Origin of the sequence: Paenibacillus sp. RC67 (assembly GCF_030020805.1) — a bacterium.
Classification (GTDB): Bacteria; Bacillota; Bacilli; order Paenibacillales; family NBRC-103111; genus Paenibacillus_S.
This window is the reverse complement of sequence record NZ_CP125098.1, coordinates 5,763,404-5,878,746: the sequence shown is the minus strand read 5'-3', so window position 1 is coordinate 5,878,746 and position 115,343 is coordinate 5,763,404. Positions and strand designations below refer to the sequence as shown.

The following is a 115,343-nucleotide window of genomic DNA, read 5'->3' as shown; positions in this document are numbered from 1 at the left end:
CATTTTAGCTGGAAGTAATCGTAAGCATTCTACAAGCACACAATTATGCCATTATATTCAATCTGTATTAGAGAGCAACGACTGCACGGTAGCTTTGCTTGATCTCAATGAGCTTCCTGTGCCCTTCTTCAGCCCAGATGTGGAGTCGGATGATGCCAATTTGCAGTATATGAAGAATCAGCTGAAGGAAGCAGACGGTATCGTGCTTGCAACACCGGAATATCACGGAGCACCGAGCGGCGTATTGAAAAATGCGCTTGATCATGTTGGCTTCGATCAATTTGACGGCAAAGTGGTCCTATCCGTATGTTCCACAGGTGGCGCCGTTGGGGTCAGCTCATTGCAACAGCTGCAAACGATTGTTCGAAATGTGCACGGTATCAATTGCCCCGAATGGATCTCCATCGGCGGAGAGCAAAGACTCTTTAGCCCTGAGGGAGAACCAACGAACCTAAAGACCAAAGAACGGGTTCACCGCACGCTGCAGTATTTTGTTCAAATGGTAAGTACGTTTCGCAAGTAAGGAAAGAGTTGGAGTGAAATAGGCATGACCATTTTAAACAACGATTGGGGAGACTTGCTTGCTTCTGAGTTCGAACAGCCTTATTACAAGGAGCTTCGTCAGTTTTTGAAGGAAGAGTACGGTTCCCGAACGATTTATCCAGATATGTACGATATTTTCAACGCGCTGCATTTGACACCTTATTCTTCTGTCAAGGTGGTTATTTTAGGGCAGGATCCCTATCATGGGGCAGGGCAAGCGCATGGATTAAGCTTCTCTGTTAAGCCCGGAGTGCCAGCCCCCCCATCATTGCAAAATATGTTCAAAGAGCTTCAGGATGATCTTGGCTGTACGATACCGAATAACGGTTATTTGGTACGCTGGGCAGAACAGGGCGTGCTGCTTCTGAATACGGTGTTAACCGTTCGCGAGGCTACACCTAACTCCCATAAAGGAATGGGCTGGGAAAGATTCACCGATCGTGTTATTTTTCATCTGAACCAGAGGGAAGAGCCTATAGTGTTCATACTATGGGGCAGTCATGCCCAGCAAAAAATGCAGCTCATAACCAATAGCCACCATATGGTGCTGCGGTCGGTGCATCCGAGTCCGCTCTCGTCGTATCGAGGATTTTTCGGCAGTAAGCCGTATTCACAGACGAATGAGTTTCTTAAGAGCATCGGATCACCAGAGATCGATTGGCAGATCCCGAACTTATAATCAATCATTCTAAGATGAAAAAAAGACCTCGTTGGAAATCGAATTCCGACGGGGTCTTTGTATGCTGTTTATTTGTAGTCAACATTCGGTGTGTACGTATTAACCGCGTTCCAGAGCAGGAACTCATCGACACCGTTGTCCTTGAGTGCTCGGATCTGCTCTTCAATCTCATGCTTGCCGTATTTGATGTAGCCTTGTACCCATGAGGCGGTGAAATCTTGAATCCAAGGGCGGACGATAGGTTGGATATTGCTGATGGGCTCCAGCTTTTTTTGCGTATCTTTAATCGCGCCGTTGATGGTGACATAAGGCGCTGCATCAGGGACTTTGGCACCGAACCAGCCTGTGCTGTAATGGCTTGGATAAATCATCGGACAAATGACATCTACATTTTCCGATATTTTCTCGAAATCCTGCCCAATTCCTTCCGCGGCTGGGACGGATGCAGCATAACCGAATATGTCAACCGATACCCTGACGCCAAGAGGGGCCATCTGCTCACGCGCATATTTTACGAACTCGGCTACCGCATCAATTCTGGATCGCTCGTCTTTGTCATATTTTAAAGTATCTGCCCGTTTCTCGAATCCTTCCGGAAAGCGGACATAATCGAACTGGATTTCCTTGAAGCCCGCCTTGGCGGCTTCTTTGGCTATTGCGATGTTATAATCCCATACTTCTTTTTTATAAGGATTAACGAAGCTGTCCGGGGTCGCTTTTCCATTTCCCCAAAGGGTTCCGTCCGGATTGATGAAAGAAAGCTCCGGATGCTTCTTGGCTAAAACGGTGTCTTTAAAAACGACAATTCGGGCAATCGGATAAACTTGATGCTCCTGGAGCGTGCTTATGAGCTTTGGCATATCGGGAATAATTTTTTGAGTCGTTTCCATAGCGGCAAGCTCGGCATTTCCCGTATCGTACGTAATATAGCCCCAATCGTCCTTAATATCGATGACCATGGAATTCAATTCAGTATCGTCCATCAGCTTCATCAATGTATTTAATCGGGATCCACCTGCGCTATGGGCAGTTACATATACCCCTTTTACTTTAGGCGCATCCTTTTGCGGATCCTTCTTGTCAACAGGTCTCAGATAATTGCCATTCGTGTTGCTGGAGGCGGAAGCTTGCTGGACGACGGCATTTTTTGAATCAAGCGATGCTTGAACGAGCTGATCAAAGCTTACATCAGGATGATCGGTTTGAACCTGACCCATCACCATCAAGAGTGATGCTAATAATAATTCCATCTAGTCGATCTCTCCTTGCCATAATGATATGTTTTATTATAATAAAAGAGTCGATAGGTTGATAGAGAACTTTGGCGCATTTTGTAGAATTACTGTGTTTATTTATATTACCCAAAAGAGGACCGGTGCTATGAAAAAACAAATATGGACCCTGCGAGGACTCAATTTCTCTTATTACGCAACAACGGCAGTGCTAATGCCCTTTCTTCCTATTTACTTCGGGCTCAAAGGCTACTCTTCTTCGCAGATCGGTTTGTTAATGATGTTCGGTCCATTTGTAGCTATTTTTGCGCAGCCTCTTTGGGGATATTTAAGCGATCGCTACAATACGTCGAAGCTGATTATTGGCGTTCTCTGGCTTTTGACCATGCTGTCTAGCGTCGGCATTTTCTATACGAGCGGATACGTGTGGGCTTTTGTCTTTATGCTGCTTCTCTACTTCTTCATGCTGTCCTCGGCTCCACTCCTGGATAGCCTAACCATTAAGGCTACGCTGCAGGAGGGACTCTCTTACGGCTCCGTTCGCATGTGGGGATCAATGGGGTATACTCTCATAGCGATGACTGCCGGCATTGTGCTTACCGCTTTGGGCGGAGTACAGCATATCCCTATGTTGTACTGGTCCATATGGGTTCTCCCGTTCGTATTGCTCTTATTTCTTAAAGATGACAAGGGCAGCGGTTCTCGTATTTCTTTCAGCGCGTTTACCAGTGTATTGAAAAATCGCTTATTCCTATGGTTCTTGTTTCTTGTATTTATATTGATGGTGCCCCACCGGATGAATGACGGGTTATTGGTATTGTATTTAAAAGATTTAGGTGCCAGCGATTCGATGGCAGGGTGGGCTTGGGCGCTTGCTGCTCTTGGAGAAGTTCCTACCTTCGCATTGCTCGGGAGAATCATGCACCGTTTCCATGAGCTAGCTCTATTAGGAATTGTAGCGGTGCTGTATACGATCCGTTGGATGTTGTATGCCTGGATTACCGACCCAACCTTATTGATTTGGCTTCAGTTGACCCACTCCGTTACATTCGCCGTATTCTGGATCGTTGCGGTTCAATATGCGGTTCGTCTTGTGCCAGAATCGATGCGGTCTACAGGGCAAGCGATGCTTTCTGCCGTTTTTCTTGGAATGGCCGGAATTACCGGTGGATTTGTAGGGGGTTATATTAAGGATGAATGGGGAGGGCATGCCATGTACATCTTTGGAGCAGTGATGACAGCGGTTGCGTCGGTTCTTATTCTCGGGACTCATGCTTACCTGCTCAGGCAAAAAAAAACATCCGGCCTTTGATGGCGGATGAGTGAATGACTATTTATTCGTAGTCTGATGTGTATTGTCGTGCGGTTGAGTTTCTGTAGCGGATGCCAATTCTTTTTTCTGAGCAGCTGACTCATCGTTAGAACCTGCGTTTCCGTTGCCTGTTGTTGCGTCTTTAAACTCACGGAACATTTTGCCAAATCCGCGTCCGAGTTCAGGTAATTTATTCGGTCCGAACAGCAGCAAAGCGACGAGAGCTATTAATATAATATGCCATGGTGACAGTGCGCCCATGCGATCAACCTCCGTTTTATAGTCTTGAATCTATCATACCATTAATTAAGGCATTTATAAGTATAAATTATTACGAAAACATAAATTTTTTTCAGAATGAGTCCAAAATAAAGACGCCCTCAATGGAGCAAGGCGTCTTTTTGATGTTCGGAAATGCTGTATTGAATAATTTCCATTGCATCCTCGGCTTCCAACGCTTCAATCCCGTTACGAAGTACAATCTCAAAGTCGAGTTCCGACCGCTTCAGAAAAGGATACAACTCGGGAGTCAATCTCATCACAATCGTCGATAACTTTACTGTTTCCACAAGCATCACCCTTTCTCATCATCTGTTGAAGAAGATCAGGCAAACTTACGTGAGTAGAACCGGTAAAGCATGAGGATAGATTATGAAAGTACTGACCTCAGTATAACATATTTTATGATAAAAAGTATGGGATATGTTTCTAATATTTGCTTTACCGACGGCTAACCACGCCTGAATTGGCCCATAATGGCGATAGTCTCCACAATATTGACGAAAGCGTCAGGAGCCACTGCGCGAATCATTTGCTGCAATTCAACAAGCTCATACCTCGTTGTGACGGTCATCAGCATATGCTGAGGATGCTTGGTATAAGCTCCTTCGGTGCTGATTACTGTTACACCTCGTTGTTTTTTCAGTAATTGCTCAAGCAGTGCATCCTTATTGCGGGTCATAATGAAGACTGTAACCTTCAAATGCCTGGTATGGATGGTATCGATAATTTTGCCGGTAATAAAGATGGAGAGCATCGAGTAGAGGGCCAAGTCCCAATTCTCCTTGAGATATCCGAGAGCGACAATAACGACTCCATTTAGGACAAAAAGGGAGGTTCCAAGCGGGAAATCCCGTTTTTGCGTAATGATCGAACCAATGATGTCAAATCCCCCCGTAGAGCCTCCCATACGCATGCAAATCCCTGCCCCAATGCCAATGAGTACGCCACCGGTAACAGCTGCGAGTATCTCATCCTGAGCAATGGCATGTTTGGGGATGATATCCATAAACCAGGACGTGACGATAACGGAAATGACGCTAAGAATAATAAATTTGCGTCCGATCTTAAGTAAGCCCCAGATTAAGACCGGAAGATTGCTAACAAAGTACAGCAGCGCGATATTCCATCCTGTCAAATAACCGACGATCATAGAGATTCCGGAAAAACCGCCGCTCAGCAGCTGATGAGGAATAAGGAATAAGTTGAAGCTGATGGAGACGAGAGCGGAACCGATGATAATCACAATTATTGCACGGGTCCATTGGTAAACCATGGTTGGTCCCTCCATAAAGTCGTTGTTGATTCTATATACAGTATGGAGCTTGAATTGTATTTTCAATCCTATATTGGAAATGTTGGAGCAAGAGGGCAAGAAAAAAGCCCTGCAGCAGCAAACTTTTTACTGTCAGGGCCATCGTCATGTTATTTTTTTTTGAAGGAACCCGAGCGGGTACTGGTGCTAGGCGAAGACTTGGAGCTTGAGCTCGGCGCTTTGTAAGTTGGAGTTGAACCGTCATTCTTACGGATGTTGCTACCAGAACTGCTGCTGCCAGTACTCCCTGATGAAGTAGGCGGTGTGGTTGCTTTCGAGCCGGTACTAAAGCTTCCTTTTCGTTCCGTAGTAGAAGGCGTTGCAGAGCTGCCCGATTTGGACGATGAATCAGGAGTAGCCTGATATTTGCCGTAATCGTTATAACGTTGGCTCGAGGTGTATCCGCGATAATCACTGCTGCCTCTATTGTTGGACCATCCGCCTCCGAACAGCGACTGCAGCAATGAAGCCGCTACATAACCTTGTAAAAAGGAGGAATCGTAGTTTTGCTTGGCATATTCGATGGAATCAAGTTCTACCAGTGTATTGCTTGCGTTATTAGGATCCTTTTGCAGGTTGATGATCTTATTATCGTAGACAAGGAACATCTGATCTGCGGATTCCTTGCTTGTTTCCTTTGGTTTTTCATTATTGGCCAGTTCCTTCGCCACGGAAGGGACATCTTTACCTTCAACTGAATAGATTTTAGCGGTATTTTTACCCTGACCCTGCACATCGATTAAGGAATAATTGTCTTTAATATAATTGCCTGCGTTGCCGCATGCTGTGAGCAGAGCGAAGACCATAAGAATGGCGAGCCACTGCACCCAATGCTTTTTCATAATAGAATCACCTCCATACAATAATGCGACTGCATAGTGGATGGCAGTATAGGCATGATTAACGACTGCCTTTAATGAACTTTATTTGTCCGACAGGTGTTTTGGTGCCTTCCATTGCAATAAACTTCCCATCCTGCCATTGGAGGAAGAAATAACGTCCTTCCGGTCCGAAGTAGCGCCAGATCATAAGATCATCATTGCCGCGAAAATCGGTATTTCCATCTGCGCGAACCATATCGCTGCGATGATTTTCCAGACTGAAGGTGGCTTCGCCATCCAAATCAAGCTCCGTCGGAACATCGTGAGGGCTATCCAGAGATCCTTCTACAAATTGGCAAAGGAAGGTTTCGTAGGATCGCCCTTTTTCCACAAGAAGACATGCGTATGAATTGCCATTTTGTAAATAATAGGCGAAGCGATGAGGAGGGAAGCCTCTATCAAAATAAGTAAGCTTTCCGGAGACGACGTACTCCTCAAGATCCACAATAATAATATCTCCGACCTGCGTTTCTTCTACAGGATTAGCCGCTTTGACGGGTGCTTCTTCTTTATTGCTTTTAATGATGTTACCTACTCTTTTCCAAATCGACATGGCAAATTCTCCTTTGCATATATCATAAAAAAATGATCTTCTTAAGACTATTATACATATTATATACGATAAAGCGGAACTTAAGGTTTCACGGTGAAATTTCTGGAATATCATTTCCGTTTGTGGTATAATACTAAAGATATTCTTAAGTACGGCCTTGCGTATTTAAATTCGAATGCTTCGGACGCATTTTGCAGATACAATATTAGGATATAGGAGTCGCACTTAAGGGTAAATACAAATAAGAACCCTAAATTAAAAGGAGATTAAATCATTTGAAAACATTTAATGAATTCGGATTAGAGCCAAAGGTACTTAGAGCCATTACGGAGATGGGCTTTGAGGAATCCACACCGATTCAGGAAAAAGCAATGCCAATCGCAATGGATAACCGCGACTTGATCGGTCAAGCGCAAACCGGTACAGGTAAAACAGCGGCATTCGGTATTCCACTTGTTAATAAAATCGACGTGAAGGAAGAGAAAATCGTCGCTTTGATTATGTGCCCTACCCGTGAATTGGCAATCCAAGTTGCTGAAGAGATCGAGAAGCTGGGGAGATTCAAAGGAATCCGTTCCCTGCCGATCTATGGCGGTCAAGATATCGTGAAGCAAATTCGCGCATTGAAAAAAAGACCTCAAATCATTATCGGTACACCTGGACGTTTGCTTGATCACATTAATCGTAAAACGATTAAACTGGATGACGTTCAAACCGTAATTTTGGACGAGGCAGACGAAATGCTGGATATGGGCTTCATGGAAGACATCCAATCCATCTTGAAGCTGGTTCCGGAAGAGCGTCAAACGATGCTGTTCTCCGCTACTATGCCGACTAACATTCAGAAGTTGGCACAACAATTTCTGCGTAACCCTGAGCATGTTTCCGTCATTCCTAAGCAAGTTAGCGCACCGTTGATCGACCAATCGTACATCGAGCTTCACGAAAGACAAAAATTCGAAGCTTTGTGCCGTTTGATTGATATGGAAGCTCCTGAGCTTGCTATTATCTTTGGTCGTACGAAGCGCCGCGTCGATGAGTTGGCAGAAGCACTGCAAAAACGCGGTTATACGGCAGAAGGTCTTCATGGAGACTTGTCTCAAAACCAACGTGATAACGTTATGCGTAAATTCCGTGACGGGAGCATCGATGTATTGGTTGCAACGGACGTAGCAGCCCGCGGCTTGGACGTATCCGGCGTTACTCATGTTATCAACTTTGACTTGCCGCAGGATCCTGAGAGCTATGTTCACCGTATCGGCCGTACCGGTCGTGCAGGTAAAGAAGGCGCAGCTTATACTTTTGTAACACCAAGAGAAATCGACCACTTGAATTTTATCGAGAAAATTACTCGTCATAAAATTACAAGAAAGCCTATGCCGAGCTTGGCAGAAGCAATTGAAGGCAAACAAAAAATGACAGCTGAGCGCATCCTGGAAGTTCTTCAGAAGGATGAGCACAACGAATATAAAGGATTGGCTATTCAACTGTTGGAGCAGCATGATTCTGTACACCTGCTCGCATCTGCGTTGAAATTGTTGACAGGCGACAAGAAGGAAATCGAAATCGAATTGACTCCGGAAGAGCCGCTTCGCGCTAAGAAAAGAAGACCAGATGTTCGCAGCTCCGGCCGCAGACCTTCCGGTCCTTATGGAACAGCAGGCGGTGCTCGTCGCAGCGAAGGCGGCAGACCGTATGATCGTGATCGTTCCGGTTCCTCCTCCAGACCACCTCGCAGAGATGGTGGAAGCAGAGATGGCGGCGGAAGAGACTACAACCGCGATAACAACCGTGGCGGACGCAGCGAAGGCGGTCGTGAATACAACCGTGACCGTGGCTTCAATCGTTCCACTTCTTCCCGTTCTAACGAGGAATTAGTGAAAAATTAATAAGAAAAAGGTGGGGCTTTCTTCAATAGAAGGCCCCACCTTTTTTTATCACATCCGAATATTTATGTCCATTAAAGCAATAAAGTGATAAAGCGATAATAAAATTGCTTAGTAGAGGCAGCTTTGAAGGATAATAACTAGCAGGATAAATAATACTAGGATGATTCCAGTAGAAGTCCAGACATTAGCTCCGCAGGACAATGACATGGTGGCTAACCTCCTTTGCATTTGGGTCTTTGCCGGGTGTTACTATAACATATGTCTATAGACGAAAAGCGCATAGACAGCTACCTAGTTCGTGAAAAATAGGCTATAATATAGGTTATATAATTGTTGCAGCATACGTAGATCGCTAAGGAGGGCTTTGTATTGGAGTTTAGAGGGTTGATGGGGGGATTTTACCGTATATCGGAATGGATTATGCGGTTATCCGTTATAAATGTGTTATGGGCGATTTGCTCGCTTCCTGTTTTTTTTATAGGATTTACGGGGTTTTTATCAATTGAAGCCATGTCGCAGTTTTACTTTTTTCTTGCTGTAATGGGCGTTCTATCCCCATTTACACTATTCCCAGCGACTGCAGCCATGTTCTCGGTTGCCCGCAAATGGCTTACTGGGGAAGAGGATGTACCCTTATTTAAAACCTATTTCCGTGGGTATAAAGAAAATTATAAGCAAGCTATGCTCGGCGGTCTCGTTTATTTGGTGTTTGGAATTATCATAGCTGTTAATTTATATGTCTATAACAATATGACGGGGAACCTTAGCCTGTTGAAATATTTAGTGCTAACGCTAACCGTACTGCTTTCGATTTCGTTATTCCACTTTTTCTCTATATTGTCGCATCTTCATATGAAGCTATTTCAAATTATTAAAAATGCAGTATTGATTTCGATTGGACATCCTGTGCGGTCTATCTCGATGATTGTTTTAAACTCGGTTGTTGTTTATTTCAGCTTCAAGTACACGTTTTTGATTCCGTTTTTTATGGGAAGTATTATTGCAATTATTTCGTTCTGGCACTTTAACCATATCTTTGGTCGATTGCAAATGAAGCAGCAAGAGATGGCTGAGAAGGAAGCTGAAGCCTCAGGTGCAAGCGAGGAGGATGAGCTTGAAGCTAGAACAGATAAAGCGCTGAGCCATACAGAAGAAAAGAAAGAGCAGCAAGCCTTAACGATGCATCAACAGGATTCAGAAGGGCATACTAAACCTGACAAAGCATAAAAGTTTGAAATGGCAACAAGTTCTGCGCCTCTCAAGGTTTACTTTCGGGCGAGAAGATCATATAATGAATGTACAACAAAATCCTGCGATGTTCGTTTCGGTTTTAAGTTGTTTTGAACCAATGACTGTTTCTTGGGAGACCTACATTGTAGCGTTGCTGACATGCCCCCGAAAAGGGACCTCAAAGACGCTTCTGCGGACACCCACCTGCGAGAGCGGGTTTGAAACGCTAAATCGGACGGCATATGCGGGTTTTTTGTGTCATTTACTGTTTTTACCATATTCATGTAATGAAGCAAGTGCCAAAAGCGTTCCTGATGAATTCTTTTATATTCTTGCTATGACTTAAATACTTTCGAATTCAGATTAAAAAGGGGACAAGCTCTCTGGTATCTTACCTTCCTTACAAGAAATGATGTATAAACAGGATTGAAGGAAAAGATATGAAAGGGTGACTGAGTTTTGAAATTGTTTATCGACACAGCCAATGTGGAAGAAATTCGTAAAGCACACGATTTGGGAGTTATTGCGGGTGTAACAACAAATCCTTCCCTAATCGCTAAAGAAGGAAGAGACTTCTTCGAAACGGTTAAGGAGATTGTTTCCATAGTCGGAAATATTCCTATCAGCGCAGAAGTTATCAGCCTTGAAGCTAATGAAATGGTTGAACAAGGCCGTAAGCTTGCAGCTTTGGGCGAAGGCATCGTAGTTAAAGTGCCAATGACTGAAGAAGGTCTGAAAGCAACTAAAATTTTCACGCAAGAAGGCATCAAAACAAACGTAACTTTGATTTTTAGCTCCACTCAAGCTTTGCTTGCAGCACGTGCAGGAGCAACTTATGTTTCTCCTTTCATCGGCCGTTTGGATGACATCAACCAAGTTGGTATGAACCTGATAGAGGAAATCAGCCAAATATTCAAAGTGCATAATATTTCCTCGGAAATTATTGCAGCAAGCGTTCGTCACTCCGCTCACGTAATTGAAGCGGCATTGTTGGGCTCTGATATTGCTACGGTTCCTTATAAAGTTATTCAATCCATGGCTAAACATCCTTTGACGGATGCAGGAATCGAACGTTTCCTTGCAGACTGGGAAGGCGCGAAATTAAGCCAGTTTTAATTTCGGTACATATAAAAAAGCCCGTTCAGATATTTGAACAGGCTTTTTTATATGGTTATTTATGAGTCTGCTGAGGTGGATGCAAGATCCGTTAATTGGTGCAGCGTCGATTTTAAGGTCGGATATAATGTCCGGAACAGCTCGTAATATTTCTCGTATTGTTTTTGATTCTCAAGCTTTGGTTCTACCTGGTCGACAACTTGTATCCATTGTGCGCATAAGTCGCTTATATCCTGTTCTAGGACGCCTGACGCGGCCATTACGGCAGCACCGTAGGCTGGTCCGTCTGTTGAGTTGACGGTTACGACAGGGTAACCGAATATATCCGCAATCATTTGCCTCCAGAATAAGCTCCGGGCACCGCCTCCATTGACTCGCAGCTCCTTGATTTCGATACCGGAAGCTTTGATTAATTCCATGGAATCACGCAAACCAAAGGTGATACCTTCGAGCACCGCTCGCGTTAAATGGGCTTTGCCATGGCGCAAGTTCAAACCGATAAATCCGCCGCGCGCTTTAGGATCAGGATGAGGGGTCCGTTCGCCCGTTAAGTAGGGCATGAACAACAATCCTTCGCTGCCTAAAGGAGCTGCTGCGGCTAGCTCAGTGAGCAGCTCATACACATCGCGGCCTTCGAGCTCAGCTTGCTTTTGTTCCTCTTGTGCGAGGTGGTTTCGCCACCACTGGAACGAACCGCCAGCAGCGAGCATGACCCCCATGCGATGCCATTTGCCTGGCACGCCATGACAGAAAGAATGCAGCCTGCATGCTTCGTCGGCTTGATAAGTGTCGTCATGAACGAAGACGACACCTGAGGTACCAAGGGCAACGGATGCGATGCCCTGCTGCACCACGCCAACACCGACTGCGCCGCAAGCTTGGTCGCCCCCACCGGCAACGACGGGTGTGCCGGGAGCCAAGCCTGTCAGCTCGGCCACAGCCGGAAGTAGATGCCCCGCTATTTCGTTGCTCTCATAAAGCTGGGGCAACCATTCCATAGGGATGCCTAGCCGCTCAACTACTTCAGGGGACCAACGGCGATTGGCCACATCGAGCAGCAGCGTGCCGCTGGCATCAGCCATATCCATTCCGAATGCGCCTGTCAGCTGTAAGCGCACATAGTCCTTAGGCAGCATCAAATGTGCTGTCCGTTGATAGTTATCCGGCTCCTCATCGCGAAGCCAAATCACTTTGGGTGCCGTAAAGCCTGTCAAAGCTTTGTTGCCTGTCAGCTTTCCAAGCTCCTGGCCTCCTACTGTTTGTTCAATCCATTCACACTGTGCTGCTGTTCGCTGATCGCACCACAAGAGAGCAGGACGAACTACCTTCAGCTCGCTATCGAGAAATACGGAGCCATGCATCTGCCCGGATAAGCCTATTCCTGCAACTTCGCTACCGCTTACAGCTGCTTTATCCAATAAATGACGGATGCAAACAGCCGTTCCGTTCCACCAATCCTCCGGATGCTGTTCTGCCCAACCGGGCTGAGGCTGCAGTAACGGGTACTCGACGCTATGGCTTGCCTTTACCTTGCCTTGATCATCGACTAAAATACATTTTACAGCGGAAGTCCCCAAATCGATTCCAAGAAAATAGGACATGATCATCACCTCAAATATGAATTAACTTTGTTTATCAAATAAACAAATGCGTGATATAATATATTCTAAGGACATTTGAAAAATCCTGCTGATTTTTATAACTGGGTTATATGAAAAAAGTCTATCGAAGTCCCTTCATAGATGTGGGACCGCGTTTAGTGGAAGTTTTTATTGCCAATAGGCTACAATCATGCTTTGGTGAGCTTTAACTTCCCTATGTGGTAAAATCAATTTGCTAAATGGAATGCGAAACGGACGGTGAATGTTGTGAAACGAGAAACAATGTCGGGTGATAGCTCCTTATTGAAATCGATTAATAAATCGACTTTACTGGGGTTAATCAAACTGCATGCACCTATATCAAGGGCGGAGCTTGCCAAACGGACCAAGCTCACACGTGCTACGGTATCAGCTCTTGTAGAGGAGCTAATAAGCGAATATTGGGTAGCGGAAACAGGAACCGGGGAATCAAGCGGCGGCCGCAAACCCATGATGCTGGAGATTCACAATAAAGCGGGCCACATTATTGGTGTCGATCTTAGATCTACGAATATGCTGGTTATCGTTACAGACATGTGCGGAAACAGGGTGCGTAAATCGTTTTATCCTTATGATCAGGGAAGCGATGCAGAGAGAGTATTGCAGCAGCTCTTAGCCATCTTAAAGAAAGAACGGGCTGCATTGCCTGAAAGTCCACTTGGGTTGCTTGGTGTTGGGATTGGAATCCATGGATTTGTGGAATACCCATCCAGCCGGATTTTATTTGTGCCGCACACCGGTTGGAAAAAGCTATCCTGGAAAGATAGGATCGAGGAAGAGCTTGGAATCCCTGTTATTATTGATAATGAAGCGAACCTGGCTGCTCTGGGTGAATTGGAATTCGGTGCCGCAGCCGATTGCTCGAATATGCTTTATTTAAGTGTTGCCGCGGGAATCGGGGCAGGACTAGTACTGCAGGGAGAGCTGTTCAGAGGGAACAACGGATACGCAGGTGAAATTGGGCATACAACGATGGAATTGAACGGTCGACCTTGCTCTTGCGGCAATAAAGGCTGTTGGGAGACCTACGCATCCGAGCGCGCGATTGCGAATGATTTGCATATGGAGTATTTTCCTGGCTTTACGGAGCAAGTATTAAATCGATTAGGCAAGGGAGATACGGAGGCCATAGAAGTAGTGCATAAAGCAGGGCTTCATTTGGGTGTAGGTATCGGGAATATGATGCATACTTTAAATCCGCAAATGATCGTTATCGGTAACGCAATGGGGCAGTATGCACCTTGGATCAATGCGAGCATACATGAGTCTTTGGATTCTCGTTTCTCGTATTTAAGCTCTTTCAATGTTCAAGTAACCTACTCCCGGCTAGGAGAAGACTGCTGCGCTCTAGGTGCGGTTTCTGCTGTGATTCGTGAGAATATGATTAGTTAACTGCTCTGAAGGACGAGCACCAACTAGGAGACATTCATAACTCCAAATGAAACGATGAATTATTGTCATCTAACTGTAATATTTTTTTATCTGTTTATCATAAAGTTGTCAAAAATGTGAAATAACTCTTTCTCAATCAAGTAAACAATGATATGATAAAAGACAGTGTAAACCGGATTTTGTATTGTACTTCTATGAGGAGGGAAGGCTTTGTTAAAGCGCACCTTAATCGGCCTTATTCGCAGCCACGAAACAACAGGGGAGAGAGCGAAAGATCCGGCTTTGAAAACCCGATACTATAAACTTTCGATGGATCAGGTTTGGGATGAAGTCACGAATATGTTTAAAAAAATGAACGGCTACAAGCTGCTTCATGAAGTGAAAAATGTCGGGGAGATCGTTGTAGAGAAAAGAACGATCACGGGTCGTACACAAGATATTACATTGACTTTGTTTGCTATTAATCCGTTAAAATCAGCTATTGATATTTATTCCGCTTCCAGAGGCTCTTTAGGTGATCTTGGTTCAAATTATAGGACGATCCTTGAGATATACAGACAACTGGATAAAAGACTCGCTGCGTACAAAGATCATTGACAATGGTTTCTAAAAAAAATCAGTAAACATAAAAACAGCGGGAGAAGCTGGACTTCTCTCGCTGTTTTTTCTTGGACAGCTGTTATGTACAATTAAACTAATTTTTTAACAGCTTCCACTGCTGCTTCATAGTTAGGATGCTCAGTCATTTCGCCCAAGTACTCAACGTATTGAACGGTGTCATTAGCATCGATAACGAAGATGGATCTCATCAGCAATTGGATTTCTTTGATCAATACGCCATAAGCTTCTCCGAATGATTTGCTTTTGTAATCGGACAAAGTAACGACTTTGTCAATTCCGGCAGCACCGCACCAGCGGGATTGAGCGAATGGAAGGTCAACGCTAACAGTCAGCACGACTACGTTATCGCCAAGCTTAGCAGCTTCTTCGTTGAAACGACGAGTTTGCGCATCGCAAACGCCAGTATCAAGCGAAGGAACTACGCTGATCAGTTTTACTTTGCCTGCGTAGTCAGCCAAAGATGCTTGCTCCATCAAGTTTTTGTTTACTTGAAAATCAGGAGCTTTGTCTCCTACCTTGATTTCAGGTCCTACTAAAGTAATCGGATTGCTTTTAAACGTTGCTACTCCGGTACGTTCTTGTGCCATGGAAATGGGCCTCCTTAAATACTATGAGAATGATTGGTATTTCACCATTATTTATTATAAACTTTTTAAAAGGAACTTGTCCAATCGGAAGGAGAACCGTAGTGGAACTTAGACAGCTGCAATACTTTGTGAAAGTAGCTCGAAAACAACATGTGACCCAGGCGGCCGAGGAGCTGCATGTGGCTCAATCGGCAGTAAGCCGGCAAATCCATCAACTAGAAGAGGAGCTTGGCGTATCCTTATTTGTTCAGAAGGGACGCAATTTGCAGCTGACTCCGGTGGGGAAATTATTTTTAAGTCGCGCTGAAGCGGTGCTGACTGAATTGGAAAGAGCGGTCATCGAGGTGCGTGAATTTCTGGATCCGGAGGTCGGTGAAATTCGAATCGGCTTCCCGCATAGTCTCGGCATCTACTTGCTGCCAACGGTTGTAGCGAACTTCCGTCAGTCCCATCCGAACGTAAAATTCAAGCTGCGGCAAGGAACCTATAACAGTCTGATTCGTGACGTGAAGAACGGGGAGATCGACCTTGCTTTTATATCGCCTCTGCCGAGCAGAAACGAGCATGTAATAGGCGAACTGCTGCTTCAAGAGGAAATGTACGCAATTGTTCCGCAAGGCCATGTATTGGCTGATTACAACGTGATACGACTGGAACAGCTGAAGGATGAAGCGTTCGTTATGTTCAGTGAAGAATATTCGCTTCGCAATATTGTGTTGGAAGCCTGTGCAAAGGCGGGATTTGTTCCGCGTATCGGATTCGAAGGCGAAGAGACGGATACCATTCGTGGCTTGGTCGCCGCAGGCATGGGGGTCAGTCTTCTGCCGGAAATGGCGCTGACGGAGATTAGCCAGCTGCAGCCTGCCAAAGTGCGGGTAATAGAACCGCAGGTTACACGAAGTGTGGGGCTCATTCACAGATCTGGTGAGAAGCTGCCGCTTGTGGCGGAAGTGTTTCAACAATTTTTATTGGAATTTTTTAATTGTAAAAAATAATAAGAACAAATAAAAAAACGCCGCTTGGAGAAGCGGCGTTTTGTGCTGTATTCAATTAATCGTTGTTGCGGTTGGTGAAGATCATAATGTACTTCACAAGCTCTAAGAGCGAGATCAATGCAGCAGCAACATAGGTTAACGCCGCAGCGTTCAATACCTTAGCTACTCCGCGTTCCTCATCGTTCGTAATGAAGCCCTCGGCGACCATCAAGTCTCTAGCGCGGTTACTGGCGTTGAACTCTACAGGCAGTGTCACCAATTGGAAGGCTACGGCTGCAGAGAAGAAAATAATACCAAGTCCGAGCAGGAAGCTGAACTGTTGAAAGAATAATCCAGCGATGATTAATAATGGTGCTACACCAGAAGCGAAATTAACGACTGGGAACATATTATGTCGCAGGGTCAGCATTGGGTAATGCACCTTATGTTGAATAGCATGACCGACTTCGTGACAAGCAACGGAAACGGCAGCGATCGAGTTCTCGTAATACACTGGCTCGGACAAGCGTACAACACGATTAATTGGATCGTAGTGGTCGCTAAGGCGTCCTTGTACCGGCTCGATTGGAATATCGTACAAACCGTTAGCATCCAGCATGCGGCGGGCCGCTTCATACCCTGTCATTCCGGAATAAGTAGGTACTTCCGCCCATTTGTTGAACGTGCTCTTGACTCGGAATTGAGCCCAGAGAGCAAGCAGAAAAGCAATGATGATTACATAATCCATCGGGTGAAAAAACATGGCAGCAGACCTCCTTATTTATTAGGAAAAGGGGCTTTTACCCAATAGCAGCAGCAAGGCTTCTATACACGCAGCTGTATGCGGTGTAAGCATTTTATTGAAGTTTTTCAGTTGGGACGGTTTGAGCTTGTCAAGAATCGGACTGATCTCCTGAACTTCCTTCTGTAGTTGCTGCAGATGAAGCTGGATGTTAGTCAATTTATCTGTAACAATCTCATCGTGACTTACTTTTGTCCACAACTTCAAGCTTGCCTTGATTTCCTCTAAGGTATACTTTTCCCTTTTCATATTTTCAATACGTTTGAGCCGCGTTAAGGTTTCATCGCTGTACAAACGATAATTAGTGTCTGAACGTTTTTCAGGTTCAATGAGTCCCATCTTCGTATAATAGTCGATTGTTCTAGGGCTGACGTTGGTAATGCGGGCTAGCTCACCGATTTTATATAGCTTCATATCCCCATGAATATCCCCTCCTTGTATTATTACTACTAATTAGTATGTATGTGCATGGAATACTCTTTAGTATTCATGATAACTGAAATCAAACCATACAGTCAAACGTCATGCTTTTAAAGGTTTAATTAATAAAATGGTAAGTTTATATTGAAGCTTAATGTTAACTTTATCTGACATAACTCTAAATGCAGAAGCATCTTACTCAAAACAAGGACTTGTACATAAATGTCATATAATATTACATAATAATACGGAAAAGACTAGTATATAGGCTGTAAAACCGAATTATGCATAATTTATGTCAGGTTATTTTTCGTTTTTTACGGTTTCTTTATGAAAATTCTATTGTCAAATTGTGAAATGCTGTATATAATGACATTAAGATTTTCAATACATGTTATATAAATTAACATTGAAGAGGAAGTGTTCAACCATGTTTAAGAAGTTGCTTGTTTCAACAGGTGTCCTATCCATGCTAGTACCTACGATGGCTTTTGCTGCAGATGATAAAACACCGGCACAGCTCGCTAGCGCAATAGACTCCGTTTGGGTCATGCTCGCAGCTATTTTGGTTATTTTCATGCAAGCAGGTTTTGCGCTTCTGGAAGCTGGTTCCACAAGAATGAAAAATGCTGGCCATGTTGCTGGTAAAACCATTCTAACCTTCGGAATTTGTGCCATTGCCTTCTGGGCTATCGGCTTCGGCTTCGCTTTTGGTGATGGGAACAGTTTTATAGGAACGGGCGGTTTCTTCTTAGATGGAACACAAGAGCAAGCGACTGCATCGATTAGTCTCTTTGCTGAATCACCGATACCGATCGGAATTTTGTTCTTGTTCCAATTAGCGTTTTGCGGTGTTTCACTTGCAATTGCGTGGGGCGGTTTTGCAGAACGCGGCAAGCTTCCGGTTTACTTCATATTTGGAATTTTGTTCACCGTGCTGATTTACCCGGTTGTAGCTCACTGGGTATGGGGCGGCGGCTGGTTAGGTCAACTAGGGATGCAGGATTTTGCGGGATCTACGGTCGTTCACTTGCAAGGGGCGACAGCAGCACTGGTTGCTACTATCCTTCTTAAGCCGCGGATCGGGAAATTTAATAAAGATAAGACACCAAACTTGATTCCAGGTCATAACCAAGTCTTGTCTGTCTTAGGTGTTATCATTCTGTGGATCGGCTGGTTCGGTTTTAACGCAGGCTCGACATTGAGCGCAACTGGCGATGGCTTCTTCGGGTACGTAGCACTGACCACAAACCTTGCAGCAGCAGCTGGTGCCGTAGCAGCATTAGTGGTATCGTGGATGTACTTTGGTAAAGCGGATATTCCAAGCATGTTGAATGGTGTACTTGCAGCTTTGGTTGCTATTACTGCAGCTTGCGCATTTGTAACCCCTCGTGATGCGATCATTATCGGGGCTCTTGCGGGAATCATTACTTTCTTCACAGCTCAATGGTTTGAAAAAGCGGGAATCGACGATCCAATCTACGCCTTCTCAGTACATGGTATAGCGGGTATTTGGGGGACGTTGTCGACAGGTATTTTTGCAACACCGGAACTGGCGGAGAAAGTAGGGGTCGGTAAAGCAGGGCTGTTGTATGGCGGTGGTTTGGAGCAATTGGGCGTGCAAGCATTGGGAGTATTCGGCGCATTCATCTTCGTCCTGGTTGTGTCCTTCATTATCCTAGCAATTATTAAAGTGACTGTCGGCTTGCGAGTAACGGAAGAAGAAGAAATTATCGGTCTGGACCTTTCCGAGCATGGTACTTATGGATATCCTGAGCAAATGAAAAAAACGGCTCAAGGCTCTGGCAGCGCTCAAACGATTTAGATTCGAAGACCTTACACTGAAATGCTGAAGGAGATGCTGCATGGAACTGCGCTCATTAGAAAAGATTCGATCGAAAATTCAATCGGCAGACTGTATTCAACAGCTACGTCAATTGCGGGATCAATTGCATGAGGAGTTCCAGAGGCGTCTCCTTCATTCCCATTCCCTGGATTGGAATCGTGAATTAAATCAGGTTCATGACCAGTTGATTTCAAGGGTGGCTCGTTTGGCGGAGGAAGCGTTGAAGCAGGAGGGCGGAGCTTCGGCTCCAGTTCCCTATGCCCTTTGTCTCTTTGGCAGCGGAGGCCGGGGGGAGCAGACGCTTTGGAGCGATCAGGACAATGGTTTAATCTATGAGGACTCCGTGGAACATGAAACAAGAGCGAAAGCAGACTCTTACTTTATCATCCTATCAGCACGAATTAGTGAAATGCTGCAACAGCTTGGTTACCCGTTATGCTCAGGTGGCGTTATATGCACGAATGACAGATGGCGTAAGCCCTGGAGCGAGTATCGTTCCATGCTTCATGAATGGCTTCAAGCCCCGAATTGGGAGCATATGCGTTACTTGTTGATTATGGCGGATATGCGTGCGGTACATGGAGATTCTACATTGGTGGCTCGACTTATGCAGGAATTAACGTCTTATATCGATGATAATCCTGTCATTTTGGAGCATTTGCTTCATAATACGCTGCACCACAAAATATCGCTTGGCGTGTTTGGCCAACTAATTAAAGAGAGATATGGAGAAGAAGCCGGGGGAGTGGATATAAAATACGGCGCTTATATACCTATCGTAAATGGAATCCGTCTGTTGGGGATCGAAGCAGGAATTAAAGCGACTTCAACGGAAGGACGAATTGCAGCCTTGCTGGAAGCGGGAGTTGTGGAAGAAGAGATTGCCCATGATTGGCTGGAAGCTTTGTCCATCGCTTTGAAGTTACGTTCTCTTACCCCTTTTCAAATGGAGGATGGACACTATACAACCAGAGGAAAGCTTCCGGCTGATCGTCTAACAAAAGAACGGACGAGTGAATTGAAGCTTTGCTTGCGAATCGGGAACGATTTGCAAAAATATGTGAAAAAAACCGTGCATAAAGAGATAGAGCAAGGTTAGAGCCCTTACGAAGTTAGTTTTCTTTCAGAAAACTCAAAGTGAATGCTTACGAAGCTAGTTTTCTTACGAAAACTCTGAGGTGGTATAAACATGAAAGACATGAGACCTGCCGGGAGAATGTGGCATCTATATAAAATGGGTGGAATAACACCTGCGATTACATCCATGTTTGATGCGCAGAGTGCCCAGCAGATGGCTTTCATTCGATCCATTATGAAGGAGCAGCGTAAAAATTCTTTATACGATATTGCTCTGGATTCGGTGGAACTGGTTGTTTTCGACTTGGAAACGACCGGTTTTTCGCCGTATAACGGGGATGAGATTATTTCGTTCGGAGCTGTAGCTGTAACGGGAGTGTCCGTTATAGAGAATCAAACCTTCTATAAAGTTGTTAATCCGAAGCGTTCAATCCCTGATCATGTTGTTGATTTGACAGGGATATCTAATGAAATGGCAAGTAAAGCTCAGGATTTGATAGGGGGACTTCGCGCCTTTTTGGAGTTTGTAGAGCAAAAGCTTTTAGTTGCCCATGGAACGGGACATGATAAACAATTTTTAAATGCGGCCTTATGGAAAACTTCGAAGGTTAATCTATCCCATCGCATGCTGGATACAATGCTGCTTGCCAAATGGCTGCATCCTAGGTTAAAGCAGCACGATCTGGATACGCTTTTGGATATGTATGGCATTGAAGTAACCAATCGACACCATGCTCTGGAAGATGCCAAGATGACAGCACACCTATGGGGGATGCTGATCAAAGAAATTCATTCAAAAGGCATTTACAATCTAGGCGACTTGTATGCTCAGCTTAGCCATCATCATTAAAAACCTTCTGCATGGTCATACCCCTGTCAAGTAGACAGATGAAAAAAGCTAAGCTGCCAACGCGCACCGGTACTCTATCGGTGCACGTTGTTTTAATTTGGCTTGAAAACGGTGGTAGTTGTACTCGTAAATATATTCTTCCACGGCTTGCCGAATTGCCGCTCCTGAATTAAACTGGTTGAGGTACAACTTCTCTGTTTTGAGATGCGAAAAGAAGGATTCGATGCACGCGTTATCCAGGCAGGTTGCTTTGCGAGAGTGGCTGCCTTTAACGCCGAATGCCTCTAATCGTGTGTTGTACGCCTGAGACGTGTATTGGAAGCCCTGGTCCGAATGGAGCACGGCCTCTGAGACGTCTCTTTTTCTTGTCCACTGCGTAATCGTATCCAGCACAAGCTGGAGATCGTTACGTTCAGACAATTGCCAAGCGACAATCTCGTTGTTGAAAAGATCTTGAATAACAGATAAGTAATGGAAATTCGTTCCATCGGAAATATAGGTAATATCCGTGACCATTTTTTGCTGCGGTGCCGTAGCATGGAATTGTCGCTTTAAACGATTTGGATACACAACAGAAGGCGTGTAGTTGGACTGTTTCCGCTTCCTACGTATGACCGACTGGATCGATAATTCTTTCATGATCCGGCATACTTTCTTGTGATTTACTTTGTAGCCAGCCTCCCACAAGACGGTCGTCATCCGAGGGTAGCCATAGTAGGGATGTGCAAAATGGATGGCCATCATGTGTTCCTTGATCTCATGATCCTTTTCTTGACTTGCCTTTCGCTGAGGCTGTGTGGCTCTCCATTTGTAATAACTGGCCCGTGGTATTCCCGCAATAGCTAACAGGACTGTAATGCCGTGCTGGTGGCGCAGCTCCTCCATGATTTCATAATTCATTCGTTGGGTTGGCGCTTCTCCTTTACTAGATTTGGATACCGCTTTTTTAAGTAATCCACCTGCGCCTTCAGGTAATCTCGTTCTTCCTCAATGCTTTGGAAGGACGTGCGTGGCCGCCCTTTCATTGGATTTGGCTCACTTTTACGCACATCGAACGACTCTCCGTTTTGCCATTTCCTCACCCACACCTTCAGTTGAGAACAGTTACGGATCCCTTCTCGCTGAGCTACCACCTTGTAACTCGCAGAACCCTCTACATACGCTCTAACCGCCTTTAATTTGAATTCTTCTGTATACGTTTGAAATGTTTGTCCTTTTTTAGCCATAAAAAAATCCCCTCCAAGTGGCACTCGAGCCTCCATGATAACATGAAGGTTTTTTTGAGTGTCTACTTGAAGGGGATAATACCAGCACAGTACGTGGCGGAAGGTTTTATTTTTAGTCTACAATAACCGACCAGGGGACGGAATGAAAATGTACGCCAGCTTGCTTGGCAGTCTCATAGCGATAGGCATGAATAATGGGAGTATGGGGATCAAGCAGGGATACGATCCAATGAGTCGGAATGTGAAGCCATGCTGTCTGTAAATCTTCATTTGAAGGAATTGCCGGGCTATCTGGATGAGAATGCACAATGCCTACAATAGTCGGTTCTTTGCTGCCTTTAGGAAATAGATAAGGCATTATCGAGGCAGGGTCCATTGAAAAATAATGTAATGGATCTTTTGCGACATTGCCAATTGGAACAAAAGCATTAACTTGTACTCGATCATTTATCAGGGCACCAAGCATGAAACCGCAAGCCTCAAAAGGGTATTGCTTAATACAATGATTCAGCGCGGCTTGCTTAACGGAGCGAAGAAGTGTGACAGAAAAAGACAATGACATCCTCCTTTATATTAGGATGATGTCATTATAGCTTTCTTACAGGCTTCGCATCAACCGATGGTACCCTGCGGCTTTATTAGGAAAAACACAAGTCCTAGAGTAATGAGCGACAGCGCTGTGACAGATATGAACACCGTTTGGTGAGATATATCCATCATCCAGCTGAATAATGGTGGACCGAACGCCACTCCCAGAAATCTTAAGCTGTTATATATGGAAGTGATCATGCCGCGCTCCTGTTTTTGAACGGAACCCGTGATCATCGTGTTTAGGCAGGGGAGCAGCAGTCCTGTTCCGATACTGCTTATGGTGAGCAGGCCTATTAGAAAATAAATATTTTTCTCGATGAAAAAAATACAAACTCCTAAAGAAATCGTCATTAAGGCCATTCCGATGTTCATGAGCCATCTCATCAAGGTTCCGTTTTTCTTGATGTTAGCGCCTGTGGTATAAGAGGTAACGACCATGCCTAAGAGCGGAATCGCCAAAACGAGTCCTTTCATGACACCTTTTATATTGTACGGCTCATCTTCCAATATATCTGACAAATAAAATAAGACACCGAATAAAATGAACAAGGCTAGGGATCCGGAGAAAAATGCCGTGATGAGCCAGCGCCCTTTTTCTTTAAGGATAGTTCCGATTTTGTGCAGATACGGCTTCAGCTTTGGAGCAGGCTGCTCTTTTTTGGGTTCCTTCAAGAAGAATATAACAGCCAGAAGCGATAACAAACAAAATACCGGAAAGGCAAAAAATGAAGCATACCATACGATTAGAGCTAACAGAGAGCCGATAATAGGGCTGACTACTTTGCCTGTTCCATTGGAAGCTTCCGTAAGTCCGAGCACCTTGCTTTCGGTAGCGCCTTTATATAGATCTCCCGCCAATGCCATAGCAATGGAAGCTGTCCCTGCAGCGCCTAAGCCTTGGATCGCTCTCGCGATGATCACTATCGTATACGATTTCCATACAGCGCCAAAGCCCGCCAGGACCCCTGCAGCGCCATATATAATTAAGGAAGGAATCAGAATGCCTTTTCGTGAAAAACGGTCAGACAAATAGCCTGAGATCGGAATGACGATCCCTGCGGTGACGGAAAACAAGGTGATGACCAGACTGCTTTGGAATTTGCTAATTCCAAGCTGCTCTTGCATTTGCGGCAAAATCGGAACCAGCATCGAATTGCCCAATACAAGGACAAGCGGGACGGAAGCAATAGCGATAAACTCCCATATCGAGCCTTTGGAGCCCCCAGCTTTCTTGTTGCCGGACTTACTGTCGGATGGTTCAGCTGTATCCGTATTGATATCACTTTCGAATGTAATATTCAACAACTTTCTGGATTTGGTCTTTTGCATCTGTAGAAATTCTCCTCATCAGCTGCTTTTTTAACGTAATCCTAATGTACCCTTCCTTCTGGAGTGCCATTCTCTATTCATTTTCCATGGCAGGAACGAACTAAAAAACCAACTTATTGGGTACACTATAAGGGATGTAAAGGATCCTTATTGACCTAAAAAGGAGTATTACGATGAAACGAAATGTTCCAGCTGTCTGCATTGCTTTGTGCTTAGTGATATTAGCGGCTTACCAAATGATGATGACGAAGAAGGAAGCGGAAGCAAGCTCTGCGGCGATGGCGCCCCAAGAGATCAAATATAACAAGCCTGTACCTTCGTTTACACTCCAGGGATTGGATGGAACAACATATCAAGTAGGGGGGCTGAGAAACAAGCCCTTAATGATAAATTTCTGGGCATCCTGGTGTGGCCCTTGCAAGGAAGAAGCATCGGATTTAAGAAGGGTTTATGAGAAGTATAAGGATCGCTTCGATCTGTATGCAGTAAATGTAACGAGAGAAGATCGTATGGTGGATGTGAAAAACTTCGTCAAGCAGCATGATTTTACTTTTCCTGTGCTGCTGGATACGGAGGGAAAAGCGGCGGAGATGTATCGGTTATTGTTCGTGCCGACAAGCTTCCTAATCGATCGTCAGGGGACGCTCCGAGAAGTTATTCACGTACTTCCTCCGGATCAGTTGGAGCAGAGGATTCAGTCTTTGATACAAAGTTAAAAAACTGCCGTTAGCGCTGGTGGGGTCGATACTCTGGCGCTAACGGCAGTTTTTTCAATAGTTATTTATTAATGATTCACAATGCCAACGCGTTCTTTGAGGTCCTCAGAATGCGCAATAGCTATTTTTCCAATAAGAGCATAACGAATGCTATCTATAAGAGCGTCCCAACTAGCCTCGATGACATTATCGGAAACTCCGACCGTGCTCCAGGAATTAGAGAAGTCAGTGGATTCGATAAGAACGCGAACCTTCGCTGCCGTAGTGTCCTTTTCATCCAACACGCGTACCTTATAATCACTTAAATGTACATTTTGCAGGACAGGGTAGTATTGAAGCAAGCACTTGCGAAGTGCATTGTCCAGAGCGTTCAAAGGACCATTGCCTTCTGCAGCGTTATATACGGTTTCCCCATTGATCTTAAGCTTGACGATAGCTTCGGTTACAACCGGTTGGTTAGCTGTTTTGACAACCATAATTTTGAACGATTCAAGCGCAAATGCTTCCTCGATCTTACCGTAAGCGTTACGAATAAGCAGCTCTAACGTGGCATCTGCCCCTTCGAACTGAAAGCCTTGATGCTCCATATCTTTGATTTGCTCAATCAATTGTTTGGTTTGCTGGTTATTGGTATCAAAGTCAAGTCCAAGCTCCTGTGCCTTAAATACAAGGTTGCTCTGACCTGCCAGTTCCGATACAAGTACACGCTGCTTGTTGCCTACTAGCTCAGGAGCAATATGCTCATAAGTGCTGGAATTGCGCAGTATCGCCGAAACGTGGATACCACCTTTGTGAGCAAATGCAGCTGATCCCACATAGGCTTGATTAATCGGTAAATGCATGTTAGCAATTTCGCTTACATAGCGTGCTACAGTACTAAGACTTGCAAGCTGCTCGCTGCTGATGCATTGGTAGTTCATCTTGAGCTGCAGATTGGGAATGATGGACACCAGATTGGCATTACCGCATCTTTCTCCGAAGCCATTAATGGTACCTTGTACTTGAGTAGCACCTGCCATAACGGCTGCCAAGCTGTTGGCAACACCAAGCTCACAGTCATTATGAGCATGAATTCCTACAGGACAGGAAACCGTTTGTGTGACAACGGTCACAATTTCTGTAATCTCATGAGGCAGAGACCCGCCGTTTGTATCACACAGTACAATCCAGTCCACTCCGGCTTCTTCCGCTTTTTTAATCGTTTGCAGTGCATACTCTGAGTTATTCTTGTATCCATCAAAGAAATGCTCCGCGTCATAGATGACTTCCAGACCTTTACTCTTTAAATATTTGACGGAATCATATATCATAGCCAAGTTCTCTTCTAAGGTAGTCTGGATCGCCTGATGAACATGAAAATCCCACGATTTTCCGAAAATCGTAGCAACCGGCACTCCAACCTCTAATATCCGGTTCAGGTTCAAATCGTTCTCCGGCAGCGTATCTTTACGGCGCGTGCTTCCGAAAGCAGTAACTTTGGCATTTTTCAAATCCAATTCCTTAACACGGTTGAAAAATTCAATATCTTTGTTGTTACTGCCTGGCCAGCCGCCTTCGATATAATGAACGCCAAGAGAATCCAGCTTGCGGGCAATTTTCATTTTGTCCTCGACAGATAAGCTTATGCCTTCACCTTGGGTGCCGTCTCTTAATGTAGTGTCGAAAATTTTTACGGGATTAGCCATGGATTGTCCTCCTGATCATACTGAACTTTCTGAAAACATAATTGTAATATTATATCACAAGATTTCCGTATAAGGATATTATTTTCACAAAATAGACGGAATGTCTGGCTTGACCTCTTATACGTGGAATTGTATGCTGTGTCTATGCGGTTCAAACCTGTTTTGAACGGTTAATTTTATTATGGGGGTGTACTAACATGTCAGACAAAACATTACAGCCAATACCGAATCCGCACCCGGATCGCGACTATGAAGTGGAGATCGAATGTCCGGAGTTTACGGCATTATGTCCGGTAACGGGCCAGCCTGATTTTGCGACGATTACGTTCAAATATATTCCAGGCCCATACATCATTGAGTTGAAATCATTGAAGTTGTATTTGATGAGCTTCCGTAACGAAGGGCATTTTCATGAAGATGTTACCAATCGAATACTGAAAGATTTTGTGGAATTCGCTCAACCGCGGAAGCTTCAAGTCATCGGTAAGTTCAGCGTGCGCGGCGGCATTTACACAACGGTTCGCGCCGAATATGAGCAACCTAAATAATGCGGCATATCCTGTAAATGGGAGAGTTATTCTTCATATCGATATGAACGCATTTTACTGCTCTGTTCACGAAGCTGTGGACCCTGAGCAGTATCAAGGTAAGCCTACGGCAGTAGCTGGGAGCGTGGAGCTGCGCAAAGGCATTATCGTCACCTGCTCCTATGCTGCAAGGGCAAAAGGAATCAAGACGGGCATGTTGGTCGGCCAGGCACAAAAAATGTGTCCAGAGTTGATTCTCATTCGCCCGGATTTTGATTTATACCGGCAGTTTTCTAGACGGTTCATGAAGATCGCTTACGAATATTCACCGTTGGTTGAAGCCATGTCCATAGACGAATGCTATATTGATATTACGGGCTCCAAGCAGTTCGGGACTCCGTTAGAAATAGCGGAACGGATTCAGCGGCGTATTCGTGACGAGCTTCATCTCCCGTGTTCGGTAGGCGTAGCGCCGAATAAATTACTGGCGAAAATGGCTTCGGATATGAAAAAGCCCAACGGCATATCGGTATTGCGGAAGCGGGATGTTCCTCATGTTCTTTGGGAGAAGCCCTGTGCCTACTTGTATGGCATCGGCGGAAAAACCGCTGATAAGCTGAAGCGGCTGAACATCCACTCGCTGGGCCAGCTAGCTGAAGCCAGCGATAAGCTGCTTTCAGAGCAGTTCGGCGTGCTGGGAGCACATTTGAAACGATCGGCTAACGGTGAGGATGATTCTCCCGTTCAACCCGAGCAGGACCAAAGCAAATCGATAGGGCATACGACGACGCTGCCGAACAATTATACCGAGCGTTCCGATATCCATCGTGTATTTCTTAATTTGGCCGATCAGGTCGGCAGACGTCTGCGAAGACAGAAGCTGCTTACGCAAACCGTGCAGATTACGATTCGCGATCCCGATATGAAGACCATTACAAGAGCATCCAAATTAAACAATCCGACGGAAAACCGCGAGGATATTTATGAGATGGCTTGTAAGCTTTTCGAGGATCACTGGCTTGCCGGGAAACCAGTACGGCTGCTCGGAATTACTTTACAAAATCTGCTTGATAAGACGGAAGTTCCGGTTCAACTGGATTTGTTCGATTATCAAAAGCAGCCTGTGAAGGAAAAGTTAAATAAGGCTATGGATGCGCTGCGAGATAAATTTGGTGAGCATGCCATATTAACAGCGGGGATGTTGGGGGATGACCCTTCCACCTTAATTCGCAATCATAAGACGCGGGGGACTTCGCTGCAGATGGATCATTTGAAGCGGCACCCTTTGGAGGAAGAATAGAATGACGGGTTTCATTGGATTTGCAGGCTTTTCCGACAGCGGAAAAACAACTCTAATTTCGAGGCTTGTAGGGTATTATCATGAGCAGGGAATTCGTGCAGGCGTGATTAAACACGATGCCCATGGGCACTATAAAGAAGCGGTTGGCTCGGATTCATCACTGTACATTGAGGCGGGAGCCGCTGCGACTGTTGTTGTTTCCCCCGAGTCGTATGTTGTGTTCCGCAGAGAGTCCAAGTCGCTCAAGCAAATGGTAGATGCCTTGCAGTCCAATAAGCTCGACCTAATTCTTGTGGAGGGCTTCAAGAAAGAAAGGCACGACCAAATTGCCTTATTCCGTTATTCGGAGCAAGCGGATATTATCCATCACTTGCCGAAGCCGCCTGTTGCAGTTGTTGCCCCGAAGGAACTCAAGGAACATATCTCCGGTAACATTCCGTTTTTTGATCCGGAAGATATCGCATCTATTGCCGAATTTATACTTGTACATATAAAGAATAGCGACTGTTGAGGCGGTTGGTAGACTTTATATTTGAACTTTCATGCGTTTTATATTATATTTGTGGTAAAGGCTACAAAAACAATAGGGTTTTCAATATAGGGAGGAATTTTAAAATGGCAAAATACACTTGGGTTGAAAAAGATACCTGTATCGCATGTGGTGCCTGTGGCGCCACAGCTCCTGACATTTATGACTACGACGATGAAGGTTTGGCAGAAGTTATTTTTGACGGAGACGGTAACAAAGGCGTAACCGAAATTCCTGAAGATCTGTACGATGATCTGCAAGATGCACAAGATGGCTGTCCTACAGACTCCATCAAAGTTGCTGACAGCCCGTTCAACTAATTTACAGTTGATTGTATAGCAAGATCGAATGAGAGACCTGTTATTAGGTATTTACTCCTAATAATAGGTCTTTTTGCATGTTTCTTTATATAAAATTTAAGCTAGTAGGAAAAAATTGTGATAATATAGGTACGAATCTTAGGCTGGAGGGGCACGAATGAAAAAAGCTGTCAGTAAATCTGCGGTCATTGCGATAGGCAATACCATTGTCGTACTTATTTGTTGTATTTTTCTTACTATAGGTGTTTGGAAAGTGCTGTCTAACCAAGCGTTCGATTTCAATTTAAAGCAGACTATGTCCGGGCAGCCGCATGAAGATATCGTTGTCGTGGGTATTGATACCGAATCTATTAAATCGGTAGGTCCTTATCCTTGGGATCGAAAGGTTTATGCGGAGCTTGTGGAACGGTTAGAAAAAGCTGGAGCTAAGGTTATCGGCTTTGATGTTGAATTTTACACCGAGAGCAACAATCCTGAGAGCGACAAAAGATTTGCTGAAGCGTTGTCCAAATATAAAAATATCGTTCTTCCATCCCATGCGGATGTAGAGAGTGATTTTGACCGTACGATGAAGCTTAAAGAAGGCGAATGGATTACAGCTCGTAAGGTGGAACAGCCTATCCCTTTATTTAGCCAGTATGCAAATAAAGCCCATATCAATGCAGTTTTCGATAAGGGCGTAATTCGTACCAATTGGCTGCAGATCAATACCCCCGAAGGCGTCTTTCCCTCAATGGGCTTGGCTATGGCGCAACTGGCGGGTGTTGACGTAAGTAAGTACTTGAATGCCCCTTCCTTACAGAACCGGCCCAAATCGGAGATGTATATCAAATGGGACGTAAATGAGCTTGATTTTGAAACGATTCCTGTTTCTCGTGTATTGAGCGGAACAATCCCCCAGGATACGTTCAAAGATCGTCTCGTTCTGATCGGCTACACTGCGCCAGGTTCAGATGAAGGCAGCACGCCTGTCGAAGAGCACATGCATCTAGTGTACGCCCATGCGAACATTTTGAATCAAATATTGAAGCAGCAATGGATTCAGCCTGCCAATGGGGCTGTTACGGTTGCGTTGGCTGCGCTGATGATCCTTTTATACGGGTTCCTTACATGGAGATTAAAACCGATTACAGCCGTAGTCGTCATTTTTGTAGTTTCGATTCTTTTAATTATCGGACAGTACATGACATTTGCATATAGCGATTTTTATATCGATACGATCGGGGCAGTGGTCAGCGGACTTATCTCCTATTTAGCGAACATTGCGATGAAGACGTATTTTGAGACCAAGCAAAAAAATTATATCACCAAGCAGTTCGGACGCTATATCTCGCCTGACTTGGTCAAAGAAATTGCGAAAAGCGATTCGGAAATTCAATTGGGTGGTATCAGCAAGGAGCTTACGATAATGTTTTTGGATGTGCGAGGGTTTACCCCTCTCTCGGAGAAGCTGAAGCCGGAGGAGGTCGTTGACTTTCTGAACATGATGTTTAACTTGATCACAGAGCGGGCTCTGGAGAATCACGGCACAATCGATAAATTTATCGGAGACGCGGCTATGATATTATACAACGCTCCATTGGATGTACCGCACCACCCTTATTATGCTGTAAAGACGGCCTATGAGATTCAAAAAGGGATGGAAAAGATTCGTGCGGAAGTATTGGAGAAATATGGCGTTACCATTAGCGTAGGTATCGGGATCAATACAGGCGATGTAGTCGTTGGGAATATCGGTTCCTACCTGCGAGTGGACTACACAGCTATTGGAGACAATGTCAATACGGCTGCTAGAATAGAGTCGAACACAAGCCCAAATCAAATTCTCGTATCGGAATCGACGTACGAGCTGACCAAGTCGTATTTCGAGTATCAATTTGCCGGAGAGAAGCTGATGAAAGGAAAAAGCATGCCTTTAAAGCTATATGAAGTCATTCAATGGAAAATAGCCCCATCCGAGGAAAAAGAAGCGCATCAGGTGTCATAAAACGCCATTTTTTGCATTGCCATTTGCTGCCTGCCAAATTACAATTAATAGAGTACAATGAAGCAAGGTAATCGTAGTTTCATAGAACGACCGTTAGTTGAGAGGAGATTGACTGTGAGTAATAAATTAAGGCTAAAGGTACATAACGGCACTTCATTTTTCGCGGTTTTTGTTGTATTTTGCATGGTGCTTTCTATGCTGTCTTCCGTGTGGATGGTTCCGTCCGTACAAGCGAAATCGTCTCGTGCGGCCATTGTAACGGAACTGACTGGTGACGTCAGCGTGCGTAAAGCCGGAGGCTCGAAATCGTTTACCGCATACAAAGAAATGACCCTGAATCAGGGGGATTTCATAATAACTGGCTATAATTCTTCCTTAACTTTAAAAATCGCCGATCGGAATGATGAAATTACTATTGGAGATAATACGGAGATTTCCATTACGGAATTGTTGGATTCCAATGACGGAAAAACTTCCAAATTCAAAATGTGGGCAGGGTCGGCATGGGCTAAGGTAAAAAGCTTGGTCAGCTCCGAGGATGAATATGAGATTGAGACGCCAACCGCTGTAATGGGCGTACGGGGTACCCAATTCTTGACTACAGTAGATCCACTGACGGGCCGTACCTCGATGGTAGTTGCTGCCGGGGTTGTGAATTCTACCACTAATGTACCGCAGGCAGACGGTTCCCAAAGTACGCAGGGCGTCAATGTATACCCTTCACAGCAAATTAGCTTGAACGACAGGGATCAAGCTCAAGACCTTCGGACCCAGGTCGGCTATGTAGATATTAATAGTATTGTCAGTCAAGCTTCTCCCAAAGTTTTAGAGGCCATCCTTAAGAGCTATGCAGACATTGACAAAGAGAATAAGGAAATAATACAAAAGTTATTGAAGGATCTCGAGGCTGGTATTGAAAGTCCCGATGGCAGTATTCTGAAGCTGACAAGCCTGGAAGACTTGAATAAGGTTTCCGCCAATTTTGATGCTTTAATCTCTAATATAGCAAAAGCAGCGGTAGATGCAGGCAAGCTGAGCAAAGATTTTATTAACCGATTGAACGAACAAATCAATGATCCGGCAAAAAAAATAGACTTGAATCATGTACTTCCTTTAAATAACAAGGCGGGCATCGATCCTGAAGTAGAAGCTCTCAAGAAATTACAGCAGGAGAAGACTAGTAAAAGCGCTGAAGAAAATGCGCGAATAGCGCAAATGCAGCAGCAGCAAGCAGATTTACTCGCACGACTACAAAAAGAAAGAGAACGGTTAGAGGCAGCCAACAAACAGCTTGAAAATGATGCAAGAGAGAAGGCGAAGCAGCAGCTTGCATCAGGCACTAATGAAGGCAGTACCACTACCGGTGGCAGTACGTCTACAAGCGGCGGAAGCAGCAGTAGTGGAAGGCCATCTGGTAGCAGTCGTCCCGCACAACCGGTGTTAGTAAGCCCGACGGCGGAAGTAACAACCTTTAATCCTGCTGTTATTCGTTGGAAAGCTCCTCTTGGAGTGATTGTAAACTTATATAACGGTAGCGATTTGGTAAGTTCCGTCGAGGGTAAAGGTGATGAGGAAGCAACAATGACATTGGGCGTTCTAGCTGACGGAACTTATCGATTCAAAGCGGAAGCCGTTCGCAACGGAATACCTAGCGTCCAGCTTTCATTGCCGCCTGTAATCATCTCGGATACCCCGATATTGATCAGTCCTAAGACGGATTGGATCACCAACGTGCCAGTTGTAGTGGCGAAGGGGCCTCTCAATACAAAGGTTAAAGTGTTGAATCAGGGCAGTTTAGTAGCTGAAGCGGATGGTAAAGGAGATCAGGAGGTATCGATTCCTTTAACTAGCTTGGTTACTGACAAGGCGGCTGTATATGATAAGCTGACCCTGGTAACCGAACGAAGCGGGAAGCTATCAAATCCGGTTCAGCTTCCGAAAATTACGACGGATGGTTCCATGGGAGTTATATTGAAATCGGTCCGTAATCCCGATAATACGGTTACAGCTACACTTGCATTGAAAAACTTCGTCAATGCCAAAGCTCTATATGCAGCTGAGATGCACCTTGCCTATGATAAAAGACTCAGCTATAACGGTGACGGCACAATTGCCAAAAATCCGAACGCTGTATTCGGCTCTTTGCCTCAGAGCGTGGAGATATTGAAGGAGTATAAAAGTAACGATCAATCCGAGCTGATCTACGCAGCTACCAACTATGAAGCGGGTTCGGGAGCGAATCTAATAACCGTTGACGGAGAGATGCTGCTTATCGACATTCCTTTGACATTGTCCGGTACTGACATTAACAATTTGAAGGTAAAGCTGCTGTATTTCAAAATAGTCGATAAAAACGGGAATGTAGTGTCCGAAGTCAATTTGCAGAACAATCCGGTAGAGGTAATCGTTAAATAAGAGCTTTCACGAAGGGGAACGGGATTTATATGAATAAATCAGTGAGGCTGTTGGCTGCAACGGTCATGGCCGTAAGCTTACTTGGAGGCGGTACAGGCGCTTGGGCGGCCAGTATCGACAAAGAAGGTTTAAGAAACAGTACGGGTCAAATCATGACCAATATTACCACGTATGCCGGTCTCGGTGACGATGGAAGCCATAATGACGAGAACAGGCTGCAAGCGACATTCCGTAATCCATACGGATTGCTGGTACTTAAAGATGGGACGCTTCTCGTGTCTGATATGAAAAATCATTTGCTTCGCAGTATTTCCAATACGAAGGTGACCAGCATGGCCGGCATGATGATCGGCAAAGACGTTAAGGGCTTTCCCATCGGGGGACGTTATGATGCAGATGCTGCATCTTCCGTTTTTCAACGACCGGCAGGAATGGCACAGGATTCCGCAGGTAATATTTATGTGGCTGATTCCGGCAATAATGCCATCAGGAAAATAGACGCGGCTGGCAAAGTCACGACATTGGCCGGTAACGGCTTAATGGGTAGTAATGATGCTAAGGGTGCGGAAGCGACCTTTAATAGTCCACAGGATGTCGCAGTAGCTCCTAACGGCACCTTATATGTGGCCGACACACTTAACCATGTGATCAGGAAGATTACAGCTGACGGCACAGTAACAACATTGACTGCGCCCTCCAAACGAGCCGTTGAGGTAACCCCCGGACAAGTCTTATGGAGTGGAGACTTTGTGGATGGCGATATCGCCAAGTCCAAGTTTAACGAGCCGACAGCACTTGCTATCGACTCCAAAGGCAATTTGTTTATAAGTGATTCAGGGAATCAAAAAATTCGCTACATGGATTTTGGTACAGGTAAAGTAACGACGGTTGCCGGTGGCAGCGCCGATGGAACAGAATCAATGTATGGTCTGACGAGCCTGTATGCAGCAGGCGGATATGCCGACGGGGATGCTCAGAAAGCTCTGTTCAACTACCCGATGGGGATTACGTTGACGGCGGATGGCGGTCTCCTTATTGCAGACAGTATGAATTATTCTATCCGCTACTTGTCCAACGGGAAGGTTGTTACGTTGGCAGGGGATTCTAAGCTAGTAGCTGGAGAAGCCGATGGGATCGAACGATCTGCCCAATTCCAGAAGCCGACGGATGTTGTTGTGGCGTCGGATGGTACAATCTATATTGCCGATGCGTTTGGCAACAAAATTCGCCAGTTAAACGTATATAAACTGCCTTCGGAATTGCCGAAAGACGATATGGTCAAAGTCGTGTTGGGGTCACAAATCATAGCATTTGATGCTCAGCCTGAGATCGTAAACGATAGAACCATGATTCCAGTACGCGCAATTACGGAAGCGTTAGGTTATAAAGTTAGTTATCAGGATGATAATCGAATCGTTCAACTGAAGAAAGGCGATGTGACTATCGAGTTATATCTCGATAAGACAGGAATTAAGAAGATTGAAGCAGGAAAGCCGGACGTTCTCAAGGAAACGGATACGGCACCCTATATAAAACAGGACCGCACATTTGTTCCTGTACGTTTTTTTGCAGAAGAAATCGGTATGGATGTGCAGTGGGATAATGGGACAAGAACGGTTATTTTAAGAGAGAAGCAGACGAATAAATAAATTCATGGGGATATGACCTATACTGATAGAAAGAAATACGATGGGGTTTCTTTCTCAGTATAGGTTTTTTTGAAGCAATTAGTCTATCATCGCAGTTCATATGGTCATGAGACAGGAGGAGAAGTCGATGTCCGACTTGCAGCAGCTTCACGATAAAATTGCTGAATTGGAACAAAAAAACAACGAGCTCTCCTTCTTGCTCTATTCAGCGTTGTTGGCGAACAGCAGCTTGCACGACAAGGATGAACTCGTCTCGATGAGCGTTATTCGTTCCCTTGTACTTGCATTGGATTCCCGAGACCCTTACACGGCAGGTCATTCCTCTAGAGTGGCATTATATTCCCTATGGATTGCCAGAGAGCTGAAAATACCGGAAGAGGAATGCAAGCATTTCTATAGAGCCGCATTGATGCATGATATCGGAAAAATCGGTGTTCCTGATAAAATCCTTCTAAAAGCGGACAGCCTGGATGACGAAGAGTTTCATATCATGATCTCCCATACGACGATAGGAGCAAGAATCCTATCCAAGATGGAGCCGGAGGAAAGGATGCTTCAAGCGACGGAGGTAGCCAAATATCATCATGAGAAAATGGATGGTTCCGGTTATCCGGATGGACTTAGCGGCGATGAAATCCCATTCTTTGCAAGAATCGTAGCTGTGGCAGATGCCTTCGATGCCATGACTACGGATCGGCCATACTCTAAGGGGAGAAGCTATTGGGACGGGGTACAGGAAATTATTCGCTGCAAAGGGACGCATTTTGATCCAGTGGTCGTTGAGGCGTTCGAGAAGGTAATGGAGCACCGTGACTATTTGGAAGGTTTTCATAAATTGACTGAGCAAGCCGAAGCGAACAAACAGGAGTAAAGCATACACCCGGTGACCCGATGAAACCAGTAAGGTTCTCAATGGGAGCCGGGTGTTTTTAGTGTGCCCCTTTAAAAAAAGGGATCGCTTGCCGATATTAGTGGGAGAAGGTGGAAAGAAGGGGTCGAGATGAAAGCAAAAGACCATGATGAGCAGCTTCAGCAATTTTTTCAGCATCATCCATTAGAAAATCCGCAATATCTTAAAAAATATGTACGTGAGCATCCGACTAATAAAATGGCTTGGTACTTGCTTGGACGGGAGTATGACGCTCAGGGCAAGCGGGGGAAAGCTCTGTATTGCTATACACAAGCAGGGGAAATTTATGAAGCGTTCGAGAATCAAACGATTGCGGTATCTCCGGAATCAGAGCAGTCACTACGTCAATGGGAGCAGCTGGGCAAAAAAAGAAGCTGCAGCAGCGGTTGCGATGGACTGCTTTGACTATCTTAATGGTACTCGGCATTCTATTGTCGCCGGAGCTGAATAAGCAGAAGGATAAAACGGCGGCAGCGCTTCCCGAGGGGATGACTCAAGAGCAGGTTCAAGAAACAAAGGTGTACTACGTGACCGGCTCCAAAAATAAAGAAAATACCGCCGCTGCTCTCCAGGAAATGCTGTTGAAGGAGAGGGTGAACCGCTATGCTATTTTGGCCTATGGGAGACCAACCGAGGATGGTAAGTGGATCTCGTGGTCCAAGTCTCCGCAAATTCTGCTTTCCGTTGAAGGGAAGGAGGATGCAGCAACCCAGCAAATCCAGTACCATGATGCGGAGAGCTGCAGCTGTCAACCAACAGAGGCGAGTAAACCCCAGGCGGTATTCAGCGCTTGGGCAGAGCAGCGTGAGCAGGAGCTGGTATTAAGGTCCGCGTTAACGTCTTACAAGCAGAAGAATGGCAAGATGCCGGAGAACATACAGGATCTAAGTCAGCCTTATCCTAATAATATGCTGCCGGGAGTGACCCCTTTCATGGAGCAGCTGTTTGACCAGGGCAAAAAGGCGGGAATGGGAGATTCAGCTGGCGGTGGTCAGGGAGAGGGACAAGCAGGCGGTACCGACTCACTTTCTAGTGAGCCATCTGCGAACACTTCTGCTATTGGTACAGGCGGATTGGTGAAGCCTTTAACTGAGCCGCTTCGCATAGTGGTGGATAAGACAAGCCATCGACTCGCACTCGTTAGCGGACAGCTTATCGTAAGAAGCTATCCGGTTGGACTGGGGGCTGACCGCACCCCGGAAGGCACGTTCGAGATATCGGAGAAGGTTCGTAATCCGAACGGCAAGTCCAACGGAGAATTCGGAAGCAGAGGCATGCAGTTATCGGATACCCAATATGCGATTCACGGTACGAATAAACCGTCCAGCATCGAGAAGGATCAGTCTCTTGGCTGTATAAGGATGCTGAAAGAGGATGTTGAGGAGCTGTTTGACATGGTTCCGATGGGGACGCCTGTGACGATTGGCAAGGGCTTGCTTCCTTCTGAGGTGAAGCGAGGAAAGCCGGTGTTCGAGCTGCCGGTGAGTACGGTGGAAACGAATCCGGGCAAAGTGTATAAGTGGCTTGACTAAACTAAAAAGGAGCGACCCCTTCGTTGGTAGGGGGAAGCTCCTTTTTGAGTGTTTTAATGATTGAAGCGCTTACTTATTAAAAATAAAGAGTATAATCATAATGATCACTATGGCGGCAAAAACAGTGCTCGTCCAAATGATAAGTTTTTTGTTTACCGCTTCTTTCGGTTTGCGCTGCTGCAAATACGTCGGTTTTTTACGCTGCATAGGAATCCGCCCTGCCTTTTTTCATAGTTTAAGCATATTTTAACATAATGTACCCGTATAAGAACATCATTTTGAATAGCATGTCCTCTTTATTTTTCGTGCATAAAACGATAAACTGTTCAAGTAGAGCTACATACAGAGAACGGTTAGGGGAGAATAGAGGCATGCTTTATAAGAAAATAGCAAAACCGGTGATGTTCCGGATGGATCCGGAGAAGGCGCACCATTTAACCATAGACGGGCTACATACGGTAGGAAAGCTGCCGGGAGGCAAGGCGCTGTTGAAGGGAATGTATGGAGTTCCGGAATATGCGGAGCTGGCAACAACACTTTGGGGAATTCGCTTTAGCAATCCGATCGGCTTGGCAGCTGGACTGGATAAGAACGCTAAGGCAGTACACGGCTTTTCTAACATAGGCTTCGGATTCATGGAGGTCGGCACGGTCACGCCAAAGCCCCAAGCGGGCAATGAGCTGCCACGTTTGTTTCGATTGCCAGAAGATGTTGCCTTGATTAACCGTATGGGATTTAATAATGTTGGGATCGAAACGATGGCGGAGCATCTTCGTCAAACGGGTAAGCGATCCATTCCAGTTGCCGTCAATATCGGCAAAAATAAAGCGACTCCGAACGAGCAAGCTGAGGACGATTATCGCCTTTGCATCAGAGGCTTATACCCCTATGGCGATTTTTTCGTAGTTAATATAAGCTCTCCCAATACGCCGGACTTGCGAAATTTGCAGCACGGAGACGATTTGTCCAGGTTGCTGGCTGCAGTACGGGACGAGATGCATCAGCAGCATCAAAAGCACGGAGGTCCCGAGAAACCGGTATTGGTTAAAATAGCGCCTGATTTGGAACAGGAAGAGATTACTTATATGGTGGGTACGATCATGAACAGCGGCGTATCTGGCATCATTGCCTCCAATACGACGATTTCAAGAGCGGGGTTAACCCACAAGAATAAAGGAGAAACAGGAGGCCTAAGCGGCAAGCCGTTGACGGAGCGCTCTACTAAGCTTATTCACACCATCTATGCGGCAACGGAAGGAAAGCTACCGATTATCGGATCCGGCGGTATCTTCACGGCGGAAGACGCTTATGCAAAAATTTGTGCAGGGGCCAGTTTAGTGGAAGTGTATACGGCGTTAATATACGAAGGGCCAGGTTTAATCAGACAATTGAATGAAGGCCTCCGGACGCTGCTTCGAAAAGACGGTTTTAAACACATTTCGGAAGCGGTTGGGTCGGCTCACAGACGCTAGTTGGAATGGAGGAACACGGATGGATGGACGCGACTGGAAAAAATTTTTATTGCCTTATGAACAGACAGTAGAGGAATTAAAAGTTAAGTTCAAGACGCTGCGCGGCGAATTAAAAAGTCGTGATGAATATTCACCGATAGAATTTGTAACAGGGCGTGTCAAAAAAATATCAAGCATCCTGGAAAAGGCCAAACGGTTAAACGTACCGATGGAGCAGTTGGAAACAGGAATCGAAGATATTGCAGGCATTCGCATCATGTGTCAGTTTGTAGAGGATATTGAACGGCTGGCCGAGCTGATCCGCGAACGTGAGGACATGACTCTTGTTTATGAAAAAGATTATATTCGCAATAAAAAGCCAAGCGGCTATAGAAGCTACCATATGATTGTGGAGTATCCGGTACAGACAGCACTTGGGATGAAGCGGGTATTGGCGGAAGTACAAATCCGCACCTTGGCTATGAATTTCTGGGCGACGATTGAGCATTCCTTGAATTATAAGTACCGGGAGAGCTTGCCGGAGGACGTCATCAAACGGCTCAGCAAGGCGGCAGAAGCGGCATACCAGCTAGATGAGGAAATGAGCAGCATTCGCGAGGAAATCGTGGAGTCGCAGCAAATGTTCGAAGATAAATCCAATATTGTAACGAGAGTGCTGAACGGGATTCAAGAGCTGTATTTCTACCGTCGTGTGCGGGAGGCCGCTCAATTTCAGCTGCGCTTTAACGAGAATTGGGAAATCGAGGACATGTGGTATTTCAAAGAACTGCTCGGTGAAATTGATGAGGCCATAGGACGCGCTAAAAAAGGGCACCAGGAATAGGAGGGCGCATCGATGCCTGCTTATGAACGGCTGTATGTGGAATTCGTTTATTATTTTAATATCGCACGCGATTATTTCGAATGTCATGAGGTAATGGAGGAGCTTTGGCTGGAAGAAGGCAGAGCTCCGTTATACCAAGGCCTGCTGCAGGTAGCAGTAGGCCTTTACCATTATCGCAACGGGAATATCAGTGGCGCGATTAAGCTGCTGACGGCAGCACTTGAGAAGCTGGAGCCGCGGCAAGAGAAAGGTCCTGGTATCGATCTGCCCAGGCTGGTAAACGACAGTAGAGTGTATTTGCATCAATTGTTGCGGCTAGAAGAGGAGCCGTTTGCTTTTTACGATCTGGACATTCGTATCACCGATCCGGAGTTGAACGAAATAGTGGAAGAACTGCGTGAAAATCCGCCTAGCCCGCATGAAGAAGATTAGATTGAAAGACTAAGTTACATATAGAATAACTTGAATATTACAAATTGCCCCGCTAAATTGGCGGGGTTTTATTTTTAATAGGTTGTGAGATTTTTGGGAGAGCTTAATGATAAAATAATTTCAGCAATGATCTACAGAAAGGGTTGAATAATAACCAAGTGAAGCACCGCAGGTTTCTGGCCATTGGCTTAATGGTCTTGTTTTCTATGGCTTTATTCATCGCGATTTATGTGCAGGCTTTTCCTAACCGGAATGCTCCGTTGGCGATGCAGGGAGTGCTTGACTTATCAAACTGGGATTTTGAAAAAGAAGGGTGGATCCCACTGGATGGACAATGGGAATATTATCCGGAGCAGTTGCTGGAACCTGGTGATTTCTTAAATGGAGAAGTGAATTATTTAGCCGTACCGGGTATCTGGAGAGGCAAACAAAATAATTCTATGGATAGGCAAGGCTTCGGTACATACCGTCTGAGAGTTATTGTGCGTGATTCGGATGAGATATTAGGCTTGAAAGTAAGAAGTATCCGGATGTCCCATAAGCTGTACATTAATGGCAAAGTAGTAGGGGGGAGCGGTCTGCCTGCTGCAGACGTTCAGCTACATCAACCGGGGAATACCCCTTATACCACCTACTTTCACACCAATGCACATGAAGTCGAAATTGTAATTCAAACGGCTAACTACGTATATGTTAATGGTGGAATTGTGAATTCCATTCAGATGGGCTTGAACAAACATATTACAATGCTAAACTCCTTACAAATGGGTTCGGACCTTGCCGTTATTCTGATTTTGGGGATGTTCGGAAGCTACCATCTGAGCTTTTATTTTCTCGGTAGAAAAGAGAAAACCTATATTCTAAGCGGTCTGTATTTGTTGATTCTTATGTGCCATCAATCGCTGTATGGAGAGAAGCTATTCATGCGGTTGCTTCCGGATGTTCCGTTCAATATAAGCTATAAACTGCTGGATTTGAGTGAATTTGTGAGCGAGATCGTTATTATACTTTTCTTTTGTTCTCTTGATAAAAGGCTCTTGAAATCTCGTAAAATTGCATTGTTACTGCTTCCAATAGGTGTTTATATCGTTTCGGTTTTAGTATTGCCTTACCGGATGCACAGCGAGATCAAGCCTTTGTTTTTACTATATATCGGCATTTTATCCATATATCTTATCGGACGAATGATGCTTCTATTGAGGCGGCAAGAATCGGATCCAGTAAATCGTACGGAGATTTTCTTATTTATCGGGGGGATTATTTCCCTGACTGTGTTTATGATGGACGGAGTACTGTTTACGATAAACCTGGTCCCAACCGATTTAATAGCCAAGCTCGGCGTTATTTCTTTTATTGTGTTCATGAATATGTTTCTCGCGGTTCGTTTTGCGAATGCTTATGAAAAGACGGAGACACTTTCCAATCAATTGAAGATATCGAACCAGCTTAAGGATGAGTTTTTGACCTATACATCGCATGAAATCAAAACGCCTTTGCATGGAATTATGAATATGACCACGTACCTACTTGATGATACGGATGGCAATTTAACGACGAAACAGAAGCAAAATTTGTGGCTTATTAAAGATACATCTATCAAGCTATCCATGTTGATTCACGATTTGATCGATGTGACCCGGTTGAAGCATGGAGAACTGAGGCTGTACCCAGTCGTGGTTGATGTTAGGGTTGTTGTCCAGATTGTGTTTGATGTCTTACAGTTCGAGCTTCTCGGTAAGGCGGTTCGGTTTGAAAATGCTGTTTCACAAGATGTATGGGTTCGAGCAGATGAGAATCGGTTGCGCCAAATTATTTATAATCTTGTTCATAATGCTATCAAGCATACAGATCAAGGTTTGATTAAGGTAATATCGAATGTTGAAGGAGAATCGGTATTTATTTTTGTAGAAGATACCGGCGTGGGCATTCCTAAAGACAAGCATGAAGCGATATTCAACTATTTCGAGCAGTTAAATGAAACGCTGCCGAATGATGAGTATACAGGTATGGGGGTAGGCTTGTATATTAGCCGGAAGCTGGTCGAACAGATGGAAGGACAGCTAAAGGTTGAAAGGTCGCAGGTCGGTCAAGGAACTTGCATGATGCTCCTGCTGCCGCGTGCAGATATGATTCCAGCGTATCATGAAGCTGCCTATACTTCTGAGCCTCAACGAGATTCAATGGACCAACTGCAATTAGATATTACGAATCAAAAGGGGCACACCATTATGGTTGTCGATGACGAAGCCTCGAATATTCATGTACTGCATACTATCCTGGAACGGAACCGCTACAACGTCCTAACGGCATTTTCTGCCAAAGAAGCTCTGACAAAGCTAGGCGAAAACAAGCAGGTGGATCTGGTTATTCTGGACGTCATGATGCCGGGGATATCTGGAATAGAACTGTGCCAATTGCTGAGGAGCCAATATTCAATTATCGATTTGCCTATTTTATTTACAACGGCTAAGGATACTTCACAGGATATCTCTATGGGATTCCGAGCTGGTGCCAATGATTATGTAACCAAACCGTTCGATGCCGAGACGTTGGTTGCAAGAATTCAAACCCATATTTCGATGAAAACATCGATTCAAGAGGCGATACGTAACGAGCATGCCTTTCATCAAGCCCAAATCAAGCCTCACTTTTTGTACAATGCATTGAGCAGTGTAATTTCTTTTTGCTATACCGACGGAAAAAAAGCGGCCTATTTGCTTGGGATGCTAAGCCAATATTTACGCTTCATTCTTGACATGGATCGTTCCACGTTGTTCGTTCCGTTATACCGGGAGCTTGAGCTAATTCGGGCTTACATAGAAATTGAGAAAGCACGATTTGGCGATCGGTTTGATTTTGAGTGCTTTGTTGACAATAATCTTTTGAATTACGATGTCCCTTCGTTATGTATTCAGCCCTTTGTGGAGAATGCGATAAGGCATGGGTTGTTCGAGAAGGATGGGGTTGGTAAAGTGGGGCTTCACATAAGTGAGGGCCAAGGGTATATGAAAGTAACGATAGAAGATGATGGTATAGGGATTCCTGACGATATTCTGTATGAAATATCTACTGGCGAGATGAAGGAGGGAGGTATTGCTATTGCGAATATCCGCAAGCGACTAAACGCCATACCTGGGGCCACATTCAGTGTGAGCTCGGAGCTCGGAAAAGGCACAAAGATTACCATGTACCTGCCGCTGTATTCTGATGAACCGCTAGTAATATCGAAAGCTCCTGAACAGTTTATGAGAGATAACGATTAGGTTGGGAGGGGCCAATTTGTTCCGTGTTATTATTGTAGAAGACGAAAAGCCAATATTGGAATTAATGAAATATTTCATTGGTCAAAATACCCATTATAACATCATTGGGGCCTTTACCAACCCGCTCGAGGCGCTGGCATATTTGGCGGATCTTACACCAGATGTTATTTTTTGGATGTAGAAATGCCAAAGATGAACGGGCTTGAATTGGCAGAGAAAATAAACGAGCGGAATGAAGGGACGAAAATCATTTTTACTACTGCGTATAAGCAGTATGCCTTAGATGCTTTTCAGGTATATGCGTTCGATTATATTTTAAAGCCGGTTACACCGGAGGCAATCGATCGGATCGCGAGCCGATTGCTCAAACAGGTTCGCCCAGCAGCTATTATTGAACCACAGGAAAAAGAAGCCTCCCTTCGCTGCTTCGGTGGATTCGAGGTATTCAGCCGAAGCGGATCGCCAGTTCGATGGCCTACACGCAAAACAGAGGAGCTGTTTGCTTTCTTTCTCTGTCACTCTGGAAAAGAACTTAGCAAATGGCATTTGGCAGATTTGTTATGGCCTCAAATGGAAGAAGAGCGCGCGCTTCATAATCTGCATAACACCATTTATCGTTTGAAAAAAATGCTGAAAGAAAATGAAGTAAGAATGGATGTGCGAAAAATCAATGAAGGCTATATGCTGAATACAGCTGGATTGATGTACGATGTGATGGCATTTGAACGATACGCTTCTTTTGAGGATACAGGGAAGGAACTAGCTCAGTTGGAACAGCTATGTTCCATGTACAAGGGTCCCCTTCTAGATAGGAAAGACTACTCGTGGAAGGTGGCACTTGAAGAGTGGTACGGTAAACAGTATACGCTCTTGGTTCGTAAGCTGATCGATATGGATCTTTCTGAACAGCAATGGTCACGAGCTGAACAGAGATTGGATGTATACTTAAGCATACATCCGCTTCATGAAGAGATGAATCAACTGATCATGGATATTTATGAGAGTCGCGGTCAAAGGGATAAAATGATCACGCATTATAAACGATTTGAAGCTTCTTACCTTCAGGATTTGGGACTAGAACCACCGGAATGGATGAAAAAGAGACTTATATCTTCTAGGATGGCAACAGAGATTGGATAAACATTTGTAGGCAGAGAGCTTATTTAGGCTTTCTGTCTTTTTTTGATGTCGAATAATGGGAGTTTGTGAGAATTTTGTGAGGATGATTAGGTACAATTTGGTTATAGGATAGGCTTTGAGACCTATTTAACAAATTCATTACTGACGGTGTTGGAGGATTGACATGAAAAAGAAATATGGCAGGGGGTTCAAACACTCATAGACAGCTTGGAGATGGTAGTGAACATGATCGGAATCTAGTCACACGGCCCTCTAAACTGGGTTACCAATTCAGTTAAAGCATGAATCACTGATCTATTAAATGCTTGTCTGAAAGCTCAAATTTCAAACTAAGGGGAGGCTAATCATGTCTTTGGGATTTCTGCTAGGCAAAAGAACGGACTGTGACATTATCAATGCAGCTGGACTTGTGCTGGTCCCTTCAGGGTTCGTTGTGGATGAGGAGCATCTTCGGCTGCTTGATCAGCACCAGGTGAAACTTTCGGAGGTGACTTGGATGGGCAATGGCAGGAATGAATCTATATCCACGCTTGATGATAAAGTGCAGAAAGTTTTTCAATATAATCAGGATTTATTTGATCGCATTTATAAGATTAAAAAGGTTCCTCTTCTCGAAATCAAGAACGAGCTTCTTCCAATCGTGCAAGAAATTTCAGAGTACCCTGATCTTTTTCAATTATTGGCGGCAATGAAGAGAGCAGAGGTGAATACATATACCTTTCAGCATCATATTGGTGTGGCAGTTCTGACGACGTTGATTGGGAAATGGATAGGTTTAGAAAAGACGGACTTATCGTTGTTAACCTTGGCTGCTATTTTGCATGATGTGGGTAAGGTAAGGATTTCCGAGGATTTATGGTTGAAGCCGGGTAAACTTACCGACGAAGAGTTTGCGGAAATTAAGCTCCACACTGTCTATGGATATGAATTATTAAAGGCTACGATAGGTCTCAGCCCTCGTGTGGCAAAAGTTGCTCTGCTGCATCATGAGCGATCAGATGGTAACGGATATCCGTTAAAACTAAAGGGATCACGATTAGACACGTTCAGCAGAATTGTTGCAGTTGCTGATGTATTCCACGCAATGTCTTCCAAGCGTCCTTATCGGGATACCTTATCTTTTCATGAAGTCGTCTCTCGGATGCGTAAAGGAGCCTTCGGGCAGATAGACCCGCATATATCCGCTATGTTTCTTGAAAATATAATTTGTTCTTTGATTGGCAAGCAGGTCATGCTGACGGATGGACAAATAGGAGAGGTTGTATATACTAACCCTCACAACGACCTCCGTCCGTTGATCAGGATCGGCGAATCGTTGGTGAATTTAAGCGAAATGAAGCAGCTCCATATTGCAGATGTCCTTGTTTAAGGTATGAAAAAGACCGTTTTAGCTAAATGCTAAGAACGGTCTTTTTTGGTACTCATCAAGTAGGCTGCTTCATTTGCTCGATAGTATGAAGGATCCAGTCCCGGTCACATTGCAGTAATGCAATGCGATGTCTAATAGACAAGTCTACGCCGGTTCCAGGTCCATGTCGGGGAACGGTAGAAAGTGCTTCCAACAGCTGCTGCGCTTTTCTCAGCTTTTGCTCCAATAGCGATATAGCCTCTTCCTTGCTCAAATGATCAATAAACATAAACCCGATATCTCCTGAAGGAGTAACATTCTCCAGATTTGAGAGCGTTGCCCGCAGCAATGTATTGAACTGCTCCTCTCCAATAGGAGTTATAGTATAGATTTGCCGAGGAGGGCGATTGCCTTCTTGTTCTACTGCGACGTCGACGTATCCTTTTTGATTCAACCGTTTCAATATGGAATAGGCTGTAGCCTTTTTCATGTCGGATACGCGGCCTAAGTTTTTTTCAATGAATTCATTGATCTGATAGCCGTGCTGGCTTTGTGTCATTAATAGCCCCAAGACGAGTAATTCACGTTCATCCATCTGAATAGCCTCCTTCCGTTAAGATCTATTATAGTCACTCTTGACTAAAAGATCAAAAGCTGATAATCTTACTCATGTGTTATTAATCATATATGACTATATATTTATGATTATATCGTTCATAACTATAAATGGGGGGAATACATGAATTGTGGATGGATCAGAGCAGTCTCAAGACGATTCCCTGTTGGGAATCGAAAAAAGCACTAGTAATCTACTTAAACAGCGATTCGTTCAAGCATGCCCATGGCGGAGACATGCTTCAACGCGCCCAAGGTCGAGTATTATGACGGTAGGGTTCTAGCATAAACAATAAATAATACGTTTCATCAAGGAGTGGGATAATGATGAATAAGGCTGGCAAATGGTCATTGATTACTTTAGCCATTGGTGTTTTTATGGGGGCCTTGGATAACGGTATTGTTACCTCATCGTTAACGACATTGATCCATACATTCGGTGTTTCCCCATCGTGGGGAGCATGGATCATAACCATATATACTTTAGGTCTCGCGATTAGCGTACCGATAATTGGGAAGCTATCTGACCGATATGGCAGAAGGCTTTTATTTTTAATCGAGATAGGTCTGTTTGGAGTCGGCTCACTCTTGGTTGCCTTGAGTCCAAACTTTTCTTTGCTGCTCCTTTCTCGATTTATTCAAGCCATGGGCGGAGGCGGTATATTCATACTAGCAAGCTCCTATATCCTGAATACTTTTCCAAAGGAGAAACAGGGAAGGGCTCTCGGGATGATTGGAGGAATGAACGGCATTGCTTCTATTATCGGTCCTAATCTGGGTTCTTTCATTTTGAACCTAACGGGCAGCTGGCACTGGCTGTTCATCATTAACATTCCAATCGCAATTGTGTTGATGATTATGGGCGGCAAAACCATTAAGGAAGAGCAAGAACGGGTTCATACGAGACTCGATATTCCAGGAATTCTCGTTCTGAGCTGTGCCAGCCTTTCGTTGATGTACGGACTAACTCAGCTTAAAGGTGCATCCGCTTCGTTCCTATTGTTTATTGTAATTGGCGCCGCTTTGCTTGCCTTGTTCATTTATATTGAAAAACATGCAGGGGCTAAGGGCATCGAGCCCGTTCTTCCTATAGAACTGCTAAAAAATCGGACCTATCGCTGGACGCTGCTCCTAGCAGCTTGCTCTGGTGCCATACTGGCTTCAGTTATTTTTATCCCAAGCTATGTGGAGCAATTTCTAGGGATTGACAGCAAAATGGCGGGATACTGGTTCACTCCGTTGGCCATAGCTTCAGGTATTGGTGCCGGTGGAGGCGGAGCTCTTATAGACCGCAAAGGTCCGACGTTCTCTCTAACGATTTCCTGTTTGTTAGCAATTCTAGGATTCGTACTATTTCCAATCTGGGTTACGACCACATGGCAGATGGTCATAGCCAGCAGCTTGGTAGGTATCGGCTTCGGCTCCATGCTAGGTGCGCCAATCAATATTCTTGCCACGGAGAATTCCAAAGATAATAAAGGCGTTGCTTTGGCTGGTGCTTCCCTGCTGCGGCAAATGGGAATGACCATTGCACCGACCATTTATGCAGGCTTCCTGACACGCTCCTTTGAGCAATTCGGGAATGATCTTCAAAGCAATGCCCAGAAGGCTGGAATACAGCTGCAGCCAGGTTCCATGAGTCAATTGCCGCAAACGATGGATGCAGCCACATTGAAAAATGCTATCAGCCAAATCCCTGTGCCGCAAATACGAGAGTTGGTGCAGCAGACTTTGCATGAAACGGTAGGACGGGGCTTCAACGGTTTATTTCTTAGTGCAATGACAGTTGCGATCATCATGCTTGCTTCTGTATTTATAGTAAGAGCCTTGCGCAATAAAGACAAAGAAAACAAAGCTGATCCTATGCCCGTTTCCCAGTAAGTAAAAAGACGTCGAAAGGCGTCTTTTTTTATTTATATTAGAATAAGACATAAACTGATGAGTTATAGACATTAATATGTAAGCGTTTTCGTTATAAAATAAAGGCGTAATGGTCAGCAAAAAGGGAAAGTAAACTAAAGGGGGATACACAATGAAAAAGTTGTATGTTGGTACGCTAGCGCTTTGCTGCACTGTCTCGTTAATAGGTTGTAATGGAACCGCGAAACCTACTGAAGCTCCATCTGCTCAAGATAAGCCGGCTGATACGATCCCTGAGCTTAGCAAGGATAAGGTTACGGTGAAAATATTGGCGAGCGGCGGTATGTTCTCAGATGACGAAGTGAAGAAATATATCGTTGACCCGGTTGCCAAGAAGTATCCACAGATCACGATCGAGAGGATCAATGCTTCCGCCTCCAAACTGCCTGAGCTGATATCTGCCGGAGAAATTCCAGATATTGTTGCTAACTATCCGGGACCCATGGGGAGCAATCTGTCAGAGTACAAACTACTGTTCAATATGGAGCCATTGATAAAAAAATATAGATTCGATACGAGTCGTTTTTCACCCGAAGCACTCCAAACGTTGAAAATAGCCGGAGGTCAGGACTATTTGGCTGGACTGCCTGCCTATACGAATTCCTTCGCCCTGTTCTATAACAAAGATATTTTCGATAAATTCGCTATCCCTTATCCTAAAGAGGGAATGTATTGGGATGAGGTTGCGGAGCTCGCCAAGAAGCTGACAAGAACGGATAACGGAATTGCCTATCGAGGCATTTTCCCAGATGGAATAGGAAGGATTCAACAGCAGTTGTCCATTCCTTTTGCTGACTTTAACACGAACAAGTCGCTGCTAATGAATGACCAATGGAAAGAAGCGTTTCAGCTGTGGGGAGCGCAATTTAAAATTCCTGGCTTAACTGAGGGAGACTTCAAAGTGCCGAACGCGGGCAAAAACCAAACCGCATTCGTTAACGGAACGTTGGCGATGATTGCTAGCCACAGTAACCTGCTTAATACGTTAAAAACAGCTCCTCAGGTTAACTGGGATATGGTGACTTACCCTCAACATCGCAAAGCCCCGGGTATCGGGCAGCGTCTCGACTCACCGATCCTATCGATAAGCGAGCAAAGTAAAGTGAAAGATGCGGCATTCCTTGTGCTGGATACGATTTTATCCGACGAGGTGCAGGCTGATATGATGAGGGGCGGCCGGATGACGGTGCTTAAGGATGAGAAGCTGAGATCTGAGTTCGGCAAGGGCTTGAAGGAATTTGAGGGTAAAAATTTAGCCGCGATGACCAAGCTGAAATTCGCTATAATGACGCCATTTAAATATTTGCCGGACGGTGACGTTGATAAAATTTTAACCAAAGCGTTTAATGCTTATATTGTGGATGAAACAGACTTGAACACGGCACTTCGTACCGCGGATGAGGAAATGAACAAGCTGATTCAAGACAAACTGCGCAAATAGTTAATAAAAAGGATTGCCTACCATGGGCCCGAATTCTCGTAGTTTCCATAGCGAGAACAGCGGGCCATGAAAGGCAATCCTTTTATTATGTCGTTGACCCTAAGATGCGTTACTTCGAGCCGTTATATTTGAGCAAAAATTGCTTGAACGTATCGGCAGTGTACCCTTGTTCTCCAGCGGCTGCTATACCGCCCTCGAGCCGTTCCACTTCTTTGCCGCCTTTGTAATAAATTAGTGTCGGAGTGAACTGAATATGATATTTGTTCCAGCCGTCCTTAAATTCCTCCAAATTGAACTGCTTTACGTCTATATTCAAATCTTTAGTCATTGGAGAGAGAATAGGGGTTGTCCTCTTGCAATGTGGGCAGGTGGAAGCGAAATAATACAGGAAAAAATCCTCTTTATTATTTATTTTCTTATCCAGCTCCGCAGGCATGATAAGATTCTGATAATTTGGATCATTTAGCAGCTTAACGGTCTCAGGATTCAGCTTGTCCGGTGAAATGCCATATGCGTTGTCGGCAAATTTACCGTTCTTGGCTTTGTCCGATTGCTGATTTACCACGTAGATGGCTGCAAACAAAACGATGATAATGGATAAATAAATGGCAAGCTTTTTCATAAATTCCCTCTTTCCACAGTAAAAAATGGTCCATCACGAACAATCTATTTCGCCGCGAAAGCATAGTTTTCCTGTGAGTTTCTCGTATGAAAATTGAAGGATTTTCGACAAATATGTGGAATAGTTCAATAGGCAAATGATTTGTTACTTTATGCCTACATATTGATGAGACTGCGGGGAATGATTTTTGCGTAAAGTTCAGCTAACATCCATCAACCCTTACCTATGGCTTGCATTGGGGTTAATCCTCTTAAGCGGCCTCTTTTACTCGGTGTACTCTGTTTGCATGCCAAAGAGCAACCAGTCTTCGCAAGTGAGAGCGGCAGAGGCTACCAAGGATCGGGTAAGGGTATTTCAGTCGGCTGCTCCATACAAAGTGCTGGACGATTATAAAATAAAGAATACGGAGCTTCCCCTATATGATTTCGGAAAGCTGCAAATAGCCAAATCCAAAATAACGCGGGGAATCGGACTGACCGTTAAAAAAGCGCATGTCGTAAAGCAATATACGGCTCCGGATGCAGAGCGGATGGTATATTTTGTACAGAGGGAACAAAAGCAGGAGGGACAAGCTTGGACGCAGATCGATATGGTGGCAATGGACCCACAATCAGGACAGCCGGTTCAAGAGACTATTGGTTATACATTCGGACAAGCCTCGGAGGTTTTCTCGCAGTCAACGCAGCTGATCGGGTTTATTTCAGATCATGAATTTTTATATACTACGGTAGTTAATGCAGATCAGGAATGGGTCTATCAGGTCAATAAGATGAATATAGCGCAAAAGACCGTTACGCCAGTAATGGAGCTATTTCGATATGAGGCTATCCCTTCCAATGCTAACGCCACTCCGGTCCTTTATAGTGCCGTGTTGACTCCTGATAAGAAGCATTTATTCATTCGGGACAGTATCAGTGGGGTTACGACCTACGATTTGCAAACAGGGGCTAAGAAATGGATGATCATCGGATCGAATGAAATTCGTTCTGGAGAGCATTTCGAGACGCTGGGTAACAGCGGCATAGGTATCTATGGAGCCAACCGGTATCAGAGCGATCTCACATGGATCGATATGAACGAAGGAACGACTCGCCAGCCCTTTGCTTCCGAGCAAGGCTTTGTTGATCCGGGAACGGATGCAAAAGGAAAGGTGATGTATTATAATTTTACGTATGATCGCGGTGCCGACAATATTTTGAAGGGCGAGAACAGGACGCTGCTGCTATCTTCCGGAGTGCAGCTTGTAGATTTCAAAGGAAATTTGTTGAAACGCTTTGCACTTCCAAAGGATTCGAAGGACAGGCTTGAATTCGGAGGGTACAGTGAAAGCAAAAAAGCGGTCATTCTGCATCAGTATACGATAGCGACGAACAGTAAGGGCGCAGCATATAAAAAAACGGTCAACTGGCTGATTGGCGATATGTCTACTGGTACAATGCTGCCGTTGAAAAAAGTGGACGTGCCCGATAATTGGGATAAAAATGATATTGTGTTCGGCAAAATATGTATTGAACCTTATTCTCCTGCTGCCGAAGCACAAGTATTTGTCAATGTCACAGAAAACAGCTATTATATGAGTCGCTGGAAAACGACGCAGGTAGCGCTGCATCAAGAGGAAGATGTCGTCATGTTCGTTGATGTGATGAGCAAGAGAGTATTTTCCAGTTCTTTTACGCGCCCTGATCTCATAGTTGCAGCCTTTAGCTATAAGAAATATAATTGGGACAATCAAGATTTCGGCTGGATGAGCGGGCGTTGGATGGCTCGTTATCAGACACAGCCGGAAGGAGATAAAATTTTCTTTTTTCAAATTAATTAGTGCATAGTTGCGGAAAGTTGGACAACAAGTATGGGCAGTCAGTTGCCTGAAGCATTTATAACTAAAATGAAATCATTGCTGGGAACAGAGTTCCCAGCATTCATATCCTCCTATGAGGAAACAAGAAGGTATGGTCTCCGAGTCAACACTTTAAAAGTCAATGTGGACGAATTTAAGACGTTAATGCCGTTTAACCTGGATCCGATACCATGGACATCGACAGGTTATTATTACGGAGAATCAGATCGACCAGGCAAGCATCCATATTACCATGCTGGTCTGTACTATATTCAGGAGCCGAGTGCAATGGCGCCCGGAGAGCTGCTGGACGTTCAGCCAGGTGAACGGGTACTTGATTTATGTGCCGCACCGGGAGGTAAATCGACCCAAATCGCCGCCAAGCTGGCAGGCCAAGGATTGTTGGTAACCAACGACATTCATCCCGATAGAGTGAAGGCGTTAGTCAAAAATATTGAACTGAACGGCGTTCGAAATGCGGTGGTGTTGAATGAGCGGCCCGACAAGCTGCAGCACCCGTTTCGGGCGTTTTTTGATAAAATTTTGATCGATGCTCCTTGTTCCGGTGAAGGGATGTTCCGCAAAGAAGAGGAGATGGCCAAAGCCTGGCATCCAGACTGGGTGACGCGGTACGCTGGAATGCAGCGGGATTTGCTGAAGCAGGCTGCTATCATGCTTCGCCCAGGAGGCAGAATCGTATATTCTACCTGTACTTTTTCCCCGGAAGAGAATGAGGCAATGATCGCTCAGTTTATTGCATCACACCCTCAATTCAGGATTGTTCCGATTCCTATGGAGCACGGATTTCGTCCAGGGAATCCAGATTGGCTGGATATTACAGAGCTGGGCTCCTTACAAGCTGCGGCGGCGGCACAGGAGGTGTCGGGTACCGCTAGACTATGGCCGCATCATCTTAGCGGAGAAGGGCATTTTGTAGCTGTGTTGGAATACGAGGCCGATAAAGCATCACCAGCTCGTATAGCCGCAGAGACGAAGTTCTTAAAGGCGGATAAGGAAAGATTGAAATCAAAAGGCCGAGATCGTTATGCGACGGATAAATATTTGTTCAAAAAGCAGCCGGTTGTAGACCTTCAGCCCTTTTACTCCTTCATGCAGGAGTTTGCGCCGGATGTACCTGTTTCTAATGTAGTTCTGCATGGCGAGCATATTTATGTATCCCCCGAAGGTCTGCCAGATTTAAGCGGCATTCGGGTCATTCGTCCGGGTTGGTATATGGGAAGTGTCCGTAAGCAGCGCTTTGAGCCTTCTCACGCATTGGCAATGGGCTTGAAGCAGAGCGATGTGAGACGCTGGATCGCATTGACCGCGAAAGAGACGGCAACGGTTCGTTACTTGAAGGGCGAGACTCTGGAGATAGCTGAAGACCAAGTACATCTATCCGGAGATTTGGATAAGAAAAAAGGATACAGTCTAGTCACTATCGACGGCTTTGCGGTTGGCTGGGGAAAATGGCAGGACGGGATGCTTAAAAATGAATACCCTGCGGGTTGGAGGTGGACTTAATTATGAAGCAAACGATGCGGTTGGACAAGCTGCTGGCGCACACAGGTTATGGCTCACGAAGCGAAATCAAGATTTTAGTGAAAAGAGGGGTCATTCGTATGAATGACCGGCCTGTCAAAGACAGCGGCATTCAAGTCAACCCCGAGAGCGATGTCATTACCGTAGAAGGCGAAGTGGTCCGTTATCGTGAATTCATCTACGTGATGCTGAATAAACCACAGGGTGTTATATCGGCAACAGAAGATACAAGGGACCGTACTGTGCTGGATTTGCTGGATGAAGAGTACACCCATTTTCAGCCTTTTCCAGTTGGAAGATTGGACAAAGATACGGAAGGATTGCTGCTGCTGACCAATGATGGCAAGCTGGCTCATAATCTGTTATCCCCAAGGAAGCATATTCCCAAGACCTATTTTGCTGAGGTTGAAGGGGCGGTTACAGAGGAAGACGGCAAGTCGTTTCAGCAGGGAGTTGAGCTGGATGATGGCTATGTAACAATGCCAGCACAATTGGTCATTTTAAGACCTGGTGATCCAGAGCAGGGGATTGTATCCAAGATCGAATTAACGATTATGGAAGGTAAGTTTCATCAGGTAAAAAGAATGTTTCAAGCGATAGGCAAGCGCGTCGTGTTCTTGAAAAGAATTTCTATGGGGCCTTTGCTTCTAGATGAGCATTTATTACCCGGGGAATACCGGGAGCTAACCGAGGATGAACTGCTTCAACTTAGACAAGCTAATGGATAACGCAATTTGAGAATAGATTATTACGTAATGAGTTTACATCAAAAGACCGGAGCCGCTTAGGGTTCCGGTCTTTTACATTATTAAGCTAAGCTTGGATTATTGCGTATCGGTTGGGACTGTCGGTTCTTTCCATGAAGAATCGAACCGCAGCTTTATTTTATCTGCTTAACATGGTGACTGCATTAGTAGGGTTGCTGCAGAACCTATCCGATTACAACCAGCTAGCGCGGGTTATGATGACCAAAAGAATAAACAATACCAAAATGATGCCGACACTTGTGAATGCTCCTCCAACTCCGGACATGCTGATTCCTCCTCATATTTTGATATGATTTTTTTCGTATGAGCAAGTGATCCGTGTATATTGTGCATCTTTAGTTTGACTTGCGCTTGCTGCTTCACTTGCCATCCGAATACTTTATTGTATGATAAACATCACGGTTTGTTTGGACTCTTGTCACAGATATATATATTTTGGGCTTGAATGGGACAGGCTAAAAGTGGTGGTTTATTAAAGTCACTACGACGATAAAGTCCCATTGGAGGCGAGTACTATGACGGATGTAATGCTTAGACCGGATTTAAAAACGGCTAGCGGCGAAGTAAACGATATTTTGTGGGACCATCAATTTGTCGGCAGTATGACCCTGGTATACCGCGAAAATGACCGCATTGGTGGAGCTATTCAGTTGGAGCAAGAAATGCTTCCGATTCATGCGAAGCAGCAAGTGATGGCTTTTGTCCAGCAGTATGTTCAGTCTCTTATTGATGCATTGTCCGTACAAAGCTGTGATGTGCTGGTAACCTACAGTGAGTATGATCACGTCATTGCTACCGATCGCCTCGAATCTGATTTTGGCGCCCAAAATGTCGAGGAGGATTTTGACTACGAGCATGATTGGTCGGATTACGACAGGCTGGAAGATGAAAATCTTAATGAACAGAATGAATACGGAATGTATTCCCAATCGTGGGATGGAGCCTTGCAGGAGCCTCTCGATGACGGAGTTGACGAGTATTATGAACTGGTCATTGTTGCCGAGTCCCGCAATAGAGTGGAGTATCATATATACGATGATGAACAGCAGCTCGTCGCAGAAGCTGATGTTTATATTAACGGCAGAGATGTTAATGGCACTATTAGCTGGATGCTAGAGCCGGAGGAAGATGAGATTGAAATTATTACAGATCTCCTTGTCAGTGATTTTGACGAGGATGCTGTAGATACCTTCGTGCTTCATATGGAGTGGGAGCATGATATTATTGAAACCATTGAATTGACACACGAGGATTTGCTGGATGATGATTCAAGCCGTTTGATGGAAATGGATGATGAGTTAGAAGACACATGGAATGAAGACGATTATTCAATCATTCTTGCCCGAGATGACGGGGATATGCTGACCTATGAGATTTATCAGCAATCCCACGGGGGGCTGCCTATTGGCACTGCGACTATTGATATCAGCCAACGTCAAATTACCGGTTTCATTGATTTTAGAGAACCTGGGGATTCCGATGATAGAGAACAAATCTCAATGCTGCTGATGCAGGAGCTGGATAAAGAGAAAGAGTTTGAAACCTTTAATCTCACTATGCTGTTTAAAAATAAACCATTTGAAGAACTGCTGTTTGAAAGCGAGCAGCTTCATTAGCTGAAGAATGATAACATAAAAACACTCCTGCTGACCTTCTTGGAATAATTCCAAAGAAAGTTAGGGAGTGTTTTTGCTTTAAGAGCCGACCCGGCGCAAGCCTTTCGGATAATGATTTTTCACTTGGCCGCCGCTTAGCTTGCCCCAACCAAGAGCCATGCCATCGGTTGTAACGAGCACCCAACCGCTTTCTTCCATAGAGCTGTTAAGCGTCTCACCGCGGAGGTAGCGGTCAATCTCAGGCGCATCCGCGGGGAAGTCGATCACGCGTCGTGCGGAGCCTCGCGGCAGAGCAAGCGCCAGCGCATGAGACGGCTCGATGCGCGCTTTTTTCACTTCGGCCAGGTGCAAGCCCGGCCGGAGCACTTTCAGTCCGTTCAGAGAGCTTCGCTCGAACGGACAGCCCTCCGCAGCTGGCAGCCAGTACAGCTGCTCGCCGAATAGAACGGCTTCTCCCGCAGGGAGCTCGAAGCCGGGTAAAGCCTCCGCGGCGAACGCGCGAAAGAGCTTTATCGCCTCCTCCTCGGGTCTAGGGGAGGAGGCTCTTTTGCCAGCGGCTTTGCCGCGCGCGGGTGCAGGGCGTGCGGCGATATCGTTCGCCGCAGCTTCGCCGTCGCCTTTGCGCAGCAAGGCGACGAAATGCCCCTCGCCTGCGTGGCGATGCGGCCAAATCCGCTCCACGTGAAGCAGCTTGAACTCCGGGTAGCGCTCAAGAAGCGCCTCGACAGTTCGTTCGTTTTCAGCAGTGTTGAAAGTACAAGTCGAATAAGCCAGTAATCCTCCTGGTTTCAGCATCGTAACGGCAGCCTGTAGAATATCCCATTGCCTTGAGGCGCACATGGTGACATGGTCCGGGGACCATTCCTCCACCGCTTCCGGATCTTTGCGGAACATGCCTTCTCCGGAGCAGGGAGCATCCACCATCATTTTGTCAAAAAAGACAGGGAATCTGGCTGCCAGCGGATCAGGAGCCATCTGAGTCACAATAGCATTCGTAATACCCATGCGCTCTATATTTTCGGCTAATATTTTGGCCCTTGCCGGATGAATCTCATTGGTTATTAACAAGCCTTGTCCTTCAAGCTTCGCGGCAATATGCGTCGATTTGCCTCCAGGAGCGGCGGCTAAATCGAGCACGATGTCGCCTGGCTGAGGATCGAGCAGAGCAACGGCTGACATGGCGGAAGGTTCTTGAATGTAATACAATCCTGCGGCGTGATAGGGATGCTTGCCCGGCTTCACCGTATCCTCATAGTAATATCCGCTCTCGCACCATGGAACGGGAGTAAGCCCGAACTGTTTTATTAGAAGCTCGGTGATCTCATGATCCGCTTTATTCGGATTTATACGTAAGCCTTGTGTTCGGGGCAGCCCATAGCTGGCAAGGAAATGTTCGGCTTCCTCCCCAAGTTGGTCGCGCATTTGCTGTTGGAAAGATTCAGGAAGTGATATCATCTTGCAGTCATTGCTCCTTATATTGTCCTTAATTCCGTCTCTTTTAATGGTTTTTCTTGAAATGGCATCAGCCCTATTATACAAGTTTCTCCTTGTTGTGAGAAGTGAACCAAGCGTGCTATAATTGGGGGTGTTTTTTTGTAAGCAGGGTCACATGATTTATATCGGGGTACTCCCAGAGGCATGCTCCAACCACTATTGAAGTTTTCTGAAAATAGATTGCTTTAGTAGCGTGGTTTGACAATGGGGGATCAGGGAAGAGGTGAATGAATATGGAATATGAAATTCCTACCAAAGTACAACAATTGGGCTCGGACATTCAAGCCGATCAGCTCAAATATCATGATAGAGAAGTTCTTGTCTCCAAAGAGTTTACGTTTGACAGCGCTCATCATCTGCACTGCTATGAAGGCAAATGCAAGAGCTTGCACGGTCACACGTACAAGCTTCAGGTTATTATGCGCGGAAAAGTGGATCATCGGGGGATAACCATCGATTTTGCCGATATCAAAAGAATCGCCAAGGAACGAATTATGGATCGTCTCGATCATCGGTACTTGAATGAAGTTCTGCCGCTTATGAATACAACCGCAGAGAATATGGTCGTCTGGATGTATGAGCAATTGATCGACGCGTTACGCTCGGAAGGCTTGTACCCAAAGATCAAACTCGAGGAAGTAAGGCTGTGGGAGACTCCGACCAGCTATGCCGCGGTTACGGCGGCCATGATGGGGGATGCTGCAAGTGAATAAGACGAAAATACCGATGGTAGAAATCTTTGAAACGGTTGAAGGAGAAGGCACACGTGCAGGCTTCCCGACCGTTTTTGTAAGGTTGTTCGGCTGTAACTTACGCTGCAGCTGGTGCGATACGAAATACAGTTATCCGCCGGAAGAAGCAGAGAGCGTGATGACCATCGACGAGATTGTAGAGCAAGTGAGATCCTACCGTTCTACTCACGTATGTTTGACTGGCGGAGAGCCGCTCTTGTACGGTGAGAAATCGGCAGCATTGATTGAGGCGCTGCTTGGCATCGACAGATTGACCGATCTCCATATCGAAACGAATGGCGCTATTGATTTATCGATGTTTATTGAGCGTATTCATTCTCCTAAAGTACGCTACATTATGGACTATAAGCTTCCGGACTCCGGTGAGTCCGAAGCGATGATCGTCAGCAACTTTGCTAAGCTGCGTAAGCAGGACGAGTTGAAATTCGTCATTGGCAGTGATAGGGATTTCGAAGAAGCGGTAAGAATATTGGAACAATATCCAACCGAAGCTCTCCCGATGTTTAGTCCGGTATGGGAGACAATGCCGCCGTTCAAGCTCGTTCAGCGTATGCTGGATCAAGGTTTATCCCATGTGAAGTTGAACATGCAGCTGCATAAAATCATTTGGGACCCGGCCATGCGCGGAGTATAAGTGGAACTAATTGACTTATTTTTAGATAAAGGTGTGGAAAAAGCATGCAAACGAATCAAGCGAAAAGAGCTGTTATTATTTTGAGCGGGGGATTGGACAGCACGACTTGCATGGGAATTGCGCAAGCGGAAGGCTACGATTTGTTCCCTATCACTTTCGATTATGGCCAACGCCATAAAGTAGAGCTAGAGAATGCGCGGCAAGTCGCTGCCCATTACGGAGTAGCTGATCGTCATAAAGTCATTTCCCTTGGTTTCTTGAAGGAGTTCGGCGGTAGTGCGCTGACAGACGAATCGATTGACGTACCGGACATGACGAAAGAGCAGGATAAGAGCGAATCGGAAGTCCCGGTTACTTATGTACCCGGTCGTAACCTGCTTTTTCTCTCCATTGCTACTTCCTACGCAGAGGTGACAGGTGCGGAAGCAGTCTATATTGGTGTTAATGCATTGGACTATAGCGGTTATCCGGACTGTCGTCCTGAATTCATTCATAAGGTGGAGGAAGTGATGGCACTCGCTACACGAGTAGGTGTTGAAGGTGTGCCTATGCGCATTGAAACTCCTCTAAGCGAGTGGACCAAAGCTCAAATCATTCGTGAAGGAATGCGGTTGAACGTACCGTATCATTTGACCACTTCGTGCTATAATGGTCAAAAGGAAGCTTGCGGAGTGTGCGACAGCTGTCGTCTCCGTCTGAAAGGCTTCGCCGAAGCGGGTGAGAAAGACCCAATTCCTTACATTTAGCCATATTAAAATCCCACTGATCATCAGCTTGTCAAAAGCCGAGATTAGTGGGATTTTTCTCTTATCATATTCATTTGAATGTTGAATATAGGGAAGGAGTAACCAATCTACTCCTGGTCAAGACGATGATCACCGCTTGGCGCCTCGGATTTCTTTTTATCCCGCCAAAATAATGCCGTCAGCATTCGCTCGATCCATTCCTTGTCTTGTTCTGTCAGCTCAATTCCGTCGAAGCTCAGCTCATTTTCTCTTATAAATCGTCGTAAATTGACCCTAGGTCGGGAATAGGTCGCATCCCGTTCCATTTCCGCTTTCTCCAAATATCCTGCTACTTCCATTAACTCGGAATAGGGAGTGTTCAATCCTTCGGACAGCTTCATCAGCACGTCGGGGGAAGGCACGCCACGATTGCCATTTTCGAGTTGCGAAATGTAGGCTGCGGAAACACCTGAACGGTCGGCTAGTTCCCGAATGGTGAAACCTTTTAATTTGCGCATATCGCGCAGCTGTTCGTAAAAGTTCATTCATGACACCTGCATTTACCAGAAGTAAACAATAGTTTAGCTTTTTAATGATATCAGTAAACATAGGTAATTTCAACGGTTCGAGATATTATAAAATATGGAAAAGGCGACTGAATACAAAAGTAAACAAAAATCGTTGCACAAGCAAAATAAAGTAAGTATAATGTTTTTGGGGCAACTGGAAATAAAAGAGGGGAAGAAACATCGGATGAAGATTAGAACGAAGTCAGACGCTTTTGTAAGAGCTCGAATCGTAAAAGGAATGTCGCAGCGGGAACTGGCCAAGCAATCCGGACTAAGTCCGTCTTATATCAGTTTATTGGAGCGTTCCGTCAAAACAGTGGGACCGGCTACCGCCAAAAAGCTGAGCGAGCTGTTGGAGCAGCCGCTGGATACGCTGTTTGTTATCGAATAGCCGGTATTTTCTTTTTGCAGCTCGAATCTAACGCAGATCATGCGGCAAGGTGAAGGGTATTTCTTTCATTCAAGCATCCGTCAAAAGGCGACCACCTTGTTTTTGCCGCTAGTTTTAGCTTTATACATCGCTTCATCCGCCTGCTTAATAAGCTCGTCCGCTGTCACATTCTTCTTATAGTGACTATATCCCATACTGACGGTCACAATGGTTTCAGCCTCAACCCGAGCTCGAATTCGCTCCGCAAGCTCACTAGTATCTACATCACTGTCTGTCACCATTACGACCATTTCCTCTCCGCCATATCGTCCGCATATTCCGATTTCTTCGGCTTCTTCTTTCACAATTTGCGCCACTTGCTTCAATACCAAGTCACCCATATGATGGCCTTTCGTATCATTTAGCTTTTTGAAATTATCGATGTCGCTGAAAATAACAGATACCCCAACTCGCTGTGCAATATGCTGCGCCACGCGGTTGTAAAAATATTTGCGATTGTAGAGTCTCGTTAATCCGTCCGTGATGGAAGAATTATAAATGGCCTGCATAATCTCAATGATCCGCTCAAAGATGAACAGGAATAAGACAAGATGGAATGCCATCGGAATGATTTGCTCGAACTTGTTTAGAATGAACTGACTGTTATTGAACAAGTACATATTCGCCATATGAATCATATGAGAGCAGAAGTACAAAGTCAGCATGACCTGATACTTGCCGTTTTGTCCGATTCGAGGATTGATAAGCAGAAAGCTGACGAAAATGAGCAGGAATATGTACAGTTCCATGCCTAATGGCTGCATCAAATGAACCTGCTCGCTGCTTCCTTGCAGCCAGTCGGGCATATACCAATAAGTTAGTGATACGCAAATCGTTACGATCATACACAGGATGAACACAATGGAGTCTTTCCATTTGGTAGGATTGTATAACTGATAGAGACCGGTATTAACTAGTATAAAAGAGAGCACTTTCAATAAAAGTGCTATGAAATTGGCAATGTCGCTCTGGGTTTGTGTTAGCTCGAAAACGATGAGCTGCCCGTATTGAATCATTAGAATAAGCAAGGCTAACATGATAGTGAAATAGCCGATCTTCCGGCGGCTGAGAAGTAGACGAACGGAAGCGAGAAGCGTTACAAGCAGAATACTTAAAATAATCGTGCAGGAGAAGACGGTACCGGAAGTACCTGTCCACAAATCAGTTAATTCGTTCATCAAGAGTAAGTGCCCTCGCATTCGATATCAAGATTAGGTATATTATACCAAACGTACATTCGTTATGGTAAAAAAAATGTCTATTTTTGTCCTGGAATTGTAACTTTTTCTTTTGGAGCGTACTCTTGTCGTGACTTCTCAATACTGATACGATGTAAGTAGGGATAGTTCGGAGAGCGTGTCCTTTTCACCCATTGCTAATGGTGGCTAAAATGAACAAAAACAGGATCGATCACGGAGGGCTATCATGAAAATTTTACAAGCGTTATTTTTTCCCCCGGAGCAGCCTGGCGGAGTGTCTTCCATGATTCCCTTTATGCAGGATCGCTTCAACAAACGCGGATGGGAAATGGAATTATTTTCCTTACCAAAACGAGTACGAAGCAAGGGTACGGAGCCTGTAAGTTTCACAACCTTTGATTGGGAAGCCTATGCAGGTCATCCTGTCGTAGATAAATACATTCAAACGTACAAGGATTATGTCTGGTGGACCAAGATGAGGCTTCAAGGCAAGTACGACATCATTCATGCTCATCATCCGATTGTCGGGCTGGTTATGAAGCAGCTTTTTCCAGATACGCCTGTGCTTATGACGGTTCACTCTAGTTATGAACGGGAATTGATACTTAACGGTAAAATTATAGCGAATGGGCCAGAGCATAATTTCCTGACATCGATATATAGGGAATTGGAGGAACGAGTCGATCAATTGATCACTGTATCCAGCTCTTTTAAACAGTACTTGTCCGAGTACGTGCAGGAGCCAGAGAAAATCGGGGTCATCCCAAACGGCTTCGATGAAAAACGATTTCGTCCGGTACCTCACGATAATAAAGTTCCGCAGCTGATTACCGTGTGCCGTCTAGTCCCTGCAAAAGGGTTAGATATTCTCCTGTTGGCTTGCGCCGAGCTGAAGAAGAAGGGCAATCCGTTCGTACTTCATTTGATAGGAGACGGGCCGATCCGTCAAGAGCTGGAACAAATGGCCATCGAGCTGAACATTTACGAGGAAATTATTTTTTACGGGTATATGCTCCATCCAGAAGATTTCATGCCATTCTTCGATGTGTTCGTTCTGCCTTCACGAGCAGAGGCATTCGGTTCGGTGTTTGCCGAAGCGGCACTATGCGGCTTGGCACTTGTCGGCACGAATGTTGGAGGCATTCCGGAACAAATATCGCATGGACAGAATGGGCTTCTTGTTCCGGTAGAAGATGTTCAGGCTCTGGCGAGCGCACTCGAGAAAGTCATTAGTGATCCAATCTACCGTTACAATTTGGGGCGTGTTGCCTGGGATAAAGCGCAAAACGCTTATTCGATGTCACGCGTCGTACAACAGTTGAAGAACGTGTATCGCTCTTACCGCAAAAGCGAATAAGAGCTTAGTTAAGGATAAAAAAGCACAAAGACTATAGAGGAGATAAAATCTCGCTAAAGTCTTTGTGCTTTTTTGTATCTTGTCCTAATGATAGTATGAAGCTTATGCTGCAAGTCGAAGAATGAGGATACCAATAAGTGCACAGGTAAGGCCGCTGACTTCCAAACGGCTGAACCGTTCTTTCAATATAAAACGGGCATACAGTAGGACGAAAACAACGTTCATCGCAATGACAACGGAGACAAGCCCGGTCACTCCCAGTTTGAAGGCTGGCATGACCAACATCATTCCGGAGATGTTGGTCAACCCAACGAACATTCCCCATGATAATGTTCGCGAATCGCTCCAGTTCGACTTAGGAATAACCTGTTCATCTGAGCTATTGCCGTTACCTCCGGGGGAGCCCATCTCATGAGTTTCGGCCGCAGCTGCCACCATAGCTGTAGCAGAAGATAATTTCCGCCGGGCCATATACCAGGAAATACCAAATAACAGAGAGCCGGTCACATACATCATAAGCAGAGTAGGCAATGTCGCTGCACCGAGCATCGTTGCTTTCTTGGATGATAAGTCGGTGATGCCGAAGGCGATCATCGTGATGGCTCCCCACTGCGCACCTTGCAGGTTGCGAAGTGAAATATCGTTGGAGTACCGGATCATCAGAATGCCAAAAACGATGATAAGAAAGGACAAGGATTGCCACATATTCAGCTTCTCGCCCCATAGGAAATAAGCCAGTATTACGACTACAACGGGAGGAAGGCCAGTAAACATGGCAATCAGTGAAGCTTTTCCTACAGCAAAGCCTTTGTACATGGAGGCGTTTGAAATAAAAGAGAACAGCCCCATCAATACGCCAACCCAGCAGCCTTCAGACCATGGCTGGCCTACAAATATATTCACGACTGCCGCGATAACCGTTCCGGATAAATAAACGCCCAGCAGAAGCAGATTACGGTCAATCGGCCGCTGCGACGTCCATTGGTACAGGATGCCCCGCAAACCGAAACAAATGGCAGAGGCTGCTGCAAACATAAACCACATAATACCAATAACTCCTCGCTGTCTGAATTATTCGTAAATCATTTTCACGGTCATACCACCGTCGATAATTAGGTTCTGACCTGTTATGAAGCCGGCGTGATCTCCGGCTAAATAGAGGCATGCGGCCGCAATATCATCCGGATTGCCTACGCGCCCGACAGGGTGCTGAAGCCTGTCACGCTCACTATGTACAGGAGTCTTCCGTCGGGACGTCTTCTGCCAGTCGGCGGTTTCTATCCAGCCAGGACTAATTGCATTGACGCGAATGCCATAGCCGCCCAAGCTGACCGCCATCGCATGGGTAAGTGCGAGCAAACCGCCCTTGGACGCGGAGTAGGCTTCCGTATCTGCCTCTGACATGGTTGCTCTTGTGGAGGCCATATTGAGAATCACACCGCTTCCTTGCCGCTTCATTAGAACTGCCGCTTGCTGCGAACAAAGGAAGGCACCACGCAAGTTCACACCTAGTACTTCATCGAATTGTGAAATAGGAAGCTCCAGCATAGAGCCTCCACGGCTGATGCCCGCATTGTTAACCAAGACATCAATACGTCCGAGCTCCGCTGCCGTAATCCTCATCCATTTTGCAATGTCTTCTTCCTTGGCCACATCCACGCACATAAAAAGCGATTTGCCGCCAGCTTGTCGAATTTCATGAACAATCTCAAGACCAGCCTCTTTGTCCGTGTCGGCGATGGATACTTCATAGCCCGCTTTTGCAAAAGCGAGCGATACGGCTTTGCCGATGCCTTGTGCACCGCCGGTTACGGCTGCAACCTTATTCATTCAGGAGCCTCCTTTTGTAGAAACTCATTGCTTTTTTTGCAGTATATAAATACTATAGTATATAGGATTACGAACGGAGGCGCAATGGATGGAACCCGTACAACGAACCGAACGAGAAATTACGTATCATGTAGGCTGGAAGCGGGGGAAAATTACACTGAATCAAGGCAAGCCAACATCGGAAGAACTAGCTGAAACGCAGGGGGGTTCTTGGGAAAACATCCCAGAAAATGGTGTTTTTGGCTTGAATAAGCGTTATGTGTGGAGGAGCACAGGTACCATGAACCATCGGGTGTTGTGGATGGTACTATCGATTTTTCCAATACTCATTTTTGCTCTTTCGTTATGGCTGGTTTATCGACTCGCCATCCAACCCTATTAAATTACATATAGAAAGCTTCGTTAGGAGGTTACCGAATTGAAAATGACATTAGCGATACTGGCCGGGGGTGTAGGATTAATCGTTACAGCTTCGGCGGTCCTACTGATATGGTTCGTTTATCAACTGCGGAGCAATAAGGAGCATGAAAGCACTCAGAACGGACAGCTGTCCGGAGTAGCCTCCTTACTCCTTCAATGGACCTTTTTTGATTACGCTTTAATTGGGGTATTTGCTGTCGGAAGCTTGTTCCTGTTCACCGATGTCTTGGCTGTGATTCGTGATGCGGAGAGCTATCCGCTCTATCATTACGGGTATTTGCTATGCGGCTTTGTGTTCACGCTGTTCGGTATGCTGTTTATGATTGCCCGATTGGCGGTTGTACTGTCGTTAGTTCGTACCGGCAGGCCTGTGTCTTCTCCAGATCATCATGGTCATCCAAGCCATGCTGATCAGCCCGAATAACGGATACAGGGTCGATAGAAGCGATTTGAAGCCTAGTTGACTAACCAAAAAGCTTAGCAGCAGAACGATCCAAAGAATCCATGAACGGGAAAGCTTCGTCCGTTGTTCAAGCTGTAGGGATAGGCCGTAAACGTCAGCAATAAACGTTGTGAAGATTTCACCGTAAATAACAAAAATAAACATCATTTGTACCGTAGGCCCAACCTTTTGAATTAATTGCCCCATCGGAATATCAAATTGAGAAATGCCTGGCATTTGAGCGGATAACGCGAAATGACCGGCTAACAGCATCATGCCGATAACAGCCCCTCCCGAAATGCCGCCCCAGAACAATACGGAACGGTCCCGGATTTGAGCTCCGAGCGGGACAAGCACTCCTTGGGCCATGCTGAGATTAAAAGCAGCGTACAGGAACGGTGCGAACCAGATTTTTTCCAGAGGATAGTCGGAAGTCAGATGGAGCCAATTGCCTGATCCGGGCAAATCCCAGGAATACCAAACGACAAGGGTGCTGAAGCTTAGCATCAAGGGGACAACGATGGAATTAACGGCAACGATGGCCTGCATGCCCTTGTTCAATACGGCGTAAGCAAGCAGCAGCGTAACCAGTAAACCGGATTGATAGGGCAGGTGAAACTGTTCTTCAAACACGGAGCCTGCTCCTGCTAGCATCACAGTAGTAACACCAAAGAGCGTGACCAGCGTAAACAGACTCACCCAGCTTCCTATTTTGGGGCCGAAGAGGAGCTTATTCAAATCTTCATAGGATTGAGCCTTGACTTCATGTGCAATAAACATTAACTTAATACCGAGCCAGACAAAGAGCATACTGGCGATACCGATCGTTAGGGTGGCCATCCACCCATATTTTGTAAAAAAAGTGAGTATTTCTTGACCGGTAGCAAAACCGGCTCCCACAACGGTGCCGACATAGGTGAAGCAAACTTGCATAATGCTGCCGAGCTTTCTCAACATGACAGGTCCACCTTTCGTACGGCTTGTTCCTCTAATATAGTACAAGGTATGAACCGGGGGACGAACACATGACATGAACTTGGGAAAACGCCTTGTTTCTGTTAAAATAGGATAGGCTTAATTAACCGTTATATATTTTTTTGCAGGAGCGTGTCTGTGTGCTGGATGATATTTTGCTGCTGATTGAACATTACGGATACATCGCCCTGTTCGGCTTGCTAGCTGTAGGGATAGTAGGACTTCCGGTCCCTGATGAAATCTTAATGACGACGGTAGGTTCATTGACCTCGAGTGAGGGGCCGTTATCGTTTTCCAAGTCCTTATTGGTCAGCTATGCAGGAACCATGACAGGAATGCTGGTCAGCTACTTTTTGGGGAAGACGGTAGGGAAGCCATTCTTATACCGCTATGGCAAGTGGGTGAAGCTGACACCGCAAAGACTGGACTTGGCTGAGGGATGGTTTAAGAAATACGGCCTGTGGACGGTAGCTTTTGGTTATTATGTGCCGGGAGTTCGACATTTCACCTGCTATTTGGCAGGAGTTAGCGCTGTTTCACTTTGGAGGTATTTGTTGTACGCAGGCACCGGAGCGCTTATCTGGTGTGCATCTTTCTTAACGCTGGGACATTTTATCGGCGTGAACGCACCGAAAATTATGAATCTTATTCATCACTACATGGGAATCAGCGCAATTGTGATTGTTATTGTGGCAGCAGTCGGCATCGCATTGTTTATATGGCTTAGAAAACGAGGGGCGTCCAAACAGAAGAAAACAAGTTAAAGGACAAAAAAAGCTTGGGTCAGGGTCCACCTGACTCAAGCTTTTTGATTGTTTATAGGTAAACGTTATTCGGTGAACAGTTTGATAGAATTTAACTTATCCGTCTTGGGATCAATATCCAGCTTCAGTACGGCATCCTTGGATTTATAGATCAGAACATAACTAGTATTTGAATCGGGCTTGCCCAATGCTTTGTAGATGTCGCTGGTCGATTGGCCCAGCTTGAGACCGTTCAATCCAGGATTGATTTCACTGCTGCGGATATCGATGAATTGCAGCTGATTTTGTTTGTTATAACCGACCATGAAATCAGAGTAGTCATACACGGTAATAGGATCGGCATCGTCTTCCATTTGGAATTGTTCTTTCGGTTTGCCGTATTTGCTAGTGACTGCGTCAGGCGATGTTTTCAAAGTGAGACCGAGAAGTGTCGGTTTCGTTTGATTGTAGGTTTCCTGAATATCGATTTTCGGTTTTGGTGTCGCAGTAGGTTTGACTGACTCCGGAACTTCTTCGGGCTTTGAACCGGTTTCTGCACTTGCCAGAGAAACCTTGTCGTTCGGATTCACTTGCGGCTGCGGCGTAATAGTGGCTTGCTCGTTATTTGAATCCTTGCTGGCTTGTATAGGTGTTGTACCTGCAGGTGATGTTGTAGGAGTGATGGCAGGAGCAGGGTCTAACGCCTCGGACGTATGTTTACATCCCGTTATCAGCATAATGAGGATGAAAGGAACGAGCCAGCGTGCGGCGTATGTAGTTGTGTTAATCATCCCAGTCTTCCTTTCTGGAAAATTTAATAAAGGTAGGTTATTAAGCATTATTAATCATACTCTGTACCCTTTGAATCATCAAAGATCGAATACTTACAAATATCGGCGAATTAAATGAAAATGGTTAGATATTATTTTCAAAACACACTTTTCTTGGTGTAGGTCCTTGTTTCTTGCTTTCTATACTATATAGACGACTTTACAGTGGGAAAAGTTGCATAAACTTTAGAAAAGTTTATTCTATTAGGACTTGAAACCCGGATTCACGTTGTGATAAGTTTACGGAAAAGGTTTTCGGATGGAGGCTACTGAATGGAATTATTAAAACAAAAAATTAGAGAAGTCGGAGTGGTGATCTCCGATGATGTTATTAAGCTGGACGCTATCCTCAATCATGCGGTGGACCCTGTTCTGACGACAGCGATGGGCAAGGAATTCGCCCGCTTGTTTAGAGAAGAGCGTGTGACTAAGGTGCTGACAATTGAATCTTCCGGTATCCCGATTGCTTTTGCTACTTCTCAGGAGCTTAACGTTCCTATGGTATTTGCAAGACGCAAAAAGAGCTTGAATACGGACAATACCGAGATGTTTAGTGAACGGGTGCCCTCTTTTACTAAAGGTCTTGTGACCGATATTATGGTATCTAAAGAATGGCTGAACGAGCAGGATCGAATTTTATTAATCGACGATTTTATCGCTAATGGAGATGCTGCAAGAGGCTTGATTCGGATTATTCGCCGCTCTGGAGCTGAACTGGTCGGAGTGGGCATTGCCGTTGAAAAATCGTTTCAAGCAGGGGGGCGCACCATACGTGAATCCGGGATTCGTGTTGAATCCTTGGCTAAAATAGCGTCGTTGCGTCAAGGACAAATCGAGTTTGAATAATCGTGTTTAAGAATTATTTTCAAAGCTATTAAGTATTCCCTCCATTGTATTTTTCCTTTATAATGGACTCAAGCGAAAGAGAGGAGGCATTGCTATGGGGAATGAGATTCCGGCTGATTTTTTTGTAACTAAGTTGAGCGAAGCTAAAATTCACTTTGAACGTGCCCTCGATTGTAAACATACAGAGTTTGACGACCTGTATCCCTATATGATTGAACATCCTCAATTTTTTTGGTACAAAAGGTACGTGGCATGGTCTGAGTTGTTGACGATCGTTAAGTTGTGCGAGGATCTAAGTGTTGAATGGCAGGAGCAGTTTTCGCAGCAGCAAGTTGAATATATTAAGAAAAGAGTTATGTCCAGTAAAGTATTGGATTATTGGTTTGAAACCAATGATTCCAAAGAGCATGTGAGCTAATAGGATCGGACAATGCAATTATTTTTACGACCTAAGCAATAGATAACAAAAAACCTACATTCCCTCAGCGAGGGTGGTATTATCCCCTTCAAGTAGACACTCAAAAAAACCTTCATGTTATCATGGAGGCTTGAGTGCCACTTGGAGGGGATTTTTTCATGGCTAAAAAAGGACAAACATTTCAAACGTATACAGAAGAATTCAAATTAAAGGCGGTTAGAGCGTATGTAGAGGGTTCTGCGAGTTACAAGGTGGTAGCTCAGCGAGAAGGGATCCGTAACTGTTCTCAACTGAAGGTGTGGGTGAGGAAATGGCAAAACGGAGAGTCGTTCGATGTGCGTAAAAGTGAGCCAAATCCAATGAAAGGGCGGCCACGCACGTCCTTCCAAAGCATTGAGGAAGAACGAGATTACCTGAAGGCGCAGGTGGATTACTTAAAAAAGCGGTATCCAAATCTAGTAAAGGAGAAGCGCCAACCCAACGAATGAATTATGAAATCATGGAGGAGCTGCGCCACCAGCACGGCATTACAGTCCTGTTAGCTATTGCGGGAATACCACGGGCCAGTTATTACAAATGGAGAGCCACACAGCCTCAGCGAAAGGCAAGTCAAGAAAAGGATCATGAGATCAAGGAACACATGATGGCCATCCATTTTGCACATCCCTACTATGGCTACCCTCGGATGACGACCGTCTTGTGGGAGGCTGGCTACAAAGTAAATCACAAGAAAGTATGCCGGATCATGAAAGAATTATCGATCCAGTCGGTCATACGTAGGAAGCGGAAACAGTCCAACTACACGCCTTCTGTTGTGTATCCAAATCGTTTAAAGCGACAATTCCATGCTACGGCACCGCAGCAAAAAATGGTCACGGATATTACCTATATTTCCGATGGAACGAATTTCCATTACTTATCTGTTATTCAAGATCTTTTCAACAACGAGATTGTCGCTTGGCAATTGTCTGAACGTAACGATCTCCAGCTTGTGCTGGATACGATTACGCAGTGGACAAGAAAAAGAGACGTCTCAGAGGCCGTGCTCCATTCGGACCAGGGCTTCCAATACACGTCTCAGGCGTACAACACACGATTAGAGGCATTCGGCGTTAAAGGCAGCCACTCTCGCAAAGCAACCTGCCTGGATAACGCGTGCATCGAATCCTTCTTTTCGCATCTCAAAACAGAGAAGCTGTACCTCAACCAGTTTAATTCAGGAGCGGCAATTCGGCAAGCCGTGGAAGAATATATTTACGAGTACAACTACCACCGTTTTCAAGCCAAATTAAAACAACGTGCACCGATAGAGTACCGGTGCGCGTTGGCAGCTTAGCTTTTTTCATCTGTCTACTTGACAGGGGTATGACCAGGGCTGTAGGTTTTTTTGTGCATCAGGAAGCGGTTAGTGCAATCTGACTTTCCTTACTGTAAAATGTTCATGCTCTCGATGTGCTGTCTTGTTGCCGGGGTTCCCAGATCATGAAGCTTACGATATATTTCTCTGAGGTAATAATCTGCAGCGTCATTTTCATTGTCGTTATGATAATCACGGTATGGAATCATAGCTCGCGCAGCCGTGTCATCCTGTGCATCTTCAGATTCCTCGAACAGTTCCTGAAGCTGATCGAGATCCTCTTCGCTCGCCAATATTTCAAATTCAAAATTGCCATTCATATCTTCAGGCTCTAATATTTCCCCGGATGCGACAGCGACGTAGTATGTTTTTTTCTCCATGGATAAACTCCTTTCGGGTAAGGTTGGTTTATTGTAAGCGATGAATGGTGTATTCTATTCTTAAACTAAGTTTGTCCAAGGGAGGGCGGTATTATGATAAGTGAAGAACAGTTGGACCATTATCGAGTAGAGGGAACGAAGCTCCGAGTCGTACGAGATGCGGACCCCGTAAATGATGTAAAAGGAATTGTAGTTGCATGGGATGATACGACAGTCATGATCCGCAAACAAAATCGAAGAATCGTGAAGCTGGATAGAAGCTATCATTATCAGCCATTTACCGAGGAACGTTATTCGGAATGGAGTGTAGGAGAGGAATGACCGGCGTTTTTCCGGTAAGGAGAACGGTAACATCCATTGCAAATTTAACCTTCCATGATGTGGAAGATCAGTTGAATAGCTATTATGTGTTGGAAAGCTCCGAGCCGCTGCGGACTTTGAATTCTTCAATGTGGGGAGAAGGCTTGGGATGGCATTCCCGCCTTTTGAACAGACAGGTGGATCGAAACTACTTCTGTGAGGATCCGCTGGCTGAAATGCATGATTTTATGCGTGAGAGAGACATTGAAGTCAATAGCACGGCAGCGTTGCTAACGGCAGCAAGGGTACAGGATAGAGGTTACTCACACCACCGTTCTGATTGCGGTTTGACAGTATGTACTTGGGTTACCGTTGGACTTGGCAACAAAGCAAGAGCGGGGGCGGTAAAGGATGTAAATGAGCTGTTCCCGGGAACAATTAATATCATTACGGTCGTTGATGGAATGCTAACGGACGCCGCGATGATCAATGGGGTTATTACCGCAACTGAAGCCAAAACGGCCGCGCTTCAGGATGCGGACATTCGGGTAAATGATAGTCAAGAGATAGCAACAGGAACAACTACGGATGCCATAATTATCGCAGCAACACAAAAAGGACCATCATTCCGGTATGCGGGGACAGCCACTCAGTTAGGCTATTGCATAGGAAGAACTGTCTACGAAGCCGTCAAATATTCCATTCAACGTTATAATATTTGGCAGCACGATAAGTAATTAACCTGGAACCGTCTGGTCTCAAGCCAAACGATCCCAGGTTTTTAATCAATTAAATGAGTGCAAGGAATTTGCCGTCGCCTTGCCTTTACTTAGATTCGGGACCACAGCCACATCCGTCCGATTTCTTCGGTAGGTTATTGCTGTCGGACATTTTGTCGCCAAATTGGTCCAAACGAGAAGGATGTCCCGCAGGCCCTGTATTATCCGGTTTGCTATTTCTGCCAGCCATTCGTATCACCTCCACACGAGATAGGGTCCCTTGTGAGACGAAATTTATCCGTGGGAGGATTTCGTATAATATTGGGGGCTACAGATAGACTAAGCTCTATATCCGTCAACTTGGGAGATAGGGAGGTCATTACGGTGACTCAGGATGTAGTTCAACTGGACGATTTTTATGTGATGAGGATTCATACAGAAGGAAAAGGGGAAGTGCGCGGCGAAATCATTAGATTAAGCGAGGACCCCAAGCACCCGGCCACTCATTTGTTTGATTCCCCCATTTATGAGGATGTGCAGGGGCTGAAAGAATGGGCTGTTCTAGCTCTGCAAGCTTATCGGGAAGGATAGCTTGAGCCATTAAGACCTGAATGCTCCTATGACATAAAGCAGGCCTAAAGTTGCCAGCATTCCAATCAAAATAAACATGAGGCCGCTTATGAACAAAAGTGCTCCTGGAATAATAAAACTGATGACTAGTGTAATTCCGATGACCCACAGCATGGCTTGAAACGTCAGCTTGATGAACCCCCCATATGAATAAAGCAGCAATGATTCCCATGGTTAGCTGCAAAAAGATCATTACAATCCCCCCTTGACCTATATATATGGACATGGTCGGGAGAACATGATGCGAATTGTATGAAATGACAGGAATATCCTTTAAACTTCTTGCATACGATGTAATCCGGCAGCAAACGAACGTATTCGATTCATTTCGAACGACGGGAGGAGATAAGATGTCCACGGAAGGTTCCGCTTTGAAAGGAACAGTGTACGGCATTTTGTTTACGCTTCCAATATGGGGTGTTATTGTGTGGGTTGTATATGAATGTTTAGATTAATACTGAAGGAAGGGTATCTCCTTTATTCCAGTTACTTAATAGAAGGGGATACCCAATCCGTATTTCTGGTAATCCAATTCGTAACTCCTTTATAAGCTGGCTTCTGATTTAGACGTGCATTTATTGGAACGGAAAGTGATCTTAGCTTGCCCGTTCGGATTGCCTTCCGCTGTGTATTGATAGGTTGCCGTATATTCGGGTGTTGCTTTATCGCCGGTTTCCGTGATGAGCTTGCCCTCACCGCCCACAATGCTTTTGACTTCTTCATAAGTCATGCCGATATTTATTTTGTCATACTTTTCTTTCGTGATTGTGGCTAACGGAGCAGGAGTTGAAGAGGGTGCAGGGGTTGGTACCGCTGATTTCCCAGAATTTCCGCAGCCTGCAAAGAAAACGGCTATGGTTGTCACGCAAACTATTATCCAGGTAGATTTACGCAAAGAGATCGCCTCCGATGACTGTTCTGTACATAGACTTTAATGTTCCATTCTTCCCCAAATGATTTCTTAAATATACCGTGTTTATGGAATTCAATATCAATTCGAAAATTATGTTTGACATCCATGTAAAACAGGTGATAATATACAACTTGTCCCCTTCTAAAATGGAAGAGACATTCATTATGCGGTCATGGCGGAATTGGCAGACGCGCACGGTTCAGGTCCGTGTGGGCTAACCCCCCGTGGAGGTTCGAGTCCTCTTGACCGCACCAAACCTATATAACAACTACCATCTGATATCTTTTGATACCAGATGGTTTTTCATTTGGAGAGGCAGAGTGACATTTGATGATCATCCGGACAGCAGCAATGGAAGATGTTCCCTCGATTTTAAACATTTATAACGAAGCGATTCTAAATACCGTTGCCACCTTTGATACGGTTCCCCGCACTTTGGAGCAGCAGGAAGCATGGTTTAAGCAGCACGGCGAACGCAATCCCATTATCGTCGCTGAACTTGGTGGTGCCGTTGTAGGATGGGCTTCTCTTAACCCTTACTCTGACCGATTGGCCTACGCGCGTACTTCTGAATTGTCCTTATACATCCATCATGATTTTCGCGGTCAAGGCATCGGGAAAAAGCTGATGGAGGGCGTATTGGAAGCAGGTAAAGAAGCAGGGCTCCATACCGTCTTGTCAAGAATTGTGGAAGGCAATGACAGCAGCATTTATATTCACCGCAACTTTGGATTTGACTATATCGGAGTTATGCGAGAAGTAGGGTTCAAATTCGATAAAATGCTGGACGTTATTGTTATGCAAAAGATGCTTTAACTAAAAGCCGCCGTTGGGCGGCTTTTTCCATTTAATCCCCACAACGACCGCGTCCAAAAGGCAGCCGCACAGTAACCTCAGTCCCCGACTCATTTGACAAAACGGTCAATGTGCCGGAGTGAAGCTCTACAATTTCAGCGCAAATGGCTAACCCGAGGCCGGTTCCTTCTCCTTGAGGATTAACCTGATAAAACTTCTCCGTTACCCTCGATAAATGAACCTCAGGAATAACGGCTCCCTCGTCATGAATGCTTACAGCAAGATACCTCGAATCATCTATCACTCTAATATCAATCGCAGTGTCTTTATACGCGAATTTGATTGCATTGTCCACAATATTGAGAAACACTTGCTTCAATCGATTCTCGTCTCCAGGAAGCAGAATAGGTACACCCATTCCTTGCTGATCGTACTTGAATGCGATCCCTTTTGACTTAGCTTTAGCCGCTAGCTGAAGAACAACTTCGTTCAGTAGTTGAGAGATATCGACCTGCTGGATATCCAGTGCAAGCTGCTTTTGCTCCAGTCGGGAAAAATCCAGCAGTTCTTCCACAAGTCCGACCAAACGATCAGTTTCCTTGGAAATGACCTTCAGCCCCGTCCTTGTTTCTTCCTGGTCATTCATATCTCCCAGCAGGATCGTCTCGCTCCAGCCTTTTATGCTCGTCAACGGAGTTCGCAGCTCGTGGGATATAGAGGAGATGAAGTCGCTTTTCAATTGATCGCTTTTTACGATTTCTTGAGCCATATAATTTAAAGTTTTGGCCAGGTCACCCAATTCGTAACGGAAGCTCTCGTCCACACGAGTGTCCAGTCGGCCTTTGGCCATCAGAGCGGAAGCGGCTGTGATACGGTTAATCGGCTTGACGATGGAATTAGCCAGTCCCAAGCTGAATAGCGAGACGGTTGCTAATATGATCAAGCCTATGAGCAGCGCAAGGTTAGCCAGATTGCCAATGACCTGATCGACTTCTTCCAATGAAGTAACATAGCGGAGCAAAGCGATAGGCTGTCCATTCCATTCTAGTGGAGTCGATACGGCCAGCACCCGTTCACCGGTACTTGGATTGGTGCCGATCCAACGGCTGGTATTACCTTGTGCCGCGGATTTTACATCCTTAGTTTTAATTTGCTCCTTTACAGCAAAGCCGCTGGAGCTTGCCAGCACCGTGCCTTGATTATTAATAATCTGAAGCTCCGCGTTATCATGGGCGAACGATTCGATCACTTCGGGCAGCTGGCTATCGAACGTTAAGACGTTCAAGTTATTATGAAACTTGTTGTAAAAGGAAGCGGAAACTTGTGCATGATTGCTCAAATTGCTTGCGATGCTGTTGTAATAGAAGGTTCGGAGCGAGTACAGGAATACACTTTCAGCCAGTATCAACGTTAACAGCACAACGAGAACATAGTGGGAGACGACAAGTCTTTTAATTCCTTTACGCATCATTGGCCTGAGTCCTTCCACTTGTAACCGAATCCCCAGACCGTTTCAAGAAAGATCGGTTTAGAAGGATCCGCTTCGATTTTTTGCCTGACTCTGCGTATATTGACGTCTACCATTTTTGGATCTCCGATGTAATGGGCTCCCCACACCTCATCAAGCAGCTTGTCACGGCTCAACGGAACATTACGATTCTCTAGAAACATATGGAGCAATGAGAGCTCCGTTGGCGTTACATCGATGACCGCGCCGTGCTTCCTGAATTCTCGCAGCTCTGTATGAAGCTCGAAAGGGCCAGATCGGAGCACCGGATTGTGAACAGCAGCATTAGTTTGAAGCTGTACCCTTCGCAGGAGAGATTGAACCCTCGCCATAAGCTCACCGGGACTGAATGGTTTACTGATATAATCGTCTGCACCGAGAGACAAACCAAATATTTTATCCTTCTCCTGAACCTTGGCTGTTAAAAAAATAATTCCTATCCGTTCATTGACTTCCCGGATTTGTCTGCACACCTCAAAGCCATCGGGTCCAGGAACCATGACATCCAATAAGGCGACTCCAAGATCAGGGTGTTGCCGAAATTGCTCTAGTGCTTCTTCGCCTGTGGAGGCCTCGACGATTTGAAATCCTTCTCTTTTCAAGTTAACGACAATGAAGCTTCGGATGGATTCCTCGTCTTCAAGAATCAATACTTTATTCATGGGAACCCTCCTTTTGTTCCAACTCAATAATGGAATGAAACTGATTAATGTATTCCTGGCTTTTTTCTGTCATATGCAGGACAGTGATTGTTTTATCGGTACGTCCAATTTCTTTCCACCCGGTATCGGTGGCATCACGGCCTTCTATCGGTATGGTCTTCCATTCGACGAGCGTTTCGTCTTGATTTAGTTCTAAGAAATGAATGCCATTCCCGTCAGGATCTCTTATGACTCGGAAGGAATCGTTCCAACTGGCAGGAATATCGAAATAAAAGCTGTTGGTGTAGTCATAATATCTCTTGTATAACGGCTGACTCTCCAAGGCCTGTTTACCGTCCCAGCGGTAATACTGCGTAATCCAGGGTGTATAGGCGTAGGCTTCTTCTTCCGAGCCCTTCGGGGCGACGGAGATCCCAATTTCCAGAATACCGTCGTCATTAAAGTCTCCGCTCTTCGTAGAACCCGGATTGAAGGGCAATTTATCATCTGGAAAAGCTTTGACAAGCTGCCCTCCTTCAAAATAGACCAATTGCGTATTCGATGAATGAGCGCCGACACTGGCATCCAGAAGCAAGCCTCTCTTGGATTCGGCTACAAATCCTGCTGCAATATTGTAATAAGCGTTAACGTAAGGGTCTAATGTTGTAGTGCCAATGACTTGAAAGTCTGTCTTATACTGAATTGTCGTTAGCTTGGCGGATACATTACGATCTAGGGTCAAAAGAGTAATATCTTTGATATGGTCCTGGTTCAAGTCGTCAACGGCCATTTCGGTATAAGGAGCTTGGTACACTTTGTTCAGCTTTTGCCCATCCAGATGGTAGATCACGAGACCTTTATTGATCTTGGCTCCGCCGGAGTAGCCGACCAATATATCGGTAATGCCATCGTTAGTGACATCCTCGAACAGAAGTGTATCCAGCTCATAGCCTTCTCCTTCAATTTCACTCAGCAGCTTCCAGCTGTCGCCGCTTCTTTGCCAGAGCATGCCTTTGATGCGGATCTCCTTATCCGGGGTTTGATAGAAAACGATAGCCTCTGGTGTTCCATCATTGTTCAAGTCTTTTAAGTATATGGAACCGGAATCAGTTGAATTTTTCGGATGTATGATGGATGACCCGCTGGGCATTGCCTGTTGGATCAATTGCTTCAAGCTTTCCTTCTCGTCTGGTAATTTGGGCATACGCATATAGGATTGCGGATCACTAGACAGAGAGCATCCGCTGATTAGAACAGAAATTAGGATGAACAGGAGCACACGGGGCCAATATTTGACTAGCAAGGTGATATCGCCTACTTTCTATAACTTGCCTCATATTATATCAGCTAATCATTTGACAAAGCGTAACAAACTCATTACATTTTGAAAGGAAGGTTATGGAAAAAAAGACTGGTGTGACAAAAATCACAGTAGGTAATATATGTTAGGGCTACTATGGAATCACACATGTATCTTGGCTAAAAAGAAAAGGGGGGTCTTCAATGAGATTAGGAATCGTGGGAAAAGTAACTTGGCTTGTTGTTATCGCTGTTTTAACAAGTGTTCTGTCCTTGCTTGTCATTGGTTATTATGTCAATTACAAACAAATTGATGAAGCGGCGGGCGATGAGTTGATTGGCTGCGCAAGCATTACGTCCGGGCTTCTTACGGTAGCTGAAATCAAAGAGTTGGCCAACGGTCAAGCAAGCCAAGGCTTGAAGGATAAAGTGAACTGGATTGTGGATCACAAGCCGATTTTCAAGAACGCGTCCATAATGAGTCTAGATGGTAAACTGCTTGTACCCGACAAACGTTTAGAGAAGGAAGGCTTTAAAGCAGGCGATTCTTTCTACATAGATCGTGCGGCTGTTGATATGCTGGTCAGCATGAAGCATCCTGCGGCATCATCTGTCTATACGTTCGGTGAAGGGGAAAGAAAAACGGGCTATGCCCCGATTTATGCAGATCATGATGCATCCCAAAAGATTGTTGCACTGATGGCTATCGATTTTGACGCAAGTATTTTGGATAATCGCACGTGGAATATGCTGAAGTTTACGCTGCAAACGGGTGGGATTTTCCCAGTTGTAGCTGCATTTATTGCCTTTTTGCTGATCAGCCGAATGATTAAGCCTATTGAATCCATTAGCGCCAGAGTGAAGCGTATTGCTGAAGGGGATTTGACAGGAGAACCTATTGTTGTCAAAAGCAAGGATGAGATTGGAAGTCTGGTCCAGTCCGTGAACGAAATGACATCGCAGCTTAAAGAAATGATCCTTACCATAGATGAAACCTCTCGAGCAGTGAACAAGACGACCCAACAGCTGGCGGGTGATGCAGACCGCACCGTGTCTTCCATTCATACCATGACATCTGCCATGCAGCAAATTGCTGCCGGTGCCGAAGCTCAAGAGAAAGGAACCGACGAGAGCGCCAAAGCGATGGAAGAAATTTCTCAAGGCATGGGCGAAATTGCCGACTCCTCGATGGCTATGGCTGAGATGATGTACGACACGCTAAAAGCAGCCGAGCAGGGAAGCGAGAACCTGGACAAAGTGCTGCTGCAAATGGATTCCATTCACGAATCTGTAGAATCTTCGTCGCAAGCCGTGCGAGAGTTGTCAGCCCATTCCGAGGAGATTGGGGAAATTGTCAAAGTGATGAGAGATATTTCTGCGCAAACGAATCTGCTGGCACTAAACGCTTCGATTGAAGCGTCTCGGGCAGGGGAAGAAGGTCGCGGTTTTGCCGTAGTAGCAGGAGAAATTCGCAAGCTTGCGGAGCAATCAAGCAAGTCCTCAGAGCATATAGCGGAATTAATTGAAGCAGTCCAAGGGAAAGTTGCTCATATGGTAACAGCTATGCAGAAAGAAATCAAGGAAATGGAACTGGGCAAAAGCTATGTCAATCAAATGGCAGGCGGCTTCCACAGCATTGTAGATAAGGCGCAAAAGACGAATGAGCAAATTACCGAGATTTCCGCCATTTCCGAGCAAATATCGGCAGGTTCGCAGGAGGTGTCCGCTTCCGTATTGGAATCGGCTTCCATAGCAAAGAACTCATCGGAGAAGTCATCGCATGCAGCGGGATTGTCGCTGGGTCAGCTGGAGTCCATGCGTCAAATTACAGAATCGGTACATACGATTGAAGAGATGTGCCAGGAGCTGAATGTGCTTGTACGAAGATTTCGAATTTCGTAAGAATTGCCGTGCTCAGGCGCTTGACTCGATTTTTCAGGATAGATATAATATGGACATATGTAAATGATGGCAAACTCAGTGAATGTATGGCGAGCACCCCGCTTGGGGTGCTTTGTTGCTTGAATATACTTAAACAAATAGCAGGATTACAGGGTTGGATTGAAAGGGGTCTATGATGATGAATTATAAGAATATATTAGCGGCTCAGCTTGCTTCTCAGTTGGAGGGATTAACCGAGGAATCGCTTGCTGAATTGGTTGAATACCCGCCAAATCCGCAAATGGGAGATTTATCGTTGCCTTGCTTCAAGATGAGCAAGCAGCTTCGCAAAGCGCCTCAGGCCATTGCAGAGGAGCTTAAGCAGCAGTGGAAGGATCATCCTGCATTCCAACGGGTTGAGGCTGTTTCCGGTTATTTCAACGTATTTTTGGAGCCTTCGAGCTTCGCATCCAGCGTGATTGGTGAAGTTCTGGAGAAGGGCGACCGTTATGGCTCGCAAAATATCGGCCAAGGCCGAAACATTGCATTGGATTTCTCTTCGCCTAACATTGCCAAAGCATTCCATATCGGACACTTGCGTACCACCATGATCGGAAATGCGATTTACAAAATATATGAATTCCTTGGTTATAATTGTGTAGGGATCAACCATTTAGGCGACTGGGGAACCCAGTTCGGCAAGCTGATCGTAGCCTACAAGCTGTGGGGAGAGAAAAGCGTCGTCGAAGCGGACGGAATTGATGAGCTTCAGCGCTTGTACGTAAAGTTTCATGATGAGGCAGATGTTAAACCGGAGCTTGAAGATGAAGCTCGCTCTTGGTTTGTGAAGCTTGAGCAGGGCGATGAAGAAGCGCTGCAATTGTGGAAATGGTTTGTGGAAATCAGCTTGAAGGAATTTCAAAAGATTTATGACTTGCTCGGCGTTCATTTTGATTCTTATGCAGGCGAGAGCTTCTACAACGATAAAATGGCGGCTGTAGTGGATGAGCTGAAGCAGAAGAACCTGCTTGAAGAGGATCAGGGAGCGATGCTCGTTCGCTTGGATGAATACAACATGCCTCCTGCGTTGATGCTCAAGAAGGATGGCGGCACGCTGTATCATACACGGGACGTTACAGCGGCGATCTATCGTAAAAATACGTACGATTTTGACAAATGCGTTTACGTTACGGATGCAGGACAAAGTCTGCACTTCCAGCAGTGGTTCAAGGTCATCGAGCTTATGGGCTACGAGTGGGCAGACCGCTTAGTGCATGTGCCGTTCGGTAAAGTTAGCTTGGAAGGCGCCAAGCTATCGACTCGCAAAGGGAACGTTATTCGTCTTGAGGAACTGCTTACACAGTCGATCGAGAAGACAAAAGCGATTATTGAAGAAAAGAACCCGAACCTGGAAAATAAAGACGAGGTTGCCCGTCAAGTCGGCGTGGGAGCTATCATCTTCAATGATTTGAGCAATAACCGTATCAAGGATATTGTATTCTCATGGGACGTTGCTTTGAACTTCGAGGGCGAAACAGGTCCTTACGTACAGTACACCCATACACGTGCATGCAGCGTTCTGCGTAAAGCTAACGGTGGTGAGTCCATGGCGTTTGAAGCGAAGCTGGAACAGATCGATACTTCACTGTTGGAAAATGCCGAATCACAAGGGCTACTGAAGCAGCTTTACTTCTTTAAGGAGCGGGTTGAGCAGGCAATGTACAAGCTGGAGCCTTCCATCGTTAGCCGTTATTTGGTTGATCTGGCTCAAAGCTTCAACCGTTTCTATCATGAATGCCCAATTCTGGTAGAAGATGCGGCACTTCGCCAAGCCCGCTTGGCATTAGTGAAGAGTACGCAAATTACAATCCGCAACGGATTGGCTCTAATTGGTCTTGAAGCACCGGAAAAAATGTAATAATCAGAGCACTATATCACCCGACACGATCTCTTCTGGGAGAACGATGGCGGGTGTTTTTTTGTCGCGAAAAGAGGAAGATCAGGAGGTTGTACAAAAGACAAAATGGCTACAATGATAGGATGGAGGTGAATCGCGTATAGCTAAGGGAGACGAGCTGGTAAAATATATGACAGAGCAGTTCATCAAATATATGGAAACGCCGAAGGAAGTACGCAAGCAAACTAGAGCAAGCCAAAGAGAGGTGCGGGAGCATTGGCAGTATCGCTGGTTCGGTATGCTGCCGCTGGCCATCCGAATGTGGATGGGGGGACTGCATTGGCGCAAAAAAAATGAAAAGCTTCTCTCCTTAGCCGCTAAGGTAATTGCGCGCTTAAGAGATGGGAAGCTTTTCTATATAGGGAGGAGGAGAAAAACCTAAGGGAATAGTTTGCCTTGCTTGGTAGCAACGGAATAAGGGATGGCCCTTTGACCGTCCTGCTCCAATAGCAGGAAGGCTTCTTCATTCGACCATTGCTGGTATCCGGTAACGGCAAGAGGCACAGTGACGGAACGGTCATACAGCTCTGCTACGTAAGTTAGCTTGCTTTGTTCTTTGAGAACGGTTGCAAGCTTATCGAACGTATCCACGTTAACCGGAGTGCCCTTGACCCATGGAAGACGGTCGTAGGGATCGAATGTGCCAAGCTGAAGGCTGGCGGTTATGGAGTGCTTAGGAAGCACGGATGACGAGTATGGCTCTTCCGCTAGGGCGGCATCAAGCTGTTTAGCGGAGCTAAGAGGGAGTACTTCACCGCTCTTGGCATCGATAAAATACAGCTCCGTACCGGAAGTGACCTTCCAGACCGCATAGAGAGGACCGGAATACCAACGCTCCGCTTTATAAGACGTATGAATGAGTTCAAGCTGTACCAGTGATTGGTACAGAGTGTTTAAGCTAAAGAGCGGGGTGCTGCCTCTTCCATATTCGGCGAGACGATACTTGTTCGGATCCTTAGGATCCTCGGCGTAAATCACCATGTAGCCCACTTCGGCTCCGCCTGCTTTGAGCAAAATGATCCAGCCGTGAGTACCGGGACCTAGAGGATAGCTTGTCCATGATGCTTGCTTCCATGTTTCGAAACCTTGCTCATTAGAGATTCGCTTCATCCACTGGTTAACGGCATCCATGAAGGTTGGGGTGGTGACTGTAAGATCCGTCGAAGAAGGGACGAGCGCTTGTACCGGAATTGGCGGGTTATCAGGAACGGCGGCTGTATTAAGCGGCCGTGCAACCAGCAGGCTTGTCCATAGAAAAAGGCAGGAAAGCCATACAATCGATCTTTTCATCCATTCACCTGCTTGTCTTAAGTATCGGGCACGGATGTTGTCGCTTGAAGGAAGTGCTATGCCCTTATTGTATAAAATATGCCTTGAAAAGTTTGTTAGAACCTGTAGCACTGCAAAAAAAAGTTTGCTTCTATTTTTAGCATAATTCGTCAGTTCATAGCTGGATTTCCCGTGTGAAGATGGAACAGCCCGCAATTGATGACGGATATTTGGATGCGGGGGCGATACTGCCACTCGATTTCTTGCCGGCGATTGAAATACTGCGTATCAATTTCATGTTTTTTTTCCATTTCCGCATGGAGAATTAACGGCTCATAATATCCTCGTATGCGCCGAAGCTCTTCCTCAAGACGATGCTTGGCTTCCTCCGCCCAAGAATGATCGTAGCCCCGCAAAATATTTTCCAGATACTGCTCCAAGTAGATAACCGCCCGAGGCAAGGTAAACTTGTCAGGAATCATGTAGACTTGGGCAGGAATTCTTGGCGATAGCCGTTTATTCTGCAGCCGCTCTTGAAAATGCTCACAGATTTCACCTGTGACCATATGAAACCCTAGCGAGTGAATTTCACTGCGCTTCATATCACAAGCAAACTCCACTTTAAAGTTGACCTGCATCCACGTTTCAAAAGCTGTTGTAGACATTGGGGAAGATTTCGGCTGTTGCTCAGGCTTATAATGCTCGTATAGATGTACAAACCGGCCTTTGCTACGGCAGGCATGGAATATTTGTTCCAGCCTGCGGCTTCCGAACGTTACCTCATCCTTGGGGACACGAGCTGTCATTTGGGTTGGCACAAACCCGAAGTAACGCCCCAGAATACTATCCTGCTGCGCTGGAGCTCCGGGAACGGCGGGAGCCGTCGCACCTGAAGGATTGGACTGAGCCTGCCCCAAGGTGGAATCGACGACGATTTGCTGCTCTCCGGGAACAGCTGGAGCTGCCGAGGGGCTCGCAGATGATAAGGAAGCTTTGTGCGCCTCCGGATCGAAGATGAAGGTGCAGGTCATTGTTTCAGGAGTCACGCCAGTGCGCTCCACAAAGCTCCAATAATAAGGACGATAAGTTAGCTCCCTATCAGCGGAAGGAGACAGCTTCACAGTGACATAAGCCGGATGCTTCTCCACGATGTCGCATTTCTCTGCTTCGAGATACCGCATGACAAAGCTTTGTATTTCATCAGTCTTCATGGTGACACCTCCGCTTCACTAGCCAACGGTACGGTTTGGCCCACAGCATCCAGCATGGTATTAAGTTGAACTTCTTCATGGGATCTGCCGTCTCTCTCTACTTCAGTACGAATGCTAGAGAAAGAGCGTCCAAGATCGTCCATCTGACGCCGTATATCTTCCTCGCTGGAGGAGGAGAGGATCATTTGAGCCAAATGCTTTTCTAATGAATTCGACTGCTCAAAGCGTTCCAGTATCGTATCCAGCTCTCCGATAACCAGCTCGAACATATTGATTTTTTCATGCAGCAGCGACAAAATATATTCTTCTATCGTTCCACTGGTGGACAAATTGTAGATCTTCACGTCATCCTTCTGCCCTAGACGGTGGACGCGGCCAATGCGCTGTTCAACCCTCATCGGATTCCAAGGAAGGTCGAAGTTGATCATGTTATGACAAAACTGCAGGTTGATCCCCTCGCCGCCTGCTTCCGTCGCAACGAGTACCTGAGCGCGGTTCCGGAACAAATCCATCATCCAGTCTTTCTTGCCCCGGTTCATGCCTCCGCGATAAGGGACAGCCGAAATTTTATGCTCCTTCAAATACTGGATCAAATATTCCTGCGAAGCCCGATATTCCGTAAAAATAATGACCTTATCATTGATCTCCCGGACAAGCTCCATAACCTTTTCCGCTTTGGTATTGGCCTTGATGCTTCGAATAAGCTCGACCAACTGCCAGATGCGGGGGCGAACAGGCGAATCTTCGGCTGTCTTCTTAAACATATTGACCAGAGTAATGAATACCGCATCGCGGCTGCTGCACACTTCCCGCTGCAAGGTGACTAGGGAGAGAATGCTGCTGAGGTCTCCCCCAGCTTCTTCATAGCGGCCTTTGACGAAATTGGTAACCCCGTCATACAGAGCTTGCTCCTCGGAAGACAGAGTAAGCGGAATGTTGCGTACGATACGCTTCGTGAAATTGACATTGCCGTCGCTGCGGCGGTTGCGGATCATGACTTTAGAGAGCTCGTGCTGCAGCTGGTCTTCATTTTTTGGAATTCGCTTGTCCACTACGAAGTTAGCCTGAAAGCTTCCTTGACCCCCAAGCTGGCCCGGCTTGAGCAGCGTAATGAGGTTATACAGCTCGCTTAAGTCGTTCTGCACTGGGGTAGCTGTCAAGAGCAGACAATACTTTTTGCGAAGCTCGTTGATGAACTGGTAGTTAGTAGTCTTTTTATTTTTGAGTTTGTGAGCTTCATCGACAATCAACATGTCGTATTCCATACCAAGAACAATGTCACGGTGCGGGTCGCGTTTTGCCGTATCCATGGAGGCTACAATGATGTCGTGCTGGGCCCACATATATTCTTTTTTTTGGGCTACGGCGGAGATGCCGAACTTCTGATTCAGCTCCCGTACCCATTGCAGCACGAGGGAAGCGGGAACAAGAATCAGCACTTTTTTGACCAAGCCCCGAATCATATATTCTTTTAAAATAAGCCCGGCTTCGATGGTTTTGCCTAGTCCGACCTCGTCGGCCAATATCGCTCTTCCGCGCATTTCGGTCAAAACTCGTTTCGCTGTTTCGATTTGATGAGGCATTGGAGTTACATGTTGAATGTGGACGAGTGACTGAAGCTGGTCGAAGCTGGAAATAAGGCTCGCTTTCTCGGCTTCATAAGCAAGCTGATACAGGGTCCAATCGTCCCAAGGGCCATTGCGTAGCGCTTTTTCGTTGAGCTGCTCGAACCATTCACGGTCAAAATGCAGCTGTACATGTTCATTGAAAGGTCGCACATATTCTTGTTTGTCTGGTGTCTGCATGGCATGCCACTCCTTTTGGAGCCTTCCTTAGGTAGGAAAGCTGGCAAACATAAGGGTAAAGCGTTAAAAATTAGTATGGACGAAAAGAACTACTTTCATAACCCGCATGAATGCTATATGATGTTAAATACATGGTGGGAAAGGAAGGATGGGTATTGAAAGTATGGCTTACGGCGCTTGTGGCGCTAATCCTGATAAGCTTGGGCATATTCCATTACGTAAGTAGGGATGCGAAACCGAAGCTGACTACGATTGATGCCGAGGCAACTCTAGCTATCGATGAAATTGGAGATTTGCTGGTTACAGATGACCATCAGGTGTTTACCGTCAACAGCAAGACGCAGCATAGCAAGCTCATTTTGCAGACGTCTCAGCCAATCAGCAGCGTGAATTACACTACGGACCACACAGTGATCACGGTATATAATCCAGAGGACCCCAAAGCTTTCAAGGGCTTTTATATAAGGGACAAGCAATCGGATAAATTTGCTCAATATGCAACTCCTCAGTTATCGCCTAAGCACAGCTATGTGTACGGTGACCTGATGTTCGTTTCATCCGCCGAAAAAACGTCCCCAAAAGGGTCTGACATGACCAAGGTAGGTATTTATCAGCTCAAGGATCATAAATGGGTGAAGGAATGGCTCGTACCCGGTGGCGTAGAGGATGTTAAAGGGGTAGGCAAGGATGTGTTCTTCGTCACCTCCAACAGTTCGGATACAAGCTCCAATGTGTATAAAGCCGATTTGCAAAGCGGGGACTGGGGGAAGATGATTCAGGAGGCTAGACGTTATCCTCTCGATCAGGTCAGTATTGATTCGAATGGCGATGTCTACATGATGATTTCTCAGCGCAACAAGACGGAATGGTCTAATAAAATATTTAAGTTTAATCCCCAGCAGGTACCGTATGAGCTAACGAGCAATTTTATTTCCAATACGAGACCGTATTCCTTTTCCATGGCGGCCTTGCAAGGGAAAATGCTTATTGACCGTTACGATGTGACGAATAATGCATTGGATATTGAAAAGCCCCTGGCGCTGCTCGACTTGAAAAGCCAGAAGCAAGTGCAGTTGGCTTGGGATCACAGGCCAGTCGGCATTACGCCGCTCGGAGATCAATTTGCGGTTCTGGCAGAGGACGGTGCAATTGCTCTGGTCGGCATGGATGCAGCCGATAAGCCTCAACGTGAGTTCAAAATTGAGGAATTGACGGCGGGGAAAGAAATTTGCGGTAAAAGATGAAAGGCGGTTAGACAGCATGAAGCCAACATGGCGGTTTATTTCATCAGGATTACAACATCCTGCTTATAATATGGCAGTGGACGAAGCGATACTCATCGCGAACAGCGAAGGGAAGTCGGGACCGACAGTCCGTTTCTATGGCTGGAATCCTCCAACATTGTCAATAGGCTATTTTCAAAAATCGGAGGAGGTTCACTTCGAGAAGCTCCGTGAAGAAGGCCTCGGCTTTGTTCGTAGACCTACAGGCGGTCGTGCCGTGCTGCACGACAAGGAATTGACCTACAGTATTATCGTGTCCGAGAGTTATCCGGGGATTCCAAGCGGAGTCACGGAAGCGTACCGCGTTCTAAGCGAGGGGCTGCTGCTAGGATTTCAAAAATTAGGCTTAGACGCGCAAATGGTTCATTTGGCTACAGAAGAAGAGAAGAGCAAATATGCTTCAATGGGTTCTGCTGCTTGCTTCGACTCTCCATCATGGTATGAACTTGTGGTAGAGGGACGTAAAATTGCCGGCAGTGCGCAGACGAGGCAGAAGCAGGTCGTTCTGCAGCATGGTTCGATTTTGTTGGATATGGATACGGATCAATTATTCCGTGTGCTGCAATTTAAGAATGAACGGATACAAGAGAGGCTCAAGCAGCAATTTACACAAAAAGCGGTGGCGATTAATGATATTTGCCGTCAACTAGGAAGGCCCCCAGTCGTACTATCGGATGTGGAACGCGCATTTCGTGAAGGGATGGCGGAAGGCTTGCATGTCGAGCTTGAAGAGGGTAGTTTGACCGAATATGAGCAATCCCTTGTGGAGCAGCTTATTGCGGATAAATATGCAAATGACATATGGAACCTTCGGAGATGATTCTCCGAAGGTTTCTTATTTTCACGAGTGTGGCTTAACATCTGGAAACTAATCCTTCAAATGCCGTTTGCAGCTTCTCGGTTATCGTTCCTGGTGTTCCTTGTCCTACGGGCTCCTTGTTAATGGAGGTAATCGGAGTAATCTCGGTGGTTGTTCCAGTGATGAAGACTTCATCCGCGGTCTGCAAATCCTCAAGAGTATACGGTTCTTCCTTCACGGAGATGTTTAGTTCACGGGCGAGCTTCAGCACAACCGCGCGAGTAATACCGTGCAATATAAGATGGTTGGCGGGATGCGTGCGTAATTCACCGTTCGTAACGATCATGATATTTGAAGCGCTGCACTCGGTGACCGTTCCGTTACGGTGCAGAATAACCTCGTGAGCTCCTTGGTCCAGCGCATGCTGCTTGGCCATAACGTTCGGCAGCAGGTTCAATGTTTTCAAATCGCAGCGAAGCCAACGGATGTCGTCCATGGTTACAGCGGTAATGCCTTGCTTCATGCTTTGCAGAGGTCTGGCCATCTCGGTGCAATATGCCATAAGAACAGGCTCCTCTTGATTAGGAAACGGATGAGAACGCAATGCCGCGCCACGGGTAATCTGCATATAGACTGTACCGTCAGTCAGCTCGTTGAGTTGAATTAATTTGCGGAGCAGCTCATCTAGATGTTCGATTGAATAAGGGAGAGGAATCCGCACATCGCGGGCACTTTTCTCCAGTCTTGCATAGTGTCCTTCGGCTTCGAATAAGTTCCCGTTGTAAACGCGAAATACCTCATAAACACCGTCCCCAAAGTAGTAGCCACGGTCGTCGGGTGAGATATGAACCTGATCTTTAGGGACAAATTCATTCTGATACAAATACATGTGAGCGGCCTCCTTTATTTGGAAGAAATTATAGGAACGTATGTTTGTTTATTTGATCCTGCTTATGATATAATATCATTAAACAGATGTTGCTCGGGAGATGGTTCACTAACTTCTCAACTAGGTTAACAATGAAAAGGATGGATGTCAAAAAAGGATTCATCGTTCAAGATTGGGAGCGTTTTTCAGAGTAATGCCAATAGGTCTATAGTCTCTAATTACTCGTTTTCGGCGGCTTGAAAGTACTGATTTTTGTCGAAAAAAGTGAAGGTGACGTTAACGAAATACATCGATTTCAGGAGCAAATAGGAGCATTCAGCATGCCGTCTTGTCCTAATTTCCAAATTCCGCTACTCACCCATTAGAAACACTATATATTGTATTGTATAATGAAATTCACATACCAGATGTTGTGAATTTGTTGTAGTTTAATTTCGGGAGGTTGTTGTATTGAACACGGTAAACGGCAATAAACTCGATGGATTAAGTGAAAAAATATTTCTTGACCGTTATGCGATGAAAGACGCAGATACGAGCCATACAAAAGTTGGGGATACCGTATTGGTATTAACGAAGGATGATCCTAAATTTCCTGCCAAGGAAGTCGGCGAGGTTGTGTCGAGGGATGGAAGACAGGTACGCGTTAAGCTGCGCAATGGAGACATTGTTGAATCTGTAGTAGAGAAGCTTACTTTAACTTTGGAAAAAACACCAGAGCAGCTTTGGGACCGGTTAGCCGGGGCGATGGCCTCAGTAGAAGCAACTCCTGAGAAAAAGGAAGAATGGACTCATAAATTCAGATATATATTAGATGATTGGAAGCTTGTTCCAGGAGGACGGATTGCTGCAGGAGCCGATGCAAGCGATGAGCTGACGCTGTTTAACTGCTATGTTATTCCGTCGCCACACGATAGTCGTGGCGGTATTATGAGCACACTCTCCGAGATGACGGAAATTATGGCGCGTGGTGGAGGCGTAGGTATTAATTTGTCTTCATTGCGTCCACGCAGAGCCGTTGTTAAAGGAGTGAACGGATCTTCAAGCGGTGCCGTATCCTGGGGCGGATTGTTCAGCTATACAACCGGTCTAATTGAACAGGGCGGAAGCCGCCGCGGCGCATTGATGCTGATGATGAACGACTGGCATCCGGATGTGGTCGATTTTATTACCGTTAAGCAAAGCATGGGGCAAATCACGAATGCCAACCTATCTGTTTGCGTAAGCAACGGGTTTATGAAAGCTGTTAAGGAAGACCTGGACTGGGATCTAGTATATCCAGATACAACAGATTCGGAATATGATGATCTGTGGGACGGAGATCTGGATAAATGGAAGAAGCTTGGCAAGCAGGTGAACGTATATCGCACGGTGAAGGCTCGTGAGGTTTGGCATACGATTATTGAATCAGCTTGGAAATCGGCAGAACCAGGTGTTGTCTTTATGGAATATTACAACCAGATGTCCAACAGCTGGTACTTTAACCCCATTATATGTACGAACCCTTGCGGAGAGCAAGGCTTGCCGGCTTGGGGCGTATGCAACCTGTCTGCCGTTAACTTGTCCCGTTTCTATGACGAGGATAAGCACGATGTTGCGTGGGATGATCTAGGGAAATTGGTTCGCTACTCCACTCGTTTCCTTGATAATGTTATTGACAAGACGCCTTACCATTTCGAAGAAAACCGGATTAATCAGCAAGGAGAGCGTCGCGTTGGATTAGGTACAATGGGTCTGGCGGAGCTGATGATTAAACTGGAGATTCGTTACGGAAGCCCTGAATCGCTCGTGTTCTTGGACCAGTTGTATGGGTTTATGGCAAAAGAAGCTTATTTGGCATCCGCAGACATAGCAGCCGAGAAAGGCAGCTTCCAAAAATTCGAAGCAGAGCCGTTCTTGCAAAGCGGATTTATGAAAAATATGACCAGTGTATATCCAGAGGTTGGTGCAGCCATTCAGAAGAAAGGTATGCGTAACGTTACCGTTATTACCCAAGCACCGACAGGCAGCACGGGAACGATGGTCGGGACATCGACAGGGATCGAGCCTTACTTTGCGTTCGAATATTACCGTCAAAGTAGACTTGGCTTCGATAAGCAGTACGTTCCGATAGCACAGGAATGGAAGGATGCACATCCTAATGAAGAGCTTCCGGAGCATTTCGTGACAGCAATGGACTTGTCGGCCGAGGATCACATCCGTGCTCAAGCGGCCATTCAGAAGTGGGTAGACAGCTCCATTTCTAAGACAGCAAATTGCCCTTCCGATTTTACAGTTGAAGAGACCAAACGCTTGTATGAGCTTGCTTTCGATCTTGGCTGCAAAGGAGTCACAATCTACCGCGACGGCAGCCGCGATGTTCAGGTGCTTTCTACGGAGAAGAAAGAAGATAAATCCGGATCAGCCACTCCGGCTGAAACTTTGAAAGCAGAGGCTAAACCGGAAACGGTTAAGGTGAGTGAGGAACTTACAGCTGTGAGCAGTGTGCTTCAATCGATGGCGGTTTCATCCGATGTGAAGCCGAGCCGAGTACTCGACAAGGAATACAAACGCCGTCCGCAAATATTGCGTGGCGCTACTTATAAATTCAACACACCGTTCGGTATGGCTTACATTACGATCAACGATATGAATGGTACACCGAGTGAGATTTTCTTGAACGTAGGCAAGGCAGGATCTGATGTGTTCGCCATGTCAGAAGCGCTAGGTCGTGTCATTTCCTTGTTCCTGCGATATGGCGATCACGGCAATAAAGTACAGCTTCTGACGAAGCATCTCAAAGGCATTGGAGGCTCCGGTGCAATTGGGTTTGGTGCTAACCGTGTTGAATCGATTGCCGATGCGGTAGCTAAAGCGCTGGAGATGCATGGCGATTTCTCTGACGAAGCGGATGCTTACGTCACAGCTACTCAGGAAGTCGTCATGGAGACGACGGCTCAGTATGCTGTGAACCGCCAGTCGGCGACTTCGCTCGACTTGTGCCCATCCTGCGGCAGCGCCTCGCTCATCAATAGCGAGGGCTGCAAAAGCTGCAGTAACTGCGGTTATAGTAGATGTAGTTAAGGGAAAGAGAGGGGGGGAACCTCAATGTCATTAAGTTAAGCTAAGAGACAAGATCGGGAAAACAAATGAAATCCGAGAAACGGCATGGGAAAAAGTCCTATGCCGTTTGTTTTTTGTGCAAGCAAGGAAAAAAGCGTACAGCAAACAAAGCGGATGGCATATCCGCTTAAAAAATGTTCATGTGAACCGAATTATGCTACTCTATAAACGAAGCTAACGACTGATTTCGAGCGGATTTTGCGCGTATTCTTCTGCCCTGGGCGAATGGGTCGAATCGGCAAAATGTTTTTGCGAATCAGCGCTTCAACATCGGGCAGGGGTTCATCGTCCCATGAGCGCAGGAAATGTCTACAAACATGAACGGCGACCGTGAAGTTGACTTGGTAGGAGTGCCGTTTATCCATTTTCGAAATGACGACGTGCGAGGTCATCATTTCAGCGAAATTGTACATGATCATTCTTGCGAAAATCTCTTGGACGATGGACTCTTGTCTCTTTGCGTGAAAATGCGTCAGACCGACGGTGTATTTTAATGCCCTAAAAGAAGTTTCAATGCCCCATCGCATGTTATAAATGGACTTGATTTCATCGGGTGGGAAATCAGCGGCAGAAAGATTCGTAATGACGGTTTCATAAGCGCCACTGGGCAAGACGAAACGAACAACCCGAAAGGAAATCGGGTAAAACAAGTTCTCCTGCAAATCCAAAAAATCAAATGTAGACGTGGAAGGGACGAACTTGTACATCTCGGGACGAGCCTTAACCGCTTTGGTTTGTTTTTTGGTGAGGGTCAGATGAACGTCCCAATCAAACGCTCCGCTAGTAGGCAAACGCAAACCCGAAAGAATACCATTGGACTCCAAATCCTTTACCCGTATAACATAGTTCCAACCTTTGCGTTCAATATGCGCGAAATTGTTGTAACTTTCATAACCGCGATCGGCAATCACAATGGTTTTGCCCTTGATGGGGGAACGGTCAACCATAGTAGCCAGCGCCCTTCCCTCGTTCCACAACCTTCGTGGCTGAACAAGGGCATCCACGTAAAGTCTGTTGCACAAGTCATAGGCTGCGTTCAAGTGCAGAAGGTTAAAGCCTTTCGTGTTCGGTTGACTTTGAAAATAGGTGTCCGTGTCCTCAGAGTCCGTTGCGATATGCAAATCCGAGCCGTCAACGGCAAGTAATCGATACCCTCGGTAGGACTTGATATCCGCATACGATTGCGTAAATGCGTGAAACAAGAATTCCACAGCAGACGGCAGGATTTTATTTCTTTGTTGGACAAAAGCAGAAGTGGTTGCAGTGTTTACGTCATAGCCCTGCGATTCCAAGAGTTCCTTATAGATGCTGTTGCCTCCCATGGAGATCAGGAGCTGCATAACCGTTTCAAAGGGCAGCTTTTTCTTGATTTGGCCCTGCGCCTTAACTTAATGACATTGGGGGGAACCTCTCTTTTTTTTTTTTTTTTTGATTTTTCATAACAAGTGAGAAAATGTTCATATAGTTTGAGAAATTTGTTTCAAAAAAATTGAGTATAATGAAATATACAAAATAATGAATAAATATACACTGATATACTAGTTTTTCAGTTTTGAAACGAAAATCAGTCCCTTCTCATTTGTGAAGTCTAGAAATTAGCAATAGTATAGTTTTTGAAAAATCCCAAGTGTGTATAACCACTTGGGATTTTTAGAATCTAATAGTAAAATTATTAATTATTCACCAAATAATTGTTGAAGCATTTCTTAGAGATGGTTGGAGGTGTATCGATGGATAATGTAACATTCCTAATTCGGCCGGAACCATTCTATGACGAGAGTTTATATGGATATGTAAAGCGAATAATGAATTTAAATTGTTACCATATCAAGTGGGTGAATAAATTAATCGGCCAGGATTATAAAAGCTTACGTTTTTATCATCCTACATATGATGGGGGCAGCCTTGAGAAATTATCATTTTTGTTGAAGAAGAGTGTAAAAGACCTAGAGGTATTAACATTAGCTAAGGAACATGTTGGAACTGGTAATTTGAGAAAAGTAATGTCGAGTGCACTAAATTTTAGAGTGTGCACAGCATGTCTTACTCATCATGGCTTGGGGACAGTTAGGACAAGTTGTAAAGGAAATTACCATTGGGGATACTGATTTATAAGTTTGAAATAGCCTCCTGTGTCGTCCAAATAGCACTGGCAAATGCTTTATAATTGGTAACGGCAGCTTGAAAATCCTCTTCACTAATTGTTGCGGTGGCATCGTATACAACAGCTGTTTCAAAACCAGTTTCGATTAGATGCCTCATATGGGACTCTACACAAACGTTGGAAAGCACCCCTGCAATAATTATCTTCTCTTTTCTGTGTTGTCGTAACTGATATTCCAAGTCATTTGTTTGTGGGCTGGCAACCTTGTGAGGAGTTGCAATGACGGTTCTTCTATCAAAAATATAAGGTTTGAAAGAATGAACAAAATCAGCTCCAAATGACGGTGGTGTGTACGCATTTGCCACTTGATACATTCTAAGACCTAATAGCATCTTTTGTTCATTTCCTTTAAATTGCCAGCCATAATCTTGAGGGTATAAATAATGGGGCGATATGAAAAGTTGGTATCCCTTATTCATGGCAGTTCTCATTAATAGTTCAAGGTTTTGTATAGTATTGTTTCGTTCAATAGTTCCTTTAGTCAGATGATAGCCTCTTCCCCCAGGACTCATAAAGTCATTTTGTGGGTCTGTGATTACAATAGCAGTATTATTGGGATGTGGTTTAAACGGCAAATTACTTTCCTCCCTCGCAGCATAAGCTTGCGGAAATGTTTGCAACCTGTTCAGGGAAGATAGAGAAGTTGTTTTCTAAAATAGTTCAGCATTGACACGACAGCCGCACCGAACAAGTACATAGTCATTAATAAATCTATAGGCATCTATATGTATTTGTAGTTTGTTTGGTTCCCTTTGTTATAGAAATTAGTGTGCAACTTTGACGAATTGTTTCCAGAAGGTATGCTAACGGGTTTCATTAACTCAATACATCATGACGGCAGCCGGCCAGAACGATCGGCTGCCGTTTCTCAACTAACAGGCAGGATACTTCCAATATATTCCGAAATGGATTGTAGCTTAAGGAGCTAATAATTGGGGGTAAGCCATGACTAAAATAAATTATTTGGAGACAAGATTAGCTAGCAGATATGGGGAAGATGGTTCAAAAGAAGGCAACGCAGAATTTGCTGACTTAATCATTGATTCGGTGTCCTTATTTAAAAGACTAAAAGAGTACGACTTCGTACCTGCCTTTGGTTGGGGAATGATGAGCATCAACAGCATATAACTTACTGCTTTTTATTTAGATATCCCTTTGAATTTCAGTATCATAGGTATCCTATATTTATTTGTCCGCAGTGTGGTGATATAGAATGCGGATATATATTTGTAGCTATTGTTAAAGAGTCAGATATTGTTGAGTGGAGTAACTTTTACTTAGAACATAAAAATCAACCACTCGATATTGGACCTTTTCACTTTAAATGGAATAGTTACAAATCGGTAATAGAGAAAGCTTATGAGATCGGTCGTTTACGCTAACGGAAACGTTAGTTGAATGAAACGGCGACATTTCCGGGGTCAGTCTAATACGATATTTCCATAAAACAATGGGTCCTCGCTGAATCTACTGTAAAATTACAGATCAGGTTGCTTAAAAAAAAAATCCCTCCCCCCAAACCGCTCCACGATGGATAACGTTTCCTTAATATGCAACCTATAAAGTGAAAAGGAGGGAATGTCTGTTGAAAAACGTGAGAAAACTCACCACATTCATGCTCGTGACTGTGATGTTGGGCACCGGATGTGCAAAATCCGATCAGACGGCTGAAAATCACAGTTCTATAAGTGCGAGACCGAATAGCACAGCCTCACCACTGCCGCAACCTGAAACTGTGCCTAAGGCAGATCCATCGCCGCAAGCTGCACCTGCACCGAAGTCGGATCCATCGCCGCAAGCTGCACCTGCACCGAAGTCGGATCCATCGCCGCAAGCTGCACCTGCACCGAAGTCGGATCCATCGCCGCAAGCTGCACCTGCACCGAAGTCGGATCCATCGCCGCAGGCTGCTCCGGCACCGAAAGTGGAGCCGTCTCCACAGGATACTCCGGCGCCGAAAGCGGAGCCGTCTCCACAAGCTGCACCTGTGCCGAAGTCGGATCCATCGCCGCAAGCTGCAACTGTGCCTAAGGCGGATTCACCGCCGGAACCGGCAGCCGCAATCACCGTCAAAGTGGAGGAAGTCTTCAAAGGAAACTGCATGGCCTGCCACGGTGACCAGCTTCAGGGTAAGATTGGCCCGAATTTGCAGAAAGTGGGATCGCACCTGACGAAAGAGCAAATCTTGAAGCAGATAAGGGATGGAGGTAGTGATATGCCTTCATTTGCAAGCAGTCTCTCCAAGGAAGAGATCGATGCATTGGCAGAATGGCTTGCCGGAAAAAAATAAATAATGGAGGAGATTACATTGAAGAGTTTGAAAAAAGGTTCTTTGGTTTGGCTAGTGCTTATCTTGATACTAAGCTCCATGTTTTCTGCTGCAGAATCGGCCACTGCAGCAGATTCATCCGCTACCGTTGTATCTGACGCACAGATTGCAACGGAGCTTGGAATTTTGCAGGGAGACGAAAGTGGGGTAGGGGCCTCCTACTTAAACAAAACGACTACACGATTCCAGGCTGCTATTTTGTTCCTTCGCTTAAAAGGGTTGGAGCAGGAAGCGCTTTCGTTCAAAGGTACAGATAATTTTGCCGATGCTTCCCAGGTATGGAGCGGGGGCCAGCCTGTGCTCGCTTATTTGAAAGCGAATTCGTCCTTGGGTTGGACCGGCGTTGGAGAAAACAAGTTTGACCCCCTATCTCTCATTAGCGCTGAAGAGTATTACAAAGTAATGCTTGAGGTGCTTGGCTACAAGCAGGATGTCGATTTCGAATTTAAAAATGTGCTTGTAACTGCCAGCTCATTGGGGCTCGGCAAAGCAGCCTCCGCCAAGCCATTCAAAAATGTAAACATCGCCACAGCGTCAGTAGAAGCTCTGGGTGCTAAGATCAAAGGACAAAGTAAAACGCTTGCGGAAGCTCTCGTGGAGCAGAAGAAGCTGAATTCAGACATGATTAAAGCACTAAGATATGGAAAGCTTGAGTTCACCTCGAAAGCACAGCTTGGTACATATCTCGTCGATGGGAAAGGAATGACATTGTATTATTTCAGTAAGGATTCCAGTGATACGAACGCTTGTCAGGGTAAATGTCTGGAAAACTGGCCGGTTTATTACACCGACAGTTTGAAGGTGCCAGCTGAACTGAATGCCACCGACTTCGGCGTATTAACCCGTGCAGACGGGACGAAGCAGACCACATACAAAGGATGGCCTCTCTATTATTATATAGGCGACATAAAAGCCGGAGATACAAACGGGGAAGCCGTGAACAATGTTTGGTTCGTTGTTAAGGCACCTTCTATTGCGGCAATCGGCAATAAGACCGACCTAGGTAACTATTTAACGGACGCAAGCGGCTTGACGCTGTATTATTTTGACAAAGATACACCGGGTGTGAGCACCTGCAGCGGCAAATGTTTGGAAAACTGGCCGGTCTTTTACTCGGAGTCCATTCAAGCGCCGACTGGAACGAAGCAGGGAGATTTTGGAACACTCATGCGTGCAAACGGTTCCAAACAAACTACTTTCAAAGGCTACCCGCTTTACTACTATATTAATGATCATAAACGCGGAGACACAATGGGACAGAACGTGAACAAGCTTTGGTATGTGATCGAGCCCGCCAAATTCACTGGTTCTATAACCGTTAACACCCGTGTAAAAACTACGGTTTCCAACGAACTCGGCACATATTTGGTTGATGGGAACGGCAAAGCTCTTTACTTTTTCATAAAAGATGAAGCTGACTTAAATTCCTGCCAGGGTAATTGTTTAGAGAACTGGCCCATTTTTCGCAGCGATAATCTGACGGTTTCCGGTGATTTGAAAAAAGAAGATTTCGGCATGTTTACACGCGTTGACGGCACGATGCAGACAACATACAAAGGGTGGCCGCTCTATTATTACATTAAAGATGCCTATCCAGGCCAAACAAACGGCCAAAATGTTAATAAGGTCTGGTTCGTTCTGGATCCGGCTAAAACAAAAGAAATGATGAAGACAACAGCGAAAACCTATACGATTGATATCTCCAACTTCGCATTCAGTGTCCCCGAGCTGACTATCGAAGCCGGATCAACAGTTACCTTCACGAATCATGACAGCATAATGCACAACGCGGCTGCTGTTGACGGTTCGTTCCGCACAAAGCTGCTTACTGCCGGGGAATCGGAGACGGTTACCTTCTCGACGCCAGGCGAATATGAATATGTTTGTGAACCCCACAGAGCACATATGAAAGGGAAAATAATTGTAAAATGACAATGAATTACCTCCCGGCCTCACTCAAAGAAGCCGGGTTTTTCAATTTCATGGATATCTTGCCAAATGAGAAGAGATAGGAGAAGATAGAATCATATGTAATATTACTTTCACGATTCTAACGAGACCGCTAATCTCAACGCAAGGGGAACCGGTATGCACGGCAAAACGGATATAGAACTGATGGAGCTGGTGATGGATAAACATCGTCCGGCATTGGAAGAAATGTACGACCGTTACGTCAAACTCGTTTATTCTTTCGCGATTAAGGCGACCCGAAGCGAACAGGTTTCCCGCGAAATTGTCCAGCTGGTTTTCACCCGATTGTGGACGACGACGAAGGGGTATGATCCTGACAAAGGACATTTTGTCAATTGGTTGATCACCGTAACCAGGAATATTACGATCGATCATTTGCGCAAAGAACGGAAGCAGCCGCAGGTGGTACCCTTTGAGACAGAAAAGATGGAGCTCCTTACAGATTCACTGGAAAGAACCCCCGAAGCGTTGGTTTCGATGAAGATGACTAGGGAAGAAATTCGTGAAGCTTCCAAGCTGCTCTCGGCCAGCCAGAGCCGCTTAATTGAGTATGTCTATTGGCAGGGTTATACTCTTAGTGAAGTCGCTCATTTAGAAAATGAACCCTTAGGCACTATCAAGAGCAGGTTACACCAATCATTGAAGCTCCTGCGTAAAAGCATGCAGGTACAAAGGGAGGGATGACTCGTGCGAAACCTAGAAGAGAATTATTGTGATTTCCTGCTCCTTTATGTAGCGGGAGACGGTACGGATACTGAACGCATGAAATTTGAACGTCATCTGTCCACATGTTCTTCCTGCATGGCAGAGCTGCAAGAAACAGCCGAGGTTTGGAATGCGATTCCTCTTCTGATTGAGGAAACGGATGCTCCTCGTGATTTGAAAGCAGAGGTGCTGGGCGGTATTTTTGGTAATGATCCTGCGAAAGAAACAGAGGAATCAACAAGAGAATTCCTTCCAGTGAAACAATTTCGATCAAGATGGATTCAACACCGGATTGCTCTTATAGGTTCAGCAGCTGTATTGATTCTTGCGACAGGATACTTGCTGTTCTCAGCCACTGGTCCCGGGGAGAAGAAGCAAATCACAACGGCCGCGGTTTTACCGCCTTCGCAAGTACTGAAAACCTATACATTAAATGCAGTGGATAGTTCGATGCCGACGGCCTCAGGCACTGCTTGGGTTCTTCAGGGAGAGGAAAAGAATCAAGTGGTTGTCCAACTGAAGGGTCTTTCCAAGACGAACGGAAATGAGGCTTATCAGGTCTGGCTAATTCATGACGGCAAGCGTTACAACTGCGGCACTCTTCTGGCCGATGCTGATGGAACCGGGGTTCTGACCTACCTTATTAAGAAAGAGTCAGTTTTTGATGCGATTGGGGTCACTCTTGAGCCGGACGCCAAAGGGACTCAGCCTCGCGGCAAAAAGGTGTTGGGCACTTAATAGGATCCAAGACTGTTTCAGGGTACAATTCCTGTGACTCTGTCCATATTATAATGTCAAAGCTTAATAAACAACTAAGACGCGGCTGCCGGCATCGATCGGCAGCCGCGTTTTACGCTATTCCAGCTAATAGCTTGTCAATATTTATTTATTAATAGCAGATTCATGAAGTGGTATATTTAAAAAAGTGCATGGAAAATCAGGCGACTTGATCTACCGCATGATATGCTCCTTTTGAAAGGAGGGATCGCCGTGGATTGGCCTCAACGTATGAACCATGCTATTGACTATATTGAAGACAATCTATTCTCCGATTTGTAACACCCGATAAGATAAGGGAAAGTGGTATTGCTTGTGAATTTGTAGGAATCGTATGCAAAAACTGCTCCAAGTTCCTTGCTGAAATTGCCTTCGTTCCACCAATCCCCAATCACCGACTGGAGTAAACTGTCAAACTCGCCTGCCATTCTTGCAGCTTCTGCTCTTGAATTTCATCAATCGCTCGAACTGGAACCGCCAAACCCTTGGTTCGGGAATGCAAAAAGTAGATAAGCTCTCGCTTACCATTATCGTCCAATGTATCAGCAAGTCTCTTCAGTTCCTTTAAATCCATGGGTAAATCATCTCCGAACAGTGATATCACCCTATTTATAGAACATTAGTTCGTGTATATCAAATATCAACAACAAAGTTTAACATAGCCAAACATAAAAAATGGTTTTGGAGGCTTTGGGTTTATCGACCCTGATGGTCATTCGTTAAGTGCCTGTAATGAAATTCAAAGAGGACAAGTATAACTTTCTTACAGCAAAAAAAGCCCTCCATTTCGAGGAATTCAGGCTGTCGAGAAGCCCTATCGCACTGAAAAAATGAGAAAGGTGAAAGGTGGGGTATCCCCTGCAGTAGCGTTAGCGTTCGCCTTTGTTCTCGGGAAATTCCTGCTAAAAAGCGAATATAATCAAAGTTTTCCGAAAACAACAGCGACTGGAAGGGGATACACCACCGGGGCACCGAAGCAATTTTTCAGATTTTCAGGTTTCTCTACAAACTCAAGCCCTCCATCCAGAGGGCTTTTTGGTTAGCGAATACGAGGAAACGTAATCAAGCTGCCTTTTGGTGCTTATCTAGAACAACCCGATCAAGAATGGATTATATACCATTGATCGCCTCACGCTTCTGGGTGTTGCTGACTAATTAATGCCTGCATTTTATCTAAAAGCTGAGGAGCAAGATCCAAAATTTTACTATAAATATTGGAGCTGTTTTCGAGAGAAATCGTTTGAACCCCTGCATGTCCAATAATCAAAAAAGCCAGCGGTGTTACGGATACTCCACCTCCTGTACCACCGCCAAATGGCATTTCAGTCTTGGTATAATCATGGCCGTGCTGGCCAATTCACTGCCGCCCGAAGCAAATCCGAAGCTTGTCGATCGATTGTCCGATGCGAAGGTTTCCTTTAATCGAATTATTCCAAGGCAAATGTCTCCTATCTTGAATTTCTTATTAAGCTGGATGCTCCCGTTTCTCATTTTCCTCTTAATCGGACAGTGGCTGATGAAGAAGATGACTTCACGGCTGCCTGGCGGAGGGAACCCACGATCTTTCGGAAAGAGTAACGCCAAGGTCTATGTCGAAACACAAACTGGGGTTACTTTCGCTAACGTTGCGGGACAGGATGAGGCTAAGGAAGCGCTGCAGGAAATCGTCGATTTTTTGCATAACTCAAAGAAATATACGGAGATCGGTGCTAATATTCCCAAAGGTGCTTTGCTGGTAGGTCCCCGAGGGACAGGGAAGACTCTGCTGGCGAAAGCGGTGGCTGGGGAGTCGAAGGTACCTTTCTTCTCCATCTCCGGTTCCGAGTTTGTGGAAATGTACATCGGTATGGGCGCAGCCCGCTTGAGGGATTTATTCACACAAGCACAGGAAAAAGCCCCCTGCATCGTCTTTATCGATGAGATTGACGCCATTGGTAAAAGCCGCAATTCCGGCATTGCAGGAGGAAATGATGAGAGGGAACAGACACTTAACCAACTGCTGACCGAAATGGACGGTTTTGATGCGGATAAGGGAGTCGTTATTCTGGCTGCGAGCAACCGTCCGGAGACGCTGGACAAGGCGCTGCTTCGCCCTGGCAGATTCGACCGAAGAGTACCGGTGGAGCTTCCGGATTTGGCAGGCAGAGAGGCTATCTTGAAGGTACATGCCAAGAAGGTGAAGCTGGCGGATCACATCGATTTTCATGTTATTGCCAGAGCCACCTCCGGTGCATCCAGAGCAGACCTAGCTAACATTGTCAATGAGGCGGCATTGCGGGCCGTCAAATTAGGACGGACTGAGGTTATGCAGAACGATCTGGAGGAATGCGTAGAGATTGTTATCGCTGGTTATCAGCGGAAAAATGTTCTCATTTCCATGAAGGATAAGATGACCATTGCTTATCATGAAGTGGGGCATGCTCTGGTAGCAGCTAAGCAAAGTCATTCTGCACCCGTACACAAGATCACCATCATTCCAAGAACCTCGGGCGCTCTCGGTTACACGATGCAGGTGGACGAGCAGGAGACTATCTTAATGTCCAAAAAGCAAGCTTTGGACAAAATCACGACCTACATGGGGGGACGTGCTGCGGAAGAAATCATCTTCCAACGGATCACATCGGGTGCTTCGAATGATATAGAGCACGCCACGAAAATTGCTAGATCGATGGTTACCCGGTTCGGCATGAGTGAGGCGGTCGATATGATGGCGCTGGAAACGGTAAATAATCCTTATCTAGGCGGAGATACCTCGCTATTGGTATCAGCAGATACAGCATCCAAGAACGCTTTACGGATCTTGGAGGACAATAAAGAGAAGTTACATGAAATCACAAAGGAAACTATTTCAGGTGAAGAATTCATGGGAATTTTGCATCGCGAGCAGAGTAACAGAGGTGCTTCCGAGTGAGCTTCTCTTCATTGTAAAGAATTTGCATGGCCCGTTTCATCAAAAATGAATGAAGAGAAACTGAAGGTTAAGAAGGAGCAGACTAGAGCTACTCCTTCCCCGAAGGATCGTACGCCACATGGTCTCCTCCGCGCCTATGTCGCCACCGGATTGGCTGCGACTGAAGCCGGTGCTGGATTATGTGGAGGCCCATTACTTCGAGCCGATTCGCATTCAGAATGTGCTCACTCTTGTCCATTTGGAGTACCACTACTTTATCAAATATTTCCAGAAGCATATTCGTATGTCCTTTGTCGATTATTTGCACGTGAGGCGGATTAAAGCATCCGAGCGCTTGATGCTGACCAAGTCGCTTAGCATTGCGGACATTGGCGTTCAATCTGGTTTTCCGAACGTCACCCAATTCATCCGCATTTTCAAACGGTACAACGGGTGCACGCCGTCCGAGTTTCGCAAAAAGCGGCTGCCGGTACATGAGCCAGATCTTGTCGATTAGCTTAACGGTAGGAAAATAAAGAAAAACCGGATACAGCTAGTAGCTTATAAACTTAATAACTAATAAATGAAGCAATGAAGGAGGCATGAGCAACTAATGGATCCGAGCTTGAAACATAAAATGGAACGAATTATTGGAAGAATTACTGAGGTAACCATATTGGATGAACAAGGATGTGGCAGCTTTTTCCTTACCTTTAACAAGAAGAGTCGTACAATTGATCAATGAAGAGATTGTAAAAAAGCTAATGTACGTGCAAACAATAAGAAAGTAACACCACCTAAATTACGCCATACTTGTGCTACCATATTATACAATGATGGAGAAGGAGCAGATTTACTAGCTTTAACGGATTTATTAGACAATTGTGTACATGTCGGCTGACAAGAACATAACTACCATTATTAATTACTAATGTAATAACTATTTATTCCATAAGGTTTGTAAATATAAGCGGATAAAGGGGCGAATGTCAACTAAGTTATTAATTCGATAAGGATTTCCCAAGTTTTAAATATAAAATTATTACAAAAATAATTTATAAAATTACATTTTAATAAAAATTCATGAGAGTATAATCCTTTACATGAGATCTCTTTATAAGGTTTTTGCTCAAATTATTTCGTAGGAGGTTATTTTGTTAAAAATTAGTAGGAGAGGGACGGTAAAAATGAAAGCGGTTTTAGAAAACTATAGAGAGAATATCAAAATAAAGAAAAAGAACAGTATTCTACATAGTTTAAAAAGAGATTCACTCTTATATCTACTCTTACTGTTGCCCATGGCGTATATCCTCATATTTCGATATGCACCCATCTATGGCGTGTTGATGGCCTTTCAGGATTATAACATTTTTGAGGGAATTAGCGGCAGTGAGTGGGTTGGGCTTGATGTCTTCAAATTCATTTTCGAACAAAATAGTTTTTATCGTGCGCTTACGAATACGCTTGTGTTGAACCTTCTGGATTTGGTAGCAGGATTCCCTGCACCCATCATCCTGGCCATATTGTTGAATGAAATCCGGTATGTCCGATTTAAAAAAGTGACCCAAACAATTCTATATTTACCGCACTTCTTATCCTGGGTAATTATTGGCGGTATGGTATATCTGCTATTTTCATCAGGTGGGATGGCGAATACGGTCTTATCTAGCATCGGGATTGGTAAAATTGAGTTTCTTTCTCAAAAAACAAATTGGTTGATCATGTATGTAGCTATTGGGATATGGCAAAGCGTTGGATGGGGTACCATTATCTATTTGGCTTCCATCATTGGTATTAATAAGGAGTTATATGAGGCGGCAGATATCGATGGATGCAGCAGGCTTCGTAAAATATGGCACATTACTTTGCCTGGGATTAAGCCTACGATTATTATTTTGCTAATTTTACAAATAGGCAGGATGCTCTCGATCGGGTTTGATAGGCCATTTGTGATGGGGAATTCACTGGTAAGTGAATACTCCGATGTCATCAGTACCTATGTGTATCGGATTGGAATTGGATCTGGCGATTTTTCACAGGCAACAGCCGTTGGACTGTTTCAATCGGTTGTAGGGTTAATCTTTTTAGTAGCAGCCAATTACATTGCCAAAAGAATTGGTGAGCAGGGAATTTGGTAAGGAGTGTGAGTTTGTTGAGTAGAAAAAAAAGAATCAATTTCACGGATATAAGTATTATTTTAGTCATAACCGCTGTATCAATTACTTGTTTAATTCCATTTTTGTATATGATATCGCTTTCTTTTAGCTCGAATGATGCAATTATCTCTCAGAAGGTCACACTTTGGCCGGTAGACTTCACACTTGAAACATATAAAACGATTCTAAGCGATGTTGAAATGATTTATACACTTGGGTACACGATTGTGCTGACCATTGTCTATACACTAGTTTGTATGTTTTTAACTATTTGTGCAGCATATCCACTTACAAAGCAAAGGTTAAAGGGAAGAAGCTTTATTTTAACAGTTTTTATATTCACAATGTATTTTAGTGGAGGTTTAATACCTAGCTATATTCTTGTGAAAAATCTGGATTTGATGAATTCGATGTGGAGCTTAATTTTGCCAGGCGCTATGAGTGTTTTCAATTTAATTATCCTAAAAACCTTTTTTGCATCACTTCCGGAGAGCTTGGAAGAATCGGCTTCGATTGACGGTTGTAATGAATTTGGGATCCTAGTACGAATTGTTCTTCCGTTATCTTTGCCTTCTATAGCAACGCTAAGCCTCTTTTACGCGGTGGACAGATGGAATGGTTTTCAGGATGCGCTTTTTTATATCACAAATAAGAATCTGTATCCGATGCAATTAAAGCTGTACCAAATCATCACTGCGAACCAACAGCTGGATACCCAGCAAGGTGAAGGCAGTGTTGGGGCTTATATTATTCCTGAGTCATTGAAAGCGGCAAGTGTTATGTTTGCAACCGTTCCAATCTTAGTTGTTTACCCGAAACTTCAAAAATATTTTGTGGATGGCGTCATGACGGGGGCAATTAAGGGATAATGGGGCAGATTGAAGGGTGGTGGTTATTGGACCAATTAGGTAGGATTGATATGAATGTTTTCGATTTTTTTGGCACTGCGGAAAAGTCGGATTTTTTGTTGAAAATGATAAAGGAGAGGTCATAAAAATGAAAATTAAAAAAATGTTGGCTTTACTACCGGTTTCGACACTATTAATAAGTGCTTTGGCAGGATGTGGAGGCGAGAGTGATAAAGTAAGCCAATCGTCATCACCAGCATCTTCAACTGCAGCTGCAACACCTTCAGGTCCTCCGGTTACACTAACGGTTGAAGTATTTGACAGGGGCATACAGGGACAGCCAGATCTAAACAATAATACGTGGACCAGGTATATCAATGATAATTTTGGTAAGCAGAACAATGCGATTGTGAAATTTATTACGGTACCTAGATCTCAAGAAATTGACAAGCTCAATGTATTGATGGCAGCAGGGGAGGCACCCGATGTCTCATTTACTTATGACAGCGCAACCGTATCGAGATACGCTAAAGTGAATGGTATTGTTCAATTGAATGATTTATTGGCTAAGCATGGCAAAGAATTAACGAATTATTTGGGGAAGACCGTTCTTTCTTATGGACTGTTTGATGGAAAACAGATGGCAATTCCTGCAAAAAGAACTTCACTGGCATGGAATGGTATGTTTATTAGAAAGGATTGGCTCGATAAATTAGGGATGCCTGTTCCTACGACGAGGGATGAATTATATAATACTTTAGTTGCATTCCGAGATAAAAATCCAGGAGGCGTCAATGGCGTTATCCCTTGGGGATTAGCTGCAACTGGTTTGAATTATAACTATGGAAATTTAGGCGAATCTTTCTGGGGGAAACAGTCTGAGGAAGAATTTGTTACAGCTCCGTTCAGCTGGTTAAGACCTGGAAACAAGGATGCGCTGAAGTTTCTGAACAAGCTCTACAATGAAAAACTAATTAGCCCTGATTTCGCTTTAGACAAAACAGCCAAGCAAGCGGATGCTGATCTAACGAACGGAAAAATCGGATTTTTCAGTGCAAACTGGGATTATCCGTTAAGGCAAAATATCAGTCAGCCATTAAAAGCAAATGTGCCAACCGCAAACTTTATACCAATTGACGTTTTCCAAAATTACGAAGGTAAATATAAGAAAATCGCATATAACGAAAATGGCGTCAATGTCATTATTCCGAAAAGCAGTAAAAATGCAGAGCTAGCTATTAAATACTTAAACTGGATGTCCGATCCGAAAAATTTATTCTTCCTTCAATATGGTCAAGAAGGAATTAACCACAAGATGGTGAATGGGATTCCGCAGGTTATTAATCAAACAGGGGACAATATGCAACCGAGTTATCTAAATCTTGATTATACACTGGTTGTAAATGGTGTGGAGCTTGGCGACCCTCAGAAAAATATTAAAGCTTTAGCTGCATCGGCGCCTGGATTTGAAGATATTGCAGAAAAATCATACAAAATCAATACGACGGATACGTACACCAATTTCTTCTTTGATACGCCAAATGAGTCCAATATTAAGTTTGGCAAAACACTTGGGGATATGAACAAACTAATGACGGATAAACTGATTGTCTGTAAGCCTTCAGAATTTGATGCTTTGTACGATAAGTTGGTTGCAGAATACCTGGCAGCAGGCGGGCAGGCTGTTACGGATGAAAATGTGAAAATCTACAAGGCAATGCAAGTAAATAAGAAGTAATTGGAAGAACAGTTACAATTCATATAAGCCGTTGTCCAATCATCGGCTTATATGAATATCAATCAATGGGCTTATGATGAGAACTCCAACCACCCAAGATGGTCTGTGATTCCAAACGACATCGGCTCCTTCTGGATTACATCTGGCAGTAGTGGCGGATACAGCCTGTAGGAGGTGGTGAATATGTAAATGGCGCCGGAGCTGGCACTACGAATGGCACGTCAGTCATTCAATGGCCAAAGGTAATCGATTTTGACAGCGCTTCCATACGAGCGGGGATTAGAACAAATCTGTGGGACTACACAGGAGCCGACAATCAGCTGGTAAGATTTGTTCCAAAGGGGGGATGGAAGCTTTAAGTTTATCTTTGAGCTTTCTGGCCAGGCATGGGAGTTAAAGTGTTCAACAAGGAAAGTAAATTGTCAGTCAAAAAAGGAGGTTGTCTTATGGGGAAAATCAAAAAATCTAATTTGGTATTGTTTTGCGTTTCAATTGTAATTTGCTTGTTTATATCTTTGCCGGGACTAGCTTATGCTGCTCCGATTCACTCTGGTCCACAATTTGTGGATGGCTATTATGCAGACCCTGATGTACAGATTTATAATGGGACATATTGGGTGTATCCGACTCGTGCGAGTCAAGTTGGTGAGCCCTCTAGCGCTGGCGCAAAATCTATGGACATATTTTCTTCAACAGATATGGTCAACTGGACAAAATACTCAAATGTAATAAGTTCTGCCAATATATCATGGTTACGAGATTCATTGTGGGCACCAAACGGGGCTTACCGCAATGGGAAATACTACATCTATTTTGCTGCTAACGCAATCAATGGCGATGGACAATTAGGCGGAATAGGCGTTGCAGTGGCTGATAATCCACAAGGTCCATATACCGATGCGATTGGCGCCCCCCTTATAAATGTTGTAAGAAATGGCGCAGGTCCAATGGATCAAGATGTATTTTTTGATGATGACGGTCAGGCTTATATGTATTATGGCAGTTGGGGCGAGTGTAATGTTGTAAAGCTTAACGCTGACATGAAGTCTCTAGGAACATGGTCTGACGGAACCGTCTATAAGAAAGTTACTCCCACTAAAACTGGCGATAATGATTATTTTGAAGCGCCTAAAGTGTTCAAGAGGAACGGGATATACTATATGACTTATGCTGCCGGTGTATGGGCAGATTCATCTTATAAGGTAATGTATGCAACTTCGAGCTCTGTAACAGGACCATTTGTACCACAAGGTATTATGCTGCATACGGATACTACAACAGCAGATGGACCTGGTCATAATGGTATTGTTCAATCACCTACAACAAATGATTGGTACATTTTTTACCATAAACGTTATCTAAGTAGTCCACAACGCGTACTGGCATTTGATAAATTTGAGTTTAATGCAGATAATACGATTAAACCAGTCGAAATGGCAGTGGAAGATAACTTTGATGACAGTAATGATACAGGGTGGACAAAATATGGCGGTACATGGACAGTATCAGGCGGTCAGTATATTGTAGCATCAAATCCGGGTGCCAAGGCTCTTCTGGACACCAATTTCTCAGATATGATTTATGAAGCTGATGTGACACCAGGTTCAACCGGCAATGCGGGTCTGGTATTTAGGGTATCAAATCCTGGAACAGGTACGGATGCTTACCAAGGTTACTATGCTGGACTCGATGTTCCCAATCAGAAGGTTTTAATTGGGAAGGCAAACAACAACTGGACATCGCTTGCCGCTGCTTCTATGAGCTTAACGGCTAATACAAAGTATCATGTTAAAATTTTTGCACAAGGTGAATCCATTAAGGTTTATGTTGGTGATATGACTACACCTAAGATTAGTGTGACGGATTCAACTCGTATTGGGGGTAGTATAGGAGTTAGGACATATGATTCAGATGCAAAATTTGATAATATTTCAGTTCAAAGCAGTCGATATGAAACAGAAAATTTAAATGTAAGCGCAACCTCGGGCGTCAAACACGCCATGTTCGGAGATGGATCCGGTCGGGACCTCAATCTGAGTGGTGGATTTGGAACTGCGCTGGAAGCCAATGCAGTCAATGACTATGTGACATACACTGTGAATGTGCCTGAGGCACGCAGCTATAGTGTAAGGGTCGGTGTGAAAAAGGGACCCAACAGGGGGCAGTTCCAGATGTCAGTAAACGATGTAAATCATGGATTGGTTCAGGATTTATATTCAACTGCATTTAACTATGTGGAACTGAATGTGGCAAATATAACCTTCAGCTCGGCAGGCAATAAATCCTTCAAGTTTAATGTTGCAGGTAAAAATGGTTCAAGCTCAGCCTACCATCTGTCACTTGATTATATTAAACTAGTACCAAACTGATGCAAGTATGTCTATAAGCAACCTCTCTTCTATACCTGCCTGCATTGTGTTGTTTACGCAACCAGGAGTTAAGCTTTACACCTAGGCCCTAGCCTAGGTTTTTTTGCTTTGATGGGATTGTTTATATGTGTGGGTACATAGCAAGAACCCTAAGTGCCAACTTAAGAGTATTTGCTCCTGAATATTTCCTATCTAGAAGGGTCAAATGATATAGCCGAGTATGTACTTTCATAATTGCATAGTTTACAATTACCATTTATCAATATAGGTTTTGAACAATCTTAATAATTACTTGAGTGTCTAACGCTGATAAAAACATAAATAATTACAAAATTAATTTATAAAAATACATTTTATTAATCATAATTTAGAGTACTATTATTTACATGAAAAATCTTAATAAAAATTGTCGATTATTATTTGATTGCGCTCTCGCTGACAGATAGAGCTATGGAAATAACGGTGTTATCTCTAGAGGTCCTATCACCGATTATCTAGCCGTCATTGGGAAAGTATTAAAATTTTGCAAAGATCAACAATCATGGAGGTACTTATGTATAGTGTAATTATTGTAGATGATGAACCTTGGGCGATAAAAGGAATAAGGAATGCCTTTAACTGGCATCAATACGGGTTCGAAATCATAGGTCAATTTACAAGTGCCCATAAGGCAATTGAGTTCATATCCGAGGAATCTCCTGATCTAGTCTTTACAGATATTAAAATGCCTGATATTTCCGGTCTTGACCTTATGAGGATGACGAAAGACATGGGATTGGACGTTGACTTCGTTGTTGTAAGCGGTTTCGCTGAGTTTACTTATGCGCAAGAGGCCATAAGATATGGTGCGCTGGATTATTGTCTTAAGCCCTTAGATATTGAGATGGTAGATCCCTTAATTGAAAAGCTGGCCTTGCATTTCTCCAAGAAGCGAAGCATTCGAAATAACCTTATTTTAGAGGCGCTTACCGCACCTGATAAAAGTGATTTAAAAAGTTTGACACCATTTTTTGATAGTACATCGGACGATTATTTGCGTGTCGTTATCGTGTATTCCGATAGCGAGAAAATGGATGGTCAAGCCATTAAGTTTGGCGATATAGGGCATATCTTCGAAGTTGAATTTGGCTCAAGAAAGACACTGTACATTCTCAAAAGTGATAAGAAATCAGAGTTGGATGTTCAATTAGATGCTGCAATATTCACAGGTTCTAATATAAAATCAATAGGAATTAGCTCCATTTCTACGAATATCGATCAAATGGCCAAGCTAATCAAGGAATCCGATCTTGCAGCTTCACAAACATTTTTGAATGAAGAAAAAGGGATATTTGAATATGAGCCAAAGCTCAGTTTGGTTAATTCGTTTATAGATGGCATTGCTTCTAGTGTGATAGAGAAAAAGTTTGAAGACATGAATGACATCATTCAGAAAATGAAATATTTCTTCTCATTTCATCATTTAGGTATGGGAGAAGTCGTTTATTTATGGAATCAAGTGGTCAGCAGCTTGGTTGGTACCTATTACGAAGAGTTGAAGGACATGGAGCTTGATTTCCTCAATTATTCTGAACTGAAAGAGCGATTTGAAAACTTTGAGTCCTTATGCAGCTTTTTAAATGACATTTTCATATACTTAAAGCAACTAAACGACCAGTCCATGCATGAAAACGATAAGAACGCTTATTTTACCCAGATGGTGAAATACATCGACAATCATTATCAGGACGAGTTATATCTGAAAGATTTATCTGTCAAATTTCTGATCAACCAAGTGTACTGCTGCCAACTGTTCAAAAAAGTTTTGGGCAAAACCTTTTCGGGATATGTAACCGATTTGAGAATCAAAAAAGCTTGTGAGCTATTGAAAAGTACAGAGTTGTCCATTGAAGAAATTGCAACCAAAGTAGGTTATTTTGACTATTATTATTTCAATAAAGTGTTTAAGAAACATTGTGGGATAACGCCTACGAAATTCAGAAAAAGTTGACTGGAGTGGGGAAATTTGCAGATTAGTAGACTAAAACTTAAACATCAGATCTTACTGATCTTTTTATTTTCGGTTTTCATATTTACCATCATGGAATTCTATTCCTACTATAGCTTTTATAATTTAACCCAAAAGAGAGCTGTAAATTATGGGAATACGATCATAGAACAAACTCGCCAAAAGATCGATTCCGTTTTTAACGATATTAAAGTCAGTACAAACATAGCTGTTGATAATAAATGGGTACAGGAATTTACCATTGCAGATGATGATTATAAAAGGGGGTTTGAAATTGGCACTTATGTTATTGACCTCATTGAATATATGAGGTTCTTTAATTCTTATTTAAATGGCATTGTGATTACTGATAATCAAGGGCGAAGAATTTCCAGTTTAGCGACTGCCAACGGTGATATTACGTTTTCAAATCAGTATATTAATTTTATTAATTCATTTAAAAATGAGAGTGAGACAGTTGTTAAAGGGAAATTTACAAACTTATTAAAGGACGAAAAAACAGGAAATGAATATTTCTTTTATATAGCACCCATTATTGAGGCGATTGGCGGGGTTCAATTTTCTAAAAAGACAGGCTATTGTTCAGTAATCGTGAATATGGAAAAGATACAAGATCTTGTGGAAAACACAGAATTTACGCCTAACTCAGCTTTGTATATCCTTAACAGCCGAAATGAGGTCATTGCGTCAAATAATGCAAAATGGCATGGCAATTTATTCAAGGAAATTCTTTCGATAGATAGTCAAAGTTTAACTAATGGGGTAAAAACCAAAATCAATGGGGAAGATGTCATCGTACAGGCAAAAGGCTTGAGGCAGGCGGATGGGTGGCGGATCGTAAGTATGATACCGGTGCATGAGCTGACAACAGACATGAATGCGATTAAGAATATTAGCATTATTGCAGGAATTGGTATCATTTTAAGTATAATGATTCTGGGGTACTTTTTCTTAAACAATCTGACTCGACCTGTGATGGGGCTTGTCTCAGATATGAAAAAAATTGGCAATCGCGACAGGGGCTTTCGGGTGAAGGTACGTTCAACCAATGAAGTTGGCGTTCTGGCCTATGATATTAATAACATGATTGACAAAATGGAAGAGATGACGAGTAATGTTTTTAATACCCAGGCAAGATTATATGAGGCGGAATTGAGCAAAAAACAGGCGGAGTTTTCTGCCTTACAAAGTCAAATCAACCCGCATTTCCTTTATAATACTTTAAATTGCATTAGTAGTATCGGTTTAGAATACGGCAGTAAGGAAATAGCGCAGATTACTTCAAGTATGTCAAAGATTTTTCGATATAGTATTGAAAAAAGCGAACTCGTTTTAATAAGCGAAGAAATTCAATGTATTAAGGCCTATCTCAATATTATTTCCATTCGATATGAAAACAAGTTCTCTTTGGAAGTTAAGGTTGATGACAAGCTATTAGGTATGAGAACACCTAAAATGATCTTGCAGCCCATTGTGGAAAATTCCGTCTACCATGGACTCGAAAGTATGGACGCAGGAGGACAACTTTGTGTAAGCGGCAATGTTGACGAGAATGGAGATATATGTTTTCAAGTAGCGGATACGGGGAAAGGGATAGGTCAAGATGAACTGGAACGCATGAAAGCGAAACTGCAAATGGAATATTCGGAGAGAGTGAAAAACAGTTTAGAAGGGAAAAATATAGGGCTTTCCAATATTAATAATAGGATAAAGTTACTGTTTGGAGAGGGTTACGGGGTAGAGATAGAGAGTCAACTTGGTAATGGAACGACAGTGATTGTTAAGATTCCATCTATATGAATTGAACTATTTTTCCCAAGGCGAGGCTAAGGAATCGTGGAACAAATCCGCAACAGAAATATTGGATCTTTGTGATGAGCTTGGACTACTTGTGTATGAAGAACCGTATGATAAATGGACCGGCGGTTCATACAGAAGTTATTTTGAGACGGATTGCAAGCAGACTTATAATCTATGGTTAAGAGTTATCGTAATCATCCGTGCATTATTATGTGGGGTGTAGGAAACGAAGTTGAAAACCAAGGGCAGGATTCCATGCTCAAGATTTTAAAAATGCTGAAAGAGCATCTGGTCACCCTCAATGTAAAAAGCTTAAACCTTCAAAGTGGTTAATCCAATGTAGTGAATCACTTATACAGTTTGTTGAGATTTGTTTCGATGCCTGCTGAAGTACATAC

Annotated in this window: 114 protein-coding genes, 1 tRNA gene, 1 other RNA gene and 1 pseudogene (2 of these 117 running past the window's edge); 76 read left to right on the top strand and 41 right to left on the bottom strand. The window is 44.8% G+C overall.

The window, feature by feature from the left end; genetic code table 11:
* Window positions 1-523 carry the 3' portion of an NADPH-dependent FMN reductase gene (locus QMA13_RS26705; RefSeq protein ID WP_282936730.1) on the top strand. The gene continues 11 nt to the left of window position 1, outside the view, so 523 of the gene's 534 nt are visible here — the last part of the coding sequence; the start codon falls outside the window, past its left edge; the stop codon is at window positions 521-523.
* A 24-nt stretch (window positions 524-547) separates the two neighbouring features.
* Complete coding sequence (locus QMA13_RS26700) at window positions 548-1,222, top strand: uracil-DNA glycosylase (RefSeq protein ID WP_282936729.1); 675 nt, start codon at window positions 548-550, stop codon at window positions 1,220-1,222.
* 68 nt (window positions 1,223-1,290) lie between these two features.
* On the opposite strand, the gene QMA13_RS26695 is transcribed toward QMA13_RS26700, so the two are convergent.
* Window positions 1,291-2,472 (bottom strand): putative glycoside hydrolase, encoded by a 1,182-nt coding sequence (locus QMA13_RS26695; protein ID WP_282936728.1) that lies wholly within the window; start codon window positions 2,470-2,472, stop codon window positions 1,291-1,293.
* Window positions 2,473-2,602: 130 nt separating this feature from the next.
* On the opposite strand from QMA13_RS26695, the gene QMA13_RS26690 reads away from it, so the two are divergent.
* Window positions 2,603-3,766: an MFS transporter gene (locus QMA13_RS26690; RefSeq protein WP_282936727.1), complete on the top strand. Its 1,164-nt coding sequence runs from the start codon at window positions 2,603-2,605 to the stop codon at window positions 3,764-3,766.
* 18 nt (window positions 3,767-3,784) lie between these two features.
* Here the strand turns inward: QMA13_RS26690 and tatA are convergent, their stop codons facing one another.
* From tatA to QMA13_RS26665, 5 genes are all read right to left on the bottom strand, one after another.
* A complete protein-coding gene (gene tatA / locus QMA13_RS26685; protein WP_282936726.1) occupies window positions 3,785-4,027 on the bottom strand; it encodes a twin-arginine translocase TatA/TatE family subunit in 243 nt (80 codons plus the stop codon).
* Between the two features lie 119 nt (window positions 4,028-4,146).
* Window positions 4,147-4,341 (bottom strand): hypothetical protein, encoded by a 195-nt coding sequence (locus QMA13_RS26680; protein ID WP_282936725.1) that lies wholly within the window; start codon window positions 4,339-4,341, stop codon window positions 4,147-4,149.
* 155 nt (window positions 4,342-4,496) lie between these two features.
* Window positions 4,497-5,321 carry a YitT family protein gene (locus QMA13_RS26675; RefSeq protein ID WP_282936724.1) on the bottom strand — a complete coding sequence of 275 codons (825 nt, stop codon included), beginning with the start codon at window positions 5,319-5,321 and terminating at the stop codon, window positions 4,497-4,499.
* Between the two features lie 149 nt (window positions 5,322-5,470).
* The gene (locus QMA13_RS26670; protein WP_282936723.1) at window positions 5,471-6,202 is read right to left on the bottom strand and encodes a DUF4247 domain-containing protein; all 732 of its coding nucleotides are present in this window, start codon (window positions 6,200-6,202) and stop codon (window positions 5,471-5,473) included.
* Window positions 6,203-6,260: 58 nt separating this feature from the next.
* Window positions 6,261-6,794: a DUF4178 domain-containing protein gene (locus QMA13_RS26665; RefSeq protein ID WP_282936722.1), complete on the bottom strand. Its 534-nt coding sequence runs from the start codon at window positions 6,792-6,794 to the stop codon at window positions 6,261-6,263.
* 275 nt (window positions 6,795-7,069) lie between these two features.
* Here QMA13_RS26665 and cshA point away from each other — a divergent pair, with 275 nt between their 5' ends.
* Window positions 7,070-8,683 carry a degradosome RNA helicase CshA gene (gene cshA, locus QMA13_RS26660; RefSeq protein ID WP_282936721.1) on the top strand — a complete coding sequence of 538 codons (1,614 nt, stop codon included), beginning with the start codon at window positions 7,070-7,072 and terminating at the stop codon, window positions 8,681-8,683.
* 108 nt (window positions 8,684-8,791) lie between these two features.
* On the opposite strand, the gene QMA13_RS26655 is transcribed toward cshA, so the two are convergent.
* Window positions 8,792-8,890, bottom strand: coding sequence for a YjcZ family sporulation protein (locus QMA13_RS26655; protein ID WP_282936720.1), 99 nt, complete (start codon window positions 8,888-8,890; stop codon window positions 8,792-8,794).
* 162 nt (window positions 8,891-9,052) lie between these two features.
* Between QMA13_RS26655 and QMA13_RS26650 the strand changes: the two genes are divergently transcribed.
* The 3 genes from QMA13_RS26650 to fsa all read left to right on the top strand — a co-directional run bounded on the left by QMA13_RS26650 (window position 9,053) and on the right by fsa (window position 11,029).
* The gene (locus QMA13_RS26650) at window positions 9,053-9,910 is read left to right on the top strand and encodes a YesL family protein (protein WP_282936719.1); all 858 of its coding nucleotides are present in this window, start codon (window positions 9,053-9,055) and stop codon (window positions 9,908-9,910) included.
* 77 nt (window positions 9,911-9,987) lie between these two features.
* Window positions 9,988-10,168, top strand: a non-coding RNA gene (gene ssrS / locus QMA13_RS26645) — 6S RNA.
* Window positions 10,169-10,372: 204 nt separating this feature from the next.
* Window positions 10,373-11,029, top strand: a complete 657-nt coding sequence (fsa, locus tag QMA13_RS26640; protein ID WP_282936718.1) for a fructose-6-phosphate aldolase — start codon at window positions 10,373-10,375, stop codon at window positions 11,027-11,029.
* 59 nt (window positions 11,030-11,088) lie between these two features.
* On the opposite strand, the gene xylB is transcribed toward fsa, so the two are convergent.
* A complete protein-coding gene (gene xylB, locus QMA13_RS26635; protein ID WP_282936717.1) occupies window positions 11,089-12,630 on the bottom strand; it encodes a xylulokinase in 1,542 nt (513 codons plus the stop codon).
* A gap of 267 nt (window positions 12,631-12,897) precedes the next feature.
* Here xylB and QMA13_RS26630 point away from each other — a divergent pair, with 267 nt between their 5' ends.
* Window positions 12,898-14,061: an ROK family transcriptional regulator gene (locus tag QMA13_RS26630; RefSeq protein WP_282936716.1), complete on the top strand. Its 1,164-nt coding sequence runs from the start codon at window positions 12,898-12,900 to the stop codon at window positions 14,059-14,061.
* Between the two features lie 210 nt (window positions 14,062-14,271).
* Window positions 14,272-14,658: a DUF1499 domain-containing protein gene (locus tag QMA13_RS26625; protein ID WP_282936715.1), complete on the top strand. Its 387-nt coding sequence runs from the start codon at window positions 14,272-14,274 to the stop codon at window positions 14,656-14,658.
* A 92-nt stretch (window positions 14,659-14,750) separates the two neighbouring features.
* Here QMA13_RS26625 and tpx read toward each other — a convergent pair whose 3' ends face one another.
* Window positions 14,751-15,269: a thiol peroxidase gene (gene tpx, locus QMA13_RS26620; RefSeq protein ID WP_282936714.1), complete on the bottom strand. Its 519-nt coding sequence runs from the start codon at window positions 15,267-15,269 to the stop codon at window positions 14,751-14,753.
* Between the two features lie 101 nt (window positions 15,270-15,370).
* Between tpx and gltC the strand changes: the two genes are divergently transcribed.
* A complete protein-coding gene (gene gltC / locus QMA13_RS26615) occupies window positions 15,371-16,264 on the top strand; it encodes a glutamate biosynthesis transcriptional regulator GltC (protein WP_282936713.1) in 894 nt (297 codons plus the stop codon).
* 55 nt (window positions 16,265-16,319) lie between these two features.
* Here the strand turns inward: gltC and QMA13_RS26610 are convergent, their stop codons facing one another.
* Together QMA13_RS26610 and QMA13_RS26605 are read right to left on the bottom strand one after the other, a co-directional pair.
* Window positions 16,320-17,006, bottom strand: a complete 687-nt coding sequence (locus QMA13_RS26610) for a zinc metallopeptidase (RefSeq protein WP_282936712.1) — start codon at window positions 17,004-17,006, stop codon at window positions 16,320-16,322.
* 21 nt (window positions 17,007-17,027) lie between these two features.
* The gene (locus QMA13_RS26605; RefSeq protein ID WP_028547860.1) at window positions 17,028-17,459 is read right to left on the bottom strand and encodes a helix-turn-helix domain-containing protein; all 432 of its coding nucleotides are present in this window, start codon (window positions 17,457-17,459) and stop codon (window positions 17,028-17,030) included.
* Window positions 17,460-17,895: 436 nt separating this feature from the next.
* Here QMA13_RS26605 and QMA13_RS26600 point away from each other — a divergent pair, with 436 nt between their 5' ends.
* The 3 genes from QMA13_RS26600 to QMA13_RS26590 all read left to right on the top strand — a co-directional run bounded on the left by QMA13_RS26600 (window position 17,896) and on the right by QMA13_RS26590 (window position 21,238).
* Window positions 17,896-19,290, top strand: coding sequence for an ammonium transporter (locus QMA13_RS26600; protein ID WP_282936711.1), 1,395 nt, complete (start codon window positions 17,896-17,898; stop codon window positions 19,288-19,290).
* Window positions 19,291-19,330: 40 nt separating this feature from the next.
* A complete protein-coding gene (locus QMA13_RS26595) occupies window positions 19,331-20,410 on the top strand; it encodes a DUF294 nucleotidyltransferase-like domain-containing protein (RefSeq protein WP_282936710.1) in 1,080 nt (359 codons plus the stop codon).
* A 90-nt stretch (window positions 20,411-20,500) separates the two neighbouring features.
* Entirely contained in the window at window positions 20,501-21,238 is a 738-nt protein-coding gene (locus QMA13_RS26590) for an exonuclease domain-containing protein (RefSeq protein ID WP_282936709.1), read from the top strand.
* Window positions 21,239-21,286: 48 nt separating this feature from the next.
* Here QMA13_RS26590 and QMA13_RS26585 read toward each other — a convergent pair whose 3' ends face one another.
* From QMA13_RS26585 to QMA13_RS26575, 4 genes are all read right to left on the bottom strand, one after another.
* Window positions 21,287-22,138, bottom strand: a complete 852-nt coding sequence (locus tag QMA13_RS26585) for an IS3 family transposase (RefSeq protein ID WP_481858030.1) — start codon at window positions 22,136-22,138, stop codon at window positions 21,287-21,289.
* Complete coding sequence (locus QMA13_RS36720; RefSeq protein WP_282936090.1) at window positions 22,135-22,464, bottom strand: transposase; 330 nt, start codon at window positions 22,462-22,464, stop codon at window positions 22,135-22,137. The genes QMA13_RS26585 and QMA13_RS36720 overlap by 4 nt, the downstream gene beginning before the upstream one ends.
* Window positions 22,465-22,576: 112 nt before the next feature.
* Window positions 22,577-23,020, bottom strand: a complete 444-nt coding sequence (locus tag QMA13_RS26580; protein WP_282936708.1) for a M67 family metallopeptidase — start codon at window positions 23,018-23,020, stop codon at window positions 22,577-22,579.
* 56 nt (window positions 23,021-23,076) lie between these two features.
* On the bottom strand, window positions 23,077-24,384 hold the full coding sequence (locus tag QMA13_RS26575) for an MFS transporter (protein ID WP_282936707.1): 1,308 nt from the start codon (window positions 24,382-24,384) through the stop codon (window positions 23,077-23,079).
* 173 nt (window positions 24,385-24,557) lie between these two features.
* Here QMA13_RS26575 and QMA13_RS26570 point away from each other — a divergent pair, with 173 nt between their 5' ends.
* A complete protein-coding gene (locus tag QMA13_RS26570) occupies window positions 24,558-25,100 on the top strand; it encodes a peroxiredoxin family protein (protein ID WP_282936706.1) in 543 nt (180 codons plus the stop codon).
* Between the two features lie 68 nt (window positions 25,101-25,168).
* On the opposite strand, the gene cimA is transcribed toward QMA13_RS26570, so the two are convergent.
* Window positions 25,169-26,785, bottom strand: coding sequence for a citramalate synthase (cimA, locus tag QMA13_RS26565; RefSeq protein ID WP_282936705.1), 1,617 nt, complete (start codon window positions 26,783-26,785; stop codon window positions 25,169-25,171).
* Window positions 26,786-26,982: 197 nt separating this feature from the next.
* Here cimA and queF point away from each other — a divergent pair, with 197 nt between their 5' ends.
* From queF to QMA13_RS26515, 10 genes are all read left to right on the top strand, one after another.
* The gene (queF, locus tag QMA13_RS26560) at window positions 26,983-27,333 is read left to right on the top strand and encodes a preQ(1) synthase (RefSeq protein WP_036745458.1); all 351 of its coding nucleotides are present in this window, start codon (window positions 26,983-26,985) and stop codon (window positions 27,331-27,333) included.
* The gene (locus QMA13_RS26555; protein ID WP_282936704.1) at window positions 27,317-28,612 is read left to right on the top strand and encodes a DNA polymerase IV; all 1,296 of its coding nucleotides are present in this window, start codon (window positions 27,317-27,319) and stop codon (window positions 28,610-28,612) included. The genes queF and QMA13_RS26555 overlap by 17 nt, the downstream gene beginning before the upstream one ends.
* Window position 28,613: 1 nt before the next feature.
* Window positions 28,614-29,123 (top strand): molybdopterin-guanine dinucleotide biosynthesis protein B, encoded by a 510-nt coding sequence (mobB, locus tag QMA13_RS26550; protein WP_282936703.1) that lies wholly within the window; start codon window positions 28,614-28,616, stop codon window positions 29,121-29,123.
* A 104-nt stretch (window positions 29,124-29,227) separates the two neighbouring features.
* A complete protein-coding gene (locus tag QMA13_RS26545; RefSeq protein WP_028547849.1) occupies window positions 29,228-29,461 on the top strand; it encodes a ferredoxin in 234 nt (77 codons plus the stop codon).
* A 157-nt stretch (window positions 29,462-29,618) separates the two neighbouring features.
* Window positions 29,619-31,448 carry a CHASE2 domain-containing protein gene (locus tag QMA13_RS26540; RefSeq protein ID WP_282936702.1) on the top strand — a complete coding sequence of 610 codons (1,830 nt, stop codon included), beginning with the start codon at window positions 29,619-29,621 and terminating at the stop codon, window positions 31,446-31,448.
* Between the two features lie 114 nt (window positions 31,449-31,562).
* Entirely contained in the window at window positions 31,563-33,863 is a 2,301-nt protein-coding gene (locus tag QMA13_RS26535) for a FecR domain-containing protein (protein WP_282936701.1), read from the top strand.
* A 29-nt stretch (window positions 33,864-33,892) separates the two neighbouring features.
* Window positions 33,893-35,512: a stalk domain-containing protein gene (locus tag QMA13_RS26530; protein WP_282936700.1), complete on the top strand. Its 1,620-nt coding sequence runs from the start codon at window positions 33,893-33,895 to the stop codon at window positions 35,510-35,512.
* 127 nt (window positions 35,513-35,639) lie between these two features.
* Window positions 35,640-36,383 carry an HD-GYP domain-containing protein gene (locus tag QMA13_RS26525; RefSeq protein ID WP_282936699.1) on the top strand — a complete coding sequence of 248 codons (744 nt, stop codon included), beginning with the start codon at window positions 35,640-35,642 and terminating at the stop codon, window positions 36,381-36,383.
* A 129-nt stretch (window positions 36,384-36,512) separates the two neighbouring features.
* Window positions 36,513-36,827, top strand: coding sequence for a tetratricopeptide repeat protein (locus QMA13_RS26520; RefSeq protein WP_282936698.1), 315 nt, complete (start codon window positions 36,513-36,515; stop codon window positions 36,825-36,827).
* Complete coding sequence (locus QMA13_RS26515; RefSeq protein ID WP_282936697.1) at window positions 36,824-37,954, top strand: L,D-transpeptidase; 1,131 nt, start codon at window positions 36,824-36,826, stop codon at window positions 37,952-37,954. The genes QMA13_RS26520 and QMA13_RS26515 overlap by 4 nt, the downstream gene beginning before the upstream one ends.
* A 69-nt stretch (window positions 37,955-38,023) precedes the next feature.
* On the opposite strand, the gene QMA13_RS26510 is transcribed toward QMA13_RS26515, so the two are convergent.
* On the bottom strand, window positions 38,024-38,161 hold the full coding sequence (locus tag QMA13_RS26510; RefSeq protein WP_282936696.1) for a hypothetical protein: 138 nt from the start codon (window positions 38,159-38,161) through the stop codon (window positions 38,024-38,026).
* A gap of 164 nt (window positions 38,162-38,325) precedes the next feature.
* Between QMA13_RS26510 and QMA13_RS26505 the strand changes: the two genes are divergently transcribed.
* The 7 genes from QMA13_RS26505 (at window position 38,326) to QMA13_RS26475 (ending at window position 46,453) form a co-directional block, all read left to right on the top strand.
* On the top strand, window positions 38,326-39,426 hold the full coding sequence (locus QMA13_RS26505; RefSeq protein WP_282936695.1) for a quinone-dependent dihydroorotate dehydrogenase: 1,101 nt from the start codon (window positions 38,326-38,328) through the stop codon (window positions 39,424-39,426).
* A 19-nt stretch (window positions 39,427-39,445) separates the two neighbouring features.
* Entirely contained in the window at window positions 39,446-40,249 is an 804-nt protein-coding gene (yjbM, locus tag QMA13_RS26500) for a GTP diphosphokinase (RefSeq protein WP_028547844.1), read from the top strand.
* Window positions 40,250-40,261: 12 nt separating this feature from the next.
* Window positions 40,262-40,681 (top strand): DUF309 domain-containing protein, encoded by a 420-nt coding sequence (locus tag QMA13_RS26495; protein WP_282936694.1) that lies wholly within the window; start codon window positions 40,262-40,264, stop codon window positions 40,679-40,681.
* A 143-nt stretch (window positions 40,682-40,824) separates the two neighbouring features.
* Window positions 40,825-43,944, top strand: coding sequence for an ATP-binding protein (locus QMA13_RS26490; RefSeq protein ID WP_349254174.1), 3,120 nt, complete (start codon window positions 40,825-40,827; stop codon window positions 43,942-43,944).
* Between the two features lie 16 nt (window positions 43,945-43,960).
* Window positions 43,961-44,125 carry a response regulator gene (locus QMA13_RS26485; protein ID WP_282936693.1) on the top strand — a complete coding sequence of 55 codons (165 nt, stop codon included), beginning with the start codon at window positions 43,961-43,963 and terminating at the stop codon, window positions 44,123-44,125.
* A gap of 2 nt (window positions 44,126-44,127) precedes the next feature.
* Window positions 44,128-45,084, top strand: coding sequence for a response regulator (locus QMA13_RS26480; protein ID WP_282936692.1), 957 nt, complete (start codon window positions 44,128-44,130; stop codon window positions 45,082-45,084).
* Window positions 45,085-45,430: 346 nt separating this feature from the next.
* Window positions 45,431-46,453 (top strand): HD-GYP domain-containing protein, encoded by a 1,023-nt coding sequence (locus QMA13_RS26475; protein ID WP_282936691.1) that lies wholly within the window; start codon window positions 45,431-45,433, stop codon window positions 46,451-46,453.
* A gap of 55 nt (window positions 46,454-46,508) precedes the next feature.
* On the opposite strand, the gene QMA13_RS26470 is transcribed toward QMA13_RS26475, so the two are convergent.
* Entirely contained in the window at window positions 46,509-47,027 is a 519-nt protein-coding gene (locus QMA13_RS26470; RefSeq protein WP_282936690.1) for a PadR family transcriptional regulator, read from the bottom strand.
* A gap of 347 nt (window positions 47,028-47,374) precedes the next feature.
* On the opposite strand from QMA13_RS26470, the gene QMA13_RS26465 reads away from it, so the two are divergent.
* Both QMA13_RS26465 and QMA13_RS26460 read left to right on the top strand, forming a co-directional pair.
* Window positions 47,375-48,928, top strand: coding sequence for an MFS transporter (locus QMA13_RS26465; RefSeq protein WP_282943573.1), 1,554 nt, complete (start codon window positions 47,375-47,377; stop codon window positions 48,926-48,928).
* Window positions 48,929-49,079: 151 nt separating this feature from the next.
* The gene (locus QMA13_RS26460) at window positions 49,080-50,408 is read left to right on the top strand and encodes an ABC transporter substrate-binding protein (protein ID WP_282936689.1); all 1,329 of its coding nucleotides are present in this window, start codon (window positions 49,080-49,082) and stop codon (window positions 50,406-50,408) included.
* A 109-nt stretch (window positions 50,409-50,517) separates the two neighbouring features.
* Here QMA13_RS26460 and QMA13_RS26455 read toward each other — a convergent pair whose 3' ends face one another.
* Window positions 50,518-51,030, bottom strand: coding sequence for a thioredoxin family protein (locus QMA13_RS26455; protein WP_282936688.1), 513 nt, complete (start codon window positions 51,028-51,030; stop codon window positions 50,518-50,520).
* Window positions 51,031-51,316: 286 nt separating this feature from the next.
* On the opposite strand from QMA13_RS26455, the gene QMA13_RS26450 reads away from it, so the two are divergent.
* From QMA13_RS26450 to QMA13_RS26440, 3 genes are read left to right on the top strand one after another with little or no spacing between them, the layout of a single operon-like run.
* Window positions 51,317-52,849, top strand: coding sequence for a hypothetical protein (locus QMA13_RS26450; protein WP_282936687.1), 1,533 nt, complete (start codon window positions 51,317-51,319; stop codon window positions 52,847-52,849).
* 30 nt (window positions 52,850-52,879) lie between these two features.
* The gene (locus QMA13_RS26445) at window positions 52,880-54,391 is read left to right on the top strand and encodes an RsmF rRNA methyltransferase first C-terminal domain-containing protein (RefSeq protein ID WP_282936686.1); all 1,512 of its coding nucleotides are present in this window, start codon (window positions 52,880-52,882) and stop codon (window positions 54,389-54,391) included.
* 2 nt (window positions 54,392-54,393) lie between these two features.
* Window positions 54,394-55,137, top strand: a complete 744-nt coding sequence (locus QMA13_RS26440; RefSeq protein WP_282936685.1) for a pseudouridine synthase — start codon at window positions 54,394-54,396, stop codon at window positions 55,135-55,137.
* Window positions 55,138-55,348: 211 nt separating this feature from the next.
* On the opposite strand, the gene QMA13_RS26435 is transcribed toward QMA13_RS26440, so the two are convergent.
* A complete protein-coding gene (locus tag QMA13_RS26435; protein ID WP_282936684.1) occupies window positions 55,349-55,441 on the bottom strand; it encodes a YjcZ family sporulation protein in 93 nt (30 codons plus the stop codon).
* A 250-nt stretch (window positions 55,442-55,691) separates the two neighbouring features.
* On the opposite strand from QMA13_RS26435, the gene QMA13_RS26430 reads away from it, so the two are divergent.
* Window positions 55,692-56,792, top strand: a complete 1,101-nt coding sequence (locus tag QMA13_RS26430; protein WP_282936683.1) for a hypothetical protein — start codon at window positions 55,692-55,694, stop codon at window positions 56,790-56,792.
* Window positions 56,793-56,870: 78 nt separating this feature from the next.
* Here the strand turns inward: QMA13_RS26430 and QMA13_RS26425 are convergent, their stop codons facing one another.
* Window positions 56,871-58,247 carry an RsmF rRNA methyltransferase first C-terminal domain-containing protein gene (locus tag QMA13_RS26425; protein ID WP_282936682.1) on the bottom strand — a complete coding sequence of 459 codons (1,377 nt, stop codon included), beginning with the start codon at window positions 58,245-58,247 and terminating at the stop codon, window positions 56,871-56,873.
* Between the two features lie 272 nt (window positions 58,248-58,519).
* Here QMA13_RS26425 and queD point away from each other — a divergent pair, with 272 nt between their 5' ends.
* Genes queD through queC form a run of 3 tightly spaced genes read left to right on the top strand, consistent with a single transcriptional unit; the run spans window position 58,520 to window position 60,418 of the window.
* Window positions 58,520-58,999 (top strand): 6-carboxytetrahydropterin synthase QueD, encoded by a 480-nt coding sequence (queD, locus tag QMA13_RS26420; protein WP_282936681.1) that lies wholly within the window; start codon window positions 58,520-58,522, stop codon window positions 58,997-58,999.
* Window positions 58,983-59,672, top strand: coding sequence for a 7-carboxy-7-deazaguanine synthase QueE (locus tag QMA13_RS26415; RefSeq protein WP_282936680.1), 690 nt, complete (start codon window positions 58,983-58,985; stop codon window positions 59,670-59,672). Before queD ends, QMA13_RS26415 begins: the two co-directional genes overlap by 17 nt.
* Before the next feature lie 44 nt (window positions 59,673-59,716).
* A complete protein-coding gene (queC, locus tag QMA13_RS26410) occupies window positions 59,717-60,418 on the top strand; it encodes a 7-cyano-7-deazaguanine synthase QueC (RefSeq protein ID WP_282936679.1) in 702 nt (233 codons plus the stop codon).
* A 107-nt stretch (window positions 60,419-60,525) separates the two neighbouring features.
* Here the strand turns inward: queC and QMA13_RS26405 are convergent, their stop codons facing one another.
* A complete protein-coding gene (locus QMA13_RS26405) occupies window positions 60,526-60,942 on the bottom strand; it encodes a helix-turn-helix domain-containing protein (protein ID WP_282936678.1) in 417 nt (138 codons plus the stop codon).
* Window positions 60,943-61,150: 208 nt separating this feature from the next.
* Between QMA13_RS26405 and QMA13_RS26400 the strand changes: the two genes are divergently transcribed.
* On the top strand, window positions 61,151-61,357 hold the full coding sequence (locus QMA13_RS26400; RefSeq protein WP_282936677.1) for a helix-turn-helix domain-containing protein: 207 nt from the start codon (window positions 61,151-61,153) through the stop codon (window positions 61,355-61,357).
* Window positions 61,358-61,437: 80 nt separating this feature from the next.
* Here the strand turns inward: QMA13_RS26400 and QMA13_RS26395 are convergent, their stop codons facing one another.
* Window positions 61,438-62,574, bottom strand: a complete 1,137-nt coding sequence (locus tag QMA13_RS26395; protein ID WP_282936676.1) for a GGDEF domain-containing protein — start codon at window positions 62,572-62,574, stop codon at window positions 61,438-61,440.
* Between the two features lie 247 nt (window positions 62,575-62,821).
* Here QMA13_RS26395 and QMA13_RS26390 point away from each other — a divergent pair, with 247 nt between their 5' ends.
* Complete coding sequence (locus QMA13_RS26390; protein ID WP_282936675.1) at window positions 62,822-63,952, top strand: glycosyltransferase family 4 protein; 1,131 nt, start codon at window positions 62,822-62,824, stop codon at window positions 63,950-63,952.
* A 102-nt stretch (window positions 63,953-64,054) separates the two neighbouring features.
* Here QMA13_RS26390 and QMA13_RS26385 read toward each other — a convergent pair whose 3' ends face one another.
* Together QMA13_RS26385 and QMA13_RS26380 are read right to left on the bottom strand one after the other, a co-directional pair.
* Complete coding sequence (locus QMA13_RS26385; protein WP_282936674.1) at window positions 64,055-64,996, bottom strand: DMT family transporter; 942 nt, start codon at window positions 64,994-64,996, stop codon at window positions 64,055-64,057.
* A 27-nt stretch (window positions 64,997-65,023) separates the two neighbouring features.
* Window positions 65,024-65,782 (bottom strand): glucose 1-dehydrogenase, encoded by a 759-nt coding sequence (locus QMA13_RS26380; RefSeq protein ID WP_282936673.1) that lies wholly within the window; start codon window positions 65,780-65,782, stop codon window positions 65,024-65,026.
* 88 nt (window positions 65,783-65,870) lie between these two features.
* Between QMA13_RS26380 and QMA13_RS26375 the strand changes: the two genes are divergently transcribed.
* Complete coding sequence (locus tag QMA13_RS26375) at window positions 65,871-66,164, top strand: hypothetical protein (RefSeq protein ID WP_282936672.1); 294 nt, start codon at window positions 65,871-65,873, stop codon at window positions 66,162-66,164.
* A gap of 36 nt (window positions 66,165-66,200) precedes the next feature.
* Window positions 66,201-66,626 carry a hypothetical protein gene (locus tag QMA13_RS26370; protein WP_282936671.1) on the top strand — a complete coding sequence of 142 codons (426 nt, stop codon included), beginning with the start codon at window positions 66,201-66,203 and terminating at the stop codon, window positions 66,624-66,626.
* Here the strand turns inward: QMA13_RS26370 and QMA13_RS26365 are convergent.
* Window positions 66,552-67,598, bottom strand: coding sequence for a YkvI family membrane protein (locus QMA13_RS26365; RefSeq protein ID WP_282943571.1), 1,047 nt, complete (start codon window positions 67,596-67,598; stop codon window positions 66,552-66,554). The two genes, QMA13_RS26370 and QMA13_RS26365, sit on opposite strands and share 75 nt — an antisense overlap.
* Window positions 67,599-67,759: 161 nt before the next feature.
* On the opposite strand from QMA13_RS26365, the gene QMA13_RS26360 reads away from it, so the two are divergent.
* Window positions 67,760-68,383 (top strand): DedA family protein, encoded by a 624-nt coding sequence (locus tag QMA13_RS26360; protein ID WP_481858031.1) that lies wholly within the window; start codon window positions 67,760-67,762, stop codon window positions 68,381-68,383.
* A 65-nt stretch (window positions 68,384-68,448) separates the two neighbouring features.
* Here the strand turns inward: QMA13_RS26360 and QMA13_RS26355 are convergent, their stop codons facing one another.
* Window positions 68,449-69,153, bottom strand: coding sequence for a DUF4309 domain-containing protein (locus QMA13_RS26355; protein ID WP_282936670.1), 705 nt, complete (start codon window positions 69,151-69,153; stop codon window positions 68,449-68,451).
* Window positions 69,154-69,465: 312 nt separating this feature from the next.
* On the opposite strand from QMA13_RS26355, the gene QMA13_RS26350 reads away from it, so the two are divergent.
* The 4 genes from QMA13_RS26350 to QMA13_RS26340 all read left to right on the top strand — a co-directional run bounded on the left by QMA13_RS26350 (window position 69,466) and on the right by QMA13_RS26340 (window position 71,792).
* The gene (locus tag QMA13_RS26350) at window positions 69,466-70,038 is read left to right on the top strand and encodes a xanthine phosphoribosyltransferase (protein WP_282936669.1); all 573 of its coding nucleotides are present in this window, start codon (window positions 69,466-69,468) and stop codon (window positions 70,036-70,038) included.
* Window positions 70,039-70,132: 94 nt separating this feature from the next.
* Complete coding sequence (locus QMA13_RS26345; protein WP_282936668.1) at window positions 70,133-70,456, top strand: hypothetical protein; 324 nt, start codon at window positions 70,133-70,135, stop codon at window positions 70,454-70,456.
* Between the two features lie 158 nt (window positions 70,457-70,614).
* Window positions 70,615-70,944: a transposase gene (locus tag QMA13_RS36715; protein WP_282936090.1), complete on the top strand. Its 330-nt coding sequence runs from the start codon at window positions 70,615-70,617 to the stop codon at window positions 70,942-70,944.
* Window positions 70,941-71,792, top strand: a complete 852-nt coding sequence (locus QMA13_RS26340) for an IS3 family transposase (RefSeq protein ID WP_481858030.1) — start codon at window positions 70,941-70,943, stop codon at window positions 71,790-71,792. Before QMA13_RS36715 ends, QMA13_RS26340 begins: the two co-directional genes overlap by 4 nt.
* Before the next feature lie 89 nt (window positions 71,793-71,881).
* On the opposite strand, the gene QMA13_RS26335 is transcribed toward QMA13_RS26340, so the two are convergent.
* Complete coding sequence (locus QMA13_RS26335) at window positions 71,882-72,193, bottom strand: hypothetical protein (protein WP_282936667.1); 312 nt, start codon at window positions 72,191-72,193, stop codon at window positions 71,882-71,884.
* 93 nt (window positions 72,194-72,286) lie between these two features.
* Between QMA13_RS26335 and QMA13_RS26330 the strand changes: the two genes are divergently transcribed.
* Window positions 72,287-72,514: a hypothetical protein gene (locus QMA13_RS26330; RefSeq protein WP_282936666.1), complete on the top strand. Its 228-nt coding sequence runs from the start codon at window positions 72,287-72,289 to the stop codon at window positions 72,512-72,514.
* Window positions 72,511-73,230: an adenosylcobinamide amidohydrolase gene (locus QMA13_RS26325; protein WP_282936665.1), complete on the top strand. Its 720-nt coding sequence runs from the start codon at window positions 72,511-72,513 to the stop codon at window positions 73,228-73,230. The genes QMA13_RS26330 and QMA13_RS26325 overlap by 4 nt, the downstream gene beginning before the upstream one ends.
* An 88-nt stretch (window positions 73,231-73,318) precedes the next feature.
* On the opposite strand, the gene QMA13_RS26320 is transcribed toward QMA13_RS26325, so the two are convergent.
* Window positions 73,319-73,462, bottom strand: coding sequence for a hypothetical protein (locus QMA13_RS26320; protein ID WP_282936664.1), 144 nt, complete (start codon window positions 73,460-73,462; stop codon window positions 73,319-73,321).
* Between the two features lie 134 nt (window positions 73,463-73,596).
* Here QMA13_RS26320 and QMA13_RS26315 point away from each other — a divergent pair, with 134 nt between their 5' ends.
* Window positions 73,597-73,803 carry a hypothetical protein gene (locus tag QMA13_RS26315; RefSeq protein WP_282936663.1) on the top strand — a complete coding sequence of 69 codons (207 nt, stop codon included), beginning with the start codon at window positions 73,597-73,599 and terminating at the stop codon, window positions 73,801-73,803.
* A 583-nt stretch (window positions 73,804-74,386) separates the two neighbouring features.
* Here the strand turns inward: QMA13_RS26315 and QMA13_RS26310 are convergent.
* A complete protein-coding gene (locus QMA13_RS26310) occupies window positions 74,387-74,737 on the bottom strand; it encodes a hypothetical protein (protein WP_282936662.1) in 351 nt (116 codons plus the stop codon).
* 184 nt (window positions 74,738-74,921) lie between these two features.
* On the opposite strand from QMA13_RS26310, the gene QMA13_RS26305 reads away from it, so the two are divergent.
* Both QMA13_RS26305 and QMA13_RS26300 read left to right on the top strand, forming a co-directional pair.
* Window positions 74,922-75,009: transfer RNA gene (locus tag QMA13_RS26305), tRNA-Leu, on the top strand.
* Between the two features lie 76 nt (window positions 75,010-75,085).
* Window positions 75,086-75,571 (top strand): GNAT family N-acetyltransferase, encoded by a 486-nt coding sequence (locus tag QMA13_RS26300; RefSeq protein WP_282936661.1) that lies wholly within the window; start codon window positions 75,086-75,088, stop codon window positions 75,569-75,571.
* Between the two features lie 31 nt (window positions 75,572-75,602).
* Here QMA13_RS26300 and QMA13_RS26295 read toward each other — a convergent pair whose 3' ends face one another.
* From QMA13_RS26295 to QMA13_RS26285, 3 genes are read right to left on the bottom strand one after another with little or no spacing between them, the layout of a single operon-like run.
* Window positions 75,603-77,021: a sensor histidine kinase gene (locus tag QMA13_RS26295; RefSeq protein ID WP_282936660.1), complete on the bottom strand. Its 1,419-nt coding sequence runs from the start codon at window positions 77,019-77,021 to the stop codon at window positions 75,603-75,605.
* Complete coding sequence (locus QMA13_RS26290) at window positions 77,018-77,719, bottom strand: response regulator transcription factor (protein ID WP_282936659.1); 702 nt, start codon at window positions 77,717-77,719, stop codon at window positions 77,018-77,020. The genes QMA13_RS26295 and QMA13_RS26290 overlap by 4 nt, the downstream gene beginning before the upstream one ends.
* Window positions 77,712-78,902 carry an FG-GAP repeat domain-containing protein gene (locus QMA13_RS26285; protein WP_282936658.1) on the bottom strand — a complete coding sequence of 397 codons (1,191 nt, stop codon included), beginning with the start codon at window positions 78,900-78,902 and terminating at the stop codon, window positions 77,712-77,714. The genes QMA13_RS26290 and QMA13_RS26285 overlap by 8 nt, the downstream gene beginning before the upstream one ends.
* A gap of 299 nt (window positions 78,903-79,201) precedes the next feature.
* Between QMA13_RS26285 and QMA13_RS26280 the strand changes: the two genes are divergently transcribed.
* From QMA13_RS26280 to QMA13_RS26270, 3 genes are all read left to right on the top strand, one after another.
* The gene (locus tag QMA13_RS26280; RefSeq protein ID WP_282936657.1) at window positions 79,202-80,899 is read left to right on the top strand and encodes a methyl-accepting chemotaxis protein; all 1,698 of its coding nucleotides are present in this window, start codon (window positions 79,202-79,204) and stop codon (window positions 80,897-80,899) included.
* 178 nt (window positions 80,900-81,077) lie between these two features.
* On the top strand, window positions 81,078-82,796 hold the full coding sequence (argS, locus tag QMA13_RS26275; RefSeq protein WP_282943567.1) for an arginine--tRNA ligase: 1,719 nt from the start codon (window positions 81,078-81,080) through the stop codon (window positions 82,794-82,796).
* 139 nt (window positions 82,797-82,935) lie between these two features.
* Complete coding sequence (locus tag QMA13_RS26270; RefSeq protein WP_282943565.1) at window positions 82,936-83,217, top strand: YqzE family protein; 282 nt, start codon at window positions 82,936-82,938, stop codon at window positions 83,215-83,217.
* On the opposite strand, the gene QMA13_RS26265 is transcribed toward QMA13_RS26270, so the two are convergent.
* From QMA13_RS26265 to QMA13_RS26255, 3 genes are all read right to left on the bottom strand, one after another.
* Window positions 83,214-84,125: a hypothetical protein gene (locus QMA13_RS26265; RefSeq protein ID WP_282936656.1), complete on the bottom strand. Its 912-nt coding sequence runs from the start codon at window positions 84,123-84,125 to the stop codon at window positions 83,214-83,216. The two genes, QMA13_RS26270 and QMA13_RS26265, sit on opposite strands and share 4 nt — an antisense overlap.
* Window positions 84,126-84,274: 149 nt before the next feature.
* Window positions 84,275-85,315, bottom strand: coding sequence for a YqhG family protein (locus QMA13_RS26260; RefSeq protein ID WP_282936655.1), 1,041 nt, complete (start codon window positions 85,313-85,315; stop codon window positions 84,275-84,277).
* Window positions 85,312-87,120, bottom strand: a complete 1,809-nt coding sequence (locus QMA13_RS26255; protein ID WP_282936654.1) for a DEAD/DEAH box helicase — start codon at window positions 87,118-87,120, stop codon at window positions 85,312-85,314. The genes QMA13_RS26260 and QMA13_RS26255 overlap by 4 nt, the downstream gene beginning before the upstream one ends.
* Before the next feature lie 131 nt (window positions 87,121-87,251).
* Here QMA13_RS26255 and QMA13_RS26250 point away from each other — a divergent pair, with 131 nt between their 5' ends.
* Window positions 87,252-88,364: a hypothetical protein gene (locus QMA13_RS26250; protein WP_282936653.1), complete on the top strand. Its 1,113-nt coding sequence runs from the start codon at window positions 87,252-87,254 to the stop codon at window positions 88,362-88,364.
* 16 nt (window positions 88,365-88,380) lie between these two features.
* The gene (locus QMA13_RS26245) at window positions 88,381-89,223 is read left to right on the top strand and encodes a lipoate--protein ligase family protein (protein ID WP_282936652.1); all 843 of its coding nucleotides are present in this window, start codon (window positions 88,381-88,383) and stop codon (window positions 89,221-89,223) included.
* A gap of 34 nt (window positions 89,224-89,257) precedes the next feature.
* On the opposite strand, the gene dat is transcribed toward QMA13_RS26245, so the two are convergent.
* The gene (gene dat, locus QMA13_RS26240; protein ID WP_282936651.1) at window positions 89,258-90,091 is read right to left on the bottom strand and encodes a D-amino-acid transaminase; all 834 of its coding nucleotides are present in this window, start codon (window positions 90,089-90,091) and stop codon (window positions 89,258-89,260) included.
* Window positions 90,092-90,607: 516 nt separating this feature from the next.
* Here dat and QMA13_RS26235 point away from each other — a divergent pair.
* Window positions 90,608-93,151 (top strand): adenosylcobalamin-dependent ribonucleoside-diphosphate reductase, encoded by a 2,544-nt coding sequence (locus tag QMA13_RS26235; protein ID WP_481858250.1) that lies wholly within the window; start codon window positions 90,608-90,610, stop codon window positions 93,149-93,151.
* 191 nt (window positions 93,152-93,342) lie between these two features.
* Here QMA13_RS26235 and QMA13_RS26230 read toward each other — a convergent pair whose 3' ends face one another.
* Both QMA13_RS26230 and QMA13_RS26225 read right to left on the bottom strand, forming a co-directional pair.
* A complete protein-coding gene (locus QMA13_RS26230) occupies window positions 93,343-94,560 on the bottom strand; it encodes an IS4 family transposase (RefSeq protein ID WP_282943563.1) in 1,218 nt (405 codons plus the stop codon).
* Window positions 94,561-95,299: 739 nt separating this feature from the next.
* Window positions 95,300-95,929 (bottom strand): cysteine hydrolase family protein, encoded by a 630-nt coding sequence (locus QMA13_RS26225; protein WP_282936649.1) that lies wholly within the window; start codon window positions 95,927-95,929, stop codon window positions 95,300-95,302.
* A 370-nt stretch (window positions 95,930-96,299) separates the two neighbouring features.
* On the opposite strand from QMA13_RS26225, the gene QMA13_RS26220 reads away from it, so the two are divergent.
* The 5 genes from QMA13_RS26220 to QMA13_RS26200 all read left to right on the top strand — a co-directional run bounded on the left by QMA13_RS26220 (window position 96,300) and on the right by QMA13_RS26200 (window position 101,097).
* A complete protein-coding gene (locus tag QMA13_RS26220; RefSeq protein WP_282936648.1) occupies window positions 96,300-96,482 on the top strand; it encodes a hypothetical protein in 183 nt (60 codons plus the stop codon).
* Window positions 96,483-96,948: 466 nt separating this feature from the next.
* On the top strand, window positions 96,949-97,644 hold the full coding sequence (locus QMA13_RS26215) for a cytochrome c (RefSeq protein ID WP_282943562.1): 696 nt from the start codon (window positions 96,949-96,951) through the stop codon (window positions 97,642-97,644).
* Between the two features lie 18 nt (window positions 97,645-97,662).
* On the top strand, window positions 97,663-99,615 hold the full coding sequence (locus QMA13_RS26210) for a plastocyanin/azurin family copper-binding protein (protein ID WP_282936647.1): 1,953 nt from the start codon (window positions 97,663-97,665) through the stop codon (window positions 99,613-99,615).
* 156 nt (window positions 99,616-99,771) lie between these two features.
* The gene (locus QMA13_RS26205; protein ID WP_282936646.1) at window positions 99,772-100,338 is read left to right on the top strand and encodes an RNA polymerase sigma factor; all 567 of its coding nucleotides are present in this window, start codon (window positions 99,772-99,774) and stop codon (window positions 100,336-100,338) included.
* Window positions 100,339-100,341: 3 nt separating this feature from the next.
* Window positions 100,342-101,097, top strand: coding sequence for an anti-sigma factor (locus tag QMA13_RS26200; RefSeq protein ID WP_282936645.1), 756 nt, complete (start codon window positions 100,342-100,344; stop codon window positions 101,095-101,097).
* Between the two features lie 475 nt (window positions 101,098-101,572).
* Here QMA13_RS26200 and QMA13_RS26195 read toward each other — a convergent pair.
* Window positions 101,573-101,710, bottom strand: a pseudogene (locus QMA13_RS26195) (IS1595 family transposase); the annotation flags it as partial.
* A 555-nt stretch (window positions 101,711-102,265) separates the two neighbouring features.
* Window positions 102,266-102,493: a spore germination protein GerW family protein gene (locus tag QMA13_RS26190; protein WP_282943561.1), complete on the bottom strand. Its 228-nt coding sequence runs from the start codon at window positions 102,491-102,493 to the stop codon at window positions 102,266-102,268.
* Between QMA13_RS26190 and ftsH the strand changes: the two genes are divergently transcribed.
* The 11 genes from ftsH to QMA13_RS26135 form a co-directional block, all read left to right on the top strand.
* Window positions 102,476-104,047 (top strand): ATP-dependent zinc metalloprotease FtsH, encoded by a 1,572-nt coding sequence (gene ftsH, locus QMA13_RS26185; protein ID WP_282936644.1) that lies wholly within the window; start codon window positions 102,476-102,478, stop codon window positions 104,045-104,047. The genes QMA13_RS26190 and ftsH overlap by 18 nt on opposite strands.
* 136 nt (window positions 104,048-104,183) lie before the next feature.
* Window positions 104,184-104,543, top strand: a complete 360-nt coding sequence (locus QMA13_RS26180) for a helix-turn-helix transcriptional regulator (RefSeq protein ID WP_282936643.1) — start codon at window positions 104,184-104,186, stop codon at window positions 104,541-104,543.
* A 670-nt stretch (window positions 104,544-105,213) separates the two neighbouring features.
* A complete protein-coding gene (locus QMA13_RS26175; protein WP_282936642.1) occupies window positions 105,214-106,164 on the top strand; it encodes an ABC transporter permease in 951 nt (316 codons plus the stop codon).
* Window positions 106,165-106,178: 14 nt separating this feature from the next.
* Window positions 106,179-107,051, top strand: a complete 873-nt coding sequence (locus QMA13_RS26170) for a carbohydrate ABC transporter permease (protein WP_481858029.1) — start codon at window positions 106,179-106,181, stop codon at window positions 107,049-107,051.
* Window positions 107,052-107,178: 127 nt separating this feature from the next.
* The gene (locus QMA13_RS26165) at window positions 107,179-108,768 is read left to right on the top strand and encodes an extracellular solute-binding protein (RefSeq protein ID WP_282936640.1); all 1,590 of its coding nucleotides are present in this window, start codon (window positions 107,179-107,181) and stop codon (window positions 108,766-108,768) included.
* Between the two features lie 446 nt (window positions 108,769-109,214).
* Complete coding sequence (locus QMA13_RS26160; RefSeq protein ID WP_282936639.1) at window positions 109,215-111,137, top strand: family 43 glycosylhydrolase; 1,923 nt, start codon at window positions 109,215-109,217, stop codon at window positions 111,135-111,137.
* A gap of 553 nt (window positions 111,138-111,690) precedes the next feature.
* Window positions 111,691-113,127, top strand: a complete 1,437-nt coding sequence (locus QMA13_RS26155) for a response regulator transcription factor (protein WP_282936638.1) — start codon at window positions 111,691-111,693, stop codon at window positions 113,125-113,127.
* Window positions 113,128-113,142: 15 nt separating this feature from the next.
* Window positions 113,143-114,945: a sensor histidine kinase gene (locus QMA13_RS26150; RefSeq protein ID WP_282936637.1), complete on the top strand. Its 1,803-nt coding sequence runs from the start codon at window positions 113,143-113,145 to the stop codon at window positions 114,943-114,945.
* A 1-nt stretch (window position 114,946) separates the two neighbouring features.
* A complete protein-coding gene (locus tag QMA13_RS26145; RefSeq protein ID WP_282943709.1) occupies window positions 114,947-115,168 on the top strand; it encodes a hypothetical protein in 222 nt (73 codons plus the stop codon).
* On the top strand, window positions 115,120-115,278 hold the full coding sequence (locus tag QMA13_RS26140) for a glycoside hydrolase family 2 TIM barrel-domain containing protein (protein WP_349254173.1): 159 nt from the start codon (window positions 115,120-115,122) through the stop codon (window positions 115,276-115,278). The genes QMA13_RS26145 and QMA13_RS26140 overlap by 49 nt, the downstream gene beginning before the upstream one ends.
* Before the next feature lie 45 nt (window positions 115,279-115,323).
* On the top strand, window positions 115,324-115,343 hold the beginning of the coding sequence (locus tag QMA13_RS26135; protein ID WP_282936636.1) for a hypothetical protein. Its footprint extends 148 nt past the window's final position; the window shows 20 of its 168 coding nt (coding positions 1-20); it begins with the start codon at window positions 115,324-115,326; the stop codon falls past the right edge of the window.

Excerpts from the sequence above, each read along its gene's own strand:
- QMA13_RS26220 (WP_282936648.1), top strand. The coding sequence starts at position 96,300 with ATGACTAAAATAAATTATTTGGAGACAAGATTAGCTAGCAGATATGGG.
- QMA13_RS26605 (WP_028547860.1), bottom strand. The coding sequence starts at position 17,459 with ATGAAGCTATATAAAATCGGTGAGCTAGCCCGCATTACCAACGTCAGC.
- QMA13_RS26445 (WP_282936686.1), top strand. The coding sequence starts at position 52,880 with ATGGGCAGTCAGTTGCCTGAAGCATTTATAACTAAAATGAAATCATTG.
- QMA13_RS26155 (WP_282936638.1), top strand. The coding sequence starts at position 111,691 with ATGTATAGTGTAATTATTGTAGATGATGAACCTTGGGCGATAAAAGGA.
- QMA13_RS26205 (WP_282936646.1), top strand. The coding sequence starts at position 99,772 with ATGCACGGCAAAACGGATATAGAACTGATGGAGCTGGTGATGGATAAA.
- dat (WP_282936651.1), bottom strand. The coding sequence starts at position 90,091 with ATGTATTTGTATCAGAATGAATTTGTCCCTAAAGATCAGGTTCATATC.
- QMA13_RS36720 (WP_282936090.1), bottom strand. The coding sequence starts at position 22,464 with ATGGCTAAAAAAGGACAAACATTTCAAACGTATACAGAAGAATTCAAA.
- QMA13_RS26495 (WP_282936694.1), top strand. The coding sequence starts at position 40,262 with ATGCCTGCTTATGAACGGCTGTATGTGGAATTCGTTTATTATTTTAAT.
- QMA13_RS26175 (WP_282936642.1), top strand. The coding sequence starts at position 105,214 with ATGAAAGCGGTTTTAGAAAACTATAGAGAGAATATCAAAATAAAGAAA.
- QMA13_RS26525 (WP_282936699.1), top strand. The coding sequence starts at position 35,640 with ATGTCCGACTTGCAGCAGCTTCACGATAAAATTGCTGAATTGGAACAA.
- QMA13_RS26455 (WP_282936688.1), bottom strand. The coding sequence starts at position 51,030 with ATGAAAAAGCTTGCCATTTATTTATCCATTATCATCGTTTTGTTTGCA.
- QMA13_RS26600 (WP_282936711.1), top strand. The coding sequence starts at position 17,896 with ATGTTTAAGAAGTTGCTTGTTTCAACAGGTGTCCTATCCATGCTAGTA.
- QMA13_RS26655 (WP_282936720.1), bottom strand. The coding sequence starts at position 8,890 with ATGTCATTGTCCTGCGGAGCTAATGTCTGGACTTCTACTGGAATCATC.
- QMA13_RS26345 (WP_282936668.1), top strand. The coding sequence starts at position 70,133 with ATGGGGAATGAGATTCCGGCTGATTTTTTTGTAACTAAGTTGAGCGAA.
- QMA13_RS26690 (WP_282936727.1), top strand. The coding sequence starts at position 2,603 with ATGAAAAAACAAATATGGACCCTGCGAGGACTCAATTTCTCTTATTAC.
- QMA13_RS26585 (WP_481858030.1), bottom strand. The coding sequence starts at position 22,138 with ATGAATTATGAAATCATGGAGGAGCTGCGCCACCAGCACGGCATTACA.
- QMA13_RS26245 (WP_282936652.1), top strand. The coding sequence starts at position 88,381 with ATGAAGCCAACATGGCGGTTTATTTCATCAGGATTACAACATCCTGCT.
- queD (WP_282936681.1), top strand. The coding sequence starts at position 58,520 with ATGGAATATGAAATTCCTACCAAAGTACAACAATTGGGCTCGGACATT.
- cimA (WP_282936705.1), bottom strand. The coding sequence starts at position 26,785 with ATGGCTAATCCCGTAAAAATTTTCGACACTACATTAAGAGACGGCACC.
- yjbM (WP_028547844.1), top strand. The coding sequence starts at position 39,446 with ATGGATGGACGCGACTGGAAAAAATTTTTATTGCCTTATGAACAGACA.
- QMA13_RS26250 (WP_282936653.1), top strand. The coding sequence starts at position 87,252 with ATGGTGGGAAAGGAAGGATGGGTATTGAAAGTATGGCTTACGGCGCTT.
- xylB (WP_282936717.1), bottom strand. The coding sequence starts at position 12,630 with ATGTCCTATTTTCTTGGAATCGATTTGGGGACTTCCGCTGTAAAATGT.
- QMA13_RS26510 (WP_282936696.1), bottom strand. The coding sequence starts at position 38,161 with ATGCAGCGTAAAAAACCGACGTATTTGCAGCAGCGCAAACCGAAAGAA.
- mobB (WP_282936703.1), top strand. The coding sequence starts at position 28,614 with ATGACGGGTTTCATTGGATTTGCAGGCTTTTCCGACAGCGGAAAAACA.
- QMA13_RS26595 (WP_282936710.1), top strand. The coding sequence starts at position 19,331 with ATGGAACTGCGCTCATTAGAAAAGATTCGATCGAAAATTCAATCGGCA.
- QMA13_RS26180 (WP_282936643.1), top strand. The coding sequence starts at position 104,184 with ATGTCGCCACCGGATTGGCTGCGACTGAAGCCGGTGCTGGATTATGTG.
- QMA13_RS26260 (WP_282936655.1), bottom strand. The coding sequence starts at position 85,315 with ATGAAGACTGATGAAATACAAAGCTTTGTCATGCGGTATCTCGAAGCA.
- QMA13_RS26300 (WP_282936661.1), top strand. The coding sequence starts at position 75,086 with ATGATCATCCGGACAGCAGCAATGGAAGATGTTCCCTCGATTTTAAAC.
- QMA13_RS26280 (WP_282936657.1), top strand. The coding sequence starts at position 79,202 with ATGAGATTAGGAATCGTGGGAAAAGTAACTTGGCTTGTTGTTATCGCT.
- QMA13_RS26325 (WP_282936665.1), top strand. The coding sequence starts at position 72,511 with ATGACCGGCGTTTTTCCGGTAAGGAGAACGGTAACATCCATTGCAAAT.
- QMA13_RS26570 (WP_282936706.1), top strand. The coding sequence starts at position 24,558 with ATGAAACGAAATGTTCCAGCTGTCTGCATTGCTTTGTGCTTAGTGATA.
- QMA13_RS26295 (WP_282936660.1), bottom strand. The coding sequence starts at position 77,021 with ATGATGCGTAAAGGAATTAAAAGACTTGTCGTCTCCCACTATGTTCTC.
- QMA13_RS26680 (WP_282936725.1), bottom strand. The coding sequence starts at position 4,341 with ATGCTTGTGGAAACAGTAAAGTTATCGACGATTGTGATGAGATTGACT.
- QMA13_RS26505 (WP_282936695.1), top strand. The coding sequence starts at position 38,326 with ATGCTTTATAAGAAAATAGCAAAACCGGTGATGTTCCGGATGGATCCG.
- QMA13_RS26355 (WP_282936670.1), bottom strand. The coding sequence starts at position 69,153 with ATGATTAACACAACTACATACGCCGCACGCTGGCTCGTTCCTTTCATC.
- QMA13_RS26575 (WP_282936707.1), bottom strand. The coding sequence starts at position 24,384 with ATGCAAAAGACCAAATCCAGAAAGTTGTTGAATATTACATTCGAAAGT.
- QMA13_RS26165 (WP_282936640.1), top strand. The coding sequence starts at position 107,179 with ATGAAAATTAAAAAAATGTTGGCTTTACTACCGGTTTCGACACTATTA.
- QMA13_RS26555 (WP_282936704.1), top strand. The coding sequence starts at position 27,317 with ATGAGCAACCTAAATAATGCGGCATATCCTGTAAATGGGAGAGTTATT.
- QMA13_RS26265 (WP_282936656.1), bottom strand. The coding sequence starts at position 84,125 with ATGAAAAGATCGATTGTATGGCTTTCCTGCCTTTTTCTATGGACAAGC.
- QMA13_RS26470 (WP_282936690.1), bottom strand. The coding sequence starts at position 47,027 with ATGGATGAACGTGAATTACTCGTCTTGGGGCTATTAATGACACAAAGC.
- QMA13_RS26440 (WP_282936685.1), top strand. The coding sequence starts at position 54,394 with ATGAAGCAAACGATGCGGTTGGACAAGCTGCTGGCGCACACAGGTTAT.
- QMA13_RS26285 (WP_282936658.1), bottom strand. The coding sequence starts at position 78,902 with ATGCCCAAATTACCAGACGAGAAGGAAAGCTTGAAGCAATTGATCCAA.
- QMA13_RS26465 (WP_282943573.1), top strand. The coding sequence starts at position 47,375 with ATGAATAAGGCTGGCAAATGGTCATTGATTACTTTAGCCATTGGTGTT.
- QMA13_RS26400 (WP_282936677.1), top strand. The coding sequence starts at position 61,151 with ATGAAGATTAGAACGAAGTCAGACGCTTTTGTAAGAGCTCGAATCGTA.
- QMA13_RS26350 (WP_282936669.1), top strand. The coding sequence starts at position 69,466 with ATGGAATTATTAAAACAAAAAATTAGAGAAGTCGGAGTGGTGATCTCC.
- QMA13_RS26610 (WP_282936712.1), bottom strand. The coding sequence starts at position 17,006 with ATGTTTTTTCACCCGATGGATTATGTAATCATCATTGCTTTTCTGCTT.
- tatA (WP_282936726.1), bottom strand. The coding sequence starts at position 4,027 with ATGGGCGCACTGTCACCATGGCATATTATATTAATAGCTCTCGTCGCT.
- QMA13_RS26335 (WP_282936667.1), bottom strand. The coding sequence starts at position 72,193 with ATGGAGAAAAAAACATACTACGTCGCTGTCGCATCCGGGGAAATATTA.
- QMA13_RS26545 (WP_028547849.1), top strand. The coding sequence starts at position 29,228 with ATGGCAAAATACACTTGGGTTGAAAAAGATACCTGTATCGCATGTGGT.
- QMA13_RS26140 (WP_349254173.1), top strand. The coding sequence starts at position 115,120 with ATGGTTAAGAGTTATCGTAATCATCCGTGCATTATTATGTGGGGTGTA.
- QMA13_RS26385 (WP_282936674.1), bottom strand. The coding sequence starts at position 64,996 with ATGTGGTTTATGTTTGCAGCAGCCTCTGCCATTTGTTTCGGTTTGCGG.
- queF (WP_036745458.1), top strand. The coding sequence starts at position 26,983 with ATGTCAGACAAAACATTACAGCCAATACCGAATCCGCACCCGGATCGC.
- argS (WP_282943567.1), top strand. The coding sequence starts at position 81,078 with ATGAATTATAAGAATATATTAGCGGCTCAGCTTGCTTCTCAGTTGGAG.
- QMA13_RS26530 (WP_282936700.1), top strand. The coding sequence starts at position 33,893 with ATGAATAAATCAGTGAGGCTGTTGGCTGCAACGGTCATGGCCGTAAGC.
- QMA13_RS26290 (WP_282936659.1), bottom strand. The coding sequence starts at position 77,719 with ATGAATAAAGTATTGATTCTTGAAGACGAGGAATCCATCCGAAGCTTC.
- QMA13_RS26415 (WP_282936680.1), top strand. The coding sequence starts at position 58,983 with ATGCTGCAAGTGAATAAGACGAAAATACCGATGGTAGAAATCTTTGAA.
- QMA13_RS26435 (WP_282936684.1), bottom strand. The coding sequence starts at position 55,441 with ATGTCCGGAGTTGGAGGAGCATTCACAAGTGTCGGCATCATTTTGGTA.
- QMA13_RS26450 (WP_282936687.1), top strand. The coding sequence starts at position 51,317 with ATGCCAAAGAGCAACCAGTCTTCGCAAGTGAGAGCGGCAGAGGCTACC.
- QMA13_RS26375 (WP_282936672.1), top strand. The coding sequence starts at position 65,871 with ATGGAACCCGTACAACGAACCGAACGAGAAATTACGTATCATGTAGGC.
- QMA13_RS26320 (WP_282936664.1), bottom strand. The coding sequence starts at position 73,462 with ATGGCTGGCAGAAATAGCAAACCGGATAATACAGGGCCTGCGGGACAT.
- tpx (WP_282936714.1), bottom strand. The coding sequence starts at position 15,269 with ATGGCACAAGAACGTACCGGAGTAGCAACGTTTAAAAGCAATCCGATT.
- QMA13_RS26540 (WP_282936702.1), top strand. The coding sequence starts at position 29,619 with ATGAAAAAAGCTGTCAGTAAATCTGCGGTCATTGCGATAGGCAATACC.
- QMA13_RS36715 (WP_282936090.1), top strand. The coding sequence starts at position 70,615 with ATGGCTAAAAAAGGACAAACATTTCAAACGTATACAGAAGAATTCAAA.
- QMA13_RS26430 (WP_282936683.1), top strand. The coding sequence starts at position 55,692 with ATGACGGATGTAATGCTTAGACCGGATTTAAAAACGGCTAGCGGCGAA.
- QMA13_RS26160 (WP_282936639.1), top strand. The coding sequence starts at position 109,215 with ATGGGGAAAATCAAAAAATCTAATTTGGTATTGTTTTGCGTTTCAATT.
- ftsH (WP_282936644.1), top strand. The coding sequence starts at position 102,476 with ATGGCCGTGCTGGCCAATTCACTGCCGCCCGAAGCAAATCCGAAGCTT.
- QMA13_RS26695 (WP_282936728.1), bottom strand. The coding sequence starts at position 2,472 with ATGGAATTATTATTAGCATCACTCTTGATGGTGATGGGTCAGGTTCAA.
- QMA13_RS26520 (WP_282936698.1), top strand. The coding sequence starts at position 36,513 with ATGAAAGCAAAAGACCATGATGAGCAGCTTCAGCAATTTTTTCAGCAT.
- QMA13_RS26380 (WP_282936673.1), bottom strand. The coding sequence starts at position 65,782 with ATGAATAAGGTTGCAGCCGTAACCGGCGGTGCACAAGGCATCGGCAAA.
- QMA13_RS26460 (WP_282936689.1), top strand. The coding sequence starts at position 49,080 with ATGAAAAAGTTGTATGTTGGTACGCTAGCGCTTTGCTGCACTGTCTCG.
- QMA13_RS26590 (WP_282936709.1), top strand. The coding sequence starts at position 20,501 with ATGAAAGACATGAGACCTGCCGGGAGAATGTGGCATCTATATAAAATG.
- QMA13_RS26675 (WP_282936724.1), bottom strand. The coding sequence starts at position 5,321 with ATGGTTTACCAATGGACCCGTGCAATAATTGTGATTATCATCGGTTCC.
- QMA13_RS26670 (WP_282936723.1), bottom strand. The coding sequence starts at position 6,202 with ATGAAAAAGCATTGGGTGCAGTGGCTCGCCATTCTTATGGTCTTCGCT.
- QMA13_RS26665 (WP_282936722.1), bottom strand. The coding sequence starts at position 6,794 with ATGTCGATTTGGAAAAGAGTAGGTAACATCATTAAAAGCAATAAAGAA.
- QMA13_RS26425 (WP_282936682.1), bottom strand. The coding sequence starts at position 58,247 with ATGATATCACTTCCTGAATCTTTCCAACAGCAAATGCGCGACCAACTT.
- QMA13_RS26395 (WP_282936676.1), bottom strand. The coding sequence starts at position 62,574 with ATGAACGAATTAACTGATTTGTGGACAGGTACTTCCGGTACCGTCTTC.
- QMA13_RS26390 (WP_282936675.1), top strand. The coding sequence starts at position 62,822 with ATGAAAATTTTACAAGCGTTATTTTTTCCCCCGGAGCAGCCTGGCGGA.
- QMA13_RS26475 (WP_282936691.1), top strand. The coding sequence starts at position 45,431 with ATGTCTTTGGGATTTCTGCTAGGCAAAAGAACGGACTGTGACATTATC.
- QMA13_RS26480 (WP_282936692.1), top strand. The coding sequence starts at position 44,128 with ATGCCAAAGATGAACGGGCTTGAATTGGCAGAGAAAATAAACGAGCGG.
- QMA13_RS26330 (WP_282936666.1), top strand. The coding sequence starts at position 72,287 with ATGATAAGTGAAGAACAGTTGGACCATTATCGAGTAGAGGGAACGAAG.
- QMA13_RS26700 (WP_282936729.1), top strand. The coding sequence starts at position 548 with ATGACCATTTTAAACAACGATTGGGGAGACTTGCTTGCTTCTGAGTTC.
- QMA13_RS26340 (WP_481858030.1), top strand. The coding sequence starts at position 70,941 with ATGAATTATGAAATCATGGAGGAGCTGCGCCACCAGCACGGCATTACA.
- QMA13_RS26235 (WP_481858250.1), top strand. The coding sequence starts at position 90,608 with ATGAAAGACGCAGATACGAGCCATACAAAAGTTGGGGATACCGTATTG.
- QMA13_RS26255 (WP_282936654.1), bottom strand. The coding sequence starts at position 87,120 with ATGCAGACACCAGACAAACAAGAATATGTGCGACCTTTCAATGAACAT.
- queC (WP_282936679.1), top strand. The coding sequence starts at position 59,717 with ATGCAAACGAATCAAGCGAAAAGAGCTGTTATTATTTTGAGCGGGGGA.
- QMA13_RS26405 (WP_282936678.1), bottom strand. The coding sequence starts at position 60,942 with ATGAACTTTTACGAACAGCTGCGCGATATGCGCAAATTAAAAGGTTTC.